This is a genomic window from Streptomyces sp. NPDC005262 (assembly GCF_042872425.1).
In the GTDB taxonomy this organism is placed as follows: domain Bacteria; phylum Actinomycetota; class Actinomycetes; order Streptomycetales; family Streptomycetaceae; genus Streptomyces.
The window spans coordinates 458,535-573,877 of sequence record NZ_JBIAKK010000001.1; the positions used below are offsets into that span (position 1 = coordinate 458,535).

The 115,343-nt window shown below is 69.1% G+C and carries 96 protein-coding genes and 5 pseudogenes (2 of these 101 cut by a window edge); 47 read left to right on the plus strand and 54 right to left on the minus strand.

Annotated features, from left to right (window positions below):
* The 5 genes from ACFYP5_RS01985 to ACFYP5_RS02005 all read right to left on the minus strand — a co-directional run.
* Positions 1-22, minus strand: partial view of an ABC transporter ATP-binding protein gene (locus ACFYP5_RS01985; protein WP_389029271.1) — the 5' portion only. The gene continues 914 nt to the left of window position 1, outside the view; only the first 22 of its 936 coding nucleotides appear in the window; the start codon lies at positions 20-22; its stop codon lies off the left edge, out of view.
* 187 nt (positions 23-209) lie between these two features.
* A complete protein-coding gene (locus tag ACFYP5_RS01990) occupies positions 210-2,333 on the minus strand; it encodes a hypothetical protein (protein WP_389029274.1) in 2,124 nt (707 codons plus the stop codon).
* A 175-nt stretch (positions 2,334-2,508) separates the two neighbouring features.
* Positions 2,509-2,955, minus strand: a complete 447-nt coding sequence (locus ACFYP5_RS01995) for a DUF6113 family protein (protein WP_389029277.1) — start codon at positions 2,953-2,955, stop codon at positions 2,509-2,511.
* Entirely contained in the window at positions 2,952-3,905 is a 954-nt protein-coding gene (gene mshB / locus ACFYP5_RS02000) for an N-acetyl-1-D-myo-inositol-2-amino-2-deoxy-alpha-D-glucopyranoside deacetylase (protein ID WP_389029279.1), read from the minus strand. The genes ACFYP5_RS01995 and mshB overlap by 4 nt, the downstream gene beginning before the upstream one ends.
* A 63-nt stretch (positions 3,906-3,968) precedes the next feature.
* On the minus strand, positions 3,969-4,163 hold the full coding sequence (locus tag ACFYP5_RS02005) for a hypothetical protein (protein ID WP_030915260.1): 195 nt from the start codon (positions 4,161-4,163) through the stop codon (positions 3,969-3,971).
* Between the two features lie 204 nt (positions 4,164-4,367).
* Here ACFYP5_RS02005 and ACFYP5_RS02010 point away from each other — a divergent pair, with 204 nt between their 5' ends.
* Positions 4,368-6,500 carry a prolyl oligopeptidase family serine peptidase gene (locus ACFYP5_RS02010; protein WP_389029282.1) on the plus strand — a complete coding sequence of 711 codons (2,133 nt, stop codon included), beginning with the start codon at positions 4,368-4,370 and terminating at the stop codon, positions 6,498-6,500.
* Between the two features lie 161 nt (positions 6,501-6,661).
* Here the strand turns inward: ACFYP5_RS02010 and ACFYP5_RS02015 are convergent, their stop codons facing one another.
* From ACFYP5_RS02015 to ACFYP5_RS02035, 5 genes are all read right to left on the minus strand, one after another.
* Positions 6,662-7,822 carry an ABC transporter ATP-binding protein gene (locus ACFYP5_RS02015; protein ID WP_389029285.1) on the minus strand — a complete coding sequence of 387 codons (1,161 nt, stop codon included), beginning with the start codon at positions 7,820-7,822 and terminating at the stop codon, positions 6,662-6,664.
* Positions 7,812-8,789 (minus strand): ABC transporter ATP-binding protein, encoded by a 978-nt coding sequence (locus ACFYP5_RS02020; RefSeq protein ID WP_389029287.1) that lies wholly within the window; start codon positions 8,787-8,789, stop codon positions 7,812-7,814. Before ACFYP5_RS02020 ends, ACFYP5_RS02015 begins: the two co-directional genes overlap by 11 nt.
* 13 nt (positions 8,790-8,802) lie before the next feature.
* Positions 8,803-9,777: an ABC transporter permease gene (locus tag ACFYP5_RS02025; RefSeq protein ID WP_389029290.1), complete on the minus strand. Its 975-nt coding sequence runs from the start codon at positions 9,775-9,777 to the stop codon at positions 8,803-8,805.
* Positions 9,770-10,693, minus strand: a complete 924-nt coding sequence (locus ACFYP5_RS02030) for an ABC transporter permease (protein WP_389029293.1) — start codon at positions 10,691-10,693, stop codon at positions 9,770-9,772. The genes ACFYP5_RS02025 and ACFYP5_RS02030 overlap by 8 nt, the downstream gene beginning before the upstream one ends.
* 94 nt (positions 10,694-10,787) lie before the next feature.
* The gene (locus tag ACFYP5_RS02035; RefSeq protein WP_389029296.1) at positions 10,788-12,428 is read right to left on the minus strand and encodes an ABC transporter substrate-binding protein; all 1,641 of its coding nucleotides are present in this window, start codon (positions 12,426-12,428) and stop codon (positions 10,788-10,790) included.
* 440 nt (positions 12,429-12,868) lie between these two features.
* Between ACFYP5_RS02035 and ACFYP5_RS02040 the strand changes: the two genes are divergently transcribed.
* The 5 genes from ACFYP5_RS02040 (at position 12,869) to ACFYP5_RS02060 (ending at position 18,976) form a co-directional block, all read left to right on the plus strand.
* Positions 12,869-13,897: an ABC transporter permease gene (locus ACFYP5_RS02040; protein WP_389029299.1), complete on the plus strand. Its 1,029-nt coding sequence runs from the start codon at positions 12,869-12,871 to the stop codon at positions 13,895-13,897.
* 74 nt (positions 13,898-13,971) lie between these two features.
* Positions 13,972-15,756 (plus strand): ABC transporter substrate-binding protein, encoded by a 1,785-nt coding sequence (locus tag ACFYP5_RS02045; RefSeq protein WP_389029303.1) that lies wholly within the window; start codon positions 13,972-13,974, stop codon positions 15,754-15,756.
* Between the two features lie 87 nt (positions 15,757-15,843).
* Positions 15,844-16,824, plus strand: a complete 981-nt coding sequence (locus ACFYP5_RS02050; protein WP_389029305.1) for an ABC transporter permease — start codon at positions 15,844-15,846, stop codon at positions 16,822-16,824.
* 71 nt (positions 16,825-16,895) lie between these two features.
* Positions 16,896-17,861, plus strand: coding sequence for an ABC transporter ATP-binding protein (locus ACFYP5_RS02055; protein ID WP_389030687.1), 966 nt, complete (start codon positions 16,896-16,898; stop codon positions 17,859-17,861).
* A 26-nt stretch (positions 17,862-17,887) separates the two neighbouring features.
* The gene (locus tag ACFYP5_RS02060) at positions 17,888-18,976 is read left to right on the plus strand and encodes an ABC transporter ATP-binding protein (RefSeq protein WP_389029308.1); all 1,089 of its coding nucleotides are present in this window, start codon (positions 17,888-17,890) and stop codon (positions 18,974-18,976) included.
* A 202-nt stretch (positions 18,977-19,178) separates the two neighbouring features.
* Here ACFYP5_RS02060 and ACFYP5_RS02065 read toward each other — a convergent pair whose 3' ends face one another.
* From ACFYP5_RS02065 to ACFYP5_RS02100, 8 genes are all read right to left on the minus strand, one after another.
* The gene (locus ACFYP5_RS02065; RefSeq protein ID WP_030915225.1) at positions 19,179-20,321 is read right to left on the minus strand and encodes an ABC transporter ATP-binding protein; all 1,143 of its coding nucleotides are present in this window, start codon (positions 20,319-20,321) and stop codon (positions 19,179-19,181) included.
* Complete coding sequence (locus tag ACFYP5_RS02070) at positions 20,314-21,372, minus strand: ABC transporter ATP-binding protein (protein ID WP_376517371.1); 1,059 nt, start codon at positions 21,370-21,372, stop codon at positions 20,314-20,316. The genes ACFYP5_RS02065 and ACFYP5_RS02070 overlap by 8 nt, the downstream gene beginning before the upstream one ends.
* An 11-nt stretch (positions 21,373-21,383) precedes the next feature.
* Complete coding sequence (locus ACFYP5_RS02075) at positions 21,384-22,328, minus strand: ABC transporter permease (RefSeq protein WP_389029313.1); 945 nt, start codon at positions 22,326-22,328, stop codon at positions 21,384-21,386.
* A complete protein-coding gene (locus tag ACFYP5_RS02080) occupies positions 22,321-23,253 on the minus strand; it encodes an ABC transporter permease (RefSeq protein WP_389029316.1) in 933 nt (310 codons plus the stop codon). The genes ACFYP5_RS02075 and ACFYP5_RS02080 overlap by 8 nt, the downstream gene beginning before the upstream one ends.
* A 166-nt stretch (positions 23,254-23,419) precedes the next feature.
* A complete protein-coding gene (locus ACFYP5_RS02085) occupies positions 23,420-25,060 on the minus strand; it encodes an ABC transporter substrate-binding protein (protein WP_389029319.1) in 1,641 nt (546 codons plus the stop codon).
* Between the two features lie 406 nt (positions 25,061-25,466).
* The gene (typA, locus tag ACFYP5_RS02090; protein WP_389029322.1) at positions 25,467-27,338 is read right to left on the minus strand and encodes a translational GTPase TypA; all 1,872 of its coding nucleotides are present in this window, start codon (positions 27,336-27,338) and stop codon (positions 25,467-25,469) included.
* Between the two features lie 138 nt (positions 27,339-27,476).
* On the minus strand, positions 27,477-27,947 hold the full coding sequence (locus tag ACFYP5_RS02095; protein WP_389029325.1) for a hypothetical protein: 471 nt from the start codon (positions 27,945-27,947) through the stop codon (positions 27,477-27,479).
* A 506-nt stretch (positions 27,948-28,453) separates the two neighbouring features.
* On the minus strand, positions 28,454-30,787 hold the full coding sequence (locus tag ACFYP5_RS02100; protein WP_389029328.1) for an ABC transporter family substrate-binding protein: 2,334 nt from the start codon (positions 30,785-30,787) through the stop codon (positions 28,454-28,456).
* Positions 30,788-31,069: 282 nt separating this feature from the next.
* Here ACFYP5_RS02100 and ACFYP5_RS02105 point away from each other — a divergent pair, with 282 nt between their 5' ends.
* The 4 genes from ACFYP5_RS02105 to ACFYP5_RS02120 are packed head-to-tail and all read left to right on the plus strand — an operon-like array spanning position 31,070 to position 34,911.
* Positions 31,070-31,336 (plus strand): hypothetical protein, encoded by a 267-nt coding sequence (locus ACFYP5_RS02105; protein WP_389029330.1) that lies wholly within the window; start codon positions 31,070-31,072, stop codon positions 31,334-31,336.
* A gap of 9 nt (positions 31,337-31,345) precedes the next feature.
* Positions 31,346-32,224: a hypothetical protein gene (locus ACFYP5_RS02110; protein WP_389029333.1), complete on the plus strand. Its 879-nt coding sequence runs from the start codon at positions 31,346-31,348 to the stop codon at positions 32,222-32,224.
* Positions 32,225-34,138, plus strand: coding sequence for a fumarate reductase/succinate dehydrogenase flavoprotein subunit (locus ACFYP5_RS02115; protein WP_389029336.1), 1,914 nt, complete (start codon positions 32,225-32,227; stop codon positions 34,136-34,138). It abuts the gene before it with no gap.
* A complete protein-coding gene (locus ACFYP5_RS02120; RefSeq protein ID WP_389029339.1) occupies positions 34,135-34,911 on the plus strand; it encodes a succinate dehydrogenase/fumarate reductase iron-sulfur subunit in 777 nt (258 codons plus the stop codon). Before ACFYP5_RS02115 ends, ACFYP5_RS02120 begins: the two co-directional genes overlap by 4 nt.
* Positions 34,912-34,947: 36 nt before the next feature.
* On the opposite strand, the gene ACFYP5_RS02125 is transcribed toward ACFYP5_RS02120, so the two are convergent.
* From ACFYP5_RS02125 to ACFYP5_RS02135, 3 genes are read right to left on the minus strand one after another with little or no spacing between them, the layout of a single operon-like run.
* Positions 34,948-35,499 carry an isochorismatase family protein gene (locus ACFYP5_RS02125; protein WP_389029342.1) on the minus strand — a complete coding sequence of 184 codons (552 nt, stop codon included), beginning with the start codon at positions 35,497-35,499 and terminating at the stop codon, positions 34,948-34,950.
* A 41-nt stretch (positions 35,500-35,540) separates the two neighbouring features.
* Positions 35,541-37,001, minus strand: coding sequence for an MFS transporter (locus ACFYP5_RS02130; protein ID WP_389029345.1), 1,461 nt, complete (start codon positions 36,999-37,001; stop codon positions 35,541-35,543).
* Between the two features lie 38 nt (positions 37,002-37,039).
* Positions 37,040-37,507 (minus strand): MarR family winged helix-turn-helix transcriptional regulator, encoded by a 468-nt coding sequence (locus ACFYP5_RS02135; protein WP_389029347.1) that lies wholly within the window; start codon positions 37,505-37,507, stop codon positions 37,040-37,042.
* Between the two features lie 148 nt (positions 37,508-37,655).
* Here ACFYP5_RS02135 and ACFYP5_RS02140 point away from each other — a divergent pair, with 148 nt between their 5' ends.
* Positions 37,656-38,732: a LacI family DNA-binding transcriptional regulator gene (locus ACFYP5_RS02140; protein ID WP_389029350.1), complete on the plus strand. Its 1,077-nt coding sequence runs from the start codon at positions 37,656-37,658 to the stop codon at positions 38,730-38,732.
* A gap of 520 nt (positions 38,733-39,252) precedes the next feature.
* On the opposite strand, the gene ACFYP5_RS02145 is transcribed toward ACFYP5_RS02140, so the two are convergent.
* Entirely contained in the window at positions 39,253-40,245 is a 993-nt protein-coding gene (locus tag ACFYP5_RS02145) for an acetylxylan esterase (protein ID WP_389029353.1), read from the minus strand.
* Positions 40,246-40,297: 52 nt separating this feature from the next.
* Between ACFYP5_RS02145 and ACFYP5_RS02150 the strand changes: the two are divergent.
* A pseudogene (locus ACFYP5_RS02150) lies at positions 40,298-40,673 on the plus strand (glucoamylase family protein); the annotation flags it as partial.
* A 34-nt stretch (positions 40,674-40,707) separates the two neighbouring features.
* On the opposite strand, the gene ACFYP5_RS02155 reads toward ACFYP5_RS02150, so the two are convergent.
* Entirely contained in the window at positions 40,708-41,757 is a 1,050-nt protein-coding gene (locus ACFYP5_RS02155) for a glycoside hydrolase family 18 protein (RefSeq protein WP_389030690.1), read from the minus strand.
* 92 nt (positions 41,758-41,849) lie between these two features.
* Between ACFYP5_RS02155 and ACFYP5_RS02160 the strand changes: the two genes are divergently transcribed.
* The 3 genes from ACFYP5_RS02160 to ACFYP5_RS02170 all read left to right on the plus strand — a co-directional run bounded on the left by ACFYP5_RS02160 (position 41,850) and on the right by ACFYP5_RS02170 (position 45,335).
* Entirely contained in the window at positions 41,850-42,329 is a 480-nt protein-coding gene (locus ACFYP5_RS02160) for a hypothetical protein (RefSeq protein WP_389029356.1), read from the plus strand.
* 87 nt (positions 42,330-42,416) lie between these two features.
* Positions 42,417-44,540 carry a TPM domain-containing protein gene (locus ACFYP5_RS02165; protein WP_389030693.1) on the plus strand — a complete coding sequence of 708 codons (2,124 nt, stop codon included), beginning with the start codon at positions 42,417-42,419 and terminating at the stop codon, positions 44,538-44,540.
* Positions 44,541-44,621: 81 nt separating this feature from the next.
* On the plus strand, positions 44,622-45,335 hold the full coding sequence (locus ACFYP5_RS02170; RefSeq protein ID WP_389029359.1) for a PspA/IM30 family protein: 714 nt from the start codon (positions 44,622-44,624) through the stop codon (positions 45,333-45,335).
* 45 nt (positions 45,336-45,380) lie between these two features.
* Here the strand turns inward: ACFYP5_RS02170 and ACFYP5_RS02175 are convergent, their stop codons facing one another.
* The 6 genes from ACFYP5_RS02175 to ACFYP5_RS02200 form a co-directional block, all read right to left on the minus strand.
* Positions 45,381-47,930, minus strand: a complete 2,550-nt coding sequence (locus ACFYP5_RS02175; RefSeq protein ID WP_389030696.1) for a SpoIIE family protein phosphatase — start codon at positions 47,928-47,930, stop codon at positions 45,381-45,383.
* Positions 47,931-48,132: 202 nt separating this feature from the next.
* Positions 48,133-48,561: an ATP-binding protein gene (locus ACFYP5_RS02180; RefSeq protein ID WP_389029362.1), complete on the minus strand. Its 429-nt coding sequence runs from the start codon at positions 48,559-48,561 to the stop codon at positions 48,133-48,135.
* A gap of 144 nt (positions 48,562-48,705) precedes the next feature.
* On the minus strand, positions 48,706-49,170 hold the full coding sequence (locus tag ACFYP5_RS02185) for a (deoxy)nucleoside triphosphate pyrophosphohydrolase (protein WP_389029365.1): 465 nt from the start codon (positions 49,168-49,170) through the stop codon (positions 48,706-48,708).
* A 108-nt stretch (positions 49,171-49,278) separates the two neighbouring features.
* On the minus strand, positions 49,279-49,479 hold the full coding sequence (locus tag ACFYP5_RS02190; RefSeq protein ID WP_389029368.1) for an SPOR domain-containing protein: 201 nt from the start codon (positions 49,477-49,479) through the stop codon (positions 49,279-49,281).
* Between the two features lie 194 nt (positions 49,480-49,673).
* On the minus strand, positions 49,674-51,464 hold the full coding sequence (locus tag ACFYP5_RS02195; protein WP_389029371.1) for a purine-cytosine permease family protein: 1,791 nt from the start codon (positions 51,462-51,464) through the stop codon (positions 49,674-49,676).
* A gap of 213 nt (positions 51,465-51,677) precedes the next feature.
* Positions 51,678-52,430: a GntR family transcriptional regulator gene (locus tag ACFYP5_RS02200; RefSeq protein ID WP_389029374.1), complete on the minus strand. Its 753-nt coding sequence runs from the start codon at positions 52,428-52,430 to the stop codon at positions 51,678-51,680.
* Between the two features lie 279 nt (positions 52,431-52,709).
* On the opposite strand from ACFYP5_RS02200, the gene ACFYP5_RS02205 reads away from it, so the two are divergent.
* The gene (locus ACFYP5_RS02205) at positions 52,710-54,083 is read left to right on the plus strand and encodes a glycoside hydrolase family 18 protein (protein WP_389029377.1); all 1,374 of its coding nucleotides are present in this window, start codon (positions 52,710-52,712) and stop codon (positions 54,081-54,083) included.
* 186 nt (positions 54,084-54,269) lie between these two features.
* Positions 54,270-55,367, plus strand: a complete 1,098-nt coding sequence (locus ACFYP5_RS02210) for a threonine synthase (RefSeq protein ID WP_389029383.1) — start codon at positions 54,270-54,272, stop codon at positions 55,365-55,367.
* Positions 55,368-55,424: 57 nt separating this feature from the next.
* Here the strand turns inward: ACFYP5_RS02210 and ACFYP5_RS02215 are convergent, their stop codons facing one another.
* Positions 55,425-55,907 carry a cupin domain-containing protein gene (locus tag ACFYP5_RS02215; protein ID WP_389029386.1) on the minus strand — a complete coding sequence of 161 codons (483 nt, stop codon included), beginning with the start codon at positions 55,905-55,907 and terminating at the stop codon, positions 55,425-55,427.
* A 145-nt stretch (positions 55,908-56,052) separates the two neighbouring features.
* Positions 56,053-56,553, minus strand: coding sequence for a levansucrase (locus ACFYP5_RS02220; protein WP_389029389.1), 501 nt, complete (start codon positions 56,551-56,553; stop codon positions 56,053-56,055).
* Between the two features lie 254 nt (positions 56,554-56,807).
* Between ACFYP5_RS02220 and ACFYP5_RS02225 the strand changes: the two genes are divergently transcribed.
* Complete coding sequence (locus tag ACFYP5_RS02225) at positions 56,808-57,560, plus strand: carbonic anhydrase (protein WP_389029393.1); 753 nt, start codon at positions 56,808-56,810, stop codon at positions 57,558-57,560.
* Positions 57,561-57,793: 233 nt separating this feature from the next.
* Here the strand turns inward: ACFYP5_RS02225 and ACFYP5_RS02230 are convergent.
* Positions 57,794-57,961: pseudogene (locus tag ACFYP5_RS02230) on the minus strand (Txe/YoeB family addiction module toxin); the annotation flags it as partial.
* Between ACFYP5_RS02230 and ACFYP5_RS02235 the strand changes: the two are divergent.
* Positions 57,960-58,049, plus strand: a pseudogene (locus tag ACFYP5_RS02235) (IS5/IS1182 family transposase); the annotation flags it as partial. The pseudogenes ACFYP5_RS02230 and ACFYP5_RS02235 sit on opposite strands and share 2 nt — an antisense overlap.
* 154 nt (positions 58,050-58,203) lie before the next feature.
* On the opposite strand, the gene ACFYP5_RS02240 reads toward ACFYP5_RS02235, so the two are convergent.
* The 4 genes and pseudogenes from ACFYP5_RS02240 to ACFYP5_RS02255 form a co-directional block, all read right to left on the minus strand.
* On the minus strand, positions 58,204-58,944 hold the full coding sequence (locus ACFYP5_RS02240) for a class I SAM-dependent methyltransferase (protein ID WP_389029396.1): 741 nt from the start codon (positions 58,942-58,944) through the stop codon (positions 58,204-58,206).
* A gap of 241 nt (positions 58,945-59,185) precedes the next feature.
* Positions 59,186-60,625, minus strand: a complete 1,440-nt coding sequence (locus ACFYP5_RS02245) for an ATP-binding protein (protein ID WP_389029399.1) — start codon at positions 60,623-60,625, stop codon at positions 59,186-59,188.
* A gap of 185 nt (positions 60,626-60,810) precedes the next feature.
* A pseudogene (locus ACFYP5_RS02250) lies at positions 60,811-60,912 on the minus strand (IS5/IS1182 family transposase); the annotation flags it as partial.
* Positions 60,913-60,924: 12 nt separating this feature from the next.
* Positions 60,925-61,302: an SDR family NAD(P)-dependent oxidoreductase gene (locus ACFYP5_RS02255; RefSeq protein ID WP_389029402.1), complete on the minus strand. Its 378-nt coding sequence runs from the start codon at positions 61,300-61,302 to the stop codon at positions 60,925-60,927.
* Positions 61,303-62,124: 822 nt separating this feature from the next.
* Between ACFYP5_RS02255 and ACFYP5_RS02260 the strand changes: the two genes are divergently transcribed.
* Positions 62,125-62,310 carry a hypothetical protein gene (locus ACFYP5_RS02260; protein ID WP_389029405.1) on the plus strand — a complete coding sequence of 62 codons (186 nt, stop codon included), beginning with the start codon at positions 62,125-62,127 and terminating at the stop codon, positions 62,308-62,310.
* Positions 62,311-62,463: 153 nt separating this feature from the next.
* Here ACFYP5_RS02260 and ACFYP5_RS02265 read toward each other — a convergent pair whose 3' ends face one another.
* From ACFYP5_RS02265 to ACFYP5_RS02290, 6 genes are all read right to left on the minus strand, one after another.
* The gene (locus ACFYP5_RS02265) at positions 62,464-62,715 is read right to left on the minus strand and encodes a hypothetical protein (protein ID WP_389029408.1); all 252 of its coding nucleotides are present in this window, start codon (positions 62,713-62,715) and stop codon (positions 62,464-62,466) included.
* Positions 62,716-62,830: 115 nt separating this feature from the next.
* The gene (locus ACFYP5_RS02270; protein ID WP_389029411.1) at positions 62,831-63,151 is read right to left on the minus strand and encodes a hypothetical protein; all 321 of its coding nucleotides are present in this window, start codon (positions 63,149-63,151) and stop codon (positions 62,831-62,833) included.
* A complete protein-coding gene (locus ACFYP5_RS02275; RefSeq protein ID WP_389029414.1) occupies positions 63,148-63,447 on the minus strand; it encodes a hypothetical protein in 300 nt (99 codons plus the stop codon). The genes ACFYP5_RS02270 and ACFYP5_RS02275 overlap by 4 nt, the downstream gene beginning before the upstream one ends.
* Complete coding sequence (locus tag ACFYP5_RS02280) at positions 63,447-63,611, minus strand: hypothetical protein (RefSeq protein WP_389029416.1); 165 nt, start codon at positions 63,609-63,611, stop codon at positions 63,447-63,449. Before ACFYP5_RS02280 ends, ACFYP5_RS02275 begins: the two co-directional genes overlap by 1 nt.
* Positions 63,612-63,625: 14 nt before the next feature.
* Positions 63,626-63,970 carry a hypothetical protein gene (locus ACFYP5_RS02285; protein WP_389029419.1) on the minus strand — a complete coding sequence of 115 codons (345 nt, stop codon included), beginning with the start codon at positions 63,968-63,970 and terminating at the stop codon, positions 63,626-63,628.
* 101 nt (positions 63,971-64,071) lie between these two features.
* A complete protein-coding gene (locus ACFYP5_RS02290; protein ID WP_389029421.1) occupies positions 64,072-64,386 on the minus strand; it encodes a hypothetical protein in 315 nt (104 codons plus the stop codon).
* 406 nt (positions 64,387-64,792) lie between these two features.
* Here ACFYP5_RS02290 and ACFYP5_RS02295 point away from each other — a divergent pair, with 406 nt between their 5' ends.
* The 3 genes and pseudogenes from ACFYP5_RS02295 to ACFYP5_RS02305 all read left to right on the plus strand — a co-directional run bounded on the left by ACFYP5_RS02295 (position 64,793) and on the right by ACFYP5_RS02305 (position 66,454).
* Positions 64,793-65,434 carry a hypothetical protein gene (locus ACFYP5_RS02295; RefSeq protein ID WP_389029424.1) on the plus strand — a complete coding sequence of 214 codons (642 nt, stop codon included), beginning with the start codon at positions 64,793-64,795 and terminating at the stop codon, positions 65,432-65,434.
* A gap of 410 nt (positions 65,435-65,844) precedes the next feature.
* A pseudogene (locus tag ACFYP5_RS02300) lies at positions 65,845-66,102 on the plus strand (PaeR7I family type II restriction endonuclease); the annotation flags it as partial.
* A 76-nt stretch (positions 66,103-66,178) separates the two neighbouring features.
* The gene (locus ACFYP5_RS02305) at positions 66,179-66,454 is read left to right on the plus strand and encodes a PaeR7I family type II restriction endonuclease (RefSeq protein ID WP_389029427.1); all 276 of its coding nucleotides are present in this window, start codon (positions 66,179-66,181) and stop codon (positions 66,452-66,454) included.
* A 100-nt stretch (positions 66,455-66,554) separates the two neighbouring features.
* On the opposite strand, the gene ACFYP5_RS02310 is transcribed toward ACFYP5_RS02305, so the two are convergent.
* The 4 genes from ACFYP5_RS02310 to ychF all read right to left on the minus strand — a co-directional run bounded on the left by ACFYP5_RS02310 (position 66,555) and on the right by ychF (position 70,913).
* Entirely contained in the window at positions 66,555-66,779 is a 225-nt protein-coding gene (locus ACFYP5_RS02310; protein ID WP_389029430.1) for a GntR family transcriptional regulator, read from the minus strand.
* An 887-nt stretch (positions 66,780-67,666) separates the two neighbouring features.
* Positions 67,667-68,455 carry a hypothetical protein gene (locus tag ACFYP5_RS02315; RefSeq protein WP_389029433.1) on the minus strand — a complete coding sequence of 263 codons (789 nt, stop codon included), beginning with the start codon at positions 68,453-68,455 and terminating at the stop codon, positions 67,667-67,669.
* Positions 68,456-68,485: 30 nt separating this feature from the next.
* Complete coding sequence (locus ACFYP5_RS02320; protein WP_389029436.1) at positions 68,486-69,400, minus strand: hypothetical protein; 915 nt, start codon at positions 69,398-69,400, stop codon at positions 68,486-68,488.
* 424 nt (positions 69,401-69,824) lie between these two features.
* A complete protein-coding gene (ychF, locus tag ACFYP5_RS02325; protein ID WP_267002370.1) occupies positions 69,825-70,913 on the minus strand; it encodes a redox-regulated ATPase YchF in 1,089 nt (362 codons plus the stop codon).
* A gap of 195 nt (positions 70,914-71,108) precedes the next feature.
* Between ychF and ACFYP5_RS02330 the strand changes: the two genes are divergently transcribed.
* Entirely contained in the window at positions 71,109-71,708 is a 600-nt protein-coding gene (locus tag ACFYP5_RS02330) for a DUF6542 domain-containing protein (protein WP_389029440.1), read from the plus strand.
* Between the two features lie 30 nt (positions 71,709-71,738).
* Here the strand turns inward: ACFYP5_RS02330 and ppgK are convergent, their stop codons facing one another.
* Together ppgK and ACFYP5_RS02340 are read right to left on the minus strand one after the other, a co-directional pair.
* Positions 71,739-72,476 carry a polyphosphate--glucose phosphotransferase gene (gene ppgK / locus ACFYP5_RS02335; protein WP_389029443.1) on the minus strand — a complete coding sequence of 246 codons (738 nt, stop codon included), beginning with the start codon at positions 72,474-72,476 and terminating at the stop codon, positions 71,739-71,741.
* 81 nt (positions 72,477-72,557) lie between these two features.
* Positions 72,558-73,598 (minus strand): 4-hydroxy-3-methylbut-2-enyl diphosphate reductase, encoded by a 1,041-nt coding sequence (locus ACFYP5_RS02340; protein ID WP_389029446.1) that lies wholly within the window; start codon positions 73,596-73,598, stop codon positions 72,558-72,560.
* 136 nt (positions 73,599-73,734) lie between these two features.
* On the opposite strand from ACFYP5_RS02340, the gene ACFYP5_RS02345 reads away from it, so the two are divergent.
* From ACFYP5_RS02345 to ACFYP5_RS02360, 4 genes are all read left to right on the plus strand, one after another.
* Positions 73,735-75,084 carry an APC family permease gene (locus ACFYP5_RS02345; protein WP_389029449.1) on the plus strand — a complete coding sequence of 450 codons (1,350 nt, stop codon included), beginning with the start codon at positions 73,735-73,737 and terminating at the stop codon, positions 75,082-75,084.
* A 40-nt stretch (positions 75,085-75,124) separates the two neighbouring features.
* On the plus strand, positions 75,125-76,336 hold the full coding sequence (gene xseA / locus ACFYP5_RS02350) for an exodeoxyribonuclease VII large subunit (RefSeq protein WP_389029452.1): 1,212 nt from the start codon (positions 75,125-75,127) through the stop codon (positions 76,334-76,336).
* 141 nt (positions 76,337-76,477) lie between these two features.
* The gene (locus ACFYP5_RS02355) at positions 76,478-76,726 is read left to right on the plus strand and encodes an exodeoxyribonuclease VII small subunit (RefSeq protein ID WP_389029455.1); all 249 of its coding nucleotides are present in this window, start codon (positions 76,478-76,480) and stop codon (positions 76,724-76,726) included.
* A gap of 225 nt (positions 76,727-76,951) precedes the next feature.
* Entirely contained in the window at positions 76,952-77,542 is a 591-nt protein-coding gene (locus ACFYP5_RS02360; RefSeq protein ID WP_389029458.1) for a malonic semialdehyde reductase, read from the plus strand.
* Between the two features lie 76 nt (positions 77,543-77,618).
* On the opposite strand, the gene ACFYP5_RS02365 is transcribed toward ACFYP5_RS02360, so the two are convergent.
* Positions 77,619-78,137, minus strand: coding sequence for a DUF4245 domain-containing protein (locus ACFYP5_RS02365; RefSeq protein ID WP_352300936.1), 519 nt, complete (start codon positions 78,135-78,137; stop codon positions 77,619-77,621).
* A gap of 167 nt (positions 78,138-78,304) precedes the next feature.
* Here ACFYP5_RS02365 and glpX point away from each other — a divergent pair, with 167 nt between their 5' ends.
* On the plus strand, positions 78,305-79,336 hold the full coding sequence (gene glpX / locus ACFYP5_RS02370; RefSeq protein WP_030915070.1) for a class II fructose-bisphosphatase: 1,032 nt from the start codon (positions 78,305-78,307) through the stop codon (positions 79,334-79,336).
* 195 nt (positions 79,337-79,531) lie between these two features.
* On the opposite strand, the gene ACFYP5_RS02375 is transcribed toward glpX, so the two are convergent.
* A complete protein-coding gene (locus ACFYP5_RS02375) occupies positions 79,532-79,903 on the minus strand; it encodes a WhiB family transcriptional regulator (protein ID WP_030915067.1) in 372 nt (123 codons plus the stop codon).
* A gap of 158 nt (positions 79,904-80,061) precedes the next feature.
* Entirely contained in the window at positions 80,062-80,736 is a 675-nt protein-coding gene (locus ACFYP5_RS02380; protein WP_389029462.1) for a DUF1707 domain-containing protein, read from the minus strand.
* A gap of 389 nt (positions 80,737-81,125) precedes the next feature.
* Here ACFYP5_RS02380 and ACFYP5_RS02385 point away from each other — a divergent pair, with 389 nt between their 5' ends.
* On the plus strand, positions 81,126-82,793 hold the full coding sequence (locus tag ACFYP5_RS02385; protein ID WP_389029464.1) for a fumarate hydratase: 1,668 nt from the start codon (positions 81,126-81,128) through the stop codon (positions 82,791-82,793).
* 78 nt (positions 82,794-82,871) lie between these two features.
* On the opposite strand, the gene ACFYP5_RS02390 is transcribed toward ACFYP5_RS02385, so the two are convergent.
* A complete protein-coding gene (locus ACFYP5_RS02390; RefSeq protein ID WP_389029467.1) occupies positions 82,872-83,858 on the minus strand; it encodes a LuxR C-terminal-related transcriptional regulator in 987 nt (328 codons plus the stop codon).
* A gap of 199 nt (positions 83,859-84,057) precedes the next feature.
* Here ACFYP5_RS02390 and ACFYP5_RS02395 point away from each other — a divergent pair, with 199 nt between their 5' ends.
* Genes ACFYP5_RS02395 through ACFYP5_RS02425 form a run of 7 tightly spaced genes read left to right on the plus strand, consistent with a single transcriptional unit; the run spans position 84,058 to position 99,731 of the window.
* Entirely contained in the window at positions 84,058-85,335 is a 1,278-nt protein-coding gene (locus ACFYP5_RS02395; protein ID WP_389030698.1) for an MFS transporter, read from the plus strand.
* The gene (locus tag ACFYP5_RS02400) at positions 85,244-88,441 is read left to right on the plus strand and encodes a type I polyketide synthase (RefSeq protein WP_389029469.1); all 3,198 of its coding nucleotides are present in this window, start codon (positions 85,244-85,246) and stop codon (positions 88,439-88,441) included. The genes ACFYP5_RS02395 and ACFYP5_RS02400 overlap by 92 nt, the downstream gene beginning before the upstream one ends.
* A complete protein-coding gene (locus tag ACFYP5_RS02405; RefSeq protein ID WP_389029472.1) occupies positions 88,438-94,134 on the plus strand; it encodes a MupA/Atu3671 family FMN-dependent luciferase-like monooxygenase in 5,697 nt (1,898 codons plus the stop codon). The genes ACFYP5_RS02400 and ACFYP5_RS02405 overlap by 4 nt, the downstream gene beginning before the upstream one ends.
* Positions 94,131-95,441, plus strand: a complete 1,311-nt coding sequence (locus ACFYP5_RS02410; protein ID WP_389029475.1) for a M18 family aminopeptidase — start codon at positions 94,131-94,133, stop codon at positions 95,439-95,441. Before ACFYP5_RS02405 ends, ACFYP5_RS02410 begins: the two co-directional genes overlap by 4 nt.
* 33 nt (positions 95,442-95,474) lie before the next feature.
* Positions 95,475-96,182 (plus strand): thioesterase II family protein, encoded by a 708-nt coding sequence (locus tag ACFYP5_RS02415; RefSeq protein WP_389029477.1) that lies wholly within the window; start codon positions 95,475-95,477, stop codon positions 96,180-96,182.
* Positions 96,179-97,024, plus strand: a complete 846-nt coding sequence (locus ACFYP5_RS02420) for an SDR family oxidoreductase (RefSeq protein ID WP_389029480.1) — start codon at positions 96,179-96,181, stop codon at positions 97,022-97,024. The genes ACFYP5_RS02415 and ACFYP5_RS02420 overlap by 4 nt, the downstream gene beginning before the upstream one ends.
* 28 nt (positions 97,025-97,052) lie before the next feature.
* Complete coding sequence (locus ACFYP5_RS02425) at positions 97,053-99,731, plus strand: amino acid adenylation domain-containing protein (RefSeq protein ID WP_389029483.1); 2,679 nt, start codon at positions 97,053-97,055, stop codon at positions 99,729-99,731.
* Positions 99,732-99,783: 52 nt separating this feature from the next.
* Here ACFYP5_RS02425 and ACFYP5_RS02430 read toward each other — a convergent pair whose 3' ends face one another.
* Positions 99,784-101,313: a ricin-type beta-trefoil lectin domain protein gene (locus ACFYP5_RS02430; RefSeq protein WP_389029485.1), complete on the minus strand. Its 1,530-nt coding sequence runs from the start codon at positions 101,311-101,313 to the stop codon at positions 99,784-99,786.
* Between the two features lie 106 nt (positions 101,314-101,419).
* On the opposite strand from ACFYP5_RS02430, the gene ACFYP5_RS02435 reads away from it, so the two are divergent.
* From ACFYP5_RS02435 to ACFYP5_RS02450, 4 genes are all read left to right on the plus strand, one after another.
* Positions 101,420-102,847 carry a class II fumarate hydratase gene (locus ACFYP5_RS02435; RefSeq protein ID WP_389029488.1) on the plus strand — a complete coding sequence of 476 codons (1,428 nt, stop codon included), beginning with the start codon at positions 101,420-101,422 and terminating at the stop codon, positions 102,845-102,847.
* A 44-nt stretch (positions 102,848-102,891) separates the two neighbouring features.
* Positions 102,892-103,608 carry a DUF402 domain-containing protein gene (locus ACFYP5_RS02440; protein ID WP_389029490.1) on the plus strand — a complete coding sequence of 239 codons (717 nt, stop codon included), beginning with the start codon at positions 102,892-102,894 and terminating at the stop codon, positions 103,606-103,608.
* Positions 103,609-103,980: 372 nt separating this feature from the next.
* A complete protein-coding gene (locus ACFYP5_RS02445; RefSeq protein WP_389029492.1) occupies positions 103,981-105,900 on the plus strand; it encodes a SpoIIE family protein phosphatase in 1,920 nt (639 codons plus the stop codon).
* A 133-nt stretch (positions 105,901-106,033) separates the two neighbouring features.
* On the plus strand, positions 106,034-107,497 hold the full coding sequence (locus ACFYP5_RS02450) for a catalase (RefSeq protein WP_389029494.1): 1,464 nt from the start codon (positions 106,034-106,036) through the stop codon (positions 107,495-107,497).
* 86 nt (positions 107,498-107,583) lie between these two features.
* Here ACFYP5_RS02450 and ACFYP5_RS02455 read toward each other — a convergent pair whose 3' ends face one another.
* Complete coding sequence (locus ACFYP5_RS02455) at positions 107,584-109,800, minus strand: transglycosylase domain-containing protein (RefSeq protein ID WP_389029497.1); 2,217 nt, start codon at positions 109,798-109,800, stop codon at positions 107,584-107,586.
* 220 nt (positions 109,801-110,020) lie between these two features.
* Between ACFYP5_RS02455 and ACFYP5_RS02460 the strand changes: the two genes are divergently transcribed.
* The 6 genes from ACFYP5_RS02460 to ACFYP5_RS02485 form a co-directional block, all read left to right on the plus strand.
* Positions 110,021-110,968, plus strand: a complete 948-nt coding sequence (locus ACFYP5_RS02460; protein WP_389029500.1) for an SPFH domain-containing protein — start codon at positions 110,021-110,023, stop codon at positions 110,966-110,968.
* 26 nt (positions 110,969-110,994) lie between these two features.
* Complete coding sequence (locus tag ACFYP5_RS02465) at positions 110,995-111,180, plus strand: hypothetical protein (protein WP_389030701.1); 186 nt, start codon at positions 110,995-110,997, stop codon at positions 111,178-111,180.
* Positions 111,181-111,491: 311 nt separating this feature from the next.
* Entirely contained in the window at positions 111,492-112,784 is a 1,293-nt protein-coding gene (locus tag ACFYP5_RS02470; RefSeq protein ID WP_389029503.1) for an alkaline phosphatase, read from the plus strand.
* 233 nt (positions 112,785-113,017) lie between these two features.
* Positions 113,018-113,542, plus strand: coding sequence for a helix-turn-helix transcriptional regulator (locus tag ACFYP5_RS02475; RefSeq protein ID WP_389029506.1), 525 nt, complete (start codon positions 113,018-113,020; stop codon positions 113,540-113,542).
* Positions 113,539-114,225: an ABC transporter ATP-binding protein gene (locus tag ACFYP5_RS02480; protein WP_389029509.1), complete on the plus strand. Its 687-nt coding sequence runs from the start codon at positions 113,539-113,541 to the stop codon at positions 114,223-114,225. Before ACFYP5_RS02475 ends, ACFYP5_RS02480 begins: the two co-directional genes overlap by 4 nt.
* Positions 114,222-115,343, plus strand: partial view of an ABC transporter permease gene (locus ACFYP5_RS02485; RefSeq protein WP_389029512.1) — the 5' end (the start) only. It continues 1,266 nt past the right edge of the window; 1,122 of the gene's 2,388 nt are visible here — the first part of the coding sequence; its start codon is at positions 114,222-114,224; its stop codon lies beyond the right edge, outside the window. Before ACFYP5_RS02480 ends, ACFYP5_RS02485 begins: the two co-directional genes overlap by 4 nt.

The window sequence follows — 115,343 nt, forward strand, 5'->3', positions numbered from 1 at the left end:
CTTCGGTGGCTGTCGTTGTCATGCGCCCAGCCTGGCGGAGCGGGGTGTCCGACCGGCAGGGTCACGGGTCGTGAATCGGGGATGACAGATGTCATGCCGGACGCGTGACACCGCCGGTGCGCCGCCCTCGTGGCGTACGCACGGCACCGCCCCCGGCCGGAGGTCCGGGCGGGGGCGGTGCCGTGCGTACTGCGGCGGTACGGGTGGTGCTATCCGTTGCCGTCGAGGGCGATCGTGGCGGTGCGCTCGGCGGGGGTCTTGCCGAGCAGCGCGGTCTGCATGGCATGCGCCACGTCGTCCGCACTGAGCTGGTGCTTCTTGCCGTCACCCTTGGTGATCATGATGCCGTCGAAGACACCGTCGCAGAGGGTGTCGATCGCGGTCTTGTTGTAGACCTCGACCAGCCGACCGTTGATCGCCTTCATGGACAGGATCTGCGGCAGCGACTTCGCGGGGCCGAACTGGATCTGCTTGGGCCCGGCCTTGATGGTGATCAGGCCGGACATCGCGGGCTTCGCGAAGTCGTTCATGGCCCGGTCCAGTTCGGCCTGGTCGATGGTGGGCTCGCGGGTGGCGACCGGCAGTTCGACCGTGGCCGGCTTGCCGGTCTGCACCTGGGCGCGGTACGCGTCCCGGACCGAGATCATCGACCGGTTGACGTCCAGTGCCTTGCCCACCTTGCCGGGGACCTCGACGGCCTTGCCCGGCTCGAACTTGATCGTGCCGTCGTGGGCGGAGCCGGAGGCACCCGCCAGATCGGTCAGCGCGACGCCGAGCTTCTCCTCGTCGACCGGGATCACCGGGTCGGCCTTCCGCTCGCCGCCGAAGAGGGAGCCGATCACCGACACCGGGTTGTAGTCGCTGCCCGCGGCATCGCGCACGGTCTCCTGGCTGTCCAGCGAGAGACCGGCCTTCTCCGGGGCCAGTTGCGTGTTCTTGCCGTCCACGGACAGCTGGAGGGAGGCCTTGGCGCGTTCGCCGAGCGCCGCGTCCAGCCTGGCGACGGCCTGCTCCTTCGTGCCGCCGCCGATGTCGACGCCGAGGACGGTGGTGCCCTTGGGGACCTCGGAGTGGTTCATCAGCAGGCCCGCGCCGTACGCGACTCCGGCCAGACCGACGACTCCCGCGCAGAGCAGGACCAGCTTGGAGCGGCCCTTCTTCACGGGGGCCGGGGCAGGGCGGGCGGCGGCGGGTGCCGGGGCACCGGGGCGAACCGGTCCACCCGGCCCACCCGGTCCGGTACCCATCGGGCTGCCCGGGAGACCGGGCGTCAGGCCGGGACCGGGCACGCCCGGACCACCCGGGCCACCGGGAGCGCCCGGCCGCGCGAACGGCGACGGGGCGGACGGCGAGCGGTGGTCCGGCGGGACGACCGGGATGCCACTGGTGAGCGTGTCCCCGGAGACATTGCCCCCGGCACCGGAGCCCGGCGCCGCGAACTGCGGCGTCAGGACGGCCGTGTCGTCGGACATCCGCGGGGGCACGCCACCGGGAGCACCGGGACCGGACACGCCGGACGGGCCACCGGGGCGGCCGGCGAATCCGTCCGTCCCACCGAGGTTCGGGGTGAGCGGCGAGGCACCCGTGACCGGACCGGTGGTGGCACCGGACGGGCCCGGTGTACGCACGCCGAGGTTCGGCGTGGCGCGCGGCCCGGGAATCTCGTCCCCGCCGAACTCGTCACGGGCACCGGGGCGGGGCGCCCCCTGGTCGCCCGCGCGCTGCGGACCCTCCGAGAAGTACGGAAGGTCGGCGCGCGGCGGGGGCGGTCCGACGGGTCCGGCAGATCTACCGGCGTCCACGTCCGCACCGGCACCCGCGCCCGGGCCACCGCCGGCCGGTGCACCCGCGCCGCCGACCACCGACGTGTTCGTCGGAGCCTTGCGCGGGGCGAACCAGTCGCTGCCGCTCTTCCCTCTGGAGGGCTTGTCGGCGGCCGGTTCCGCGGCCGCCGCTCCGTCCCGCGCCTCGTCGGCCGGTTCACCCTGTGCACCCGGTGCGCCGGTGGATGCGGGCCCGCCCGGGCGCGGCGTGCTGCCTGTGCGCTCACGCGAGGCGTCCGCGTCCGCGTCGCTCATCGGCGTACGCATGACGACCGGCGGGATGGGGCGCGAGCCGGGGATGTTGATCCGGATGCGCGTCGTCAGTGTCGTCTCGGTCCTCGGCTCTTCGGGCTGAGGCGCATCCGCAGACTCCGGGGACTCCTCAGGGGCGTCCTGCGAAGGGTGCAGCGACGGATACTGGCGTGATCCGTACGGCGGCGTACCCGACGGGTACGCGGCTCCCCCGCGCCCCTGGGGCCCGGAGGACGAACTGTCAGTTTCACGACTCAAAGCAGGTTCTCCCGATTGGCTCCGCCGCCCGTACTTCCCCCATGCCGCAGGCCAGGGGACGGCTCGGCGCGCGAACCACCATACTGGCCGCCGCCGCCGGCCACCCCGCGACCGGGGGAGACGGCGGCGCACCCCCCGGACGAACAGGGGGCATTACGGGATCGGACGTGGCACATTACTTGCCAGGTCGACCGCTGTCGGCGCCTTGTTGGGGTGACCGCGACATGGTGGCACACATCACAGCGATCGCCATCCCGCCCAGCATGAAGAGGGTGAGGCCCAGTTCGTCGCCGAAGAGGTAGTCGCCCTCCGGGCGTCCGCCGAGTAGAACGACGACCGAAATCAGCCAGCCCGCGGCGGGCGCCAGGGCGCCGAGCTGGGTGCCGGTGAGCAGCCGGCCGCCGTAGAACAGTCCGGCCGCGGCCGCCAGGGCGAGCAGCAAACCGCCGGGGAACCAGGCGGCTTGGACGAACGCGCCGGCGATCCCGACGAGCACGCCGAGGACCGCGAGGCCCAGGTAGGCGCCGATGCGGCCGGGGTTCAGGGGCGCGGCGAGGCCGGTGGGCACGGGCTTTCCGGGCGGGGTACCGGTGCGGGGCGGGCGCTGCTTGCCGTTGCTCATGGACGTGCTCCCGACTGTGCTTCCGGTACGCCCGGTACGCCCGGTACGCCCGCGAAGAGATCGTGTTCCCTCACGCCCGCGGTCGCTCCGGAGGCTCCGCGTACCAACTCGTAGTACTCGGTGGTGAAGACGGGCTGTCCCAGATCGTTCGAAAGGGCGAAGAACGGACCGTCCACGGCGATCTGGGTGCTATGCGCCCGCATGGCCGCCGTCTTGGCCGCCGCGTGTGCCGCGCCGTCGATCTCCGTGGTGATCTGCGTGTCGTTCACCACACCCGGTACGTCGTCGATCGCGGCGATCCCTGGGAAGGCGTCGGGGGCCGTGGCGCGCAGCCGGGCGAAGGCCTGCTCGGCGACGGACCGCGGCACCCGGTTCCAGTAGATCTTGTCGACGGTGTGCGGCGAGGTGTCCGGAGATGCCTGCGGGGCGTCGGGCCCGGTGCGGTAGGCGGGGTCGGCCGCCAGATCCGCGGCGCGCATCGCGACGCGGTGCGCCTGGATGTGGTCCGGGTGCCCGTAGCCACCGTCGGGGTCGTACGTGACGAGGACCTGCGGCCGTACCGAGCGGATCACCTCCACGAGGTACGCGGCGGCGTCGTCGACGTCCGTGTTCCAGAAGGCGCCGGGCCGGTGGTTCTGCTCGGCGCCCATCATTCCGGAGTCACGGAACCGGCCGGGTCCGCCCAGGAACCGGTGGTCGGTGACCCCGAGCTCCTTCATCGCGGCGGCGAGTTCACCGATGCGATGGGTACCCAGGGTGTCGTCCCGGTCGGCCACGAGGTGCGCGAGCTCGGGCGGGATGACCTCGCCCTCCTCGCCGAGCGTGCAGGTCACCAGGGTGACCTGGGCGCCCTGGGCCGCGTACAGGGCCATGGTGGCGCCGTTGTTGATCGACTCGTCGTCGGGGTGCGCGTGCACCAGGAGCAGACGACGGGCGGGAAGGTCCTTCATGGGACCCACCCTACGAGCCGACGGGCCCACGGTCCGACCGTGGCGGGCGGCCCGGGCTCCGGGTCAGAACTTGATGCCCCCGATCATGCCGGCCACATTCGTGGTCAGTTCCGAGATGGTGGGCGCGATGGACGAACTGGCGAGATAGAAACCGAGCAGCATGCAGACCACCGCATGTCCGCCCTTCAGTCCGGATTTCCGGATCAGCAGGAAGACGACGATCGCCAGCAGCACCACCGCCGAAATCGAGAGTGCCACGGCGGTTCACCTCCATCAGTACGGTCGGGGACAGGCAGCACGCATGGAGCCGGCAAGTTCTTACCCACCGAGCGCTACGGATCATAACTATCCGTGCCATCGCATTGATCGGGGCACAGCAGCACGAGGGGCGCACGACCGGATGGTCGGGTGCTCTGTCGGGTCCGGGGACCGATGCCCCATCAGGCCCTAGGGTTCGGGGTTATGACCTTGCAGAAGCTTTCGTTTCCCCGACAGCACGCCAGGACGCAGCGGTTCACCCTCGGCGCTCCCCGTGCGTTCACCGTCTCGCCGGACGGGGAGCGGGTGATCTTCCTGCGGTCGGCCTCCGGCACGGACCGGTCCAACAAGCTCTGGGTGCTGGACCTGGCGGCCGACGGCACGCCGAAGGAGCGCGTCGTCGCCGACCCGGGGACCCTGCTCGGCGGTTCGGCGGAGAAGCTGTCGGCGCAGGAGCGGGCGAGGCGCGAGCGGAGCCGTGAGGGGTCCTCGGGGATCGTCGGCTACGCGGTGGACTCGGCGGCCGAGTTGGCGGCGTTCGCGCTGTCCGGGAAGGTGTACGTCGCGGAGCTGCGGGCCGGTTCGACGCGCGCGCTGCCGGTACCCGGCCCGGTGCTCGACCCCCGGCCGTCGCCCGACGGGCGCCATGTCGCGTACGTGTCGAAGGGCGCACTGCGGGTCGTGGGGGCGGAGGGCGACGGGGACCGGGCGCTCGCCGAGCCGGAGGACGCCCACATCTCGTACGGTCTCGCGGAGTTCATCGCGGCCGAGGAGATGCAGCGCTCGCGCGGGTTCTGGTGGTCACCGGAGTCGGACCGGCTGCTGGTCGCCCGGGTCGACGACAGCCCGGTCAAGCGGTGGTGGATCGCCGACCCGGCACACCCCGACCGCAAGCCCGCCGAGGTGGCGTACCCGGCGGCGGGGACGCCAAACGCCGACGTGCGGCTCCTGGTGCTGGGGCTGGACGGCACCCGTACCGAAGTGGTGTGGGACCGGTCGCGCTACCCGTATCTGGCACAGGTGCACTGGTCGTCCCAGGGTGCCCCGCTGATCCTTGTCCAGGCCCGCGACCAGCGCAGTCAGCTCTTCCTCGCGGTGGACCCGGAGAGCGGTACGACACGGACGGTCCACGTCGACGAGGACCCGGTGTGGCTGGACCTCTTCGCCGGGGTGCCCGCGTGGGCGCCGGACGGTCGGCTGGTGCGGATCGTGGACGAGGGCGGGGCGCGGGTGCTCTCGGTCGGCGACCGGCCGCTGACCGGGGCGCAGTTGCAGATCCTGGCGGTCCTGGACATCGGTGAATCGGATGTCCTGGTGACGGCGTCGGCGGGCGAGGAGGCCGCGGAGCCGGAGATCGGCGAGAGCCATGTGTACCGGGTCAACGAGCTGGGCGTGGAGCGGGTCTCCGAGGGTGCGGGAGTGCACTCGGCGGTCCGGGCGGGCGGGGTGACCGTGCTGGTCTCCACCTCGCTGGAGCGGCCCGGCGCCGCGGTGCGGGTACTGCGGGACGGCAAGCAGATCGCCGCGGTCGCGACATGCGCCGAGGAGCCGGTTCTGTCGCCGAGGGTGCAGCTCACCGAGGGGGGCGCACACCGGATTCCGTGCGCCGTGCTGCTCCCCACCGACTACCAGGAGTCGGACGGTCCGCTTCCGGTCCTGATGGATCCGTACGGTGGGCCGCACGGCCGGCGGGTCGTCGCCGCGCACAATCCGCACCTCACCTCGCAGTGGTTCGCCGACCAGGGCTTCGCGGTGGTCGTCGCGGACGGCCGCGGCTCTCCGGGGCGCTCCCCCGCCTGGGAGAAGGCGATCAGGGACAACCTGGTCCTCACGCTGGACGACCAGGTGGAGGCGGTGCACGCGCTCGCCGAAAGGTTCCCGCTGGATCTCTCCAAGGTGGCGATCCGCGGCTGGTCGTACGGCGGATACCTCGCGGGCATGGCCGTACTGCGACGGCCCGACGTCTTCCACGCGGCCGTCGTGGGTGCCCCGGTGACCGACCAACGGCTGTACGACACCCACTACACCGAGCGCTATCTCGGCGACCCGACGACCCGGCCCGAGGTGTACGCCCGCAACTCGCTGCTCACCGACGAGGGGTTGTCCGAGGCCGCGGACCAGGTCCGGCCGATGATGATCATCCACGGTCTGGCGGACGACAACGTGGTCGTCGCGCACTCCTTGCGGCTGTCGTCGGCGCTGCTCTCGGCCGGGCGGCCGCATGAGGTGCTGCCGCTCAGCGGGGTGACGCACATGACTCCGCAGGAGCAGGTCGCGGAGAATCTGCTCCTGCTGCAGGTGGACTTCCTGAAGCGGTCACTGGGGCTGAGCGAGTAGTTCCGGCCACGCGGTCCGGCGGCGCAGGGACCGTGGTCAACGGGCAACCGGCCGGGGGGCTCGAAAGCCCTCCCGGCCGGTTCACGGCACCCGCACGGCCGTACGCCGTTCATGCTGGCGCGTTCGTATATCGGACGTGCGACAGCCGAGTTGCCCATGCGTTAACGAATACGGGGGCCGGTGCCCGGCTCCCCCGGCTCTTCGGGCCTCTCCCCCGGCTCTTCGGGCCTCTCCCCCGGTCCTTCCGGCTCCTCGGCGGTCTCCTCGCCGGGCGGCACCACCTGCTTCTCCTCCGCGAAGTGGCACGCCGAGTCGTGATGGGCCGGGGTGTCCGTCAGCCGGAAGACCGCGGGAACCGCGAGCAGCGGAACCTCCAGTTCGCACCGCTCCTGGGCCTTCCAGCAGCGGGTGCGGAAGCGGCAGCCGGACGGCGGGTTGGCCGGGGACGGCACGTCGCCGTGCAGGATGATGCGTTCCCGGTGCTCGCGCGCCATCGGGTCGGGCACCGGCACCGCCGACAGCAGCGCCTGGGTGTACGGGTGCGTGGGGTGGTCGTAGATCTGCTCGTCCGTACCGATCTCGGCGAATCGGCCCAGGTACATCACGCCGACCCGGTCGGAGATGTGCCGGACGATGGACAGGTCGTGCGCGATGAAGACGTAACTCAGGTTGAACTCCGCCTGCAGCCGGTCGAGCAGGTTGATGACCTGGGCCTGCACCGAGACGTCGAGGGCCGAGACCGGCTCGTCGGCGACGATGATCTCCGGGTTGAGCGCGAGGCCGCGGGCGATACCGATGCGCTGGCGCTGACCGCCGGAGAACTGGTGCGGGTAGCGGTTGATGTACTCCGGGTTGAGACCGACGACATCGAGCAGGTCCTGCACCTTGCGGCGCCGGTCGCCCTTGGGGGCCACCTCGGGGTGGATCTCGTAGGGCTCCCCGATGATGTCGCCGACGGTCATCCGCGGGTTGAGCGAGGTGTACGGGTCCTGGAACACCATCTGGATGTTCCGGCGTACGGCCTTCAGCGCGCGGCCGGACAGCTCGGTGATGTCCTGGCCCTTGTACGTGATCGAGCCGGCCGTCGGCTGTTCCAGATGGACGAGCATCCTGGCGACGGTCGACTTGCCGCAGCCCGACTCCCCCACGATGCCGAGGGTCTCGCCCGCGGCCAGTTGGAAGGAGACGCCGTCGACCGCCTTGACCGCACCGACCTGCTTCTTGAACAGGATGCCCTGAGTCAGCGGATAGTGCTTGACGAGGTCGCGGACCTCCAGAATGGGTTCGCCGCCCGCGCGGATGCTCCCCTGCTCAGCGTGCATCGAGCGTCTCCTTCCAGAAGTAGCAGGCGCTCTCGCGGTGCTGGGCCACCTCGAACAGCGGCGGTACCTCGCCGCGGCAGATTTCCTGGGCCAGCGGGCAACGCGGGTTGAAGGCGCAGCCGGGCGGGATGTGCAGCAGGTTCGGCGGCAGCCCCTTGATCGCGTACAGCTCCTGGCCCTTCTGGTCCAGCCGTGGGATCGACTGGAGTAGGCCCTTGGTGTACGGGTGGGCGGGGGCCTTGTAGATCTCGTGGACGGGGGCCGACTCCACGATCCGGCCCGCATACATGACGGCGATGTAGTCGGCGACGTCCGCGACCACGCCCAAGTCGTGGGTGATCAGGATGAGTCCCATGTTGAGCTCGCGCTGGAGCTCGGCGAGCAGGTCCATGACCTGGGCCTGAACCGTCACATCGAGGGCGGTCGTGGGTTCGTCCGCGATGATCAGCGAGGGTTCCAGCGCCATCGCCATGGCGATCATGATGCGCTGGCGCATGCCGCCGGAGAACTGGTGCGGGTAGTTCCCGACGCGTTCCTTCGCGGCCGGGATGCGGACCCGGTCCATCAGCTCGATGGCCTTCAGCCTGGCGTCCTTACGGGACATCCCCCGGTGCACGACGAACATCTCGCCGAGCTGGTCCCCCACGCTGAGCACGGGGTTGAGGGACGACAACGCGTCCTGGAAGATCATGGCCATCTCCTGGCCGCGGATCTTCCGGCGCTCGTCGGTCTTGAGCTCGAGCAGATCGCGGCCCTTGAAGATGATCTCGCCGCTGCTGATCTTCCCCGGCGGCATGTCGAGAATGCCCATGATCGCCTGTGCCGTGACCGACTTGCCGGAGCCGGACTCGCCGAGGACGGCGAGCGTCTCGCCCTCGGCCACCGCGTAGTTGACCCCGTTGACGGCTTTGGCCACCCCGTCCCGGGTGTGGAACTCCACGTGCAGATCGCGCACTTCGAGCAACATGGCAACGGGCTCCTCAGCGCAGCTTGGGGTCGAGGGCGTCGCGCACCGCGTCGCCGAGCATGATGAACGCGAGCACGGTGATCGCCAGCGCTCCGGCGGGCCAGAGCAGCATGTGCGGGGCGTTGCGGATGTACTGGGAGGCGGCCGAGATGTCGATGCCCCAGGAGACCGCCGGCGGTTTCAGACCGACGCCGAGGAACGAGAGCGTCGCCTCCAGAGAGATGTACGTGCCCAGGGCGATGGTCGCGACGACGATCACGGGGGCGACCGCGTTGGGGGCGATGTGGCGAAGCATCATCCGGGCGTTGGACGCACCGAGCGCGCGGGCCGCCTGGACGTAGTCGTTCTGCTTGGCGGTGATGACCGAGCCACGGGCGATACGGGCGATCTGCGGCCAGCCCAGCAGCACGATGAATCCGATCACCGGCCAGACGGTCGAGCTGGTCACCACGGAGAGGAAGACCAGGCCGCCGAGGACGACCGGGATGCCGAAGAAGATGTCGGTGATACGGGACAGGAACGAGTCCCACCAGCCGCCGAAGAAGCCGGCCAGACCGCCCAGGATGCCGCCGAGGATCGAGACTCCGACTGTGGCGCAGACGCCCACGGTGACGGATGTCCTGGCCCCGTAGACGGTGCGGGTGTAGACGTCGCAGCCCTGACCGTCGAAGCCGAACGGGTGGCCGGGCTGGGAACCCTGCTGAGCCTTGCCCAGGTCGCAGTTGAGGGGGTCCTGGTCCGCGATCAGCGACGGCCAGATCGAGATGATCACCAGGAAGAGGATGATCAAGGAGGAGATGATGAAGACCGGGTTGCGGCGCAGGTCACGCCAGGCGTCGGACCAGAGACTGCGGGGCTTCTCGGCAGGTCCGGTGCCCTCGGGGCCGCCCGGTGTCTTCTCCAGCGTCTCCCCTTGCGCCAGAGCGAGATCCATGGCTGCTCCTGCCCCGCCCGGGGAGATCGCTTCGTCCGGCGTCTGCTCAGGCATAGCGGATCCTCGGGTCGAGAACGGCGTACAAGAGGTCGACGATCAGGTTGGCCGCCAGGAAGACGAGGACCAGGACGGTGACGAAACCGACGACGGTCTGGGAGTTCTGGCGCAGGATGCCCTGGTAGAGCTGGTAGCCGACGCCGTGGATGTTGAAGATGCGCTCCGTGACGATCGCCCCGCCCATCAGGGCGCCCACGTCCGTGCCGATGAAGGTGACGACGGGGATCAGCGAGTTGCGCAGAAGGTGCCGGAGGACGACCCGGCGCCTGGGGAGGCCCTTGGCGGTGGCGGTACGGACGTAGTCGGCGCGGGCGTTCTCGGCGATCGAGGTCCGGGTGAGCCGGGTGACGTACGCCAGGGAGACCGAGGCGAGGACGAGTCCGGGGATGAGGAGTTCGTTGAACGGCGCCTCGGGGGAGACGGACGGCTTGATGACGCCCCACTGCACGCCGAGGAGGAGCTGGAGCAGCAGACCGGTGACGAAGGTCGGGATGGAGATGACGACCAGGGTCAGGATCAGCACCGTGGTGTCGACGGGCCGGCCGCGGCGCAGGCCGGTGACGACGCCGAGGGTGATACCGATGACGACCTCGAAGACGATCGCGACGATGGTGAGCCGGATGGTGATGGGGAAGGCGGTGCCCATCAGCTCGGTGACCTTCTGGCCGTTGAACGCGGTGCCGAAGTCACCGGTGAAGACATTGCCCATGTAGGTGGCGTACTGCTGCCAGACCGGCTTATCGAGGCCGAATTCCGAGCGGAGCTGGGCGGCGGTCGCCGGATCGCACTGGCGATCGCCGCAGAGACCCGCGATGGGGTCGCCCATCACGTTCACCATGAGGAAGATCAGCAGCGTGGTGCCGAAGAAGACCGGAATCATCTGCAGCAGCCGCCGGATCACATAACGTCCCATGAAGGCTCCGGAGGTCGCGGGGGTCGGTGGCGCGGGGATGGGGAAGCCGGATGGCCGGTGCGGCACAGCGCACCGGCCATCCGGCCCTGCGGGGTTACTTGACCTTGATCTGCTCGTACACCGGGACGCTGAACTGGTTCAGCGCGACGTCGGTGATCTGCTCCGAGTAGCCGGCGCTGCCGTTCTGGTACCAGAGCGGGATGACGGGCATCTGCTCGGCGAGGACCCTCTCCGCGTCCTGGAAGGTCGAGACGGCCTTGGCCTTGTCGGACTCGGCGTTGGCCTTGTCGACCAGGGAATCGAACTTCTTGTTGCTCCACTTGCCGTCGTTGGACGAGGCGTTGGTGTAGTAGAGGGGCTGCAGGAAGTTCTGGATCAGCGGGTAGTCCATCTGCCAGCCCGCGCGCCAGGCGCCGGTGAGCTTCTGCTGGGAGACCTGGCTGCGGAAGTCGGCGAAGGTGCCGACCGGGGAGCCGACGCAGGCCTTGTTGTTCCCCATCGCCTTGTTGATGCTGTTGCAGACGGCGTCGACCCACTCCTTGTGCGAGCCGGTGTCCGCGTTGTACGAGATCTTCAGCTGGCCGCCGGGGATGCCGCCGCCCTCCTGGATCAGCTTCTTGGCGTTCGCCGCGTTGTATTCGCACGGAGCCCCGCACAGCCCCTCCTTGAAGCCGCCGTCCACGCCGAGGACCGGGGACGTCCAGTCGGAGGCGGGGGTGCGGGTCTTCTGGAAGATCTGGTCGGTGATCTGGGCGCGGTTGATCGCCATCGACAGGCCCTGGCGGACCTTGATGCCGCCGGGGGTGTCCCACTTCTTGTCGTAGAAGGGGAAGGCGAGGGTCTGGATGATGCCGGCCGGGGTGTTGATGTACCGGTCGCCGAGGTCCGCCTTGACGTTCTTCAGCTGCGAGGCCGGTACGTCGTCGACGAGGTCGAGGTTGCCCGCGATCAGATCGGTGTAGGCGGTGTTGTTGTCGGTGTAGACCTTGAGGTCGATACCGCCGTTCTGCGCCTTGTCGTCCCCGGGGTACTTGTCCCACTTGCGCAGGCTCATCGAGGAGCCCTTGGTGTACTTGTCGATGGTGTACGGACCGTTGCCGACGGGCTTGGCGAGCCAGCCCGCGTGGTCCTTGAAGAAGCTCTGCGGCAGTGGGGCGAAGGCCGGGTAGCCGAGGGTGTCGGGCCAGAGCGAGAACTTCTGCGACAGCTTCACCGTGAAGGTCATCGGGTCGACGACCTTGAGGCCGGAGAGCTTCGCCGCGCTGGCACTGCCGGTGTCGGGGTGGACCTTGTCGTAACCGTCGATGTATCCGAAGAAGTAGGCGTTCTTCTGATTGTTCTTCAGCAGGGCGCCGTAGTTCCAGGCGTCCACGAAGGACTTCGCGGTGATCTTCTCGCCGTTGCTGAAGGTCCAGCCGTCCTTCACCGTGATGGTGAAGTTCTGCGAGTCGGTGGTCTCGATCTTCTCGGCGAGCATGTTCGTCGCCGCACCGGTCTTCGGGTCGTACTTCTTCAGCCCCCGGAAGACCATGTCGAGGACCTTGCCGCCCTGCACCTCGTTGGTATTGGCGGGCTCCAGCGGGTTCTGCGGGTCACCCCACGAGGAACTGACGATCCCATTGGCGCCACCACCGCCACCACCACCGCCGCCCCCGCCGCCGCCACCGCAGGCCGTCGCCACCAGGGCGACGGTCACGGCACATGCGGCCCACTTGGCCTGTGTGGCTCCGCGCATGGAATGCCTCCTCATCGAGCTCCGTCTCACGTGGAGTCAAATATCGCCGGATCGCATACCTTTTGCACATTTACACCACCCATCCGAGCGCCACGGGACCGCCACGGACGCGTTCCGGTGAGCAGCGGGCTGATAACAGCCGCGCATCGAAAGCGCATCACCCACGCATCCGATTGGGTGGATGTACGAATTCCGAGACAGCGCCGCCCGCATATCGGACTCATTGCCGGGTTCCTCCTCGGATGCAACGAACATCCTTTCGATTGGGTCACGGGACAGCAAACCGAAGGGCAATCGTTGGTCATGTATCCGTCAAACTCCCAAAGAGCACCTCAAGTCAACCGGACATTCATTGACCCTCCGTGAATTGCGTTGAAAAAGTCCGGGTAGCCCGTAGGTGTTGCCCTGCGGAGTCCTTCGACCCTCGGGCCAGGAGCACCATGACGATTCCAACCCCGCACACAACCGCTCCTCTTGAGGTAGTGGATGCGAAGGCGGTGCCGACGCCGGACCCTTCGGCTCCCAAGGGCGGCGAGGGCCGTTCACCGGGGAAGTTGGCCTGGCGGCGCTTCAAGCGCGACCGCACCGGCATGATTTCGGCCTACGTGGTCATCGCCTTCTTCGTGGTGGCCCTCTGCGCCCCGCTGATCGCCAAGCTGTACGGCAAGGATCCGTACACGACCTACGGCCAGAACGACACGAGTCTGCTCGACGACTTCGGCTCCCCGGTCCTGCCCAACGGCGGTATCAGCGGCGACTTCTGGTTCGGCATCGAACCCGGACTCGGCCGGGACGTCTTCACGTTCCTGCTCTACGCGATGCGTAACTCGCTGCTCATCGCGGCGGCCACGACCCTGCTGGTGACGGCGATCGGAATCGCCGTCGGCATCACCGCGGGCTATCTCGGCGGGAAGACCGACTACCTCGTCGGCCGGGTCATCGACATCCTGCTGGCCTTCCCCTCCACGCTCTTCTTCATCGCCTTCTGGCCGGTGATGATCTCGATCCTGGTCTCGCCGGAGGAGAACACCCCGGTCTGGCTGACCGTCGTCAGTCTCATCTCGGTGATGACCGCCTTCGGCTGGGCGTCCATCGCGCGTCTGCTGCGCGGCGAGGTACTCGCCCTGCGCGAGCGCGAGTTCATCGAGGCGGCCAAGGTCACCGGCGCATCGCCGGCACGGATCATCTTCAAGGAACTGCTTCCCAACCTCTGGACGCCGATCCTCATCCAGGCGACGCTCGCGCTGCCCGCGTACGTCACGGCCGAGGCGGGCCTCGCCTTCCTCGGTGTCGGGCTGACCTCCCCGACGCCCGACTGGGGCGTGATGATCCAGCGCGGCTCGGACGTCTACCAGAGCGACATCACGTTCATGCTCTTCCCCGGCGTCACGATGGTGATCTTCGTGATCGCCTTCAACCTCCTGGGTGACTCGGTGCGTGACGCACTCGACCCGAAGACCAGGCGCTGAACCGTACTTCCTCCGACCGGGCGACGGGGCCCGCCGGATCCATCGTTTCTCTCCATCGACCAGGGCAGGAAGCCATGTCTCTTTCCCGCAGGAACTTCGTCATCGCCACGTCGGTCGCGGCCGGTGGCTCGATGGTCCTCTCCGCCTGCAGCAGCGGCAGCACGGCCGGCAAGGGCGACAAGGGTGGCGGGCACGGCGGTGCCGACAAGTACACCGGCGCCGTCGTCGTCGGCACCAAGGAGGACTCCACCGGTCCCGCACCCGAGGTCGAGGGGGCGAAGAAGGGTGGCACGATCCGCGGCATCGCCCCGGACGACTTCTCCCACCTCGACCCGCAGCGCATCTACTTCTCCTGGAACTCCGCGGTCGGTGACCTCTTCATCCGATGCCTGACCGGCTACAAGATCGCGCCGGACGGCTCGATGAAGCTCGTCGGTGACCTTGCCACCGACGCCGGCACCATCGGCGACGGCGGAAAGACCTGGACCTTCACGCTGAAGGACGGTCTGAAGTGGGAGGACGGCAAGGATCTCACCGTCGAGGACGTGCGCCACGGCATCGAGCGCGGCTTCGCCAGCTTCACCACCGAGGGTGCCGGATACGCCCAGACCGCACTGACCGGCAGCACCGACTTCCGGTCGAAGTACAAGGGCCCGTTCAGCGGCAAGCACCTCGACTCGGTCGTCACCGACACCGCGGCGAAGACCATCACCTTCAAGCTCGCCGAGGCCCGTCCGGACTTCAACTTCACCCTTGCGATGAGTTCCTACGGTGCCGTCCCGGTCAAGGGCGACAGCAAGGAGAGGTACGACAAGGACCCGGTCTCCTGTGGTCCGTACCGCGTCAAGAGCCACGCCGTCGACAAGTCGATGACGCTGGTGCGCAACCCGCACTGGGACCCGAACACGGACTCGATCCGTAACGCCTACCCGGACAGCTTCGTGTACGAGTTCGGTCCGGAATCGCTCCCGGCGACGGACCGTATGATCGCCGACGACGGCGACGACCAGTACGCGGTCATGGCGTACAGCGGTGTCCCGGCCGAGCGCATCCAGAAGGTGCTGACCGACCCCGAGCTGAAGAAGCGCACCTTCAACGGCCTGCTGACCGGCATCTACTACTACGCCATCAACACCAAGCGGATCACCGACCTGAAGGTACGTCAGGCACTCATCCACGCCTGGCCGCTGGAGCAGATCCGCAAGATCTACGGTGGCCCGTCGGCCGGTGACTACGCGACGTCCATCCTCAGCCCGGACATCCTCGGCTACGCCCACGACGACGTCTACGGCAAGCTGAAGAAGCCGCAGGGCGACCCCGAGGCGGCCAAGAAGCTGCTGAAGGAGGCGGGCAAGGAGGGCCAGAAGGTCGTCTACGCCTTCCCGCAGAGCAACACCTACGACAAGACCAAGGTCGTCATCGAGAACGCCCTCAAGGCGGCGGGCTTCGACCCGGTCATCAAACCGCTGGACTCGACCAGCTACTACGACCAGGTCCAGCAGATCGACAACAAGTTCGACGTGATGTGGTTCGGCTGGTCCCCGGACTGGCCGACCGGCTACACGCTGGTGCAGCCGCTGTTCGACGGCGGCACCGTCGCCAACGGCTCGAACAACATCTCGCAGCTGAAGGTCGACTGGGTCGACGCGGCCATCAAGAAGAACGTCACCATCGCCGACCCGGCCGCGGCCGGCAAGGCCTGGGCAGCGCTGGACAAGCGGATCATGACGGAGGAGGCGCCGATCATCCCCGAGACGTTCCAGCGCCGCTTCTACCTGTACGGCTCGAAGGTCGGCGGCGCCATGTTCCACCCGCTGTGGTCCTCGGCCGTCTTCTACAAGCTGTTCGTGAAGGCCTGACGCCCACACCCCCGAGGCGGGGCGCCCCTGCGGCGCCCCGCCCGCTCCCCTCCCCCTCGTCGGCGTCTGCCAGGGAAATCCATCGCCATGTTCCGCTTCCTCATCCGCCGGGCAATCGGCGCACTGGTCATCCTGCTGATCATCAGTGCCATCACTTTCGTCCTCTTCTACGTCGCACCCCGCGACCCGGCCCGCGTTGCCTGCGGCAAGGTGTGCACGCCCGAGACGCTGGCACTGGTAAAGCGCAACCTCGGCATCTCGGATCCGCTGCCCGTGCAGTACTGGCACTGGCTGCGAGCCGTCTTCGTCGGCCGGGACTACACCGCCTTCGGGCACTGTCCCGCGCCATGCCTCGGGTACTCCTTCCACAACCGTGAGCCGGTCCTGGGCACGATCATCGACCGCTTCCCGACGACCCTCTCCCTCTCGGTGGGCAGCGCCGTCATCTTCGTGCTCTTCGGCGTGGGCACCGGCATGCTGGCCGCGGTCCGGCAGGGCAAAGCGGTCGACAAGGTGGCCTCCTCGGCCTCCCTCGTCTTCTCCTCGATGCAGATCTACATCGTCGGTGTCGTCGCCATGTACTACCTGGCGGACCAGTGGCACATCCTCAGCCGTCCCAAGGACGTCCCCTTCACCGAGGACCCGGCCGGCTGGTTCCAGGGACTGCTGCTGCCGTGGTTCGTGCTGGCGCTCATCTTCACCGCCAACTACACACGCATGGCGCGCTCCCAGCTCGTCGAGACGCTGAGCGAGGACTACGTGCGCACGGCCCGCGCCAAGGGCCTGTCCCGGCGCACCGTCTTCTTCCGGTTCGCCTGGCGCGGCGCCATGGGACCGATCGTCACCATCTTCGGACTGGACCTCGGCCTGCTCCTCGGCGGCGCGATCATCACCGAGAAGACCTTCGGACTGCACGGCATCGGCGCGCTCTCCATCAAGGCCGTCCTCGACAACGACCTGCCGCTGCTGCTCGGCGTCGTCCTGGTGGCGGCAGCGGCGATCGTCGTCTTCAACATCATCGTCGACGCCGTCTACGCCCTCATCGATCCACGCGTCCGCCTCGCCTAGGGAGAGACCCAGTGAGCACCCCCTTCCTCTCCGTACGCGATCTGCGCGTGCACTTCTCCACCGATGACGGCATGGTCAAGGCCGTCGACGGGCTGTCGTTCGACGTCGAACGGGGCCGCACGCTCGGCATCGTCGGCGAGTCCGGTTCCGGCAAGTCCGTCACCAACCTGACGATCCTCGGCCTGCACCACCCCGACCACACCGAGATCGAGGGGGAGATCCTGCTCGACGGGCAGGACCTGCTCACCGCCTCGGAGCGGGAGCTGGAGCGGCTGCGCGGCAACAAGATGGCCATGATCTTCCAGGACGCACTGGCCTCCCTCTCGCCGTACCACACCATCGGGAAGCAGATCTCCGAGACGTACCGCAAGCACACCGGTGCCTCCAAGCGGGAGAGCCGGGCCCGGGCGATCGCGATGCTCACCAAGGTGGGCATCCCACAGCCCGATCTGCGGGTCGACGACTACCCGCACCAGTTCTCCGGCGGTATGCGCCAGCGCGCGATGATCGCCATGGCGCTGGTCTGCAACCCGGAGCTGCTGATCGCCGACGAGCCGACCACCGCGCTGGACGTCACCGTGCAGGCCCAGATCATCGACCTGCTCAAGGAGCTCCAGCAGGAGACCGGCACCTCGATCATCTTCATCACCCACGACCTCGGCGTCATCGCCGACATCGCGGACGACGTGCTGGTGATGTACGGCGGGCGGTGTGTGGAGCGCGGCACCAAGAAGGAGGTGCTGCGGGCGCCCCAGCACCCTTACACCTGGGGCCTGCTGGGGTCGATGCCGACCCTCGAGGGACCCGTCGACGTACCGCTGTCGCCGATCCCCGGCACCCCTCCGAGCCTCCTCAACCCGCCGACCGGCTGCCGGTTCCACCCGCGGTGCTCGTTCACCGAGCAGGTCGGCGGCGCGCGCTGCGCGACCGACCAGCCGCCGCTGGAGCTGGTGGGCGGACGCGGGGCCGCCTGCCACCTCACCCCGGAGCAGCGCACCCAGTTCTTCGCCGACTTCGCCGCCACCCGGCCCAACTGACGTACAAGAGACGGGACTTCCCCACTATGAGCAGCACCGATCCCCTCCTGGACGTCGCCGGACTCACCAAGCACTTCCCGATCAGGGGCGGGTTCCCGATCCGGCGGACCGTCGGCGCGGTGCAGGCCGTGGACGGACTGGACTTCACGGTCTCCGAGGGCGAGAGCCTGGGCCTGGTCGGCGAGTCCGGCTGCGGCAAGTCCACGACGGGCCGGCTGGTCACCCGGCTGCTGGAGCCGACCGGCGGCAAGATCTCGTACCGCGGGCAGGACATCACCCATGCCTCGCGACGCGAGCTGGCGCCGGTCCGCTCCGAGATCCAGATGATCTTCCAGGACCCGTACGCCTCGCTGAACCCGCGGCAGACCGTCGGCAAGATCGTCGCCGGGCCGATGGAGATCAACGACATCGAACCGGCCGGCGGCCGCGAGGCGCGCGTACGCGAACTGCTGGAGACCGTGGGGCTCAACCCGGAGCACTACAACCGCTTCCCGCACGAGTTCTCCGGCGGTCAGCGCCAGCGCATCGGGGTGGCCCGGGCGCTCGCCCTGGAGCCGAAGCTGATCGTCGCCGACGAGCCGGTCTCGGCGCTGGACGTGTCGATCCAGGCGCAGGTGGTGAACCTGCTGCAGAAGCTGCAGAAGGAACTCGGCATCGCGTTCCTGTTCATCGCGCACGACCTCGCCGTCGTACGTCACTTCTCGCAGCGCGTCGCGGTGATGTATCTCGGCCGGATCGTGGAGATCGCCGACCGGGACGATCTGTACGGCAACCCGCGCCACCCGTACACGAAGGCGCTGCTCTCCGCCGTGCCCGAGGCCACTGCCGACGACGTACCGGTCCGTGAGCGGATCCGGCTGACCGGCGATGTGCCGTCGCCGGTCAACCCGCCGTCGGGCTGCCGGTTCCGCACCCGCTGCTGGAAGGCGACGGACAAGTGCGCGAGCGAGACGCCGCCGCTGGTACGCATCGAGGGCAGCCGGGACGGCCATCTGACGGCCTGCCACCACCCGGAGGACCCCGGCACCGCGCCGGCCGTCCCACGGGCGCGTACGGCCCAGGGCGCGCCCAGCCCGGCGGGGAAGAACACCGAGGACCCCAAGGCCGGGGGCTGACACCCCTGCCCTCGCCCCGGAGACGGCCGGGCGGAGACGGATCCGATCGGTCCGCTCCACCCGGCCCCTTCGGCCCGAGGAACCGAGCACGTCGGCCCATTGACCCGAGCCACCCGCGAGCCCGGTTCCCGGGACATGGGAAAGGCGCCCGGAACCGATCGGTTCCGGGCGCCTTCCTGTTTGTCTGCGCCTTCGAGGAGAACTACGCCGCGTGCACGACGTCCTTCTCCTCAGCGAAGTGGCACGCCGACTCGTGCGCGGCCGGGGTGTCCGAGGACTTGAAGCGCTCGGGGATCGCCAGCAGCGGCACCTCCGTCGCGCACTTGTCCTGGGCCTTCCAGCAGCGGGTGCGGAAGCGGCAACCCGACGGCGGGTTCGCCGGCGACGGGACGTCACCGGTGAGGATGATCCGCTCGCGGCCCTCACGGGCCTCCGGGTCCGGAACCGGGACCGCCGACAGCAGCGCCTGGGTGTAGGGGTGCGTCGGGTGGTCGTAGATCTGCGTGTCCGTACCGATCTCGGCCATCTTGCCGAGGTACATGACGCCGACCCGGTCCGAGATGTGCCGGACGATCGACAGGTCGTGCGCGATGAAGAGGTAGGAGAGGTTGAACTCGTCCTGCAGCTTCTCCATCAGGTTGATGACCTGCGCCTGCACCGACACGTCGAGCGCGGAGACCGGCTCGTCGCAGATGATGATCTCCGGGTTGAGCGCGAGGCCGCGGGCGATGCCGATGCGCTGGCGCTGACCGCCGGAGAACTGGTGCGGATAACGGTTGATGTACTCCGGGTTGAGACCCACGACATCCAGGAGGTCCTGCACCTTGCGGCGCCGGTCGCCCTTGGGGGCCACCTCGGGGTGGATCTCGAAGGTCTCCCCGATGATGTCGCCGACCGTCATACGCGGGTTGAGCGAGGTGTACGGGTCCTGGAACACCATCTGGATGTTCCGGCGTACGGCCTTCAGCGCGCGGCCGGACAGCTTGGTGATGTCCTGGCCCTTGTAGAAGACCTCACCGGCGGTGGCCCGCTCCAGCGTCATCAGGAGCTTGGCGACCGTGGACTTGCCACAGCCGGACTCGCCCACGATGCCGAGCGTCTCACCCTGGTACAGGTCGAACGAGATGCCGTCCACGGCCTTGACCGCACCGACCTGCTTCTTGAACAGGATGCCCTGGGTCAGCGGGAAGTGCTTGACCAGGTTACGGACCTGGAGGATCGGCTCGCCCTGCGACACCGGCGCCTCGATGGCGGCAACGGCCTCCGCCTCGGTGGCCGCGTCGACCGTCTCCACTTCGGTGACGTTCGGGGTGGCGTCCACGGGCTCCTTGTTGATGTCAGCCATGGATCGTCTCCTTCCAGAAGTGGCAGGCGCTGCCGCGGCCGACCAGCTCGGTGCCGTCCTGCTCGGTCACCGGGCGCAGAGCCGGGATGTCCGTACGGCAGATGTCCTGTGCCATCGTGCAGCGGGGGTTGAAGGCACAACCCGAGGGCACGCGGAGCAGGTTGGGCGGCAGACCCTTGATCGCGAAGAGCTCCTGGCCCTTCTGGTCCAGCCGCGGGATCGACTCCAGCAGACCCTTGGTGTACGGGTGTGCCGGGCGCTTGTAGATCTCGTGGACCGGGGAGGTCTCGACGATCCGGCCCGCGTACATCACGGCGATCTTGTCCGCGACGTCGGCGACGACACCGAGGTCGTGGGTGATCAGGATGAGACCCATGTTGTACTCGCGCTGGAGCTCTGCGAGGAGATCCATCACCTGGGCCTGCACGGTCACGTCGAGCGCGGTGGTCGGCTCGTCCGCGATGATCAGGTCCGGCTCCAGGGCCAGCGCCATGGCGATCATGATGCGCTGACGCATACCGCCGGAGAACTGGTGCGGGTAGTCCGAGACCCGGGCCTTGGCGGCCGGAATCTTGACCTGGTCCATCAGGTCGATGGCCTTGGCCTGCGCGTCCTTCTTGGACATGCCCTGGTGGACCCGGAACATCTCGCCGAGCTGGTAGCCGACGGTGAGGACCGGGTTCAGCGAGGAGAGCGCGTCCTGGAAGATCATCGCGATCTTCTGGCCACGGATCTGCCGGCGCTCCTCGTAGGACATCTTCAGCATGTCCTGGCCGCGGAAGAGGATCTCCCCCTGGGGGATCTTGCCCGGCGGCATGTCGAGGATGCCCATGATGGCCTGCGCCGTCACGGACTTGCCGGAGCCGGACTCACCGAGAACGGCGAGCGTCTCCCCTGCGTTCACGCTGTAGTTCACGCCGTTGACGGCCTTGACCACGCCGTCACGGGTGTGGAACTCCACGTGCAGGTCACGGACTTCGAGCAGCGGGCCGACGTGGTCGTCACCCGAGCGCGGGGACGGGACTTCGGCGGTCTTGTCGATGGTAGTCACGTACGCCCTCCTTATCGCGACTTCGGATCGAGGGCGTTGCGGACGGCTTCGCCGAGCATGATGAACGCCAGAACGGTGATGCTGAGCATGATCGACGGGTACAGCAGGATGTGCGGCGCGACGCGGATCTGGCTGGCTCCGGCGGAGATGTCGCCACCCCAGGAGATCGCCGGGTCGGCGAGCCCCAGGCCCAGGTAGGACAGGGTGGCCTCGGCCGAGATGTACACACCCAGCGAGATGGTCGCGACGACGATCACCGGGGCCATGGCGTTCGGCAGGATGTGCTTGAACAGGATCCGGGACGTGCTCGCGCCCAGAGCCCTGGCCGCCTGGACGTAGTCCGCCTGCTTGATGGTGATGACGGCACCGCGCATGACACGCGCGATCTGCGTCCAGCCGAGGAACGCGAGCGCGAGGGTCACGCTCCAGACGGTGCGGTCGGTGAACGCCTGCAGGACCACCATGGCGCCGAGCAGGAAGGGCAGTCCGAGGAAGATGTTGGTGAACCCGGACAGGAGCGCGTCGACCCAGCCGCCGAAGTAGCCGCCCACCATGCCGATCAGGCCACCGAACACGGTCACCAGCAGCGTGACGGAGATACCGACGGTCACCGAGGCCCGGGCGCCGTAAATTACACGCGCGTAGACACTGCGGCCCTGACCGTCGTAACCCAGCCACTCGGCCGAGCCGACCTTGCCGATCTCGGGCTTGCCGAGGAAGTGGTGCGCCAGGTCGCTGAAGGTGGGCGAGGCACTGGTGAACAGCCCCGGGAACGCCGTCATCACGAGCAGGATCACGATGAGGACGGACGAGATGACGAAGTACCAGTTGGTGCGGAGGTCGACCCACGCGTCGCCCCAGAGGCTGCGGGCCTTCTCGGCCTTCACGGCCACCGGCTCCGCCACCGCGGTCTTCGGGTCCTCGGTCGCGGGTGCGGTCTTGATCACGTCAGGCATAACGGATCCTCGGGTCCAGGACCGCGTACAGCAGGTCGACGAGCAGGCTCATGAAGAGGTAGACCAGCACCAGTACGGTGACCAGCCCCACCAGGGTGGTGCCCTCGCGACGGACGATCGACTCGTAGATGGTGCCGCCGATGCCCTTCACGTTGAACAGGCCCTCGGTCACGACCGCGCCGCCCATCAGGGCCCCAAGGTCCGTACCGAGGAAGGTGACGACGGGGATCAGCGAGTTGCGCATCAGGTGCACACCGACGATGCGGCGCTTGGGAAGTCCCTTGGCCACGGCGGTACGCATGTAGTCCGACCGCAGGTTCTCGGCCATCGTCGTACGCGTCAGCCTCGCCACGTAGGCGAGTGAGAGTGATCCCAGCACGACGGCCGGGGCGATCAACTCGTCCCACTTGGCCTCGCCCGACACGTTCGGTTCGATCCAGCCGAGCTGGAACGCGAACACCGACTTGACGATGAAGCCGAGGACGAAGACCGGGATCGAGATGATCAGCAGGGTGAAGACCAGGACCGCGTTGTCCGCGAGGCGGCCTGCACGCAGCCCGGCGACCATGCCGAGGCCGATACCGAGAACGATCTCGATGAGGAACGCCATGGCGGCCAGTCGCAGAGTGACGGGGAACGCGTCACCGAGTACGTCCGTGACCGGACGACCGCTGGCTATCTGATTACCGAAATCAAAATGCAGGACGATGCCTGTCATGTAATTCCAGTACTGCTGCAGGATCGGCTGATCCAGCCCCAGTTGGTGCCGCATGGCGGCCAGGGTGGCAGGGTCAGCACCCTTGTCTCCGAAGAGTCCCCGCACGGGGTCGCCGGGCAGTGTGTAGACCATCAGGAAGATGAGCAGGGTTGTCCCGATGAAGACCGGGATCATCTGGAGCAGTCGTCGTGCGACATAGCGCCCCATGGTGCCTCCATGTAAGTGGCGAGCGGCAGCCGACGGGCCCTCCCCCGTCACCGACCCCCTGTGGGGTCGTCGGTGACGCGAAAGGGCCCCCCGGCCACGGCGTGCAGGCTGGTCCGGAACCGATGTCAGTGTCGGTCCCGCACCGGCCCGCGGACTACGTCGGTGGTTACTTCTTGACCTGAACCTGGGTCAGGACCGGGTCGCCGTCCTGCGCGTACTGGACGTTCTGGACCTTCTCCGAGTAACCGGCGTTGACCTTGTAGTACCAGAGCGGGATGGTCGGCATGTACTTGACCAGGTCCTTCTCGATCTCCTGGTAACCCTTGACCGACTCGTCGAGCGTGGCGGCGGAGTCCGCGGCCGCGATCTTCTTGTCGAGGTCCTTGTTGGAGAAGAAGCCGTTGTTGCCGGCCGCACCCGTACGGAACAGGTCGCTGATGAAGTTCGCGTTCACCGGGTAGTCGAGCACCCAGCCACCGCGGTAGAACGACTTGACCTGCTTGGCGTCACGGGCGTTCAGGTCGGCCTGGAAGTCGGCCTTCGAGTCACCGGCGCACGCGACGCCGGTCGCCTGGGTGATGCTGTTGCAGACAGCCTCGACCCATTCCTTGTGGCCGCCGTCGGCGTTGAACTGGATGTAGATCTTGTTACCCGGAACACCGCCACCCTCCTTGATGAGGGCCTTGGCCTTGGTCGGGTTGTACGTGGTGACGTCACCCGCGACGTTCGGCTGGTAGCCGAGAACACCCTTGGCGACCCAGCCCGTGGCCGGCTCACGGGTGCCCTGGAGCACCGTCTTGGTGATGGTGTCGCGGTCGATCGCCATCGACAGGCCCTGCAGGACCTTCGGGTCGGTGTTCTTCCACTGCTTGGTGTACATGGCGACACCGAGCGTCTGGATCGCGGAGTACGGCTTGTCCACCGCGCGGTCACCGAGGTCGGACCGGTAGACCGGGAGGTCCTTCGGCGCGATCTGGCGCAGCACGTCGACGTTGCCGGACTTCAGGTCCTCGTAGGCGGTCTCGAGGGTGGTGTAGTTCTTGAAGATCACACCACCGTTCTTCGCCTTGTCGGGACCCTTGTAGTCGTCGTAGCGGACGACCTTGATCTGCTTCTTGTGGTCCCAGCTGACGAACTTGTACGCGCCGTTACCGACCGGCTTCTCACCGGCGGCCTTCGGGTCCGCGTAGAAGGACTCGGGCAGCGGCGAGAAGACCGTGTAGCCGAGCTTGTACGAGAAGTACGGCAGCGGGTTGTTGAGCTCGATGGTGAAGGTGTAGTCGTCGACGACCTTCAGACCCGACATGGCGTCGGCCTTCGGCTTGGCCTTCTCGTCCTCGGGGTGGACGTCGGCGAAGCCCTTGATGTCGGCGAACCAGGACGCGTTGGTCTGGGCGTTCTTGATGTTCGCGGCCCAGTTCCACGCCTTGACGTAGGACTCGGCGGTGACCGGCGTTCCGTCGTGGAACTTCCAGTCCTTCTTGAGCTTGACGGTCCAGAGCTTGCTGTCCTTGGTGTCGACAGACTCCGCGTTGACCATCACGAGCTTGCCGGCCGGGTCGTAGTCGACCAGCTGCGAGAAGATCGCGTCGGTGACGATGCTGCCGTTCGACTCCATCGTGTTCGCCGGCTGCAGCGGGTTCTGCGGCTCGCCGACCTCGACGGAGAAGATGCCGTTGGCGTTGACAGCACCCTTGGCGCTGTCGTCGTTGCCCTTGCCGCTGTCGCTACCGCCACCACAGGCGGTCGCAGCCAGGGCGATGAGTGCCGCTCCCGCGACCCACTTGGCGCTCTTGGCACCACGCATGGGTTTCCTCCTCATGAGTCCACTTTTGACTACAAGAAAGGCACTGGCGTGATACACCGACACCCCTGACGGTGATCGTTTCAGTGCCTCGAGTGTGCTCGTGAGTCGGCACTCCCCACAGTGCGTGACCCATTGACCCGAGCTCAATGGAGCCAACTATTAAGTACGCCCGGGCTGTAAACCACACTTAAAGGGTCTCGGTTTGACAACATCGACCGGGCGTGGTTGACCGAAATCCGGACAAAGCGATCCCAGACAGACACCCGCGAAACGGACCGTTAACACATGTTCCGGAGAGCGACGCCCGATATCCGGACACCCCGGGCAGGAAATCGAGTTGACGAAAAGCCCGGGCCCCCACAGTGTCTGCGGGGGCCCGGGCCCGGTGTCAATGGGTCGTGCGAGATCAGCGCTTGGCGCGCGACGCGGCGCGGCCGCGGTCCTTCTGGTCCAGGACGACCTTACGGATACGCACGGTCTCCGGGGTCACCTCGATGCACTCGTCCTCGCGGCAGAACTCCAGGGACTGCTCGAGCGACAGCTTCCGGGCGGGCACCACGTTCTCCGTGGTGTCCGCGGAGGCGGCACGCATGTTGGTGAGCTTCTTCTCCTTCGTGATGTTCACGTCCATGTCGTCGGCGCGGGAGTTCTCGCCGACGATCATGCCCTCGTAGACCTCGGTGCCTGCCTCGGTGAAGATGACACCGCGCTCCTGCAGGTTGACCATCGCGAACGGGGTCACCGAACCGGCACGGTCCGCGACCAGCGAACCGTTGTGACGGGTGCGCAGCTCGCCGAACCACGGCTCGTGGCCCTCGAAGATGGAGTGCGCGATGCCCGTACCGCGGGTCTGCGTCAGGAACTCCGTACGGAAACCGATCAGGCCGCGGGAGGGAACGATCCACTCCATGCGGACCCAGCCCGAACCGTGGTTCGTCATCGTCTCCATGCGGCCCTTGCGGGTCGCCATCAGCTGCGTGATCGCACCGAGGTGCTCCTCGGGGGAGTCGATCGTCATGCGCTCGATCGGCTCGTGGGTCTTGCCGTCGACCTGCTTGGTGACGACCTCCGGCTTGCCGACCGTGAGCTCGAAGCCCTCACGGCGCATCTGCTCGACGAGGATGGCCAGCGCGAGCTCACCACGACCCTGGACCTCCCAGGCGTCGGGGCGCTCGGTGTCCAGGACGCGGAGCGAGACGTTACCGATCAGCTCGCGGTCGAGGCGGTCCTTCACCTGGCGGGCAGTGACCTTGTGGCCCTTGCCGCCCTTGCCGACGAGCGGCGAGGTGTTCGTACCGATGGTCATCGAGATGGCCGGCTCGTCGACCGTGATCAGCGGCAGCGCGATCGGGTTCTCGGGGTCGGCCAGCGTCTCGCCGATCATGATGTCCGGGATACCGGCGATCGCGCAGATGTCGCCCGGGCCCGCCTTCTCGGCCGGCTTGCGGGTGAGCGCCTCGGTCATCATGAGCTCGGTGATGCGGACATTGGACATCGTGCCGTCACGCTTGATCCAGGTGACGGTCTGGCCCTTGCGCAGCTCGCCCTGCTCGACGCGGCAGAGCGCGATACGGCCGAGGAAGTTGTCGGCGTCCAGGTTGGTGACGTGGGCCTGCAGCGGCGCCTCGTCGTCGTACTCCGGAGCCGGGACGTGCGACAGGATCGTGTTGAAGAACGGCTCCAGGTTCTCGCTGTCGGCCGGGACGGTGCCGTCCTCGGGCTTGGTCAGCGAGGCGACGCCGTCACGGGCGCAGGCGTAGACGATCGGGAACTCGATCTGGTCCTCGTCCGCGTCCAGGTCCAGGAACAGGTCGTACGTCTCGTCGACGACCTCGGCGATCCGGGAGTCGGGGCGGTCCGTCTTGTTGATGCAGAGGATGACCGGCATCTTCGCGGCGAGCGCCTTGCGCAGCACGAAGCGGGTCTGCGGGAGCGGGCCCTCGGAAGCGTCGACGAGCAGCACGACCGCGTCCACCATCGACAGACCGCGCTCGACCTCGCCGCCGAAGTCGGCGTGGCCGGGGGTGTCGATGATGTTGATCGTGATCGGGTCCCCGCCGTCCTTGGGGTGATACTTCACCGCCGTGTTCTTGGCGAGGATCGTGATGCCCTTCTCACGCTCCAGGTCGTTCGAGTCCATCATGCGGTCGTCGAGGTGCTCGGCGGCGTGCGCCGCGAAGGCGCCGGCCTGCTTGAGCATGGCATCGACCAGCGTGGTCTTGCCGTGGTCGACGTGGGCGACGATGGCTACGTTACGGATGTCGTGGCGCGTGGGCATGGGTGGCTTGCGCTTCTCTCGGATCGTGGGATCAGGCGTCTTGGTCGGTCTCAAGTCCTGGTACGCCCGCCGGGCGGACGCGCCACGGCTACCCCCCATGGTACGGGGCTGGCGCCGTAGCGGCTTCCCGGGCAGGTGTTACCGGTGACATGAGAGGCGCGCCGCTTCGCGGGCCGCTGCCGATGCCTGCTTGGGCAGCGGCGTTCCACACGTGATGTCTCCGCCCCCCGAAGAGGTCCAGTTCACCACGTGCCCGACGGTCTGCTGCCGCTGCTCGCCACGACCGCAGGAATGGCGGAAATCGGTCTCGATCAGCTGTACCGAGCTGAACTCCACAAGGTCACCGGCAGCGCCGCTGAATTCGCCGCCGGCGTTGTCGACCGGCGCGTACTCCCCCGGTTCGCCCAGCCCAGACGTCTCGTCCCCCTTCTCCGCCAGACCGAGGTGGACGGCGAGCGCGAGCAGCACGGCGTCGTCGTCCTGCGGGGTCCCGCCGGTCCCTGTGGTCCGTACGGACGCCATGTCCGTACGGAGGCGGCGCATCGGCTCGGTGAACTCGGCGGTCCTGGCGCCGTCGAAATGCTGGGGCTCGGTGACCCCGTTGAGCACCCACCGACGCTGGGTGCCAAACCACGTGTACGTGCCACCTTTGCATGGGCGGGGCCGTGATTCCGTGACGGGAACGTTGCCCTTGCCGGTCCTGGCCGCCGTCGGCTGACTCTCCGGCCGCGGCTTCTCGCGGGTGGTTCCTTCACTCGACGCACAGGCGCTCACGCCCGTCGCCATGACGGCAGCGGCAGCTACGGCCGCCAGTGTCCTCTTCATGTTTCCGCCCCCGTGGTCATGTCTTCCGGTGAATTTCACCGGTGGTCATGGCCATGGTCCCCGGGGCGGGGCGGACGGACTCGGGACTTGAGCAGCTTCAGAGGTGGGGCTCCGAAGCTGCGGGGCTCTGAGGTGCGGGCTGGGAGTTGGGGCTCCGGGGTGGGGGGCTCTCAGAGGTGGGGGGATGGAGCGGCTACCCGGGTCAACAGGTGCTCATGACCTTGCCCGCCGGGGCCTCGGCGGGCAAGGGACTTGAGCCAGTTCTGAGCTTCAGTTGAGGTTCTGACCTGCTACTTCTTACGATTCGCGGGGGAACCGGCCGCTTGCGGCTTCTTGAAACCGATGTCCTGGTAGTGAGGCACTCCGAAGCCGAAGGCACCCACGTTCACGAGCTTCGTGTCGGTGGCCACCAGCTGCGGTCGCTGATAGAGCGGAATCGATCCTGCGGCGGCCCAGATGCGGGCGTCGGCCTGCTTCAGCAGATCCTGGGCGGCACCCTCGTCGAGCTCGGAGAGCGCCTCGTCGAAGAGCTGGTCGATGTGGTCCGTACCGACACGGGTGTAGTTCTGCTCGACGAGCAGCGAGCCGTCGGTGGCGGGCACCGGCTTGGCGAAGATGGGCCGGTCGTCGGTGGCCGGGTAGGCGGTGGCGGGCCAGGAGTACAGCGCCAGGTCGTAGGCGCCCGAGGCGACGTGGTCCTTGAAGTAACCGGCGTCCGCCACCTTGATGATCTCCGTGCCGATACCGATCGAATCGAGCATGGTCGAAATCTTCTCCCCGACGGCCCGCAGAGACTCCGAGCCGGGGCCGGACGGCAGGACGAAACGCAGGGTCAGCGGCTTGCCGTCCTTGCCCAGCGTGCCGCGGACGGAGTCGGCGGCCTTGGCCGGAGCCTGCGGGGCCGCGGTGCCCATCGGGGCATAGGCGCCGACGGCGCCGCCCGGCCCGCGGTTCTGTCCGTCGGCCTTGCCGCGGACGCTCTCGGCGGTGCTGGTGTCGGCGACGGCACGGGCGGTCGTGAAGGCGTCGGCCTGGCGCAGCAGGGCGGCGCTCTGGACGGCGGCGGCCGGTGCCGGGGCGAGGACATGGCCGGGGCTGGTGTCCTCGTCCTCGCGTGGCTTGTTGTCGTCGCCGGGCTTGTCGTCGCTCTTGTCGGCCTTCGGGGCCTTGTCGCCCGGTTCCGCCTTGCCGTGCTCGCCTCCCTTCACCTTCTCGCCCTTGCTGCCCGCCTTCGTACCGTCGGACTTCTTCAGCGCGCCGCCCAGCGTCCACCCGGCGTCGGCCAGCAGCGCCTGCGCCTTCTTGGTGTCCTGCTCGCCGAGTGCGCCGCTGTTGTCCTCGTATCCGGGCTGCCCGGCCAGCGCCAGGTGGCTGCCGAGCGGCGCGGCGGGCAGACCGAGCGGCCCCAGCACGATGTCGACGAGCTCCTGACGGTTGAGGGCGCGGGCCACCGCGCGACGTACCCGCTCGTCGGCGAGCGGCCCGGACTCACCGTTCAGCGCAAGCTGCGTGTAGGCGGGCTCCAGCGACTTGCGCACGACGTAGTCGCGCAGCCCGTCCTGCTCGGTGGCGTACACCTCCGCGGCTTTCCGGGTCTTCTCCCGGCTCGCCCGGGCGGCCGCCGCGGCCTTCTCGTCGGAGCCGTGCGCCAGGGCCCAGGAGCGCAGCGCGGCGGCCGGGCCGATCTCGGAGCCCGGGCCGTGGGTGAGCGGCTGGCCGTTCCCTCCCTTGTCGCGCCCCGCGGCCACGATCCGGTGTGCCGCCGTGGCGTCGATGTCGGCGATGTCGACCTTGCCGTCGACCAGCGCCTGGACCCGGTCCTGCGGCTTGACCGCCCGGAAGACCAGCGAGTCGAGCTTGGCCGGGCTGCCCCACCAGTTCGGGTTGCGGGTCAGGGTGACGGTGCCCGTGCCCTTCTTCACGCTGCTCAGCCGGAACGGTCCTGAAGTGGCGGCGAGCGTGGTGCGTGCTCGGTCGTTGAAGGCGGCCGGGGAGCTGGTGACCTGCTTCGGGTACAGCGGGGAGAAGAGGGAGCGCCAGTCCCCGTACGGCTTGGCGAAGGTGACCCGGACCTCCAGGTCGGTCTTGCCGCGCTCGATCCGCTCGATCCGGTCGTAGCCGGCGTTGCGGGCGGTCCAGAACGCCGAGTCCTTGCCACTCAGCGCGCGCCACTGGGCGACGAAGTCGGGGGCCCCGATTTCCCGTCCGTCGCTCCAGACCGCCTGCTGGTTGAGCCGGTAGAGCACGACCTGCTTGGGCTCGCGCTCGATGACCTTCGCCGATTCCAGGTAGTCGGGGTTCATGCGGGGGGTGCCCTTGGTGTCCAGCGGGAAGAGCGTCGGCAGCAGGGCCCCGGTGATGCGCGTGGTCGTGGCGTCGGCGTCCGCCTGGAAGGCGTTGAAGGTGGCGGGCATCGCGTCGATCGCCCAGTTGACCGTGCCTCCGTCGGCGACCGCATCCCGGCCGGCGGCGGCGACATCCTGTGGCACCACGATGGCGACGCTGGTCACCCTGTCCGAACTGGTGCACCCGGCCGACGCGGGGATCGTGAGCACACCCGTCGCAAGGAGCGCGAACGCGCGGCGCTTTCGGACCGTCCCGCGCGGGACGCCGACGTGGGACATGGCTGATACCTCCGGGGCCGGCCCGGCCCACCCGCACACGGATGGGCCGGATTGCGCTTTTAGTGGCATTTGCAGTTGATCACACTGATTCCGCTCATCCACTGAAGGTGTTCACGCGCGAGAGTCGGCGCCGACACGGCGCACCGGCCCCGAACCTCACCCGGGCGGCGGAGCGACCGATCAAGACGGAACGGCCCGCTCTCTTCCCAAAGGGGATGTGACGCGCGACACTCGCATGCGCATGAGCATTGCCACCCGCGACCGCGGAGGTGAGAGCAAGTCATGTCATTGCACGACGAGTTGACAGCTGTTCAGCACTGTCTCGACGACCTGGCCCGCACCGTCGGACGGCTGGAGCGGAGCCTTGCGCAGTTGCGCATGGCCGAAGCCGGTCCGCGGCCTCCCGGAGCCGCCGGTGGCACCGACCCCGCCGACAGCGCCGCCACGGTCACCGACGTCATCACGATCACCGAGGCGCCGTACGACGCCACCCTGTGGACGGACTCGGACGACGAGGGTCTGGGCGTCCGCGGCAGGCACGCCCCCTAGGAGAGTTCCTTGGCCACCGGAACGGAACCAAGTGCGGAACCAGGTACGGAACCACCACGACCGAAGGGGCCGGCCCGGCGCGGCGCACGCGTCCGGCCGTCCGGTGTGCACGGCGCCTCGCGGGCCGCCATCGCCGCCCGGCATCTGCGGACCGACCGCTGGTGGCTGGCGCCCGCGGTGACCGCGGGCGGGCTCCTGGCCTTCATCGTCTACTCGACGTGGCGGGCCTTCTCGAACGCGGACTACTACGCCGCCCCCTATGTGTCGCCGTTCTACTCGCCCTGCCTGGCGGAGAACTGCGCCCCCATGCGGCACGGCCCGAACTGGGAGATCTTCGGCAGCTGGTGGGGCCTCTCCCCCGCCCTGCTGATCCTGATCTTCCCGCTCGGCTTCCGGCTGACCTGCTACTACTACCGCAAGGCCTACTACCGGGGTTTCTGGGCCTCGCCCCCGGCCTGCGCGGTCGCCGAGCCGCACACGACGTACACCGGCGAGACCCGCTTCCCGCTGATCATGCAGAACATCCACCGGTACTTCTTCTACGCCGCACTGCCGGTCGCCGGGATCCTCACGTACGACACCGTGCTCTCCTTCCGTGACGAGCACTACGCCTGGGGTCACATGGGCCTCGGCTCCCTGATCTTCCTGGTCAACATCGTGCTGATCTGGGCGTACACCCTGTCCTGCCACTCCTGCCGGCACATCATCGGCGGCCGGCTTCGGCACTTCTCCAAGCACCCCGTGCGCTACCGGCTGTGGGGCTGGGTGGGCCTGCTCAACGCCCGCCACATGCTGCTGGCCTGGTCCTCCCTGATCAGCGTGGCGCTCGCCGACTTCTACGTGTATCTCGTCGCCTCCGGCGCCTTCGACGATCCGAGGTTTTTCTGAATGACAGAGCTCGAACGGCAGCAGTGGGACGTCGTCGTGGTCGGTGCCGGAGGCGCCGGGCTGCGCGCCGCCATCGAGGCGCGGGAGCGCGGCGCCCGTACCGCAGTGATCTGCAAATCGCTCTTCGGCAAGGCACACACCGTCATGGCGGAGGGCGGGATCGCCGCCTCCATGGGCAACGTGAACTCCGGGGACAACTGGCAGGTGCACTTCCGCGACACCATGCGCGGCGGGAAGTTCCTCAACCAGTGGCGGATGGCGGAGCTGCACGCCAAGGAGGCACCGGACCGGGTCTGGGAGCTGGAGACCTGGGGTGCGCTCTTCGACCGTACGCCGGACGGAAAGATCTCCCAGCGCAACTTCGGCGGCCACGAGTACCCGCGGCTCGCACACGTCGGGGACCGTACCGGCCTCGAACTGATCCGCACCCTCCAGCAGAAGATCGTCTCGCTGCAGCAGGAGGACTACCGCGAACACGGTGACTACGAAGCCCGGTTGAAGGTCTTCCAGGAGTGCACCGTCACCCGGGTGCTGAAGGACGGCGAGAGGGTCAGCGGGACCTTCTGCTACGAGCGGGAGTCCGGTCGCTTCTTCGTCCTCGAAGCCCCCGCGGTCGTCCTCGCCACCGGCGGCATCGGCAAGTCCTTCAAGGTGACGTCGAACTCCTGGGAGTACACCGGCGACGGCCACGCCCTCGCGCTGCTGGCGGGCGCACCCCTGCTGAACATGGAGTTCGTGCAGTTCCACCCGACCGGCATGGTCTGGCCCCCGTCGGTGAAGGGCATCCTCGTCACGGAGTCGGTGCGCGGTGACGGCGGCGTGCTGCGCAACTCCGAGGGCAAGCGGTTCATGTTCGACTACGTCCCCGACGTGTTCAAGGAGAAGTACGCGCAGTCGGAGGAGGAGGGCGACCGCTGGTACGAGGACCCGGACCACAACCGCCGCCCGCCCGAGCTGCTGCCGCGCGACGAGGTCGCCCGCGCCATCAACTCGGAGGTGAAGGCGGGCCGCGGCTCTCCGCACGGCGGAGTGTTCCTGGATGTGTCGACCCGGATGCCCGCAGAGACGATCCGGCGGCGGCTGCCCTCGATGTACCACCAGTTCAAGGAGCTGGCGGATGTCGACATCACGACGGAGGCGATGGAGGTCGGCCCGACCTGCCACTACGTGATGGGCGGGATCGCCGTCGACTCGGACACCGCGGCGGCCGTGGCCGTGCCCGGTCTCTTCGCCGCGGGCGAGGTCGCGGGCGGCATGCACGGCTCCAACCGGCTCGGCGGGAACTCCCTCTCCGACCTGCTGGTCTTCGGCCGGCGGGCCGGGCTGCACGCCGCCGGGTACGCGGCCGGACTGTCCGCCGCCCCCGAGGTGGACGACCAGCAGATCGACGAGGCAGCGGCGGAGGCTCTGCGTCCGTTCAGCGCCGAGGGCCTGGAGGACGGGGCGACGGCAGAGAATCCGTACACCCTCCACCAGGAACTCCAGCAGACGATGAACGATCTGGTCGGCATCATCCGGCGGGCACCCGAGATGGAACAGGCCCTGGAGAAGCTGGCCGCCCTGCGGGTACGGGCACACCGCGCCGGCGTCGAGGGGCACCGGCAGTTCAACCCCGGCTGGCACCTCTCGCTGGACCTGCGGAACATGTTGCTGGTCAGCGAGTGCATCGCCCGGGCGGCCCTGGAGCGCACGGAGAGCCGCGGCGGTCACACCCGCGAGGACTGTCCGACGATGGAGCGCTCCTGGCGGCCGGCCAATCTGCTGTGCCGGCTGGCCGACGACGCCGCCGTGAAACCGGGCGGTCAGATCGAACTCGTACGGAAGACGACCGAACCCATCCGCCCGGATCTGCTCTCCCTCTTCGAGAAGGAGGAGCTGGTCAAGTACCTCGCCGAAGAGGAGCTGTACGAGTGAGCAGCTACGACGCACGGTTCAGGGTGTGGCGCGGGGACCCCGACGGCGGCGGCCTGGAGGACTTCACGGTCGAGGTGAACGACGGGGAGGTGGTCCTCGACATCATCCACCGGATCCAGGCCACCCAGGCGGGCGATCTGGCGGTGCGCTGGAACTGCAAGGCGGGCAAGTGCGGTTCGTGCAGCGCTGAGATCAACGGACGGCCGCGGCTGATGTGCATGACCCGCATGTCGGTGTTCGGCCGGGAGGAGACGATCACCGTCACTCCGCTGCGGGCGTTCCCGGTGGTCCGCGATCTGGTGACGGACGTGACGTTCAACTACACCAAGGCGCGGGAAGTGCCCGCCTTCGTACCGCCGGAAGGGGTGAAGGCGGGCGACTACCGGATGCAGCAGGTCGATGTGGACCGCTCGCAGGAGTTCCGCAAGTGCATCGAGTGCTTCCTGTGTCAGGACACCTGCCATGTGGTCCGCGACCACGAGGAGAACAAGACGGCGTTCGCCGGACCGCGCTTCCTGATGCGGGTGGCCGAGCTGGACATGCACCCCCTGGACGCCGCTGCCGAGTCGGGACTCGACCGGAAGGCGACGGCGCAGGAGGAGCACGGGCTGGGCTACTGCAACATCACCAAGTGCTGTACGGAAGTGTGTCCCGAGCACATCAAGATCACGGACAATGCGCTGATCCCGCTGAAGGAGCGGGCGGTGGACCGCAAGTACGACCCACTGGTGTGGCTGGGGAACAAGATCAGCCGACGCCGGGAGACTCCGTGACCGGGCTCGGGCCGAGCCCGGCCGGCACGACGGGCCTCAGCCGAGCAGCTTGACGATCGCCTCGGTGGTGTCCGTCTCGCCGAGCCGCGGGAAGATCCTCTCGATGCTGTTGTCGTGGGCGCCGCCGACCATGTCGGTGACCGCGTCCGTGACGACGGTGACGTTGTAGCCGTGCTCGTTCGCGGCGCGGGCGGTGGACTCCACGCCGATGCTGGTGGCGATGCCCGTCACCACGACCTGCGTGACACCGCGGCGGCGCAGCTGAAGGTCGAGGTCGGTGCCGTAGAAGGCGCCCCACTGCTGCTTGGTGACCACGATGTCGCCGTCGCGCGGGCCCAGCTCGGGGACGATGTCGGCCCAGTCGGCAGCCGGCTGCCCGGAGCGCGGGGCGCCCTCGGTACGACCGGGGGCGCCGCCGGTGACACGGACCAGAACGACCGGGAGACCCTTGGCGCGGAACGCGTCGGCGAGGGTCGCGGAGTTCGCGATGATGTCGGCGGCAGGGTGGGCGGTGGGCAGGGCGACGATGCCCTTCTGAAGATCGACGACGACCAGGGCGGTCTTCGGGTCCAGGGTGGTGGCGGTCATGATGGCGCTCCTCTGAGGGCGATGGGTGGTGCCTGTGGTGGTCAGGTGCGGGTGCGCAGGGCGCGGTCGGTGACGGTCAGGACGATCAGCAGCAGGCCGAGTACGACGGAGACCGCTGCCATGAGATGGAGCCCGCTGTCGCTCGCCGACCGACCGTAGGCGAGGGCGATCAGGCTGGACGCGGTGATGGCCCCGATGTACTGGGCGGTGCGCTGGAGTCCGGCGGCGGACCCGATGCTCTCGGGCGGTGCGTACGCCTGGACGGCGGCCTGGTTGCTCGTACCGATCAGCCCCTGCGGGATGCCGAAGCAGGCTCCGGCGAGCAGCAGCAGGGCGAGCGGCGTGGAACCGGAGAGGAACACCAGTACCCCGGAGCCGACGGTGAGCAGCACACAGGCCAGCGCGAGAGGGCCGCGGATGCCCTTCGTCCGGGCTCCGAGCAGCGAGCAGACCAGTGCGGCGAGCGACATCGGCAGCATCAGCAGTCCGGTGCGGCCGGAGGAGTAGCCACGCACCTCTTCCAACCACTGCGTGAATCCGTACATCACGCAGTAGATCAACAGATAGCTCAGTCCGTGCCGCAGATACGTGCGGGCGAGCGCTGCGTTGCTCGCGAGCATCCGCAGGTCGATGAAGGGCCGTGGGCGGCGCCGCTGCCACCACACCAGCACACCGGTCAGCGCGGCGAAGGGCGCGAGCAGCCACCACATCGGGTGGGCGAGATCGAGCAGGAAGAAGACCAGCACGGTCAGGGCGGTGGAGAAGAGGCCGATGCCGAGCGGATCCAGGTCGACCCGGGGCGTACGGCCGTCGGCTCCACGCGTGCGCGGCGGATCCGCCGGGATCCAGAGCAGCGCGGAGCCGAACGCGATGAGCGCGACGGGCACATTGACGGCGAAGATGCCCCGCCAGCCGACGACCATGACGAGCAGCCCGCCGAGCGTGGGCCCGACGGCGGCGCTGCCGAGCGCGGCGAAGGAGAGCCGGGCCAGGACGGGACGTGGGGTGGCGCGGCCGATCCGCCGGGACTCGTCGCGCAGCACGGCCATGGCGGCCGGGTAGGCGGCCGACGTACCGATGCCGAGCAGCAGCCGGGATGCGATCAGCCAGCCGAAACTCGGCGCGAACGTCCCGACGAGCCCGGAGGCGACCACGACGACCAGACCGGCGAGGAAGACGCGACGGGGGCCGAGGGCGTCGGCGAGCTTGCCGAGAACGGGCTGGGCGACGGCGCTGGCGAGGTAGAGGACCGAGATGAGCCAGGCGGTGTCGGCGGCACCGATGCCGAAGGTGTGGGCGATCGCCACCAGGGCGGTGGAGATCATGGTGGTGTTGAGCGGGTTGAGCAGGGAGCCGAGGAGCAGCGGCGCGGTGAGGCGCGTGCTGAAGGGGCCGGTGGCTGCGGGGCGGCCGGAGGAAGTGGCCGGGGGACGGCCGACGGCGGAGCCGCCCGCCGCTTCCGGGGCCGGCCGGTCGCTTGTCGCTCGGACCTTCACTTTCACCGCGTCCGCCTCCGCCGCCGGTCTCGGCTCCGGGGCGGTCACCGCTCGACCAGGCGGTCCAGGAGAGCCGTGGCCTCGGCGACGGTGCGGCGCTCGGCCCCGTCGAGCTCGGCGGCGATCGCTTCGGCGAGCCAGTTGTGCTTGGCGGCCCGGACCGCGCCGAGCGTGGTGCGGCCGACGTCCGTGATGGACATGACCGACTTCCGGCCATCGGCAGGATCCGGCGCCCGTTCGACGAGACCCTGGCTCTCCAGCGCCCCGAGGGTCAGCCGCATGGACTGGGGCCGTACGTACTCGGCGCGGGCCAGCGCGGCCGTGGTGGCCGGACCCTCCTGGCCGAGACGGGAGAGTACCGAGCGCTGGGTCGGGGTGAGCAGGCTGTCCGACGATGTGGTGCGCAGCCGGCGCAGCAGCCGGCTGACGACGGACGCCAGCTGCGTTGCGACCTGCTCGGCGCTGGGCTCGCCGCCCGGCTCGGCGGTGGTTTCGGACAATGACTCCCGCATGGGTCCACCATAAAAGATGCACAGGCCATCTTGCAAGGTTGCCTGTCTATTTTTCCCTTGGCCTTGCTCGCGGCGCGGCGTGCGATCTAGGGTGAATGCGCTTTCAAAATGTGCAGGTACGGAAGAAGAAGCGGACGGGTCGGTTCGGGTGAGTGCCCCAACGGTGTACGACGTCGCAGAGCGGTCGGGCGTCTCGATTGCGACGGTCTCGCGGGTCTACCGCAACCCCGACTCCGTGCGTGCCCAGACCCGCGAGCGGGTCCTCGACGCGGCCCGTGAGCTCGGATACGTACCCAGCGGGAACGCACGGGGCCTGGCCAGCCGGACCACCGGGGTGCTCGGGCTCTGCTTCCCCGACTACGCCGACCCGGACGCCGAGGCCGACGCGGAGGCCGACAGCGACGCCGACGACGCGGTGATGCTCTACTCCGACCAGATCATCCGCGGCATGGAACGCGCGGCACGGCGACACGGGTACGCGCTGTTGATCGCCGCATCACTGGAGGGCGGGCCCGAGAGCCTTGTCGCGAAGGTGGCGGGCCGGGTCGACGGCTTCGCGGTGCTGGCGCAGACCGTGCCGACCGAGGACCTGGAAGTGATCTCGCGCCGACTCCCGGTGGTGATGCTCGCCGGGCCGCGCGAGATCGACCACCTCGACCACATCGTCGTGGCCAACGCCGACGGCGAACGCGAACTGGCCCGCCATCTGATCGAGGACCACGGGCTGCGCAGACTCGCCTTCATCGGTGGCGAGGTGGCGTCACCGGACGCCGAGGCACGGTTCCGCGGCTTCCAGGAGGCCTGCCGCGACGCCGGACTCCCGGTACCGGACGCACCGGACATGCGGGCCGAGATGATGACGCAGGCCGAAGGCGCCCGGACGGCGGAAGCGATGCTCGACCGGTACGCGGACCTGGGTGACACCGAACGCCCGCAGGCCATGCTGTTCGCCAATGACCAGATGGCGGTGGGCGCACTGCGCGCGCTGGAACGGCGCGGGGTGCGGGTGCCCGAGGACCTCGCCGTGACCGGGTTCGACGGGATCCCGCTGAGCCGTATCGTGCGGCCGCCGCTGACGACCGTACGGCAGCCGATCCGGCAGCTGGGCGAGCAGGCGGTGGAACTGCTCGTGCAGCGCCTGGGCGACCGGGAACGCGAGCCGGTATCCCTGATGCTGCCGGTGTCCCTGGCCCGCCGGGCGAGCTGCGGCTGCGGCTGCGACTGAGCCCGCCGAACGGGCCGCGACTGCTACCCACCCCGGACCCGCCGCGAAACCCGGCCCGCCCGGCGCGTGGCGCCGAGCCGACCCGGCAGTTGTGCATACGTGGACGCGCAAGCCCGGCCTGACCGGCCCGACTCTCCCTCCCGACACCTTCCAGGGCCTGTCGTTCGGATCAGGCCGGATCAAGGAGCGCGGTCCGGCGGGTGCGGCTGCAAGGCGGAGGAAGGAGCCCACGCGGAGCGAATGGGGTCTCTCTGCCCGAGCGAAGCCGAGGCCTCGGGGAAGTCCGACGACAACGCGGCAGATGTGCGCACCAGGACCCACGAGCCCAGCATGATGATCCGAACGAGAGACCCAAACTAAGGGCTGTCCCGCAATCCCTGACGGGCGCAGGATGACGGCTACGGCACCTCGCTGCGCTGTCGGAACGCCCCAATACGTCCAGTATGAGGACGCCCCTCCGCCTTGCGATGCACCGCATCCGACGACGCGCGCCGATCCACCAGGGATTACGGGACAGCCCTTAGCCCAGATACGTCCGGAAGAACCGCTCCCGGTTCTCCCGCAGCCGCGCCAGCTCCCCGGCAAGCCCCTCGTGCTCGAAATGCCCCGCGCTCAACACCTGCAGTTCACGCGGTCCGGCGAGCGCGTTGTGTACGGCGAACTGGCCGGGTGGAGGCACCGAGGGATCGAACAGCGCTGCCGCCACCAGCGTCGGCAACTCCAGCTGCGCGGCGGCCGTCGCAGCGTCGAAGTAACGCAGCACTTCGGTGACTTCGGGATGCTCCCGGTGATACGCGCGCAACGACTCACCGCTGCCGACGCACCGCAGCGTGAGCCGCAACGGCTGGTTGCCGAACGTGGGCACCGTCAGCTGCGCGGCGCCGAACCGGTCGTCCCACGGCAGGGCCAGCGCGCCGAGCCCGCCTCCGAAACTCTCCCCGAGATAGCCGAGCCGGGGAGCCTCCGGACCACCCCCGGGGGCCAGCTCGGGAACGAGTTCGTGCAGCGCCGACGCGGCACACCACAGATCCGACACGCAGTCGCCGATGACGTACGTGTCACGCGACTCGATGCCGTGACGGACATGCGCGTCGGCCGCGTCGGGGATGCCCGTCCGCAGCCCGCGGCTGCCCATGCCGCGCACGCAGGGCAGGATCGCGGCGGACCGGGGCAGGGGCAGCGGCAGATCGGGCCCTGGCTCCTGCCGGCCCCCGTACCCGTGGCCGATGACGAATCCGTGCTCCGCGGCGCCGTCGGCGGGCAGAGCGAGCCAGCCGCCGAGCCGGACCCCGCCCACGGAGGTGAACGTCACACCGTGGACGCGCAGTCCGTCCCGCTCGTCCTCCAGCGCGCCGATCTCCGGCTCCGTGGCGACCTTGCGGGCCTCCTCGTGGCGGGCTCGCCAGAAGACCGCGAAATCGTCCGGGGCGGCGGGCGCGGGGACGCTCAGGAGCTCGTCCTCCGTGTACCCGTAGGACGGATCGAACGGGAAATCATGCGCAAACGAAGACATGATCACGACAATATCGCCCCCCACTCGGCGGCGCGGCGCCCATACGAAACGCGGCTATGCCGCCAACACCGATCGCACGTACACCACGGACGGCGCTCCGCTGCCGCCCGCGTCGGCCTTCACCAACGGTGTGGTCACCCCGCACGCCTCGTTCCTCGCCCTGCCGTACGCACCGGGCGAGGCGGTCGCCAACCTGCGTGCGCTCGACCGTGACTTCGGGGCGTACCACGAAGGCCTCGGCTTCCGGGACTCCGTCAATGTCCGCACCGGACGGGTCAGTGACTACATGCTCGCCCTCGACCAGGGCATGATCGCCGCGGCACTGGCTCAGGCGATCCGCCCCGGGGCTGCTCCAACGGCCCTTCCGGACGGGTGGGTTCCGGTCGAAGGTGCGTTCGCTGCTCGCCAAGGAGCAGTTCTCCATCTGACCCGCGGCGGCGTGAGGCAAGGGCCGTTCCGGGGTCAGTTCCATCCCTCCCGGTACGCCGCCCAGTCGCCGTCCCGCGCCGCGAAGTCGACATAGAGCGCGACTCCGAACCGCTCCCGGCCGCGGTCCGTGCGCGCCAGACCCAGTCTGGTGCCGCGGACCGCGGCCGGAACCGTCTCCGCCGCCTCATGGTGTCCGAGGTCGTCCTCGTGGAAGAACGGCAGTCCCATCAGGAGATCGGTTCCCGGGGGCGTCACCTCCAGGGCGAGGGCGGTCTGCTCGGCGACGTAACCGCCGTACATACCCTCCAGAGGCATCCAGGTGTCGTACGACATGACGGCGATCTGGTCGACGCGCCGTGCCACCTGCCCGAAGAACTTCTGCGACCACCACTTGGGACTGCCGCTGAGCGTGCCCACGACACTGTGCGCGGCGGGCAGCGGGTCGATCTGGTGAGCGGCGACGGAGAGTGGGGCCCTGCGGGCCTTCGTGAGGGCGTGCAGGTCGTCTAGGAGCGAGAGGTAGTGCCGGTCGCCGGAGTGCAGGGGTTCGAGGTCGAAGTGGACACCGTCGAAACCGGCATCGAGGATCTGCCGCGCGGAGCCGACCACGGCGGCGCGGGACGCGCCCCGTTCCAGGCGCAGACCAGCAGGTCCCTCCGTGGCGAGTACGTCCCCGAGCCAGGCCTGCACCCGGATGCCGGGCAGGGTGCGATGCACGGCATCGAGCAGCCACCGCGCCTTCGGGTAGCCGGTCGCGGGCAGTGTGCCGTTGTGCTCCAGAGGTCCCGCATGGACGTAAAGGTCCTTGATCCCCGTCCCGCGGATCCGATCGGCGAACGCGGACAGGTCCCTGTCGTTCTTGCGTCCGTCGACCCAGGCGTGCCCGAGCCAGATTGCATCACGGCCGCGGGTACGGGTGCCGTCGCCCGGGTCGCCGGAGTAGTTGAGCCGCAGGGCGACACCCGCGGCGAGCAGCGGAACCACGATCACCAGGACGAGTCCCAGCGCGATCCGCCGCGGCCAGGTCCGCCACAACCGGCTCCAGCGGAACCGGGCTGCCCGGTTCCGCACAGCGCCGGCCATGCCCTTCATATGCGAACGCACTCCGCTCACCCCCTGTTTGTCGGTGTGCCGTGGCAGTATGACCGGCATGATGTCCTACTGCCGAAAGGCCGATGCCGCGTAAGCGGCCCGGCGCGCTGCGCGCCGCCGAGCAGACGACGCCCGGACGGCTGTCCGAACCGGACAGAGTCCATCGCCTCTCCCTCGCCACCAGCGCCGCGATCCGTCGCGTGGAGCGTGAGAGCGATCTGTACGAGATCTTCCCGGGGGTCACGGCAGCGGCCCTGACACGCTGCTGCTCCTTCTTCCGCCTCCCCGGCCGCACGCTGTACCCCAGCCTCGCCGACTGCCCCTGCCGTGGCTGCTCGCTCGACGACGTGACCCATGCCCGGGATGTGCTGGGCGACATCCTGGCCGCGCTTGCACCACGGCCGCAGGCCGAGCTGGGACGCCGCATCTCCCGGATCGACGCGCAGCTGCTGCGCCGGACCCTGCCCGATCCGCACGCGCCCGGTCATCCGTGGCGGCGTGAGGCGTGGTGGCGGATGCGTCTGTACGACGGGGTCGTCGATCCCCCACGGCGCCTGCGGTAGGAACGGCGGCGGGGCCGGCCTCGTCACGGCTCCCCGGGGATCGCCGGGTCGCGGGTGACTGAGGGTGGACATAGCCTCACACATGTGATGCAGCTCGTGAGCCGTACCCGGATTCTCATACCGGGCCGGGCCCTCGTCACTGTGCTGGTGGCGGTGTGCTGGCTGGCCCTTGCCGCCACGTCGGCCGCTCGCGCCGACGACCCCGTCACGTTGTCCCGGGACGGGCAGATCACCGACAAGGTGGGTGCGCTCGGCGACCGCCGGGGCCAGGTGGTCGCCGCACTCGACCGTCTCTACGCAGACCGGCGCATCCAGCTCTTCGTCGTGTACGTACGGGACTTCTCCGGCCGTTCCGCGCAGAACTGGGCCGACGAGACGGCCGACAAGAACGGTCTCGGTCTCGACGACGTGCTGCTCGCCGTCGCCACGCACGACCGGCAGTACGCGTACACCGTGGACCCGGGCTCCCGCCTCACCGACGCCCAGCTGCGGGACGTGGCGAGCACGGCCATCGAGCCCGCTCTCAAGCAGAACGACTGGGCGGGCGCCGCGATCGGGGCAGCCGACGGTTACGCCGCCGTGGTGGCCGGGAAGCCTGTGCCCACCCCTGCCGTCACACCCGGCATCGACGATCCCGGAACAGGAAGTTCCGGCGGGACGAGCACCGGGGACCTGATCCTTCCCGTGGTCCTGGTCGGCGGGGCGGGAGCGGTCGCCGCCTATGCGTACACCCGCAGGAGACGACGCACCACGACCCGCACCACGCCCGGGGCGACCGGCTGGGGACAGGGCGCCGCACCGTCGGGCGGGCCGCACCGGCCGCCGCCGACCCCGCTGCCGGACCTCGATGCCCATGCCGAACAGGCGCTGGTGGAGACGGATGACGCCGTCCGCACCAGCGAGGAGGAACTGGGCTTCGCCACGGCGCAGTTCGGGGACGAGGCGGCCGCCCCGTTCACCGAGGCCGTCACGTTCGCGAAAAGCGAGCTGACGGCCGCCTTCCGGTTGCGTCAGCGGCTGGACGACGCGTTCCCGGAGGACGATGCGACGCGTCGCCGGATGCTGGACGAGATCATCAACCGCTGTACGGGGGCAAATGCCCGTCTCGATGCCGTCTCCGAGGACTTCGACCGGCTGCGCGCACTGGAACGCAACGCTCCACAGGCCGTTGCGACAGCCGAGACCGCGTTCCGTGCGCTCGCGGGCCGGGTTTCGGCAGCCGAGACCGCCCTCACCTCGATGCGCAGCCGGTACGCGGATTCGGCCTCCTCCTCCGTCTCGGGCGACATCGAGCAGGCGAAGGACCGCCTCGTCTTCACGACTTCCAGCCTCAACCAGGCGAGGCAGGCGGTGGACGGGGGAAACAACGCGGCGGCGGCAGTGTATGTACGGGCCGCCGAGGGCGCGGTCGATCAGGCGACCACGCTCGTCGACGCCGTGGACCGGCGCGCCCGGGAACTCGCGGAGGCGGTGGCCGAACTACCGGCCGCACTCACCGAGACGGAGACCGATCTGGCCGATGCGGGCGGGCTGCTGGAAGGCACCTCGGAAGGGGTGTCGACCGCGGACCTGCGGGGCCGGATCGCCCGCGCCCAGTCGGTGCTGGGCGATGTGAACAGGGAATTGCAGGCCGGCCGCTACGACCCGATCGATGCGCTGCGCAGGGTGGAGGAGGCCGATGCCGCACTGGACGAGGCGCTGGCCGGGGCCCGCGAACGGGAGCAGGGTGACCGTCGGGCCCGGGCCCTGTTCGACCAGGCGATGCTCACCTCACGCTCGGCGATCGCTGGCGCCGCGGACTTCATCACGACGCATCGGGGAGCCGTCGGCAGCCAGGCCCGGACCCGGCTCGCAGAGGCCCAGCGACGGCTGGAGCGGGCCGGGGAGCTGGCCGGCACGGAGGATCCACAGGGTGCGCTGGCCGAGGCTCATCAGGCCGACTCGCTGGCCGGGCAGGCGCGGAGCCTGGCCGAAGAGGATGTGCGGGCGTACGGGAACCTGAACGGTCCGGGCGGTGTACAAGGAGGGGGCGGCGGGGTCGGCGGCGCGGTCCTCGGCGGGATCATCCTCGGCGGACTGCTGGGCGGCGGCGGGGGCGGCAGGGGGTACGGAGGGGGGTTCGGCGGAGGAGGGTTCGGCGGAGGCGGTGGCCCCGGCAGCTTCGGCGGCGGGGGCACTCGCGGCCGACGGGGCGGCGGCGGCCGCTTCTGAACCACCGGCAGAGCATGCACGGGGAAGGGGTACCCACGGTCCGTAACGGCGTTCGTAGTGTCTGTACAAAGGAGAGGTGCCATGACCAAGCAGACCATCCTCGGCCGCGTCACCCAGCTGGCGAAGGCCAATATCAACGCCCTGCTGGATCAGGCGGAGGATCCGCAGAAGATGCTGGACCAGCTGATCCGCGACTACACGGCGAACATCTCGGAGGCCGAGCAGGCGGTGGCGGCGACCATCGGCAATCTGCGGCTGATGGAACAGGACCACCGCGAGGATGTCGACGCGGCCAAGGAGTGGGGCGACAAGGCCCTCGCGGCCAGTCGCAAGGCGGACGAGCTGCGGGCCGCCGGATCGGTGGCGGAGGCCGACAAGTTCGACAACCTGGCCAAGGTCGCGCTCGGCCGGCAGCTCCAGTCGGAGAAGGAGGCGAAGACCGCGGAACCGACAATCGCGTCGCAGACGGTGGTGGTGGACAAGCTCAAGTCCGGCCTGGACCAGATGAAGTCGAAGCTGACGGAGCTGAAGTCCAAGCGGGACGAGCTGGTCGCGCGTGCCAAGTCGGCCCAGGCACAGAATCAGATGATGGACTCCGTCAAGAACATCAATGTTCTCGATCCCACCAGTGAGCTCGGTCGATTCGAGGACAAGGTGCGGCGGGAGGAGGCGAAGGCCATGGGCAAGCAGGAGCTCGCCGCATCCTCCCTGGACGCCCAGTTCGAGCAGCTGGACAGCCTGGGCGACAGCGCGGAGGTCGAGGCGAGGCTCGCCGCCCTGAAAACGGCCTCATGACCACCGCACCCGGAGCGCTCGCCGCACTCGCACCGCGTCCGGGTGTCAGAACATGCTCAGCAGCTGCTCGGCCGTGCGCTCTGCGGCCGGCTGCCCGTCGGGCAGCGGCAGTTCGAACCAGACTGTCTTGCCGCGCGGCGTCCGCCTGGAACCCCAGGCCGCGCTCAACAGTCCCACCAGCTGCAGCCCTCGCCCGCCCTCGTCCGTGTCGCGCGCCCGGCGTCGCCGTGGCTGGACGAGACCCGCATCCCATACCTCGCACACGAGCGTGCGGTCACGCAGCAGCCTGAGCCGGATCTCGCCCTCGCCGTACCGCAGGGCGTTGGTCACCAGCTCGCTGACGAGGAGCTCGGTGGTGTCCACCAGGTCGTCGAGGTCCCAGGCGATCAGTTGGCTGCGGGCCAGTTCGCGGGCGCGACCCACGGACCGGGGTTCGCGCGGCAGCCGCCAGTCGCCGACCGCGTCGGTCGGCAGACCCTGGATGCGGGCCATCAGCAGGGCGATGTCGTCCTCGCCGTGCCGGGTGTCGAGGGTGCTCAGGACGTGGTCACAGACGTCCTCCAGGGGGAGTTCGGGTTCGACGAGGGCGTTGCGCAGAGCTTGCAGTCCTTCGTCGAGCGGATGGTCGCGGGATTCGACCAGTCCATCGGTGTAGAGGGCGAGGAGGGCGCCCTCCTTGAGTTCGACCTCGACTTCCTCGAAGGGTTCGCCGCCGACGCCGAGCGGCATCCCCGGCGGGACGTCGAGCAGCAGGGCAGGTTCGCCCGGCTCGACCACGACAGGGGGGAGGTGACCGGCGTTGGCGAACGTGCATCGCCGGGTGACCGAGTCGTAGACGGCATAGACACATGTCGCCAAATAGACCTCGGACAGGTCGGCGTCACGGGACTTGTGGGAGGCCCTCGAAGGCCACTGGGCGCCACCGCCGACGCCGTCGGAGGCGGTGCTGCCACCGGGGGTGCCGAGGCCGCGGGCGACCTCGTCGAGCGCGGAGAGCACTTCGGCGGGTTCCAGGTCGAGGAGGGCCAGGGTCCTTACGGCGGTGCGCAGTTCACCCATGGCGACGGCGGCCCGCAGCCCGCGTCCCATGACATCGCCGACGACCAGGGCGGTGCGATGCCCGGGGAGTTCGATCACGTCGAACCAGTCGCCACCCACCTCGGTCGCCGCGTTGCCGGGCAGATAGCGGCAGGCGATGTCGAGACCCGCGGCCTCGGGGTCGCCGGGCGGCAGCAGGCTGCGCTGGAGGATGAGCGCACGCTCGTGCTCGCGCCGGTAGAGGCGGGCGTTGTCGATACAGACGGCGGCGCGGGCGGCCAGTTCGGTGGCGAGGGCACGGTCGCGCTCGCCGAAGGGTTCGCTGCCCTTCGTACGGGAGAACTGGACGAGGCCGACGACGGTGTCATGGGCGACCATCGGCACGGCGAGGGTGGACTGGACGAAGCCACGGTCGTCCCCGGGGACGCTCTTGACCCGGCCGGTACGCAGAGCCTTGGCGCAGGGGGAGTTGAAGGGGTAGCGGTGGACAGCGCCCAGTGCCGGCGGGTCGGTGTCCCCGTCCGTCGCGGTGCCGTCCGGAACGGCGTCCGACACGGCGCTGGCGAAACCGACGCGGCGCAGTTCGGCGGAGCCGCCGACGGGCTCCTGGCTGAGCGAGCCCCACCTGCCGGGCGGTGCCTCGTCGCCGGTGAGCAGCCCCTGGTAGAGGTCGACGGAGGCGAGATCGCAGAAGCCGGGCACGGCCACGTCGAGGAGTTCGCGGGCCGTGGTCTCCAGGTCGAGGGAGTTGCCGATGCGGGCGCTGGCCTCGTTGAGGAGGGCGAGGTTACGGCGGGCGCTGGCGGCCTCGCGGGCAGCGATATGGCGGCGGGTGACATCGGTGGCCAGACCGGCGATGCCGACGGGCCGGCCTGCTCCGCTGTGCACCCGGTAGAGGTTCATCGACCAGTGGCGGCTCTCCTCGTCACCGGGTGCGGTGCCGACGAGCTGAAGATCGGTGACGGAGTCTCCGGTCTCCAGGACCCGCTTGAGGGTGGCGGTGAGCCGCTCGGCCTCGGGGCGGGCGAGATAGTCGTCGACCGTGCGGCCGCGGTGGTCGTCGGCCTGACCGCCGAAGACGGTGGCGAAGCGCTGGTTGGCTCGTACGACCGTGAAGTCCGTGCCGAACAACACGAAACCGAAGGGAGATTGGCCGAAAATGGCCTGCGAAGCCGCCAGATCCGTCTCGATGCGGCGCAGGGCGCGGACGTCCACGACGATGCAGAGCGCGGCCCGCTCCCCGCTCCCCGTCTCACTGGGCATCACATAGAGCTCGGCGAGCCCGTGAACGGCGTTGTCGCCCGGCATGCGGAAGGGGACGAGGCCCGTCCACTCCTTGCCGTCGAGTATCTCGCCGACCCGGCGATGGCCGTCGGTGCGCAGCTCGGAGGGCATGAAGGCCTCGACCGGGTCTCTGCCCACCGCTTCGTCTGCGGCAATGCCGAAGAGACCGGCGGCCCGGCGGCTCCATTGCTCGATCAGCCCGTCGGGGCCGATCGAGAAGGAGGCGACCCTTATGTAGTCATAGATCGAGCCAGGCGGGCTGCTCTGCCACACGACGTTGCCCGCTGTCCCAGGTATTTCGCTCACGCGACCGTCCCCTCCAGCTCACACACCGGACCGGTCCTGCCCGCAGTATTCAGCACTACGGCGCCTACCGACACGGCGTTCACGATCACAGCACGGTCTCAGTCCCTTTCGGCCAGGTACTGACGGGTACTGCCCGAGCTTTGTGATCGCTGTGCGTCCCACCCCACTCCTAACCAGGGAGCGCCAGCTCGAACCACACCGTCTTGCCACTCTTTCCGTGCCGCGTCCCCCAGCGGCGAGCGGAACGGGCCACGAGCTGCAGCCCCCGGCCCCCTTCGTCATCGGGTCCGGCAGCACGTTCGGTGGGCGGATCCGGAAGGGGATCGGAGACTTCCACAAGCAGTCCGGGGCGGGCTTCCGGACCTTCGCCGTCGGGCTGGGGGCGCACGAGTCGCACGCCGATGGGGCCGGAGGTGTAGCGCATGGAATTGGTCACCAGCTCACTGACCAGCAGAACGGTCACATCGCCGACCGTCGCGTCGAGTCCCCAGCCGCGCAGCGCCTCGTGGACCGCATGCCGAGCGGTGCGCACAGCCCCCGGCACGGCCGGAAAGGTCCACTCGGCGCAGTCGCCTTCGGTATCGATCACGCCGATCACTTCCCAAGACCAGCAAACAGGGAACGTTCTGTTTAAGGGGACTAATCAGCCCATACCCGATATTTAGGGTGGACTATCGCTGGAATCGACATGTGGGGCGTACGGGTGTAGGGCGGCGTGCGCGCGCAGAGAGGGGGCGCACGGTCAGTGGTGCGCGCCGTCCGGAAGGGGCCCGGCCGGGGCATCCCGATCAGAGCCGGCTCCGGTCGCGGCGTTTCCGCCCGGCAGGCGGCGCATGGCCTCGGCTACGGCGGGCCGGTCCTGGTCGAGCCAGTCGACCGCGTCACTCTCGCCCGGTCCGAGCCATCTCAGTTCGTCATGGTCCTGGAGCGGGGCGGGGACACCGGACACCAGCCGCGCCGTCCACACCCGGAGCACATATCCGGGCGCCAGCGGCCACTCGCCGGGGATGCGCTCCAGCGGCTCCGTCTCCACACCGAGTTCCTCGCGGAGTTCACGCACGAGCGCCTGCTCGCCGGTCTCCCCCGGCTCCAGCTTCCCGCCGGGCAGCTCCCAGCGGCCCGCCAGCTGAGGCGGGGCGCTACGGCGTGCGGCCAGCATGCGCCCCTGGTCGTAGACGGCTCCGGCCACCACCACGCGATCGTTCATACGCCGGAGCGTAACCCCCGTCCGCGACGCTCCGCCCCGCCCGCCGTGACGACTGCGCCCCGCCCCGCCGACCGGCCCCCTCCCCCAGGCGGCGGTCCGGGAAAGCGTTCAGGAACGGGCGCTCTGCCCCAGGCGCTCGACCCAATAGAGCTGCTTGTGGCCACGGCTGTCGAGTTTGTCGGCGATCTTCTGGGCCTCGGCCTGCGTGGCATACCTGCCGACGCGGTACCTGTTGCCGTTGTCGTCCTGCCTTATCACCAGCCAAGGGAGCACGGCCCCGTTGTCGCTCATCGTGTCCCTCCCGAGCATTGCGCCCCTCCTCCCCTGAACGGCCTGCACGACACCAAGGATCCCCAGGAAACCGCAGTACGCATATGCCCGAGCGTACGCCTGACCTTCACGCAACGGATACGTAATTACACAAAGAGGCACCGATCCGGCCAGCACAAAGGGGCGCAGTCATCCTGATGCGCCCCCCGTGCCACACGGATCACTTGCGCCGCTTACGCCTCCGCCTCCGCCGACGCCGTTGCCGTTGCCGTTGCCGTTGCTGTCCGGATCGTCGGCATCGGCATGAGGACCGGACCGGTCGCCGGCTCCTTGCGGCAGACGTCCCCGCATTCCGCGTCCAGCGAGCAGCACAGTGAGCAGATGGGCCCCGACCGGACCGGGCAGTCAGCGATGTCCGGGAGTTCGTAGGCGGTGTCGCAGACCGAGCAGGTGTGGGTGGCCGTGATGTCCTCGATCTCGACGTCCGGGCCGTTCACCGGGTTGGGGCGGGCCAGGTAGTACTTCCCCTTCGTCACCCAGGCGATCAACGGGCAGAGAGTCACGGAGAGTCCGGCCGCGATGAAGGTCGAGAAGGCCTCCGCGTAGGCACCGAACAGCCCGAAGAAGGCGAGGATCGAGACGGTTGAAGCGATCACCATCGCGCCGAATCCTGCCGGGTTCACCGCGTACAGATAGGCGCGTTTGAACTCGATGTACCGCGGGCTGAGCCCGATCCGCTTGTTGATGACCAGGTCGGCGGCGACGGCCGCGATCCAGGCGATGCCCACGTTCGAGTAGAAGCCCAGCAGTTTGTTGAGGGCGGCGAACATGTTCATCTCCATCAGCGTCAGCGCGATGGCGAGGTTGAGGAAGATGTACCAGACCCGGCCCGGGTGTTTGTGGGTGATCCGCGAGAAGAAGTTCGACCAGGACAGCGAGCCGCTGTAGGCGTTGGTCACATTGATCTTGATCTGCGAGACGATCACGAACAGAGCGGCAGCCGGGAGGGCGAGCGAGCCGAGCCACGGCTTCAGCGCCTCGATCTGCGGCGCGATCGGCTCCAGCGCGTGCGTCTTGCCGACCGCCTCCAAGGCCACGAACGCCAGCAGCGCGCCACCGAGCTGCTTCGCCGCCCCGATGATGACCCAGCCGGGCCCGGCGGCGAGCACCGCGAGATTCCAACGCCGCTTGTTGGCCTCGGTCTTCGCAGGCATGAAGCGCAGATAGTCGGCCTGCTCGCCGATCTGGGCGATGAGCGAGAGTGCGACGCCCGTACCGAGCCCGAACCCGATCCAGGAGAAGCCGGATCCCGCACCCTCCGTGCCACCGAAGGCGCCGAACGCGCCCCAGGCATCGGGGGCTTCGAAGGCGAGCACGACGAACGGCAGGACCATGCCGACGATCCAGATCGGCTGGGTCCATGCCTGCACCTTGGCGAGCGCCCCCATGCCACGGAAGACGATGGGGATGACGATCAACGTGGTCAGCAGATAGCCGGCCTCGACCGGCAGCCCGACGGCCTGATGCATGGCCTGCGCCATGATCGAGCCTTCGAGGGCGAAGAAGATGAAGGTGAAGGACGCGTAGATCAGTGAGGTCAGCGTCGAGCCGAAGTAGCCGAAGCCGGCGCCGCGGGTGACCAGGTCCATGTCCAGGCCGTACTTCGCACAGGCCCGCGCGATCGGCGTGCCGGTGAGGAAGATGATCGTCGCGGCGGTCAGGATCGAGGCGAAACCGCTGCTGAAGCCGTAGGTGAAGACGATCGATGCGCCGATCGCGAAGTCGGCGAGATAGGCGATGCCACCGAGTGCAGTGCCCGCGACCATGGAGGGCGACCAGCGCCGGAAGGAGTGCGGCGCGTAGCGAAGTGAATAGTCCTCGCGGCTTTCGTCAGCGGCGAGCTTTGCGTAACTGCGCCTGGGGGGTGGCGGCTTGGCGGTCCCGGTCTCCGATGCCTCCCGGACCCCGGCGGGCTTCGCCTCCGGGGTCCGGGTCGTCGTCGTGGGGGCGGCGGTGTCCGTCATCGGTGACTTCCCGTTCGTCGGTCCGGTGTGCGGGTACGAACGGGAAAGTAGGAGCAGGACATGACAAGCCGTTGCAGGCGGCGATTGCCCATCGGTTACGGGAACCGAGTGGGCGTTAACTCGTCATCACAAGTGCCGGACAGGCCGTCCGAGTAACGGTCACCCCACAGGAACCCGGCACACCGGCCGCCCGTCAGGGGCGCGACGCACCGGTCACCTGACGGGAAGGTGGTAGGAGATCCGGTAGCGGTCGGCGGGGACCACCACGTCAGCCGTCTCGACCGGCCGCCCCGATGCGTAGTACGTACGCCCGATCACCATCACCACATGGCCCGGCACACCACCGAGCGCCAGGAGCTCCTCCGCCAGCCCCGGGCGCGCGCCGACCTGCTCCACCACGTTGTCCACGACGACATCGATCGCGGCCATCCGCTCGACCACCCCGTAACCGCCCAGCGGGCCTTCCTCCGGCAGCATCACCGGCGTGCGTCCCGTGACCGCCAGGGGTTCCCAGGAGGTGGAGAGCATCATCGGCTCCCCCGCTTCCCGGAAGATGTATCTCGTACGCATCACCCGGTCCCCCGGTTCGATACCGAGGCGGTCGGCGATCTCCGGGCCCGCCTCCTCCTGTTCGCTGCGGGACTCCCAAGTCCCTCGCACCCCCTCCGCCGTCTGCTCCTGGCGGAACGGACTGGCCCCCGCGTCCGGCCGGTAGCCGGAGCGGGCGATGCGACGCGGGACCGGGCGCGCACGCACGTACGTACCGGAGCCGGAGCGTCCCTCCACCAGCCCTTCCGCCATCAGCACCTTGCGTGCCTCCAGCGCGACGGTGTCCGAGACGCCGTACTCCTCGCGAATACGGGCCTGCGACGGCAGGCGCGTGTGCGGCGGCAGCGAACCGTTGACGATCTTCTCTCGCAGATCGCTCGCAACACGCAGATAGGCGGGCTGCTCACCGAATGTCACAGGCCACTCCCAACAGGTTGACAGTCTGCAACAGCCTGGCAACCGTCGGTTGTGCACCGCAAGCACAGGCCAAAGTTTCACCCGAAGTGATGATTTGGCGCTGCCCTGCGCATATCGAGACCCCGGCCACCAGAAACTCACCCCGACACGACGCCATGGATCCCCTCGATCACGCCCGATCACCGCCGACCCCTTGACCCGTTTTGGTCCAGACCAATAGTTTCCTCACCACACAGCACGGCTCTCGCACCTCTCAGCGCACCCACAGGAACGGGCCCCATGCGTCGAAGAACCCTGTCCAGACTGGCCATTGCCGCCTGCGCCCTCTCGCTGGTGGCCGGGATCGCACCCGCCGCCTCCGCCTCCGGAGGCTCCGCCTCCCCCGCCCACGCCTCCGGTTCCGCCGCCTACAAGCGCGTCGGCTACTTCACCCAATGGGGCATCTACGGACGCGACTTCCAGGTCAAGGACCTGGACACGAGCGGCGCCGCGGCGAAGCTCACCCACATCAACTACGCCTTCGGCAACGTCAGCGCCGACGGCAAGTGCTTCACCGGCAATGTGCCGGGAGAGGCCGACGCCTGGGCGGACTACGTCCGTCCGCTGGACGCCGCAGGATCGGTGGACGGCGTCGCGGACGCCGACACCCAGCCTCTCGCGGGCAACTTCAATCAGCTGCGCGAGCTGAAGGCCAAGCACCCCGGCCTCAAGGTGATGATCTCCCTGGGTGGCTGGAGCTGGTCCACCCACTTCTCGGACGCGGCCCGCACCGCCGCCTCCCGCAAGGCGTTCGTCTCCTCCTGCATCGACCTGTACTTCAAGGGCGATCTGCCGGTGGACGGTGCGCGCGGTGGCAAGGGCGCGGCGGCCGGTCTCTTCGACGGCGTGGACATCGACTGGGAGTGGCCCGGCTCCGCCGGCGACACGGACACGGTCTACCGCCCAGAGGACAAGCGGAACTTCACCGCGCTGGTGCACGAGTTCCGCACCCAGCTCGACGCGTACGCGAAGAGCACCGCCAAGGAGGGCAAGGGGCGCGGGCACAGCGGCAGGCCCAAGCACTACGAGCTGTCGGCGTTCGTCCCCACCGCTCCGGCCAAGATCGACGCGGGCTTCGACGTCCGCCGCATCATGCGGGACTTCGACTTCGTGAACCTGCAGGGTTACGACTTCCATGTGTCCGGCGAGGCGACCACGGCGCAGCAGTCCGCGCTGTACGCGAAGGACGACTTCAGCGTCGACCAGACCGTGCGTGAGTGGATCGAGCGCGGCGCCCCCGCCCGCAAGCTGGTCATGGGCATGCCGTTCTACGGTCAGGGCTGGACCGGCGTGACGGGTGGCGGCGACGGCCTCGGCCAGCCCGCCGCGGCCCCCGCACCCGCCACCTGGGCTGCGGGATACGAGGACTACAAGGCCCTCAAGAAGCTGGCCGAATCCGGTACGTACAAGATCCATCGGGATGTCAGGAACGGCCACGCGTGGCTGTTCGACGGCACGACCCTGTGGACGTACGACGACCCGCAGGTGCTGCGCACCAAGACGTCGTACATCCGCCGGCACGGTCTGGGCGGCGCGATGTTCTGGTCGCTGGACGGGGACACCGACGACGGCGAGCTGATGACCGCCGTCGACCAAGGCCTCGACCGGCGCTAGCCGGGTACCCGGCAGAAGCTCACAGGGCACCGGCCAGCAGGGGTGTGGGGGGTGGCCGCCGACGCGGCCGCCCCCACACGTTCAGCGGCTCACGAATGCCCTGCGGACGCGGCAGCAGAACTGCAGCGCCCAGGAGTACGACGATGACGACCATGCGCCCGCCACGCGCCTGACATGCTGACGGTCATGGCCACCTATCTCTGCCCGCAGGACGGCACCCGCGCCGAGACCACCAGCCTGACCTGGTGCTGCCCGGTCTGCCACGGCCCCTGGGACCTCGACTTCGAAGCCGCCGGTCGGATCTCGCTCGACTCCCTGGCCGGACGGGACAATTCACTGTGGCGTTACGAGGAGGCGCTGCCCCTCAGCGCGCCCGCCACCAGCCTCGGGGAGGGCCGCACACCGCTCGTGCCGCTCACCGGCACGGTCTCCGCCAAGCTCGACTTCCTGATGCCGACGCTCTCCTTCAAGGACCGCGGCGCCGTGATGCTCGCCGACCTGGCCCGCCGCCTCTCCCCCGAACGCGTCGTCGCGGACAGCAGCGGCAACGCGGGAACCGCCGTCGCCGCCTACTGCGCGCGGGCCGGGCTGCCCTGCACGGTGTACGTCCCCGAGAACACCTCCCCGAAGAAGACCGAACAGATCCGGGCGCACGGCGCCCGCCTGGAGATCGTCCCCGGTGACCGCGAGGCCACCGCACTCGCCGCGCGGGCCGCCGCCGACTCCCCCGGCACCTTCTACGCCTCGCACGTCTTCAACCCGTACTTCCTGCACGGCACGAAGACATACGTCTACGAGATGTGGGAAGACCTCGGCGGCCGGCTCCCCGACGCCATCGCCGTACCGGTCGGCAACGGCACGCTGCTCCTCGGCGCTGCCCTGGCCATCGGGGAACTCCACGCCCACGGCCTGATCGACGAAAGGCCGGCGCTGATCGCCGTACAGGCCGAGGCCGTCTCACCGCTGGCCGCCGCTTTCCACGCGGGCACGGACGGCCTGCTCGACGATCCCGGCCGCGCGGCCGCCCCCACACTCGCCGAAGGCATCGCGATCCCCCGCCCGCCGCGCGCACGCCAGATCCTGACGGCGGTGAGGGAGTCCGGCGGCACATTCCTCACGGTGACGGAGGATCAGATCCGCAAGGCGCAGCTGGACCTGGCGGCCCGCGGCTTCTACGTCGAGACGACCGGCGTCGCCTGCTGGGCGGCGGTCGGCGACTGGACGGACCGCAGCGTCGTCGTACCGCTGTGCGGCGCGGGACTCAAGACGGGCCTGGCGCCCTGACCTCGCATGCGGTCACCTGCACGCCCTGACCGGCATGCGGGTGACGCGCCTTGCCGGTCATTCCGTCCAGTACGTGTCGTGCTTGATGAAGAACTCGGTCCGCTCCTCCTGTGACCACTCGGCGGCCTGAGCGACCTTCTCGAAGTACTCTTCGCGCGGCGCACCCGGTGTGAACAGCAGCAGCATCGACGCCGGCGCGTCGGAGTCGTTCCGGAATGCGTGCAGCCCGCCCTGCGGTACGTACACGAAGTCGCCCTGCTTGGTGTCGATCCACCGCTCACCGTTGTAGATCCGCACCGCCCCGTCGAGGATGAAGAACGATTCCGAGATCGACCGGTGGAAGTGCGTGGCCGGCCCGCCCGCTCTGGGCGCCATGTCCATCCGGTACAGCCCGAACTCGCCGTGCGTGGTGTGCGTGGTCGCCAGATAGTGGGTGGCACTGCCGGTGCGGGACCGCAGGTTCGGTGCCGTGTCCGCCGGCCGGTACGTGGCGCTGATCTCTCCCTTGCCGTCCCCGTAGATCGGCTCCGGATACGACATGCCGTTCTCCTCTCGATGCTGCCGGTGCTCCCGGCAGGGTCGGGTGCTCTCGGTGCTGCCGGTGCTCGGTGCGGCGGCACCGGGTGACGATCGAGGTCGCCGAGGCGTCGAAGCCGGGCGGTGCACCTGCCCTCTCATCCGCGGCTCAACTCTGTGGCTGGAAGTAGCGAACACCCTTCTCGATGAGGTGCCCGGCATAGGCGCGCCCGAGGGCCGGCTTCCCCCGGTACATCCCCACGTACCCCTGGGCACTGTCGACGACGACCGGTCGGGCGAAACAGGCGAACCGATTGCGCTGCTTCTCCTCCGCCCATGCCATCGCGGCCGGGTCGATCCGGTCGCTGACCAGCACAGGAAAGCAGGCGACGCCGGTCTGCATGCCGACGGGCAGCCCGCCCTTGTTCTTCTTGGCGTACGTGAGCACCTGCGTGGTGAACGTGTCGATGACCGGGACAGTGATCTCGGGCACGGCGGCGGCCACGGTGAACAGATGCAGATTGGTGGCCGCCCAGCGGATCCGGAAGTCGGCCCTCCGGCCTACGAGGACAGGCGCGCCCGCCCAGTCCTCCCAACGCGGCCCGCAGCCGTCGGCCGCCAGCCGGCTCTCGACCGATGTCAGGTAGTTCCGTATCGACTCTTGGCTCATGGCCGCGATTGTCCACGGGCCGGGCACCGTCCGGAAGCCGACTCCGGCTGCCGAAACCGCGCAGGGCCCGACTCGGGCAGGACGGGCTCCCTGACAGCCCGCGGAACGCGGAGCCGGCGACGCGCATGCTGTGGGCCGTAGGTGGCAAAGCAGCGCATGTCCTCGTGCGCCTGCCGTCGGGATACCGCACCGCGCTGAACAATCGCCCAGGTCAAGACGTAGGACGTGGTTCAGCGGACCAAGGGGAACGACCGATGGACAGTACGGGACAGCCGGATCGCAGAGCTCTGCTCGCAGGCGGACTCGCGGTCGCCACGGTTGCGCTTGCGGGGTGCTCGTCGACGAGCGCCGCCCCATCGGCGAACGGCGCTTCGCCGACGGACAGCACTTCGCCGGAGGCGCGGCCGGCCACGCCCGCCGCAGCGTTCGCGAGGTTGATGGACGGCAACAAGCGCTGGGTGAGCGGAGATCTGCACCATCCCGACCGGGATCCGGACCGGCGCGAGCTCGTGGCCCAGACACAGGAGCCTTTCGGGTCGATCCTTTCGTGCATCGACTCGCGGGTACCGCCTGAACTCCTCTTCGACACCGGGCTGGGCGATCTCTACGTGATACGCACCGGCGGGGAGGCGGTCGGCCCGGTGGTCACGGGTTCCGTGGAGTACGGGCCCATGACGAGTGGCACTCCGCTCGTCGTCGTCCTTGGGCATCAGCGTTGCGGCGCCATCAAGGCGGCATACGAGTCCATCCGTGACGGCAAACCGCTGCCGGGAAACCTGGAGGCGATCGCCAGGGCTCTGCGGCCGGCGTACGAGCAAGCGGTCCGGGAAGGCGGTGCCGATCCGGTCGAGACCATGGCCCGCGCCCAGGTCAGGCTGACCGCGGCCGACCTGCGCTCCAACCAGGACCTGGCCCCACTCGTGGCAAAGGGCGGCCTTGCCGTGGTCGGCGCCTACTACTCGCTCGACACCGGCAAGGTGGAAGTCCTGGCCGGCGCGCCCTCCTGACCGGCCGGACCGGCCGGATGCGCGTGGCGGGGGCGGTGAGGACGAACGGCACCGCCCCGTCGAGGCGTCCCGAAGCAGAGGAAAGCACCACGTCAGAGCGGAAACCGGGGAAGGGCCGGACTCGGCAGAGCCCGCCCCTTCCCGACCTGGACGCTTAACGGACGACTCCACATGCAGGATCGAACCGATCACACGTTGAAGCACATGCCCTCCCGCCCGGAACCGCTCAGCGGTCAGTGGCGACAGCGGGCGGCAAGGATGACGATCTCCTTGTCCGTGACCAAATAGACGAGCCGGTGCTCGTCGTCGATCCGTCGCGACCAGACCCCCGGCAAGTCGTACTTCAGCGGCTCCGGCTTGCCGATGCCCGAGAACGGATCACGTTTGACATCCTCGATGAGAAGCACGCCCCGGCACCACCGCCCAGACGAGGGACTCGGACGCCTCCGGGCCGGCCTGACCTGCAAGATCCACCTGGCCGGTGAAGGGCCGTGGCCACACGTTTCGACAAACGCGCCTACGTCTTCCACGGGACCGTCACCCTCGCCTCGATCCGGCTCTGGCTCCGCCCGTGATCAGCCGGGCAGGCCCTGGCTAGGCCTGCCCGGCGAGGGGATGCCTTCACGTCTCGGCGCGGCGGAACTTACGGTTTGTGGGTTACCCAGAGCAGTTCCGCCGGCCAGCGGTGTGCCCAGTCGGGTGGGTCGGTTTCGTTGTAGCCGTTGGGTGTTCCGAGTTCGGGCCGCGGCTCGATGAGGTCGTCGATGATGAGACCCGCGCCGCGCAGGACCTTGACCCAGTCGCCGTAGGTGAGCTGATAGCTGGTCGCGCCGTCGTCTTCGGCGATGGTGTTCAGCCCGAAGTAGTCCTGCTGCAGCGTCGTGGTCACGCGACTGGCGGCTTCGTCGTAGCAAGCTTCGAACCATGGGCTGGCGACGTTGAACACCAGGCGCCCGCCTCGGCCCAAGACGCGTGCCGCCTCCGGGACGGCCAGGTGCGGGGGCGCCCAGCTGAGCCCACCGAAGTCGCAGAACACCAGGTCGAAGCTGTCCGCGGCGAAGGGGAGTTGTTCGGCGGCGCCTTGCACCAGCGGGTAGCGGGCCGCTCCCATCGCGCGGTCCGCTGCGGCAAGTTGGGCTTCGGACAGGTCGAGCCCGACCACGGTGGCGCCCTCGGCGGCGAGCACCCTGGACCACTGGCCGGCGCCGCAGCCGAGTTCGAGGACGCGCTTGCCGGTGACGTCGCCCAGGGCGTCCAGGTGCGCGTCGGGGATGGAGTACATGCCCCACAGCCGGGGTGTGGCGCCGATTTGCGGGTCGTGCCTGTACTGGTAGGCGCTGCTGATCTGGTTCCAGAGCCGCCGGTTGGCGGGGATGCTGTCCACGTGCCGACTCCAGCACTGCCTGCCGGGCGCGGTCAACACGATTAGGGCACTGGCCGGCCCTCGGTCCGGCCCTGGCTCGGCCCATGATCCGCCGGACGAGCCCTAGCCAGTCCTCGCGGCCCTGATCCTCGAAGACGAGCCTCACGCGGCACCCGCACCAGCATCCGCCGAGTCCGGATCGATCAGCTCGCGCTCCGTAGCTCCAGGGCACTCGCGAGGTGGGAGACCTCGGGCTCCGCGGCTACCGGGACTGCCACGCCCGTACGAGGTCGTCCGGTCCCCAGTGCGCGGTCAGCGGCAGATCATCGGCCACACCGCAGCGGGAGACCGCGACCAGCGGGGTGTCCAGGGCGGTACCGGGGACGGCGAGCATGTCGCGTACCAGGGTGTCGTACTCATGACGGCCGAAGGGCCGGGACTCCCGCCACTTCACCGACCCGACGAAATGCACCCGCCGGGCCACCGGCTCGCGGTCTGCACCGATGAGGTCGATCTCGGGGTTGTTCTGACGGTTCCACCAGCCGCCGACGGCCTCGGTCTCGGGCCACTCGTCATCGGGCATCAGACGCAGCAAGGACTCGCGGATCAGCGGCTCGACCGCTTTCCCGCGCCAAGCGGTCCATGATCGCTCGATGCGCTCCAGGGCCAGGTCACCGCGGCCCCGCTCGATGAGTGGGATCGCGCGTGCCAGGAAGGCCAGCCAGAACCGCAGATACGGATCGGCGATCCGGTAGCGCTTGTTCTTGCTGTCCGACTTGACGGACAGGGGGAGATCAGCGGCCAGGGCTCGCTTCGTCTGCAGCGTGGCCAGCAGCGGGGAGAGCGTGCCGGACGGCAGCGCGCCGGCGCCGCCGGCCTGGGCTGCGATCGCGCTGAACGTGCGCTCACCGTTGCCCACCGCTTCCAGTACGGCCCGTGAGTGCGAAGCCTCGGGGAATTCGCCCAGCAGGGACAGCTCGCCGGCCACCAGCAGAGGCGAGAGAGGATTGGCGACCGAAGCCTGCAAGAAGGCCGTACGCCCCGTCCCCGGCCGCCATGACTGCACGATCTCGGGGAAACCGCCAGTGATCAACTGGGCGTCGACAGCTTCCGCGGCGTCGAGCCCGGTCATGGCCTGCACGTCGGCCAGGTTCAGGGGGTGAACGGTCATTTTCGCTGCCCTCCCGAAGAACGGACGCCCGTACGACTGCAGCCCCTCCATCACCGATGTATCACTGCCGACCAGCAGCAGAAGCACCGGCTTGGCAGACAGGTGACGGTCCCAGACGGTCTGGAGCGCGCCCTCGAATTCCTGATCCTGCTCGACCAGCCAGGGCACCTCGTCGATCACCGCGATGCTGGGTGAGTCATCGGGTACCGCGAGCGCCAGCGAACGCAGAGCCTGGTTCCAGTCCTGCGCCTGGAGGCCGGCGACCAACTCCGCCCCCGGCAGGAGTGACTGCGCGAGGGTCGCGTCGAAGTCGGCGCGCTCCGTCACAGGGTTGCGCCCCCGGGTGGCCTGGAACACCACGTACGGCGCTCCCGAGCGGTCGCAGAACTCCTGGACCAGTCGTGACTTCCCTACTCGGCGCCGCCCCGTCATGATCACGGCCCGCCCCCGGGTGGCCCCAGCACCCTCTGCCACCGTCCGGTACTGCTCGGCCAGCAGCTCAAGATCTCCGGCCCGACCTTGGAAATCCATGAGGCGTCCCTGGGTAATCAACGTAGATGCATTCTTACGTAGATTGAATCTTACTTCACATCTGCCTGCTGGAGAGCGCAGCGGCGGGGGGGGGGGGGGGCGATTGCGGTTCGGAGCCGGCCTCCTGCTCGCCGAGCGTGGCTGCCAGAGGGTGTGAGGGCGGTCGACCTCGTCATCCTCGGCGGGCTCAGCCAGTGGTCGTAGTCGTCGCCCGTGTCGGCGTGGAGCTTGCCGGGGCGCCGGTGCCGGGGGCTGCGGCGCGAGCGGATCGGCGGGACGCCCTTGACACAGGTCAGCCGCTACTCGGCGGCGCGTAGCGATCGGCGATGACGCCGCGCTCCCCGGCGGCATCCCGCAGAGCGAACTGAAGCGTGGCCACTTCCTCCCACGACGCCATATCGGGAAGCGTCGGAATGCAGACGAGCTCCCCCCGGTCCAGCCCGTCGAGCGCGGCCCGCACCAGATCGTCCGCATCGACGAACGACTCGTCGGGGAACATGGACGAGGTCCCCGCGGCTTCGAAGAACTCGGTGCGCAACGGGGCCGGGCAGCACAACCTGGACACGGATACCGGTCGGCGCCACCTCCCGCTGCAGGGCCAGGGAGAAATGCAGGACGTAGGCCTTGGACGCTCCGTAGGCGGCACCGCGGGGCGGTGGACGGAAAGCGCCTTCCAAGGGGGCTTTCTCTTTTTGGACTTAGACACACACCGCTCCCACCCACCCTTATTAAAAACCGGACACCAGACCTCTGGCCGGCAGCCCGGAATAGGTTTCCAAGACTCCTCTTCCATCACCGGACCCCCATTTCTCGCTCAAAGGCACGACGCTGATTCCAATCCTCAGAGCAGGTGTGGCACCGGACAGTCAGAGGGCTTCTAGCGAGTCCGCAGGGTCCGAATTGAGCCTCACCTAGTGTGTTTTTGGGCAGGAATCAATTGATTTCCAAAAATTTAAAACCCGTACACGATGACAGGAAGGTACCCCCGGTGGGTCCGCTCTTATTGAAATAAAGTATTACCCCCTGCACGTAATGACAGAAAGAATTAATTGTCGGAACAATTGTTTCCTTCCATGCTGCATTTTGGCGGGCATGCCGATTGTGCTGACATTATCTGAAGCATCGCGATTTAATTCATTCGTTCGCCGGTTCTCTTTGTGACATCGACGCGAGAGTTCTCCCGCAGCAGGCGGAAGACTATTGCGGTCGTACCAGCCGCGGTGCAGCTGTCACGTCGGCACCTCGCTCCAGCGCCGCAACTGGTCAGCCTCAGCGTGCCGGGTTGGCACACCCTACGGTGATTCGAGCCCGCTGACGTTGGGTGTGCATCTCAGGGACATGAAGGAAATAATTAATTCCTGAATTTGCTCACCCGGGAACCTTGTGCGTATAGTCGAACGCGTTGCAATTTGGGGGTGTGGCGAACCTCTAATCTGACCGAACATCACACAGCTCGGCCTCGGACAGGCTGGGTTCCGAGGTGGGCAGAGGATTTGAGAATGGACGGCCTTTCTAGCGAAGCGACAGAATTGATCAAGCTCGGTGGCCTGGCATTAAGGAAACAGGGGCTGATCACTGAAGCTCTGCGCGCCTACGCAAAACAGGCAGATTCTCTGGATGAGCGCTCTGAAGCGCTTGACGTCGCGAGCGAAATAAGAGAAATCATAGAGCAGCATTATCAGTAAGTGCATGAATCGGGGCCACGGCAATAATCCGTTGTGCCGCCTGCAAGGTGGCCCAGGTCTGAGGTGGAGGGGTCCACTTCGGGTTGAGAGAGTGAGTAAAGAAAGGGCCCCCGGCTTCGGCCGGGGGCCCTTTCTTTGTTTCAGGAGTGCCGATTACTTGTCGTTCAGATCCGTGGATTCCTGAACTTCCGCCTTCAGCTGCTCTTTTGCCTCTTCGGCAGCCTTCTTGACTCCTCGGAAGTGACCAGCCGCGGCAACAGCTCCACCGACCGCTAGCCCGCCCGCAGCACCCACCCAGGCGCCCTTCACGAACCCGACCTTCTCGATAGCTTTGACGAGCTTGTCGACACCGCCCGCCGCTTTCGCCGCAGCCGTGATGTCCTGATAACGCCCGAGATTGCTCATCTTGTACCCCCCCATTGTTCTTGTGCCCGCTCCCTCCCCGGTTGCGGAGCAACAATCATGCATCCAACCGGTCAACGGCGGGCCTGGTACCTCGATTTCGCTACTGCCGAGGGAGTCAGCGGGGTGGCTGCCCTCCGGACGGTATCGAGACCGTTCGGGGACGCTGCCTGTCGATGCGCCTCATCTTGGCCTCGTGCTCCTCGCGCTCTTCGTTGATCTCCTGAGCAATCGCGATGGTCACCTTGATGTCCGGGTCATAGTCCGTGATCTGCTGCCACATGTTCGAGCCGTGAAGCTCGGCGACCCAACCCGCCTGGAAATCCTCGGGGTCATCGTCGTCCCAGCCGACGTAATACAGGGAACCAACGCGGTCCCCACCCGCGTAGAGGTCGAACGACTTGGCGCCATCCCCCTGCCGCAGCTCCAGCTCACTCACTTACTGGCCTCCGCCTTCTTGATCGGGTCTTCCAGCGTCGGGGGGTAGGTGAAGCTCACCTTGTAGACCGAGAGGTCGCCCTTGCCCTTGGAGGCCGTCACCGGCCCGTAAGTGTTGTCGATCAGATGCATGATCAACCTCGCTGCTGCCCACTCCATAGAGGCGTCGAACGTGAACGTGCCGAGGACACTCCCATCCTCAGCTCGCTCAAAGTCCAGGTCGCACGTCCGAGGCAACAGCCCCGAGACGCCCATGGTGATCGCGACCCACATTTCGTTCATTGCGTTGTAGGCCATCAGCTCTTCCTCTTGAAGATCGGTACCTCAACGACCCTGACCATTGACGTGGCGTCCGCGGCCTCAAGCTCCCGCTTGCGGCTCTCGGCGCTCCGCTCGTCGAAGGCCCCGACGGAAGTCCACTCCCTTCCGTCCTGGGTCCACTTCAGTCGATAGTTCTTCACGGTTCTCCTGGGAGTTACAGGGTGTAGAGGTCTTCGTTTGCGGCGAACACGTCATCCGCCACGTTCGCGAGAAGCGCGTCCGTTGACGTCTGTCGGCACGCCTCTGTTATGCCATCCCTGAACTGCTCGATGGTCTCCCCATCGGGGTCTACGTCTCCCTCGGTGCCATCCGCCGCCTTCGCGTTCAGCAGCATCTCCTTGGCGCCAAGGAATCGATCCCCGTCATCCATGTCAGCGAGCCAGGTAGCGCAGGACCGCGCCCCGTAAGCAGCCGTCCCGGACTCCGCGGAGTCGTCCTCGCCACACCCCACAGCGAGAACCAGAAGCAGCCCCACAACTGCCGCTCTACCAACCTTCATCCCCTACCCCCTCCAAACAGGCCCGCCCCTCTCGGGACGGGCCGCTAACGGTATCTCTCAGGTCTGACAGTCAGTCCTTGCGGACGTTACGGACTAGCGCGTCACTCTTCCCACGGCTGCTTCGGAATGCTCATGCCGCGGTCCCGAAGCGCAGCGGCACATCCTTGCGACCAGGCAACCAACTGCTTGTCGTTCCAGTCCACGGCTTTGTCATTCAACTGGTTGAGCACAGGGTCGTGTGCCACCCCGGCTTCGCAATCGTTCAGGGCCGTATCCGCGTCCTCCATGACGAAGGACCAGTGGCCTGCGTCGTAGTAGCCGGCCTTGTACTCGGGTGACGAAGTGTCCGGTCCGGACGAGCAGCCTGTAAGCATCAGGCCAACCGTCAGCGCAGTAGCAGCGATGCGCGCTCTCATGTCGATTTACCCCCCACGTGGTTCGTGACCAGTGATCATATGTGTTTGAAATGTGAACGAGAAGAGGGGATCTCGTGAAGTTAGATCCCCTCGTTGCTGGTTAGCCGCGCTCTACGTACTTGTAGGTCGGCCCGGCCCTCCAACTCTCACCAGGCCGCTCCTGCACGCTCATGCGGACCAGCGGGAGGCCGGCCAATCCGCGGTGCCGCCCTCAGCACTACAGGGCCAAGCCCGTGCAACCACCATGCACACGAGACAGGCCCGGCGGCACGGTTGGCTCACCTCGCGCTGCCGTCCGATGGCCTGCCAGCAGGGGCGGTCTGGGGTTTCAACTGGCTCACGACTGGCCAGGGATGAAGCAGCACGGGACGGGCTGTCAGATGCCGGAGCGCCGGTGGATTAAAAAATGGGGATTTCGGTGCCGAAACTGGCTATGAGTGACAACTATGCCGCAATCATATCCTCGGTGATCGCGGCAGTTATTGTGGTCGGCTTCATCGAGATGCATGCGCTCATGAAATGGGCCATGAAACGAGGTGATGCCATTTACTTGGAGCAGGAAGAAGCTACCGCCTTGGCCGTTCTCGGCATGCGCGAAGGGGTCGGTCCTACTCCAGAGCAATTAAGCTACCTGAACCGAGTGAATACCATACTCTCCCAGCGTAAGCGGTTTTTTAGAATGGCTATCCCTGTTGCCCTTTGGTGGATATGGACTCTCTTGTGTATTGGCCTGGTAGCAACACTGCTAGAGGTCCTGCTTTGGACGGCCACAGATAATCGCGGGAAATCCCCTGGACTTACTCTTGGCTCGCTTATCTTTTCATCTCTAGGCGTCATGGCCCTACTGGTCGCTGCACTGGGACGCGCCCTTTCGCACTTCGGTACAGAGGTGATCACGTCAAACACAGGGGTAGACATCACCTCTTATGAGGAGCGAGAAATCTACAGTCGCCTGGACGCGTTTCGAGCGGATCGGGGATTGCTTCCTTGGCAGCGTTGGTCACCTTTCGGCTTGCGGTGGTTCATGAGATGGATGGAGAACCGATAGAAATCAAGATGACATGCAGGCGACATACGGGCCACGCGGTAAGCCGTCCGTTGTGAATACTGCCCCTGCCAGCCACGGGGAGGACTGACAAGGACAGGGTTCGGAAGTGTCGGCGTTGTTGCCGCCGAGCTGGCCCAGGCTAACTTCGGCGGCTGCGCCAGCCTCAGCGCCGGGGCTTATGGGTTACTCGTTCCGCAGCACCAGGGCGAAGGGCGTACAGAGGCGCCGTCCCCCGCTGGCCAGGCCCTACTGCTTGACAACCCACTGACTGAGGGAGAGGGGTCTACCTCGGGTTGAGAGAGTAAGTAATAAATCGCCCCCCCGGCTGCGACTGGAGGGCTTTTCATTGTTTCAGGCGCTCCTCTGCTTGACCGATTCGGGACGCTGTGGGGGCTGGCACCGCGGGTACGGTGCGAGGCGGCAAGCATTTCGACGCGATTGCAACCCTACTGGCCAAGTTCTTCATTGACGCCGGCTACCCGCCTGCGAGCATCCGGGTTAACAAATCTCAGGGCCTCGAACTCCCCGGCTACTACCGGCCACAGAAGCAGTGGGACGTCGTGGTCGTCCACGAGAATGTCCTTGTGGCGGCCTTCGAGTTGAAGGCCCTGGGTGGGCCCTCGTACAGCAATAACTACAACAACCGCGTCGAAGAAGCTCTGGGTAGCGCCGTCGATCTGCGCCGTGCGGCCCTGGCGGAACTGTTCCCGAAGGAGAAGCCCTGGCTCGGCTACTTTTTTTGTCATGCAAGACGGCGAGAAGTCCCGCACACCGGTCAGGACTGCCAAAGGCGCTCTGCCGGTCGACGACATCTGGCACGGCACCTCGTACCAGGACCGCTTCGGGATCTTCTGCCGGAGACTCGTCGATGAACAGCTGTACGAGGCCATCTGCTACGTGACGTCGTCGGGCGAGGACGCGATTCCGAAGGAACCGGTCGAAAGCCTCGATTGGCGTCACTTCTCCGCGGCCATAAATGCTCGCCTGACCTATCTGAAAGACCTAGGCCTTCCGGGGTAGTCGGGAAAGCTCGTAGTCGTCCTGCCGGCAGCGGCTCATCACCGAAGCCGAACGCGGCTGCTCCCGTCCGGGACTGCGCCACCGCCGCCTGCTGGTCCCTCTACTTCACAAAAGAGCCCATTCCTCGGGTCGTCTTGATGAGCCCTTCTTCCCTGAGGGCTACCAACGCCTTCTGTGCAGTGGCCTGGGCGATGCCGTAGTCCCTCGTGAGGGCAACTACAGAGGGCACACGGGCCCCGGAAGCCAGTGTGCCGGCCTCGATGTCGGCCTTGATCCTCTCGGCCACCTGTTCCCACCGCGGCCTTGTGTCATCCCACTCGATCATGATTCCGACCCTGGCACGGTGTAGAGCTGCTGGCGATCGGTGGAACTCTCAGGTGTTCTAGGGCATTCTATAGGTCAGGAAAAGAGCGGGTCCGAGGGCCTTACCCAGCCCCCGGACCCTGCGCCGGCACCTACGCGAAGGAGCTGCCGACAGTGAATGACCCTAACTGGTGCGACTTCCATAAGGGGCCCCAACGGTCCGTCCTCGTAGCGATCCAGGAGAGGGCGTCTAGTTGCAGCTTCGGCTACTACGCCTGTGCTCCCTGTCGCTCGGTCAAGAAGCTCAAGCCCCTCGTTGAGGAGAGTGAGAGCACCAAGGCCGTGAAGTGAGCCGCCGCGGGAAGCGGCCGGCACCCAAGCCGACTACGCCCAAGGAGGCTGGAGACGAGTGGGCACAGCACATCCGTCTCTGTTGGATCTGCCGCTATGGCACCCCCTGTGACACAGGGCTGGACCTGCGTAGGGCCTGGGAAAAGCTGGCGAACGAGGCCATGGACCTGATCTGGAAGCGCTGACGACCCCGGAGGCAAGACGGTGATGTGCGACTACTGCGACCGACCTATCAAGGCCGATGAGGAGTACGAGACGAGACCCAACTTCGGGGACAGCGGGGCTGGTTCAGAGATCATCCTGCACAAGGAGCCCTGCAAGCGCACCGAGGCGGCGCAACCTCTGACCTATACGAGGTAATGAGTTTCCCGCTCACTGGAAGAGGCGTCCATCCCCGGTCCGTCTCGACGGCGCCAGTGGGCGGGAAGGACACCAACAGAGGGCCCCGGCTTCGGTCGGGGCTCTTCTGCATTTCCGGCCTGCATGACCTCGTACACTGAGAGCTGAGGGCCCTCCCCACTTTCCTTGGGGAGGGCCCTCGTTGCTGTGCCAGAGAGATCAGGCGGAGAGAGCAGCCTGCCGGTAGCGGTAGGCGGTGCTCTCAGCAATCCCAAGAGCCTCTGCGAGGTTGCGACCGGTGATCTTCTCACCCCTGGCCTTCAGCGCCCGGCCAGCAGCCTTGACCTCATCCAGGCCAACCGCAGCCCGCGGGCTCTTCTGGCGGGGGCCCTCAGCAAGTCCAGCCTCGACCTCAGCGATAGTCCCATCGAAGTCGGCCGCTGCATTCTCAGCAACCTCGGCCAACACCCCGTGCTGGCGGACGATGGCCTGCCCCTTGCCAAGCAGGCCGGTCACCTCGTGAGAGATCGAGGTAGTCAGCTCCTCAGAGAGGTAGTCGATCATCTGACGGAGTTCGGCCTTCTCCTCGGAGGCCGTCATCACCTGAGAGGGAGTCTCTGCCATGTGCATCATGTGCGCGATGACCAGCGGCGGCACCGAGCTGACAGCCACGACCAGGAGGGCGCTGCTGCCCATGTAGCTCTGCTGGATCAGGTGAGAGATGGACTGGGCACAGATGGCCAGAGCGAGAGCCACCACGGCCCCAATGAGGGCCGTCACCTGGCCGGGGAGCTGAGCCTTCCTCCGGTAGGCCGCGATGGCAGCGGCAGCGAGGGCGTACACCGAGACGCAGATAGGCATGGCGGGGGCGTAGTGCGCAGACCATCCCGCCGTGCGAGCCATGGCGATCTCTCCGGGGATGGAGAGGTACAGGGCTGCCAGGCAGGCAGCAGGGATAGCGACCCTGAGGACGAGCTTCACGTACCAGGGAAGGGCAGAGCTGGACATGGAAGCGCCTTTCCGTCGTGTGGTGGTGGGTTACTTGCGGAGGAAGCTACGGACGTAGGCCGCGTTGTCGGCAGTGGCCTGCCGGGCTTCCTGGTGGGGGTCTGAGACCGGCTCACCGGTCAGGCGGGCCACAGCCCGCTGCATCTCGACCTCACAGCGGCGGCAAAGGTCCATTTCGACACCAGCGGGGAAGGGCGCTTCGCACTGCTGGCAGCAAGCGGCGTTGACCGGCTCCGGCATGGGTGCAGGTGCGGTCTCTTCGCCGGGCCGATTGTTCTTCAGCCGGTACGTCACCAGGGCAGCCGCGGACGTAATGCTGACAGGCAGAGCACGGGACAGGGCCTTGATCATCTGGGGCTCAGAGATGCCCTCAGAGAGCCACTGAGCGGCCTTAGGGGCCAACCGGGCGACTTCGGACAGGGTGAGCTTCAATCGGGGCTCTACGGAGCCCAGACGGCCGAGAGCGGCCACGGCAGTGGTGTGGGGGTTGGTCTCCTGGGGAGACTCCTCCCCCTCCTCGTTGCCGCCTACCTCGCAGCCTTCCGGCTGCTGCTGAACAGGCTCAGGGGAGGAGGTTTTTTCCTGAGGGTCATTTCCCTTGGGATAGCCGCCGACGGCCCGACCAGTCGCCTCACCGACCGTCGACATGCGGTCAGTTGGAGAGACCTCAGACTCCGGAGTGTCCGTGACAGTCGTGATGGTGACCCACCTGCCGGTCTCAGGGTCCTGGAGCTTGGTCCGGGAGACGTAGCCGGCCGCGATCAACTCATTCATGGCCCTGGAGACCGTGCGCCGGCCGTTGGGCACCTGGTCAGTGATCTTCTCGACCGTTGCCCCCGAACCATCGGGGAGGGAGAGGAGGCGAACGAGGAGGCCCACGGCCTCAAGGGAGAGGTTCCCGTGCCGCGCTATGGCGTTCGGGACCTGGACGTACTGACGCTGCAAACGCGTACGATGAATCCGCATCTGAAGATAGCCCTTCAGGTGTGTAGTAGCGCCCGGTTGCTGCCGGGCCTGCTGTTGCCCCTCAGGGATTGCCGTCCCTGGGGGGTCTTTGTTTTGCGGGGGAAACTTACAGGACGTTATGACAAACGTCCAATATCGTCACTCTCGGTAATAATTCTCGGAAGCCACGAAGGTGCGCCGACGCTTCGGAGGGCACCGCATCGACGCCTGAAACACCATCGGAAGAAACCCCTGGTCAGAGCGATGCAGACTCCGACTAGGAGTCACCACCAAGTCACCACGGGAACGCGTAACAGCGGGTTTCAACGGGGATGAACGAGGAGAGGCCAGATCCGTAGACCTGGCCTCTGAACTGGGGTTATGCGCCTTGACCAGCCACTTCAGCCGATCAAGGAATCAGGCATCACACGTTGAAGCGGAACTCCACCACGTCGCCGTCCTGCATCACGTACTCCTTGCCCTCCATGCGGGCCTTGCCCTTCGCGCGGGCCTCGGCGACCGAGCCCATCGTCACCAGGTCGTCGAAGGAGACGATCTCCGCCTTGATGAAGCCCTTCTGGAAGTCGGTGTGGATGACACCGGCCGCCTCGGGGGCCGTGGCGCCCTTCTTGATCGTCCAGGCTCGGGCTTCCTTCGGGCCTGCCGTGAGGTAGGTCTGCAGGCCCAGCGTGTCGAAGCCGACGCGGCCGAGGGTGGCCAGGCCGGGTTCTTCCTGGCCCATGGACTGGAGGAGCTCGAGGGCCTCGTCGTCGTCGAGCTCGATGAGCTCGGACTCGATCTTGGCATTGAGGAAGATCGCCTCGGCGGGGGCGACCAGGGCACGCTGTTCGTTCTTGAAGTCCTCGTCGACCAGCTCGTCCTCGTCGACGTTGAAGACGTAGAGGAAGGGCTTGGTGGTGAGGAGGTGCAGCTCGTGGAGGAGCTTGCCCTTCTCCGTGCCTGCGGTGATGCCCGCCGCGAAGAGCGTCTCGCCGGACTCCAGGATCTGCTGGGCCTCCTCGACCGCGGCGAGGACCGCGACCTTCTCCTTCTGGAGGCGGGACTCCTTCGTGAGGCGGGGGACGGCCTTCTCGATGGACTGGAGGTCGGCGAGGATCAGCTCGGTGTTGATCGTCTCGATGTCGTCCTTGGGCGAGACCTTGCCGTCGACGTGGACGACGTTCTCGTCCTTGAAGGCCCGGATGACCTGGCAGATGGCGTCCGACTCGCGAATGTTCGCGAGGAACTTGTTGCCCAGGCCCTCGCCCTCGCTCGCGCCGCGGACGATGCCCGCGATGTCGACGAAGTCGACGGTGGCCGGGAGCAGGCGCTGCGAGCCGAAGATCTCGGCCAGCTTGTTCAGACGGGCGTCCGGGACCCCGACGACGCCGACGTTCGGCTCGATCGTGGCGAACGGGTAGTTGGCCGCCAGCACGTCGTTCTTGGTCAGGGCGTTGAACAGGGTCGACTTGCCGACATTCGGCAGACCGACGATTCCGATCGTGAGCGACACGTTGGCGACTTCCTGGAGTAAGGACGGGTGGGCCGATTCTCCAGTTTACGGGCGGGGGCGAGCGGGTACTCACGCGTCCGGTCGGGGGCGGATGCGGTTCCCGTTCGACCATGTGGCATCGAACTCACCGCGAAGGTCACCCAAAGGGCGTGTCCAACCCCTCCTCCCTCCCACCTCGCGACCTACGTTGTCCCGGTGGAGCAGCCCAGAACACGTCCCCGTCAGCGCCGGCAGTCGTCGGAGCAGGCCCCACTGTCCCCGCAGAGCACCATCGACGAGGCCACCACCGTCTACCGGGTGGTGGCCACGCCGGACGGGCGGGCACGACGGGTGCCGCCCGCCCTGCTCGCGCTGCGCAGGCTGCCCAATCCGCGGCTGACCGGCATCGGTGCGGGACTGTTCGCCGCCGCCGTCATGTTCGCGCTGGCCTGCCTCGACTGGCTGCTGTTCGATGGTTCGTCGATCCTGTACGGGGTGCTGTTCCTGCCGGTCAGCGCACTGACGGCGCTCTGGGTGCGGCCCGCGGACCTGGTGACCGCACCGATCAGCGTGCCGATCGCGTTCGCCGTCGGTGTGATTCCGATCGCCGGTGGCACGGGCGGCTTCGGCGGGCAGACCATGGCGGTGGTCACGGCGCTCGCCGTCCATGCCGGCTGGCTGTACGGCGGCACGCTCATCGCCGGGGTCATCGCCTCCGTACGCAAGATCCGGCTGATGCGGCAGCGCCGGCGGCGGATGCGGTCGGCCGCGACGGCGGCTCGCCCCACCCGGCCTCCCCGGCGTCCAAGGTCCTGAGACCCGGGCCGGGACAGGGGCGCAGAGGGGCTACTTGCCTGCCGCCGCCATCGCCGCACCCACGATGCCCGCGTTGTTCTGCAGCTCGGCCGGCACCATCTCGGCCCGCACATGCTCGATCAGCGGCAGGAACTTGTCGGACTTTCGGCTGACTCCGCCGCCGATGATGAAGAGCTCGGGCGTGAACAGCATCTCCAGGTGCTCCAGGTACTTCTGCACCCGGTGCGCCCAGTGGTGCCAGCTCAGCTCCTCGTCCTCCTTGGCCTTGGTGGAGGCGTGCTTCTCCGCTTCGTGGCCGCCCAGCTCCAGATGGCCGAGCTCGGTGTTGGGTACGAGCTGCCCGTCGGTGAAGACCGCGCTGCCGATCCCCGTACCGAGCGTCAGCATGATCACGGTCCCCTTGCGGCCGCGCCCCGCGCCGAAGGCCATCTCGGCGATTCCCGCCGCGTCGGCATCGTTGAGGACGGTCACCGGAAGGCCCAGCTTCTCGCCGAGCAGCGTCCGGGCGTCATGGTCGATCCAGCCCTTGTCGACGTTGGCCGCGGTGCGGGTGATACCGCCCGTGACGACGCCCGGGAAGGTGATGCCGACCGGGCCCGACCAGTCGAAGTGGCCGACCACCTCGGCCACGCAGTCGGCCACGTCCTTGGGCGTGGCCGGCTGCGGTGTCAGTACTTTGTGGCGCTCCTGCGCCAGGTCTCCGCGGTCCAGGTCCACGGGAGCACCCTTGATCCCGGATCCGCCGATGTCCACGCCGAAGATCTGCATGCGATCCACCGTACGGGCTGGCGCCGCACCCCGCTCACCTTCCCGGAGCACGGGTCTCTCCCCCGGAGGGGAACGGAGGACTCACTCGGCGGTGAGTGCCGCCGCCTCTGCGCGCAGGTCCCGGCGGAGCTCCTTGGGCAGCGAGAAGGTGATCGACTCGTCGGCCGTCTTCACCGTCTCCACGTCTGCGTAGCCGCGCTCGGCCAGCCACTCCAGTACGCCGTCCACCAGCACGTCGGGAACCGAGGCACCGGAGGTGAGGCCGACCGTGGTGACACCTTCCAGCCAGGCCTCGTCGATCTCGCTCGCGAAGTCCACCAGGTGTGCCGTGGGGGCGCCCGCGTCGAGGGCGACCTCGACCATGCGGATCGAGTTCGAGGAGTTCTTGGAGCCGACGACGATGACCAGCTCGGCGTCCTCGGCGAGCTTCTTCACCGCGATCTGACGGTTCTGCGTGGCGTAGCAGATGTCGTCGCTGGGCGGCGAGACCAGCTGCGGGAACTTCTCCTTCAGCGCGTCCACCGTCTCCATCGTCTCGTCGACCGAGAGCGTGGTCTGGGAGAGCCAGACGACCTTCGACTCGTCGCGCACGGAGACACGGGCGACGTCCTCGGGGCCGTCGACCAGAGTGATGTGGTCCGGCGCCTCACCGCTCGTGCCGATGACTTCCTCGTGGCCCTCGTGGCCGATCAGGAGGATGTCGTAGTCCTCCTTGGCGAACCGGACGGCTTCCTTGTGGACCTTGGTCACCAGCGGGCACGTCGCGTCGATCGTGGCGAGCTTGCGCTCGGCGGCCTCGGCGTGCACGGTCGGCGCGACGCCGTGCGCGGAGAACATCACGATGGAGCCCTCGGGCACCTCCGCCGTGACGTCGACGAAGATCGCGCCCTTCTTCTCCAGGGTCTGCACGACGTACTTGTTGTGCACGATCTCGTGGCGGACGTAGATCGGGGCCCCGTACTGCTCCAGGGCCTTCTCGACGGCGATCACGGCACGGTCCACGCCCGCGCAGTAGCCACGGGGCGCGGCGAGCAGGACACGGCGGGCGTCACTGCGGCGCGTGGTGCCCGCACTCGGGGCGGCGGCGGGTGACGGGCTGGGCGTAGCAGTCATGCGTCCCATCGTAAGGCCGTACCGAACAGGCGAGGGTTCGGCCGGGTCGGGAGACTGAGCCGTACGCGACGTTCACCACGTGTACGCCCTGCAATGCCACGTATGCCACGTACGCGACCGTGTCCGCGCGACCGACGGAGGGTTCATGGCGGGCAGCAGTACGGCGGACCGGGCGACCCTGCGGCGGACACTCGGGTTCCGGGACCTGGTCGTCTACGGGCTGCTGTTCATCGCCCCCATGGCGCCCGTCGGCGTCTTCGGCACGCTCGACGCGAGATCGGACGGTGCGGTCGCGCTGGTGTATGTCGCGGCGACCGTCGTCATGGGTTTCACCGCGTTCAGTTACGCGCAGATGGTGCGGGTGGCCCCACTCGCGGGTTCGGTCTTCACGTATGCGCGCAAGGGACTCGGGGAAGGGCCCGGGTTCGTCGCCGGGTGGATGGCGATGCTCGACTATCTCCTGATTCCGGCGGTCGCCTATCTCTTCTCCGGGATCGCGATGAACTCGCTGGTCCCGGAGGTGTCGCGGTGGGTGTGGACTGCACTCGCGGTGGTCGTCACCACGCTGCTCAACCTCTGGGGTGTACGGGCTGCGGCGCGGGTCGGCTTCGCGGTGCTCGCGATGGAGGTCGTGGTGCTGCTGGTCTTCCTGGTGTCGGCGGTGGTGGTTCTCGTGCGGGACGGGGCGCAGCGCGGCTGGTGGACGCCGTTCACCGGTGACTCCGGCTTCTCCCTGGAGGCGGTACTGGGTGCGGTGTCGGTGGCCGTGCTCTCGTATCTGGGCTTCGACGCCATCGCCTCGTTCGCGGAGGAGGCCACCGGCGGCTCGGAGAAGGTGGCGCGGGCGCTGCTGTTCTGTCTGGTCCTCGCGGGGGTGCTGTTCGTGGCGCAGGGCTATCTGGCGGCGCTGCTGGAGCCGATGACGTCGGCGGATCTGGCCGCCGAACCGGGCAGGCAGGGGTCGGCGTTCTACGACACGGTCGACTTCGCGGTGGGCACGTGGCTGCACGACCTGGTGGCGGTCAGCAAGGCGATCGGGGCGGCGTTCGCGGCGCTGGCCGGGCAGGCGGCGGCAGGGCGGCTGCTGTTCGCCATGTCCAGGGAGCAGCGACTGCCCTCGCTGCTGGCCCGGGTCGACCCGCGGTCCGGAGTGCCGCGGGCCGCGATCCTGATCGCCGCGGCCGTGACGCTGGTGGCGGCGGTCTGGGCGGCCCGCCGCGACGACGGCCTCGACCATCTGGTGTCGGTCGTCGACATCGGTGCGCTGACGGCGTTCGTGCTGCTGCACGCGTCGGTGGTCGGCTGGTTCGCGGTACGCCGGATGGACGGACCGCCGAGCTGGTGGCGGCATGTGCTGGTGCCCGTGGTGGGTGCGGGAGTGCTGATCGCGGTGATCCTCAGCGCGACGACGAGCGCGCAGGTGGTGGGGGTCTGCTGGCTGGGGGTGGGGCTGGTGGTGCTGGCGATGCAGTGGGGGCGGGGACCGGCTGTGTAGGGCTGCCTCGTTGTCCGTGGTGGCGGATACGCTCGCTCGCATGGCTCTCAATACCTCCGCGGAAGCCCCGCTGCCCGTCGGCGAGGTGTCACGTCTCATCGGCGGATGGATCGACCGGCTCGGGGCCGTCTGGGTCGAGGGGCAGATCACCCAGCTGTCGCGGCGGCCGGGCGCCGGGGTGGTGTTCCTGACCCTGCGCGACCCGTCGCACGACATCTCGGTGAGCGTGACCTGCTTCCGGCAGGTCTTCGACCGGATCGCGGACGTGGTGACGGAGGGCGCCCGCGTCGTCGTCCTCGCCAAGCCCGAGTGGTACGCGCCCCGCGGTCAGCTGTCCCTGCGGGCCACGGAGATACGGCCGGTCGGCATCGGTGAGCTCCTGGTCCGGCTGGAGCTGCTGAAGAAGTCCCTGGCCGCCGAGGGGCTCTTCGCCCTGGACCGGAAGAAGCCGCTGCCGTTCCTGCCGCAGCTGATCGGCCTGGTCTGCGGGCGGGCGTCGGCGGCCGAGCGCGATGTGCTGGAGAACGCGCGGCGGCGCTGGCCCGCGGTGCGCTTCGAGGTGCGCAACACGGCGGTGCAGGGCGTGCACGCGGTGAACCAGGTGGTCCAGGCGGTGAAGGAGCTGGACGGCCTGCCGGATGTCGACGTGATCATCGTGGCGCGCGGTGGCGGCAGCGTGGAGGACCTGCTGCCGTTCTCGGACGAGCAGCTGATCCGTACGGTCGCCGACTGCCGCACGCCGGTGGTGTCCGCCATCGGGCACGAGCCCGACTCCCCCTTGCTCGATCTGGTCGCCGACCTGCGGGCGTCCACGCCCACGGACGCGGCGAAGAAGGTCGTGCCCGACGTGGGCGAGGAGCTGGACCGGGTGCAGCAGCTGCGGGACCGGGCGCTGCGGACCGTACAGGGGCTGCTCGACCGGGAGGAGCGGGGGCTGGCGCACGCGCTGGGCCGGCCCTCCATGCAGCAGCCGCTGCGGATGGTGGACGAGCGCGCGGCGGAGGTCGACGCACTCGTCGGGCGCAGCCGCCGGGTGCTGGGGCACCTGCTGGACCGGGCGGACTCGGAGCTCGCCCACACCCGGGCGCGGGTCGTCGCGCTGTCGCCGGCGGCGACGCTGGAGCGCGGGTATGCCGTGCTGCAGCGGCCGGACGGTCATGTGGTCCGCTCCCCCGCGGACGCCGGGGCGCCGGGCGACGAGCTGCGGGCGCGGGTGTCGGAGGGCGAGTTCACCGTGCGGGTGGCCGAGTGAGCCCGTGCGGCGCCCCTTTTTCCCTTCGCCCGGACCTGGCCCTCCCTCCGCCCCGGACCGGCTTTTCCTTCGCCCGGACCCGGTGCAGCCGCGGACGCGGTTCGGACCTGGCTGTCGTAGCTCACACATAGGGTGGATCACATGACGGACGACGCGACAACGGCAGCTGCCGCCACGGACACGCTCGGCTACGAGCAGGCGCGCGACGAGCTGATCGAGGTTGTACGGCGCCTGGAGGCCGGCGGCACGACGCTGGAGGAGTCCCTCGCGCTGTGGGAGCGGGGCGAGGAGCTGGCCAAGGTCTGCCGACGCTGGCTGGAAGGGGCCCGGGCCCGCCTGGACGAGGCCCTCGCCCAGCCCGGGACGGACCAGCAGGACGACGCCGGGTGACTCCCGAGCGGTAGAGATCGGGGCGGGCCGGTCCGCCCGGCCCGGAATGGATCCGAGCGCGCGGCGGTTGTGGGCCTCGTCGGAAATCGTGGCGGCCCTGCCCGTCATCCACGCACACGTCTGTGGAGTGGATCACTCAGGTCAGCTTTTAGTTGAAAGTTAACCAATCTGTCGGTTACGGTCGCCGTATCGCTTGATCCCCATTCGCCCGGAAGGTAATGCAAGATGTCCCTCGCTCTTGACCCCGCCGCCCAGGACCTCCTCTTCCGTGAGGCCCGCACCGCCAACACCTTCACCGACGAGCCGGTCTCCGAGGAGCAGGTCCAGGCGATATACGACCTGGTCAAGTACGGCCCCACGGCCTTCAACCAGTCGCCGCTGCGTGTTGTCCTGGTCCGCTCCGACGACGCCCGCGCGCGCCTCGTGAGCCACATGGCGGAGGGCAACCAGCCGAAGACCTCCACCGCCCCGCTGGTCGCGATCCTGGCCGCCGACAACGAGTTCCACGAGGAGCTCCCGGCGCTGTTCCCGCACTTCCCGCAGGCCAAGGACGCGTTCTTCTCCGAGCGCCCGGTCCGCGAGTCGGCCGCCGCCCTGAACGCCGCCCTGCAGGCCGCGTACTTCATCATCGGCGTCCGCGCCGCCGGCCTGGCCGCCGGCCCGATGACCGGCTTCGACGCCGCGGGCATCGAGAAGGAGTTCCTCGACGCCGACCACAGCCTGCTGATGGTCGTCAACATCGGCAAGCCGGGCGAGGACGCATGGTTCCCGCGTTCGCCGCGTCTCGCCTACGACGAGGTCGTCAAGACCGTCTGATCCACCCGGTCGTACGGAGAAGGCCCCCGGAACACCAAGTGCTCCGGGGGCCTTCTCCGTATGCCGTACGCCTGGCTCAGGACGTCTTGAGCGCGGCGGCCATCTCCGCCAGCCGCTGCGTCGAGGCCGAGCCCGTGACGACCGTGGTCGCGCCGTCGTCGTGGCGCACCAGGGCGTCGTACTTCGGGCCCTTCCAGTGCTGCCAGGTCTCGCCCGCGACCTGCTGCGTGCGCCCGGTGTTCTTCGCGTCCTGACTGACCTCGGACACGTACTTCTTCGCCGGGGACGTGGACTGCTCCACCGCGACGTACTTGCCGTCCGGGTCGAGGAAGCCCAGGTGCCAGCCGTTGCCCGACTGGCGCTCGTAGCTGACCGAGGTGGGCTTCCAGTCCTTGGACAGACCGGCCGGAGCGGCCACCGGATACGGCGCCGCACGCCGCGCCGTCAGAAGCTCCACCCGGTAGTCGACCGCCTTGACCGGGTTGGCCTTGTCGTCGTGCGGTACGAAAATGTAGACACCCCCGGCGACGGCCGAGATCACCGCCATCGACAGGAACATGTCCCGCACTGTCTGCTTGCCTCGCTTGCTTGCCACGGGTCCATGTTCGCATTACGCCCGACGGCCCCGACCGAGGGGCGGCCACCCATGACAACCGGCCGGCGAGGCCGCTCATACGTGACCCGGTCTGCTCATTTTGTCGACCTGACGATAGAGTCACAGCACCCTCTTCCGGTCGTCGCCGTACAGAAAGGTGCGTTCCGATGTCCGAGCATCACCTGCCGTCACAACTAGAGGTCTCCCCGGAGGCCCCCGACCGCAACCTGGCGCTGGAGCTGGTCCGGGTCACCGAGGCCGCCGCCATGGCTGCCGGGCGCTGGGTCGGCCGCGGTGACAAGATCGGTGCCGACGGCGCCGCCGTGAAGGCCATGCGGACCCTCGTCTCCACCGTCTCGATGAACGGCGTCGTCGTCATCGGTGAGGGCGAGAAGGACGAAGCACCCATGCTCTTCAACGGCGAGCGGGTCGGTGACGGCACCGGCGCCGAGGTCGACATCGCCGTGGACCCGATCGACGGCACGACCCTGAACGCCAAGGGCATGCCGAACGCGATCGCCGTGCTGGCCGCCGCCGACCGCGGCACCATGTTCGACCCGTCCGCGGTCTTCTACATGGACAAGCTGGTGACCGGCCCCGAGGCCGCCGACTTCGTGGACATCAACGCCCCGGTCTCGGTGAACATCCGCCGGGTCGCGAAGGCGAAGAACTCCGCCCCCGAGGACGTCACCGTCGTCATCCTGGACCGCCCGCGCCACGAGGGCATCGTCAAGGAGATCCGGGAGACCGGAGCCCGGATCAAGTTCATCACCGACGGCGACGTCGCCGGCTCGATCATGGCCGCCCGTGAGGGCACCGGCGTCGACCTGCTGATGGGCATCGGCGGCACCCCCGAGGGCATCATCTCGGCCTGCGCCATAAAGTGCCTCGGCGGTGTCATCCAGGGCAAGCTCTGGCCGAAGGACGAGGCGGAGCGGCAGCGCGCCCTGGACGCCGGGCACGACCTCGACCGGGTGCTGTCCACCGACGACCTGGTCAGCGGCGACAACGTGTTCTTCGTCGCGACCGGCATCACGGACGGCGAGCTGATGCGCGGCGTGCGGTACCGCAGCGAGACGGCGACCACCGAGTCGATCGTGATGCGGTCCAAGTCCGGCACGATCCGCAAGATCGACTCGACCCACCGGCTGTCGAAGCTGCGCGCCTACAGCGCGATCGACTTCGACCGCGCGAAGTAGACCGCGCGAGGCAGCCCGCCGCGGCAGGAGCCGTGCCGGGCCGGTGACGCGCAGCGGCGACACACGGCATTCCGTGCGGAGCCGTCGGAACGCGAAGAGGCGCCCCCCATGTGCGGTGGGGGCGCCTCTTCGCGTCGGCGCAGGGCTGCCGGGCCGGCGCCGGCCCGGGGCCGTCGGTTCGGAAGTACGGGCCGGTCAGCCGGCTGCCGCGATGTGGTCGGCCGAGGCGGCCGCCTTTAGCTCCACCTCGCGCCGCCTGCGGCGGGCGAGCACCACACGGCGCTCGGCGGCCGTGAGGCCGCCCCACACCCCGTACGGTTCAGGCTGCACCAAGGCGTGTTCCCGGCATTCGACCATCACCGGACAGCGCGCGCAGACCCGCTTCGCGGACTCCTCGCGGGACAGTCGGGCAGCAGTCGGCTCCTTCGACGGGGCGAAGAACAGCCCGGCTTCGTCCCGGCGGCACACCGCCTCCGAGTGCCAGGGGCCGGCCTGGTCCTCCCGAGCAGGAGTGCCCTGCGTGGGAACGGCGGCGACCTGCAGGGGCTGATGCGGCAGTTGCAGCACGGTCTACTCCTGACGACGGCTTCGCGAGCGAGAGACGATGCAGCACTCCCTACCCGCTGTGCGTGCGCCTAAGCACTGAGTTCCGGGTGACGGAATTGCGGTCGACCGGAATTTTGGCCGGATCCGGGCCGTGCGGACCGCTGCGAACCGGTGCGGCTTCAGCGGCCGAGGTGTTTGCGCAGCTGGTTGTGGAGATCCGTAATAAGTTTCCCGCGCTTCGGCTTTGCCTCGACGTTCCCGAAGACGGAATAGCCGTTGACGACGATCACCGGGGCTTCCGGGTCCGCGGATTCCAGTGTGACGACTTCGAAATTGCCGAAGACGCCCGTACCGCTGCCGCGCAGCGAGATGTTCTCCGGGACCTTGATCTCGACGCTGCCGAAGATGGAGGTCGCGTTGATGACGGTGAGCCTCTGGCTGAAAAGCGCCTCGGTCAGATTGATCTCCACGCTGCCGAAGAGCGCGAAGGCGTTCGTACGGCCACCGACCCGCCAGCGGCCCTTACGGGTCGAGCTGCTGAAGATCGCCACCAGGTTGTCGGCCGGGCCCGCGGGGGCCTCGGGGCCGTACGCGTACGGCGTGGCGGAGGACGGCCGGGTGGCGCCGCCGGGGGTCGGCAGGTCCCGTACCAGCGGCTCGAGTTCGCCGACGGTCTTGGCGCGGTAGACGGCGTCGACCCGCTCGGCGTGCTCCTCGGCGGTCAGCCGGCCCTCGGCCATGGCCTCCCGCAGGATGTCCGCGATCCGGTCGCGGTCTGCGTCGGAGGCGCGGATGCCGGCGGGCGCGGGTGGCGCCGGGGCTGCGGGCTGCTGAGGGTGCTTTTCGAGGTCCACCGGCCCAGCGTACCCAAACGCGATAGATCGCGACTAGGGCCTTTCGTTTGGATCAGGCTGGATCAGGGAGCGGGGTCTGGTGCGTGCAGCTGCAAGGCGGAGGAAGGAGCCCACGCGGAGCGTCGGCAACTGACGACAACGCGGCAGATGTGCGTGCCGGACCCCGCGAGCCCAGCATGATCCGAACGAAAGGCCCCGGGGCCTGTCCGGTGGATCAGGGCCGGACAGGACCCGGGGTCCGCTCCGAGCCGATCGGTGCGGGACGGTGCGCCATGCGCCGTTCGAACTGAGCCTTACCTCACAGGTTCGGCCCGCTTGCGGCGTTCTACCCTGGTGGGTGCGCTGCCCAAGGGTGGTCAGCCGCTGTCGCCGAGTGAGGAATGGCCGTAATGCCAGAGTTTGCGTACTCCGATCTGCTCCCGCTGGGAGAGGACACCACGCCGTACCGGCTGGTGACCGCCGAGGGCGTCTCGACCTTCGAGGCCGACGGCCGTACGTTCCTCAAGGTCGACCCGGAGGCGCTGCGCACCCTGGCCGCCGAGGCGATGCACGACATCTCGCACTATCTGCGCCCCGCACACCTGGCGCAGCTGCGGCGGATCGTCGACGACCCCGAGGCGTCGTCCAACGACAAGTTCGTCGCGCTCGACCTGCTGAAGAACGCGAACATCGCCGCCGCGGGCGTCCTTCCCATGTGCCAGGACACCGGCACCGCGATCGTCATGGGCAAGCGCGGGCAGAACGTGCTGACCGAGGGCGGTGACGAGGAGGCCCTGTCGCACGGCATCTTCGACGCGTACACGAAACTCAACCTGCGCTACTCGCAGATGGCCCCGCTGACCATGTGGGACGAGAAGAACACCGGCTCGAACCTGCCGGCCCAGATCGAGCTGTACGCCACCGACGGCGGCGCGTACAAGTTCCTCTTCATGGCGAAGGGCGGCGGCTCGGCCAACAAGTCGTTCCTCTTCCAGGAGACGAAGGCCGTCCTGAACGAGGCCTCCATGATGAAGTTCCTGGAGGAGAAGATCCGTTCGCTGGGCACCGCGGCCTGCCCGCCGTACCACCTGGCGATCGTCGTCGGCGGTACGTCTGCCGAGTTCGCGCTGAAGACCGCGAAGTACGCCTCCGCGCACTACCTGGACGAGCTGCCCGCCGAGGGCTCCCCGACCGGTCACGGCTTCCGGGACAAGGAGCTGGAGGAGAAGGTCTTCGAGCTGACGCAGAAGATCGGGATCGGTGCGCAGTTCGGCGGCAAGTACTTCTGTCACGACGTGCGCGTGGTGCGCCTGCCGCGGCACGGCGCCTCGCTGCCCGTCGCGATCGCCGTGTCGTGCTCGGCGGACCGCCAGGCCACCGCGAAGATCACCGCCGAGGGTGTCTTCCTGGAGCAGCTGGAGAAGGACCCGGCGCGCTTCCTGCCGGACACCACGGAGGAGCACCTCGACGAGGCGGGTGACGTCGTCGAGATCGACCTGAACCGGCCGATGGACGACATCCTTGCCGAGCTGACCAAGTACCCGGTCAAGACCCGGCTCTCGCTGACCGGTCCGCTGGTCGTGGCGCGCGACATCGCGCACGCCAAGATCAAGGAGCGGCTGGACGCGGGCGAGGAGATGCCGCAGTACCTCAAGGACCACCCGGTCTACTACGCGGGCCCGGCGAAGACGCCCGAGGGTTACGCCTCCGGTTCCTTCGGCCCGACGACGGCCGGCCGCATGGACAGCTATGTCGCACAGTTCCAGGCGGCGGGCGGCTCCAAGGTGATGCTCGCCAAGGGCAACCGGTCCAAGCAGGTCACCGACGCGTGCGACGCGCACGGCGGCTTCTACCTCGGTTCGATCGGCGGCCCGGCGGCGCGCCTCGCCCAGGACTGCATCAAGAAGGTAGAGGTCGTCGAGTACGAGGAGCTCGGCATGGAGGCGGTCTGGAGGATCGAGGTCGAGGACTTCCCGGCGTTCATCGTCGTCGACGACAAGGGCAGCGACTTCTTCACCGAGCCCGCCCCGGCACCGACGTTCACCAGCATTCCGGTGCGGGGTCCCGGTCTCGCCTGATCACTTCGTGCATACCTGCCCGCGGGGGCGTTCCGGTTCCGGCCGGGGCGCCCCCGCGGTGCGTCCGTGCCGCTTCGCTCAGGGCTCCAGCAGCCCCGACGTCGCCAGCAGATAGCCGAGTTGGGCGCGGCTGTTGCTGCCCAGTTGTTCCGAGACCTTCCGCATGTGTTCGGCCACGCTGCGCCGGCTCATGCCGAGCCGGCGGGCGATCGACGCGTCCGTCTCACCACCCACGACGGCCAGCAGAATGGTGCGCTGGAGGTCGGACATGATGACCGAGGAGCGCAGCGGCGCGCCGTCGGGGCGGATCGGGACGGAGCGGGACCAGGCGTTGTCGAATTGCCGGACCACCATGCTGACCAGGGCCGGGTGCTGGACCCGCAGCGCCATGTGCGGCTCGTCGGGGACGGGTACGAACGCGATCTCCCGGTCGCAGACGATGACCCGGTCGACGACTTCGGCGACCGTCCGTACCTCGGCTCCGGCCGACGTCACCTGCTCGATGTAGGAGAGCGTCGCCCGGTGCGAGCGGACGGTGTGCTGGTAGATCGTCCGCTGCCGCACTCCGCGCCGCAGCATCCGCAGGTCGCGGGACAGTGCCTCGCCGAGGGCGTGCGAGGGGCGGCCGCCACCGGGCTGTGCGGTGAGCAGCTCCTCCCGGCAACTGCCCACGGCCGCGTCAAGTGCCTTGCTGATGACGGCTCTTCCGACGAGCCGGGTGAGAACGGGCTGTTCGAGCCGGTGCACTTCCGCGTACAGCCCCTCGAACGCGGCGAGACTGGCGCGGACCGCGCGCAGGTTGCGGCGTTGCTGGACGATCGCCTCCTCGATGGGGCCGAGCGCGGCGAACGACGCCGTCTCCGGCGGCACGGGGATCAGCGAACCCGGTGCGTCCCGGTCCGTCACCACCAGCTGCAGGGCCCGTAGACAGGGGGGCGCCCCGTCCTGCGGAAGACTTCCCTCCGTGAGCGCGCGCCGGTACGCCGCCAAGGCCGTCTCGCAGGGACGGTCGGGCGACGATTCGCGGCAATCACATGCCCGTGGGCCGGATTGATCGTCCTTCACAAGTATGCAGATTACATTTGTGCAAACGGCTCGACATCGGGGGTCGTGGTTGCTCGACGAGTATGTCCGGGTGAAGCTCGGCATCGACCAGACCAACAGCCATTCCGACGACGGACCGGACAGCACGGCGCACGGCGAACGGCGTTATCGATTCCTCGTCGCCGGATACGCCATCTCTTCGTACGGCACCTTCCTGAATATGGTGGCGCTCAATCTGTTCGTCTATGAGACGACGGGCCGGGCGATCGCCATGGGGCTGTTCATGGCGGTGCGGCTGGGGTCCGGCTTCGCCGCCGGTCTGACGGCCGGCACACTGCTCGCGCGTTTCACCGCCAAGACCGTGATGCTCTGGACGAATGTGGCCCAGGCGGCGGTGATGCTGCTGCTGGTCTTCGCACCGGACGGGCTGCGCACGGGCGCGCTGGTGGCCGTCTCGGTGGTGGTCGGGTCCTGCGGAACGCTCTTCATGGTGTCGCTGCGCAGTTCCATTCCCGAGATGGTGGGCGCAGACCGGCGCGGCTGGGCGAACTCCCTTTCCATCACCGGGCGTTCGCTGGCGATGGTGGCCGGCTTCGCGTCGGCCGGTGTGGTCGTGTCGCTGGTCGGTTACACCGCCGCGTTCGGGGTGGACATGGCCACCTTTGTGATCTGTGCCGTGACGGTGGCGCTGCTGCCGATCGCGGGCGGAGGCAGGGGGAAGAGCGCTCGGCCGGATTCGGAGGGGGATTCCGGCGGGCGCGCCGAACAGGGCGCGGCGGCCCCGGAGAAGGCGGGGCGGCGGCGGATACCCGTCGCGTTCGTCGCGCTGGCGGCCGCGCCCGGTCTCGGCCTGATGGTGGCGCTGCGCGGCGTGGACGCGTTCGGTTCTTCGTCCCACAACGCGGCGCTGCCGATCTACTCCACCGAGCTCGACGCCTCGCACCCGGCCGTGTTCGTCAGCGCGTTCTGGTGCCTGTGGGCGCTGGGGAACGTTGCCGCACAACAGGTGATCCAGCGGTACGCGAAGCGCACCGGCCGATCGGTGGGTGCGCTGGGCTTCGGTTACGGCACGATCGTGATGTCCGGGGCGTTCATCCTGGCGTTCGCGGGATTCCCGTTGGTGGCGACAGGGGTGATCGCACTGGTCGCGGGAGCCGCCGACGGGCTCACGGAGGTCTCGTACACCTCGCATCTGCAGACGCTCCCCACCGACCTGCGCGGGCATGCGTTCGGGCTCTCCGCGACGTTCGAGAATCTGGGCTTCGGGGTCGGAATGATCCTTGTCGCAGCGGCACTTGACCGCTACAGCCCGCTGACGGTCGTCGGATGGTCCCACGGCGCCGCGATGGTGGTCGCGGTGGCGTTCCTGCTCCGGGTGGCGGGGCTGCGGAGGAGAGAGAGGCGCGGTGGTAAGAACGGCCAGGGAGCGGGATCGGGAGCGGGGGTACGAGAACCGCATCGCGGTGATCGGGATGGCGCTGAGGTTCCCGGGAGCTGACACCCCCGAGCAGTACTGGCGCGACATCCGGGCGGGCGCCTCGCACGTACGCCGGTTCACCGCGGCCGAGTTCGCCGCCGCAGGGATACCGGAGACGGAGTACGGGGCGGAGGGGTTCGTCGGGGCGTCGGCGCTGCTGGACGGCGACCGGCACGGCGGCATCGACGGCTTCGACGCCGGGTTTTTCGGGATGAGCGGGCGCGAGGCGGCCCTCACCGATCCGCAGCAGCGGCTGTTCCTGGAGTGCTGCTTCCACGCCCTGGAGGACGGCGGCTACGCCGGTCGCGACGAGTCGTCACGGACAGGGGTGTACGGGAGCGCCGGTTACCGCCTCTACTCCCTGCACAGCTATCTCGCCGAGAACCTCGCCACGGAGGCACGGTCCGGCGACTGGATGACCGTCAAGCAGGTCCAGGTCGGCAACTACCCGGATTTCACCGCCAATCGGGCCGCGTTCCGGCTCGGTCTGACCGGTCCCGCGGTCAATGTGGCGACGGCATGTTCCAGTTCGCTGGTCTCCGTGCATCTGGCCTGTCAGGCGCTGCGCGCCGGTGACGCCGATCTGATGCTGGTCGGCTCGGCTGCGCTGCATCTTCCGCAGGTGACGGGGCACCGCCATGTGAAGGGTTCCACGCTCTCCCGGACCGGTGCCGTGCGGGCCTTCGACGCGGGTGCGGACGGCACGGTCGGCGGCAACGGTGTCGCTGCCGTCCTGCTGAAACCGCTGGACCGGGCGCTCGCCGACAAGGACACCGTGCACGCCGTGATCCTGGGCTCGTCGGTCACCAACGACGGGGCGGCGAAGACCGGTTTCGCCGCACCGGGTGTCGCCGGGCAGCGGGATGCCGTGCTGGGCGCGCTGCGGTCCGCCGGGGTCCCGGCGGAATCGGTGGGATACGTGGAGGCGCACGGCACAGGCACCTTCAAGGGCGACCCGATCGAGTTCGCCGCCCTCACGGAGGCGTTCCGCCGTCACACCGACCGGACCGGGTTCTGCGCGCTGGGCTCCACCAAACCGGCCATCGGACACCTCGACAGCGCGGCGGGGCTGGCCGGGCTGATCAAGGCGGTCCTGGTGCTGCGGCACGGGATCGTCCCGCCGCTGGTGAACTTCCGAACGCCGAATCCGGCGCTCGCCGTCGAGTCGAGCCCGTTCTTCCTGCCGGCGCGGGAGACTGCGTGGCCGGTGCCTGGGGAGGTGCGGCGCGCCGGGGTGCACTCCATCGGGATGGGCGGTACCAATGCGCACGTGATCCTGGAGCAGGCGCCCGTGGTGCGGGAGACGGAGCGGGGACGGGATCCGGGGCGGGAGCGGAACGTTTCCTCGGAGACGCTGCCCCTGCTGCCGCTGTCCGGCGCGAGCCGCGAAGCGCTGGTGGCCTACGCCCGCGCGTTCCGCGAGCGGCTGGTGCGCGGGCCCGGGGCGGCGCCCGCCGATCTCCTGGTCACAACAGCGCTGGGACGACGTCACTTGCGCCACCGGCTGGTCGTGACGTCCGAGGATCCGGTGGCGGGGCTGGACGCGTTCCTGGCGGGGGCGGACCCGGGCGGTGTGTACGACACGGGGGTCGTCGAACAGGAGCCGGAGCGGCCCGTCTTCCTCTTCAGCGGGCAGGGCGGCGGACATCCGGGCATGGGCGCGGAGCCTGCCGCCCGCTTCCCCGTCGTGGCCGAGGTACTCGCCTCCTGCGCCCGCGTCTACGAGGAGGAGACCGGCAACGGCGACTTCCTCGACCGGGTCGTGCACGGCCACGGCCCGGCCGCCTGGACCACCGACTTCGCGCAGCCCGCCCTCTTCGCCCTCCAGATCGCCCAGGCCCGCCTCTGGCAGCAGCTGGGCGTCACACCCTCGCTGGTCGCCGGGCACAGCGTCGGCGAGTACGCGGCGCTCTGCGTGGCCGGGGCGCTGAGCATGGAGGACGGGATACGGCTGCTGTGCCGGCGCGGGCGGCTGATGCAGGAGCGGTCGGCGGCCGGTGCGATGCTCGCGGCGTTCGTACCGGAAGCGCGGGTACGGGAGTTGCAGGCTGCCGTCGAGGGGCTGGAGCTCGCCGTGGTCAACGGGCCGGTCCACCATGTCGTCGCCGGACCCCCGGAGGCGGTCGAGGCCGCGCGCGCCCTGCTGGCAGCGGGTGGAGAGGCGTACGAGCCACTGGCCGTGGACCGGGCCTTTCACACCGCCCTGCTCGATCCGGTCCTCGACGAGCTGCGGACCGCCGTGGAGAAGACCGGGCTGCTCCCGCTCCGTACGCCGTTCGTCAGCGGGCTCGACGGGGCGGTGCGGCCCCCGGGGTGGCGGCCCGGCGCCGACTATCTGGTCCGGCAGGCACGCCGGACCGCCGACTTCCACGCGGTGCTGCGGGCCGTCGGGTCCACGGGATCCGATCGACCCACCGGAGCCACCGGCGTGGTCCTCCTCGAACTCGGACCCTCCGCCACGCTGACCGGGATGGCACGCCGGGTGCTGCCGGGTGCGGCCCCCGTACCGACATCGGCGTTCCGGCACGCGGTGGCCCGGCTGCACTGTGCGGGGGTGGCCGTCGACTGGGCGGCGTTGCTCGTGGGGTGCGGCGGCCGGCGGGTGCCGCTGCCGACGTATCCGTTCCAGCATCAGTCCCACTGGATCGGTCCGCCGCCGGTCCCGACCACTTCGTACGTACCCGAGCGCACAACGGAGGATGGCATGACCGAACAGGCCGTACTGGACCGGGTTCTGGCGCTTACCGCCGGCCATCTCGGCTATCGGCCGTCAGAGGTCGGCGCCGACAGGACGTACGTCGGACTCGGCGCCGACTCACTCCAGCTGATCGGCATGGTGCGGCAGTTGGAGGCGGAGTTCGGTACGGAGATCGCGATACGGGAGATACTGGAGGAGGCGGGCACCCCCCGGCTCACGGCTCGCCTGATATCGACGCGCACGGCCCCGGAACCGAAGGCGGCGGACGAGCCGGAACCGGTCTACGCGACGCGCGCCGAGGTCGAGGAACTGACCCGCCAGGTGACCCAGCTGGCCCGCAACCAGGCCGCGATGCTCACCCAGCTCTCGGATGCCGTGGCCCTGCTGACCGGCATCTCCGCCGCCGCCCCCGAGGGGGACCGCCGATGAACCACGCGGACGGTGCCGCCACCGAGGTGGCCCGCGCGGCGGAGCTCTCGCGACGCCTGACCGAACAGCTCGCAGCCGCTGCGGCCCCCTCCCCGCACCGCTCCCCCTCCACCACTGCCGCACAGCACGGCCCCCGCCTCGTCGTGGATCCGGCGGCCGGCATGGCCGGGGCGGGCGCCGACGCCGCCCAGCGCGCGCACACCGCGTCCCTCGTCCGGCGGTTCACCGAGCGCACCCGCACCTCGAAGGAGCTGGCGCAGCAGCATCGGCCGGTGCTCGCCGACAGCCGGGCCGTCGTCGGGTTCCGCCAGGCCACCAAGGAGATGCTGTACCCGATCGCCGCCCGGTCCGCGCACGGGTCGCGGCTCACCGACGTCGACGGCAACGACTACACCGACATCACCATGGGCTTCGGCTCCCTGCTCTTCGGGCACGAGCCGGAGTTCGTCACCGATGCCGTACAGCGCCATCTCTCGCAGGGCCTCCGGTTCGGTCCCCGCTCCCCCGACACCGGTGAGGTGGCCGCACTGCTGGCCGAGGTGACGGGGATGGAGCGGGTGGCGTTCGCGAGCTCCGGTACGGAGGCGAACTCGGCGGCGGTCCGGCTGGCCCGGGCCGCGACCGGGCGCGACAAGGTCGTCATGTTCCGCGGCTCCTACCACGGGCACATCGACTCCGTACTCGGCCGCCCCGGCGGCCAGGGCGGCCCCGGCGCCGTACCCGTCTCACGCGGCATCCCCGCGAGCGCCGTCGCCGAGCTGATCGTGCTGGAGTACGGCAGCCAGGACGCCCTCGACACCATCGACGCGCTCGGTGACACCGTGGCGGCCGTCCTCGTCGAGCCCGTCCAGTGCCGCAACCCCGCACTCCGCCCGGCCGACTTCCTGCGGTCGCTGCGCGACCTGACCGCCCGCCGCGGCATCGTGCTCCTCTTCGACGAGATGCTGACCGGTCTGCGCCCGCACCCGCGCGGCGCCCAGCACCACTTCGGCGTCGTCCCCGACCTGGCCACGTACGGCAAGGCACTCGGCAGCGGCTTCCCGATCGGCGCGATCGCGGGCCGTGCCGACATCCTCGACGGCGTCGACGGCGGTCTCTGGCAGTACGGGGACGACAGCACACCCCCGCACGAGACCACCTTCTTCGGCGGTACGTATATGCAGCACCCGCTCTCGATGGCGGCGGCGCGGGCGGTGCTCACCCACCTCAGGGAGGAGGGCCCCGGTCTCCAGGAGCGGCTGAACGCCCGGACCGACGCGCTCGCCGGCCGCCTCAACCGCTTCTTCCGGGACGAGGAGTTCCCGCTGGAACTGGCCCACTTCGGCTCGATGTTCCGGTTCACGCACCGCGCCGACATGGAGCTGCTCTACCACCACCTCCTGCTGCGCGGCCTCTACGTCTGGGAGTGGCGCAGCTTCTATCTCTCGACCGCGCACACCGACGACGACGTGGCGGCGGTCGCCGCCGCCGTGGAGGGCTCACTGCGCGAACTGCGCGACGGCGGCTTCTTCCCGTCGGCCAGGCGGCCCGCCCGGCCGCTGCCCGCACCGCACACCCGCCCCGCCCCCGACCTCGGCGTCTACTTCTTCGGCGACCACCCGGCGACCGCGGACACGGCAAAGGCGTACGACAGCGTCATCGAGACCGCCCGCTTCGCCGACGAGCGCGGCTTCAGCTCCGTCTGGCTGCCCGAGCGGCACTTCCACTCCTTCGGCGGCCTCTTCCCCAACCCGGCGGTACTCGCGGCCGTCCTCGCCCGTGAGACCGAGCGGATCAGGATCAACGCGGGCTCGGTCGTCCTGCCGCTGCACGACCCGATCCGGGTCGCCGAGGAGTGGTCGGTCGTCGACAACCTGTCCGGCGGGCGGGTCGGCATCGGCTGCGCCACCGGCTGGCACGCGCAGGACTTCGCCCTGCACCCGGACCGGTTCGAGGACCGCCGGGAGATCACCTTCTCCCATCTCGACGACGTCCGCCGGCTGTGGGCCGGCGAGTCCGTGGCGCGTCGGACGGGCGAGGGGGCCGAGACCGTCGTACGCGTCCATCCCCGTCCGGTGCAGAGCGAGCCGCCGATGTTCCTCGCCACTTCCGGACAGCGTTCCTCCTACGGGGAGGCGGCCCGGCGCGGGCTGGGGATCGTCACCAACCTCATGAGCCAGACCGTGGCCGAACTGGCCGCGAACATCGACCACTACCGGCAGGTGCGCGCCGACTGCGGGCTCGATCCGGACGGCGGCCGGGTGACCGTCCTGGTCCACACCTACCTCGGTACGGATCACGCTGCCGCGCGGGCCGAGGCGCTGGAGCCGATGAGCCGCTATCTGCGCTCCTCGCTGCTGATGAGGTCGGCCGCCACCGCGCTGGGCCGCAGCCCCGAGGACGTCGCGACGGCGAGCGAGGACGACCTGGACTATCTGTTCCGCCGGGCGTACGACCGGTACTGCGACCAGCGGGCCCTGATCGGCACCCCGGAGAGCTGCGCCCCGCTCGTCGACGCCCTGCACAGGGCCGGGGCCGACGAGATCGCCGCGCTCGTCGACTTCGGGCTGCCCGAGGAGCGGATGCGGGCGGGGCTGGAACAGCTGGATCTGCTGCGGCGTCGCACCCGGCAGCGGAGGACACCGGAGGCGCAGGGGTCGCAGGAGGCACAGGGGGCGCACGAAGCACAGGGGGCGCACGAAGCACAGAAGCCGCACGAAGCACAGGGGCCACAGAAGGCGCAGGAGACGCAGGACATCACCGCGCCTGCCACCTCCGCGCAGCGGCGGCTGTGGCTCGCGGCCCGGCTGCTCGGCAACCCCGCCGCGTACAACGAGACCCAGGCGGTCCGCCTGCACGGCCGGCTCGACGAGTCCGCCCTCCGTGCCGCCCTGGACGGGCTGGTCGCCCGCCATGCCGGGTTGCGGACCGTGTTCCGGGCCGGCAGCGGCGACGAGACCGTGGTCCAGGTCGTCCGGCCCGGGCCGCGCATCCCGCTCCTGGTGACGGACGCCCGGGGGCAGTCCCCCGACGGGGCGGACCGGACGGTCGCGGCGGCACTCGCCGAGGAGAGCGGTCGCGGGTACGACCTGGCCGAGGGACCGCTGTTCACGCCCCGGCTGATCCGGCTCGCGGACGACGACCAGGTGCTGGTGCTCGGCATGCACCACATCGTGACCGACGCCCACTCCGCGGGGCTGGTGACGAGTGACCTGGAGGAGCTGTACCGGGCGGCGGTGGAGAACCGTGCGCCGGTCTTCGCACGGCCTGCCGGCACGACGGCCGGTGCACCGGAACCGCCCCGGGACCCGGCAGATCTGACGTGGTGGCGCGAGCAGTTGGGTGAGAAGCCGCCGGTGCTCGAACTTCCCACCGACCGGCCACGCGAGCGCCGGGTCGCGGGGCGCGGCGGGGCGGTGGCCGTACGGGTCGGCCAGGAGCGGACCGTACGGTGGCAGGAGTGGAGCGGGGAGCAGGGCGCCACACTGTTCGCGACCCTGTGCACGGCGTGGCAGCTGGTGCTGCGCGGGCGGTCCGGGCAGGACGAGTTCGTGCTCGGGTCCACCTTCGGGCGGCGCACCCCCGGGACCCGGGACACGGTCGGCTTCCATGTGGCGCTGCTGCCGCTGCGGGTGTCGCTGCCGGACGGTACGGACACGGCCGATGCGGTACGCGCCACCGGGCGCGCCCTGCGCGAGGCGGACGAGCGGCAGCTGGTCGACCTGGACGCCCTGCTCGTCGGGGCGCACCCGGACCCGGGCAACCCGCGCCCCCTGATCACCGTTTCGGTGGACCTGGACAACGAGACGCTGGCGCGGATCGACCTGCCGGGACTGCGCGCCGAGGAGGTGCCCGCCGGGACGGAGTCAGCCCCGCTGGAACTCGCCCTGATGGCGACACGTACCGCATCGGGCCTGCGGCTGCGGCTGCGGTACGACGCGGATCTGTTCGAGGCGGAGACGGCGCGCGGGTATCTCGACGAGCTGGTCGGGACGCTGGACTCGATGACGGGTGGTGGTGGGACCACCGGGGACGCATCACCGCGCTCCACCGCTGACACGCTCCGGGGCGTCTGGGAGTCCGTCCTCGACGTCCGCGGCTTCCCCGCCGGGACCAACTTCTTCGACCTCGGCGGCAATTCGATCACCGCGATCCGTCTGGTCAACCGGGTACGGGACGCCCTCGGTGTCGACTATCCGATGGCGGACTTCTTCGCCGACGCCACGCTGCAGGCGATGACCGACCAGCTCGCGCCCGAGCCCGCACCCACCGGGGAGGACGTCGAGATCATCGACCGCGCCCCGGTCAGCGACCAGCAGGCCCGGATGATCGCCGGACACCACTCCGTACCGCACCCGGAGTTGTGGAACATCCCGACCCGGATCACCTTCACCGGCGCGCTGGACGTGCCGGCGCTGCGGGCCGCGCTCACCGAGCTGCTGGCCCGGCACCACTCCCTGCGGACCCGGTTCGTCGAGGAGAACGCGTCCTGGTGGCAGGAAGTCGTCACCGCGCGACCCGTCGATCTGCCCGTCGAGGACCTCACCGGTCTGCCGCCGGGCCAACGGCGCTCCCGGGCCGATGAGTTGTGTCGCGAGACCGCTGCCACCGGCTTCGATCTCTCGCAGCCCGCGCTTCCCCGGCTGCGGCTGCTGCGCTTCGAGGAGGACCACTGGGCGCTGATGTTCGTCCTGCACCACATCACCGCCGACGGCTGGTCCCTGTCGCTCCTGCTCGCCGAGATCGCCGCGCTGTACACCGCGGCGGCGAAGGGCGTGCCGCACACCCTCGACCCGCCGGGCTCGCAGGTCACGGAGTACGCCCGCTGGCAGCGCGCCCAGGACGACCCGGAGACCGAAGCCCGCCGGGCCGCGTACTGCGCCCGGTACCTCGACGGAGTGCCGTCCCGGGTGCCCGTACCGACCGACCACCCCCGGCCCACGCAGCTCAGCGGCCTCGGCGACACCATCCGCGGCCGGGCGTCGGGGGCGGTGCGGGCGGCCGTCGAGGAGTTCGCCGGGGCTGTTCACACCACCCCGTTCGCGGTGGCGGCCACGGCGCTCGGGGTGTTTCTGACCAAGCTCTCCGGGGAGCCGGACATTCTGCTGAGCGTCCCGTACGCCAACCGTCAGGGCACCGCCTTCGAATCGCTCGTCGCCATGACGTCGACGGCGGTGATGGTCCGCGTACGACAGGATTCGGCCAATCTCGGGACCACTTGTGCCGAGCTGACGGCGCGCACCGGGGCGGGGGCGATGGGGGCGATGGCGCATGTGCTGCCGACGGCCCGGATCATGCAGGCGATGCGCGATGCGGGCGCGGACGACGTGCCGGACCGGGTGCCGCATGTGCTCGCCTTCCAGAACTCCCTCGACACGGACATCGAGATCCCCGGTCTGGGCGTCGAGGTGGAGGATCTGGCACCGCCTCTTTCACGCAGCGAGCTGTGCTTCGGGCTTGCGCCGTGCGGGGACCGTACGAAGGGTTATCGGACGTTCCTGGAGTACTCCGCCGACCTGTGGAACCGGGAGACAGCTGAAGAACTCCTCAGCTCGTACATCGCGCTGCTCGAAGAGTTCTGCGCCCGGCCGGACCGCCCGGTCCGGGAACTGCTGCTCCCGTCGTCCCCGTCCCCCGCACCCTCGAAGCCCTCGCGCGCGAAGCCCTCACCCCCACTCTCGAAACCGAACAGCGGAAAGGCGGACGCCGTATGACGCCGGCCCCCCACCCCAGTCACCGCAGTCACACCGACGACCTGCTCAGCTTCATCCGGGCCAGCCCGTCCCCGTACCACGCGGTGGCGAGCGCCATCCAGCGGCTGGAGAAGGCCGGCTTCCGCGAGCTGCGCGGTACGGACGACTGGACGGGCACGACCGGCGGCAGCTTCGTCGCCCGCGGCGGTGCCCTGATCGCGTGGTACGTCCCCGACGGGACCCCGGCACACACCCCGTTCCGGATCGTCGGCACGCACACCGACTCGCCGAACCTGCGGATCAAGCCCACCCCCGACACAGGCTCGGCGGGCTGGCGCCAGATCGCCGTGGAGATCTACGGCGGGGTGCCGCTCAACACCTGGCTCGACCGCGATCTGGGCATCTCCGGGCGGCTCGCGCTGCGCGGGCCCGGCGGCACGACCGAGTCGCGGCTCGTCCAGATCGACGAACCGCTGCTGCGGATCCCGCAGTTGGCGATCCACCTGGACCGTTCCGTCAACGAGGGACTGGCGCTCGACCGACAGCGCCATGTCGCCCCCCTGTGGGCGCTCGGCGCCCCCGAGGAGGGCGCGCTGCTGCGCCGGGTGGCGGCGGCCGCCGAGGTGGACCCGGACGAGGTGCTCGGCTGGGACCTGATGCTGCACGACATCCAGCCGCCCGGATATCTGGGCGCGGACCGGGAGTTCGTCGTCTCGTCACGGCTGGACAACCTGGTGTCGGTGCACGCCGGCGTCACCGCCCTGGCCGCCGCGGCGACGGGAACCGAGCGGCCCTCGTACATCCCCGTCCTGGCGGCCTTCGACCACGAGGAGGTCGGCAGCGGTTCCGAGACGGGTGCGCAGAGCCCCATGCTGGAGCGGGTCCTGGGCCGCTCCGTCACCGCGCGCGGCGGCAGTTCGGAGGACTGGTCGCGCGCGGTGTCGGGGGCCTTCTGCGTCTCCGCCGACATGGCGCACGCGGTGCACCCCAACTACGCGGAGCGGCACGACCCGGACCACCACCCGCTGCCCAACGGCGGACCGACGATCAAGGTCAACGTCAATCAGCGGTACGCCACCGACAGCACCGGGATGGCCGTGTTCGCGGCGGCCTGCGAGCGGGCGGGTGCGCCGTGGCAGCCGTTCGTCTCCAACAACGCGATGCCGTGCGGTACGTCGATCGGTCCGCTCACCGCGGCCCGGCTGGGTGTCGCGACCGTCGATGTAGGTGTGCCGGGACTCTCCATGCACTCGGCGCGCGAGCTGTGCGGGGCGGACGACCCGGCGTATCTGGCCGCCGTCCTGGGCGCGTTCGTGACATCCGGCTGACCCTCCCGTACACCCCCGACCGGAAGAGAGACCGTGGAAGAGACCGTCCTGATCTGCCTGCCCTTCGCCGGGGCGGGTGCGTCGTTCTTCACGCCGTGGCAGGGACAGGCCCCGGCGGGGCTGACGATCCTGCCGGTGCAGCTGCCGGGCCGGGAGAAGCGGTTCGCCGAGCCCGCGTACGCCTCGGCGGCCGAGGCCGTGGACGATGCGTACGCCCAGGTCACCGCTGTGCTCGGGGGCACGGGCCGACGGGCGGCCGTGTTCGGGCACAGCATGGGCGCGGTACTCGCGTACGAGCTGGCGCACCGGCTCGAGCGCGAGCCGGGGATCCGTCTCGAAGCGCTCTTCGTCAGCGGCTCGGCCGGTCCGTGGACGGCGCGCAGCGACCGGGCGGGCGGGCTGCCGGAGAACGAGTTCGTCGCACGGGTGAGGAGCTTCGCCGGGTACGCGCATCCGGCGCTGGAGAACCCGGAGATGCGGGAGCTGCTGCTGCCGTCGCTCCGGGCCGACGTTCAGCTGCACGAGAGCTACCGGCCGGCCTCCGAGCGGCCGCTGGCCGTGCGCGTCGTCTCGGTCCGCGGGCGTACGGACACGCTCGTCGGCGCTGCCGGCGCCGCCGAATGGGGGTCGGCGACGAACGGGAAGCTGACCGTCGCCGAGCTGGACGGCGGGCACATGTACCTGGCCGACCGGCCGGGGGCGCTGCTGGAACTGATCGCCACCGAACTGGGCGAGGGATGACGACGAGCGGCGACAACGGGCGGCTGGCCGGGCGGACCGCGCTGATCACCGGTGCGGCACGCGGGCTCGGCAGGGCCTGTGCGCTGACGTTCGCCCGCGAGGGCGCGGATCTGGTACTGCTCGATGTGGCGGGTCCGCTGCCCGGCGTGCCGTATCCGCTCGGTTCGGCGAGCCAGCTCGCGTACACGGCGGAGCTCTGCCGCGATACGGGCTCCGCCGTGCTGACCCGGCAGGCGGACGTGCGGGATCTCGGCGCGCTGGAGGCGGCGGCGGACGATGCGGAGGAGCGCTTCGGGCGGATCGACGTCCTCGTCAACAACGCGGGGATCGCGGCCCCTTCGGGCCGTTCCGCACACGAGATCACCGAAGCCGAGTGGCAGCTGATGATCGATGTGGACCTCGGCGGTGCCTGGCGGGCGATCCGGGCCGTCGGCGGGCGGATGACCGCGCAGGGCTCCGGCTCCATCGTCAACATCGCGTCGACGGCCGGGCTGGTCGGCTACCGGCACTTCGCCGGTTACGTCGCCGCCAAGCACGGCCTCGTCGGGCTGACCAAGGCCGTCGCACTCGACTACGCGCCGCGCAAGGTGCGGGTGAACGCGGTGTGCCCCGGGTCGGTGCGGGACGACGAGGCGATGGAGGGCCGGATGCTCGCGGAGATCGCCCGGTCGCTGGAGGTGCCGGTCGCCGAGCACGAGGAGACGTTCGTCCGGGCGCAGCCGATGAACGCACTCGTCGAACCGCAGGACGTCGCGGACGCGGCGCTCTGGCTGGCGTCGGACGAGTCGCGTCAGGTGACGGGGAGCGTGTTGACGGTCGACGGCGGATTCACGACGCGCTGAGGCGCACCCTTACGAGAGGAGAGCACCGGTGCCGACTGCCCGTCATACGCTGACCGTCCGTCTGCCGCGGGGTGCGACGGACGACGGCCGGGTCGCGACCGCGCTCGCGACGGCGTCGAAGCGCTGGTGGCCGGACGGCCCGCACCCCCGGCTGTGGACACAGTCCGTCCCAGCACCGGCGGACTCGGAGAGGGCGGCACGCCGCCGCGAGACCGAGACCCGGCGTCCGCTCGCGCCGGGGCAGCCGCTGCGGGTGCTGCTGCTGCGGTACGAGGAGGGTGCGGGTGAGCCCGGGGGCGGGTTCGCGGGCGGGAGCGCGCACGCCCCCGCGTCCGGCGCCACGGACGGCCTCGCGGGCACCCGCGCAGGCGGCACCGCGGGTGAGTCCGCGGGTGGGACCGCCCAGGGCACCGTGCGCACGCCCGTGCCCCGTCCAGGCGATCTCGTCCTCGTCGCCGATCCGGCCGCGTTGGACGCGACCTCGCTCCGGCTGATCTCCCGCGTGCTCCGCGGGGAACTCGGGCCGGACGAGGTACGGGCGGCGGAGCACTCCCCCGCAGCGCATCCCGCCCGCGTCCCCGCCCCCGAAGCCCTTCGGCGCGCTGCCGCCACCGCACTCGTGCGCGGACGGTACGAGGGCAGGTCGTCCGTGCGCGTGGCCGTGCCCGTACCGGCGCCCGACCGGCCTGGGAACACCCTTGGCGCGTTCGACGGCCGGGCCGTGCTCGAAGCCGATCTGTCCGAGGACCGTACGGTCGGGGAACTTCTCGCCACTCCCCTCACCGCTCCGGGCGACGACGTCATCGACGAAACCATCGACGAAGCCGCCCCTTCCGAGCGCCATGTCACGTGCGTACAGGACCAGTTGGCCACGGTGCCGCCCGAGACCCCTCTCCTCGACCTCGTCCTGCTCGACGAGACGGAGTCCGCCGAGCAGCTCGCCCTCGGCCGCCCCGCCGCCCCGCCGCCTGTCCCTTCCCGCCGCATCGACGAGGCCTTCGCGGACCAGGTCGCCCTGCGCCCCGACGCGCCCGCCCTGACCTGTGGCGAGCACACCCTGACCTACCGAGAGCTGGACTCCCGCGCCGACGAACTGGCTGCCGGGCTGCGCGCCCGGGGCGTCCGGCCCGGGGACCGTGTGGGTCTCTGCCTGCCCCGGTCGACGGACCTCGTCGCGATGATGCTCGCCGTCCTCAAGGCGGACGCGATCTACGTACCGCTGGACCCGGACCACCCCGCGGACCGCCGCGCCCGCACCGCCGAGGACGCCGGGCTGCGGCTGACGGTGGAGGACACCGCCCCCCTCACCGGCCGTCCGGCCGGCCACCGGGCCCCCACCGCCCGGCCCGCCACCGCCCCGGCGTACGTCATCCACACCTCCGGCTCGACCGGCCGCCCCAAGGGTGTCGTCGTGCCGCACGCCAATGTCCTCGCCCTCATCGACGCCACCCGCGACGACTTCGGTCTCGGCCCCGGCGACACGTGGACGCTCTTCCACTCCAGCGCCTTCGACTTCTCGGTCTGGGAGATCTGGGGCGCCCTGCTCACCGGCGCCCGGCTGGTCGTCGTCGACTACTGGGTGTCCCGTTCCCCCGCCGACTTCCACGCCCTGCTCGCACGGGAGGGGGTCACCGTTATCAGCCAGACCCCGTCCGCATTCACCCAGCTCATGGCCGCCGACCGGGAGCACGGGGAACACCGGGGCCGGGGCACGCCGCTCGCCCTGCGCCTGGTCGTCCTGGGCGGCGAACCGCTGGACGCCCGCCCGCTGCGCGACTGGTTCGACCGCCACCCCGAGGACCGCTGCCGGCTGGTCAACATGTTCGGCATCACCGAGACGACGGTCCACGTCACGGCGCAGACGGTGACCCGGCGCACGGCGCTGTCCGGATCCCGGTCGGTGGGGCGTCCGCTGCCCGGCTGGTACGTGTACGTGCTCGACGCCCGGGGCAGACCGGTCCCGCCCGGAGCGCCCGGCGAGATCCATGTAGGCGGCGCCGGGGTTGCGACCGGGTACCTGGGCCGCCCGGACCTGACCGGGCAGCGCTTCGTACCCGACCCGTGGCACGGCGGGCGGATGTACCGCAGCGGCGACCTGGGCCGGTTGCTGCCCGACGGCACGCTGGAGCATCTGGGCCGGATCGACAGCCAGGTGAAGGTGCGCGGCTTCCGGATCGAGCTGGACGAGATCCGGCACGTGCTGCTGGCCGATCCGTCCGTGACCGCGGCGGCGGTGACGGTGTCCGGGGACGCGTTCCTGGATGCTGCGGGTGTGCGGATCGATGCGTACGTCGTGCCGTCGGGGGACCCGGCCGGCACGACCGACGACATACGCCGGCGGGCCGCGAAGCTGCTGCCGGAACACATGCTGCCCGCCTCGGTGACCGCCCTGCCCCGGCTCCCGCTCACCCCGAACGGCAAGCTGGACGTGTCCCGGCTGCCCGCCCCGCCGGCCCCTGCCGACGCCCCGCCCGGCACCGCTGCCCCCGCCCCCGCCGACGCCTTCGCCGAACTCACCGGGATCTGGCAGTCCGTCCTCGGCGTGCCGGTCGGCCCCGACGACAACTTCTTCGATCTGGGCGGCAATTCGCTGTACGCGATCCGTCTCGCCACCGCGATGCGGGAGCGCGGCCTGCCTCCGGTGCCGCTGCGACGGCTCTATCTGTCGCCGACGGTCCGGTCCCTGAGCGAGGCGGTGGACGAGTGACGGCGCGGTGGCCGCGCCGTGCGACCGCCCCGCCGTCCTGCGCCCTACGGCCCTATGCGAACCGCTGCTTCGCCGTCCCGTCGCACGCCTGGAGCTTCAGCGGATCCTTGGCCGCCGCGAGCGACAGGCACAGCCCGGTCGAAGCCGCCGGGCGCAACGTGCCCGACTCCTGGACGAACTGCTGGTTCGCCGCGCCCGAGCAGTTCCACAGGATGAGCGTGGCACCCGCCCGGTAGTCGGCGCCCGGCACATCGAGGCACCGGTCGTGGCTCAGTTCCGTACGGACGGTCTTGGTGCCCGCGTCGTACCACCAGCCCTGGTTACGGCCGCCGTGACAGTCCCAGCCCGCGATCTTCGTGTTGTTCCGGGTCAACGACGCGGGGACGTCGACACACGTGCCGGTGGCCTCGTTCTTCAGGGGCTTGAAGACCGAGTCCCAGGCGGCAGGCTCCAGGACCGGCTTCCCGGTGCTCGCCGGGTCGGCGCAGCTCGCCTCACGCAGACCGGAGTTGTAGATCTGGGTCAGGCAGGAGGCGAAGGCGGCGTGCCCGCGCGCGTTGGGATGGAAGGACTGCCGGACGGAGTTGGAGTCCGGCGGGAAGTGCGACAGGTCGATGTAGAGGCCGCGGGCCCAGGTGTCCTCCATGCAGACCTCGTGGCCGTGGAAGAGCCGGGAGTTGTCGAGATAGACGGCCCCGGCGTCGGCGGCGGCCTTGCGCATACCGCGCTCGAAGGCGGGGACGGCGACGTTACGGCCCCAGGCGGCGTCGGAGTCGTAACCGGCGCAGCCACCCGGAATCTTGCCGGGGAAGTTCGGGTTGTCGTTGAAGTCGGGGCCTATCGGGCTGGGGTAGCCCATGACCACGAGCTTGTAGTCGCCACTGGCGTAACCGGCGTCGGACATGACGGTCTGCAGGTCGCGGACGGTCTTCTCGACCTTGGGGACGAGCCCGTCGACCCGGGCCTGCCAGCCGCCCTCGTACGTAAGCCGGCACGCGCCCTGGAGGAGGACCCAGCGCTCCACGCAGTCCGTCATCACCGGGCCGAACTGGAGGTCGTCGTTGGCCCCGGCCACGAGCACGATCATCTTGATGTGGGTGTTGCGGGCCTTGATGGCGAGGTTGTCGCTCTGCACGAGTTCGTCGGCGTACTGCCTGGATCCGCCGATCACGATGTTTCCGGTGTACGCCCCCGAGCAGGAGATGTTGTACGTGACGTCCGCGGGGATCCCGGTGCGGTGGATGGCGGAGTCGGGCGAGCGGTGGCACCAGTTGTCGGGGCCGTTGGTGCCTGCCTCGTACGTTCCGACGCCCTCGCCGGAGATCTCGCTGTCGCCGAGCGAGATCAGCCCGGTCCTGCGGTCGGCGAGCGGGCGCTCGGCCGGGTCGCCGTACAGCCGGGTGGCTTCGGCGGCGCGGATGGCCTCCAGCTCGGGCGGCAGGGGGGTGGATGCGGTAGGGGTGGTACCGGACTGGGGTGCCGCGCCGGCCGGCCCGGCGGCAGCGGTCATGCCGCCCAACACCGCCGCCATGGCCGCCGTGGCCGCGACCGTACAGCGGATTCTGGGTCTGGTGCGTCTCATTGCGCCTCCCCGGTTTGTGGTTACCCCCGGTATTTACTGGCCGGTAGGCAACTTGGGAATACGCAGAACAAGACAAGTGCTCAACTTTTTCAGGAGGTTGAAACCCATGGACGACGCCCAGACACCCGCCGGCCCGCCCGACACCAGCGGCACCGGGTACCGCATCGAACACGACTCGATGGGTGAGGTGAGGGTCCCCGCACACGCCAAATGGCGGGCCCAGACGCAGCGCGCCGTGGAGAACTTCCCGATCTCCGGCCAGCGCCTGGAGCGGGCCCACATCGAGGCCCTGGCCCGGATCAAGGCCGCCGCGGCCAAGGTCAACGCCGAGCTCAAGGTGCTCGACCCGGACATCGCCGAAGCGATCCAGGACGCGGCGGGCGAGGTCGCCGACGGCCGCTGGGACGCACACTTCCCGATCGATGTCTTCCAGACCGGTTCCGGCACGTCCTCCAACATGAACACCAACGAGGTCCTGGCGACCCTCGCCACCGAACGCCTCGGCCGTGAGGTCCACCCCAACGACCACGTCAACGCCTCGCAGTCGTCCAACGACGTGTTCCCGTCCTCCATCCACATCGCCGCGACCGCCGCCGTCACCGGTGAGCTGATCCCCGCCCTGGACCATCTGGCGGCCGCGCTGGAGCGCAAGTCCGCCGAGTTCGCAACGGTCGTGAAGTCGGGCCGTACACACCTGATGGACGCGACGCCGGTGACCCTGGGTCAGGAGTTCGGCGGCTACGCGGCGCAGATCCGGTACGGCATCGAGCGGCTGAACGCGTCGCTTCCGCGGCTCGCCGAACTGCCGCTCGGGGGCACAGCCGTCGGCACCGGCATCAACACCCCGCCCGGATTCTCCGCCGCCGTGATCGCCGAGGTCGCCCGCGTCACCGGGCTGCCGCTCACCGAGGCCCGCGACCACTTCGAGGCGCAGGGCGCCCGGGACGGGCTCGTCGAGACGTCGGGTCAGCTCCGTACGATCGCCGTCTCGCTCACCAAGATCTCCAACGACCTGCGCTGGATGGCCTCCGGCCCGCGCACCGGATTGGCCGAGATCAGCCTTCCCGACCTCCAGCCGGGCTCGTCGATCATGCCGGGGAAGGTGAATCCGGTCATTCCCGAGGCGGTCCTGATGGTCGCCGCCCAGGTGATGGGTAACGACACGACGGTCACCGTCGCGGGCGCAGCGGGCAACTTCGAACTGAACGTCATGCTGCCGGTCATCGCGAAGAACCTGCTGGAGTCGGTCCGGCTGCTGGCCAACGTCTCGCGGCTGCTCGCGGACCGTACGGTCGACGGGATCACGGCCGACGTGGAACGGGCCCGGGAGTACGCGGAGTCCTCGCCGTCCGTCGTCACCCCGCTGAACAAGTACATCGGCTACGAGGAGGCGGCGAAGGTCGCCAAGAAGTCGCTCGCCGAGCGGCGGACGATCCGTGAAGTGGTGCTGGCCTCCGGGTATGTGGAGCGCGGCGACCTCACGGTGGAACAGCTCGACGAGGCGCTCGACGTGTTGCGTATGACCCGCCCGTGACGTGGATCGCAGCAACCGGGCGGGCGCATCCCTAAGATCTCTCCATGGCAGGTACGGGAGACAACGCGCGCGCAGAGGTCGATCGCTCGGACGTCGCGTACTGGGCGCCGGGCGATCACATCCTGTGGCGGTACCGCGGCAACGGTCCGCGGTCGCCCGGCGGCGCCCACGGCCCGGTCCACATCTGCCGGCCGGTCACCGTCGTCCAGGACACCGACGAGCTGCTCGCCGTCTGGATGGCGCCCGGCACCGAATGCATCAGACCGGTCCTCGCCGACGGCACCAGCGTGCACGCCGAGCCGCTCGCCACCCGCTACACCGCGCCCCGTACCGTCGCCCGCTCGACCTGGTTCGGCCGGGGCGTGCTGAAGCTCGCCCGGCCCGGCGAACCCTGGTCGGTCTGGCTGTTCTGGGACCGCGGCTGGAGCTTTCGCAACTGGTACGTGAACCTGGAGGAACCACGCAGCCGCTGGGCCGGCGGCGTCGACTCCGAGGACCACTTTCTCGACATCGCCGTGCACCCCGACCGAAGCTGGCGCTGGCTGGACGAGGACGAATTCGCCCAGGCGCAGCGGGTCGGTCTGATGGACCGTGACACCGCACGGCGGGTACGGGAGGCGGGCCGCTCGGCCGTCGGCGTGATCAACGCCTGGGGCACTCCGTTCCGGGACGGCTGGGAGAACTGGCGGCCCGATCCGCGGTGGCAGGTGCCCGCGCTGCCGGATGACTGGGACCGTACGCCCTCGCATATGCCGTCGTGAGACCCTTGATGCACCCCAGGGGGGCAAACGTAGGATCGTCCTCCGGAGGGCTGCTCCGCTCCAATCGGCGGGCGCGGCACAGGACCTGACCGCAAGTCATCGCACGAGTTGCACGATCTTCATGAGCCGCATCAGTTGCATGAGGCAGCAACTACCGCACGAGCCACTACGAGGGGGTGGAGATGTGCACGCTGTCCGCCGCCGATACGGCGGGAACGTTGTCAGCGACACACCCCGCAGGCATACGGTTTCGGCCCCGGAGAGCTGGGCATGCGATGGCAGCCGTTGTCATCACCGCTCTCGCCGGGGCACAGTGGCGCCCCACAAGGTGATTGCCTCATACAACCGGCCCGGACGGACGGAACCCCACGCGTGACGGAGCATCCCACCTCCCACGAAGGCCGGCAGCCTCTCGCCGCCCGGTCGCAGGAACGCGCCCGGCCGCGGCAGCAGGACGCCGCGCCGACAGCCGCGCCTGCCACCGCAGCGATTCCCGGCCCCGCCGCGGCACCGACCCCCGCCGTCGCGCCGAGCGTCGCCGCGGCGGGACCGGACCCGCAGACGGTGGCCCGCCGCGAAGGCGACCGGCTGCGCTTCGTGGGCGCCGCGACCCGCCGAATCGCCCGCGGCATAGATCTGGACGAGATCGTCCTCGGCCTGTGCCGGGCCAGCGTGCCGACGTTCTCCGACGCCATACTCGTCTACCTCCGCGATCCGCTCCCGGTCGGTGACGAGCGACCGGCCACCCCGTTCGTCCTGCGGCTGCGCCGGTCCGACCGGCTGCGTTTAAACGATGAGGAGACCGAGACCTCCCCGGAGACCGAGCGACTGCGCGCGCCCGCCATCGACCCGCACGCCGACCTGACACCCGCGGCCGAACTCTGCGAGGTGCAGGCGGGCGGTGCGCTCGCCGAGGTGCTGCGCGGCGTACGGCCCGTCTTCGGGGACTCCGCGGCGGCCCGCGTCGCGCTGCCCGAACTGCTCGGCGCCGGGCGCACCGTCCCCTCCGGCCACCGGGTGATCCTCGCCCCGCTGCGCGGCCGCCGGCGGGTGATCGGTGCTGCCGTCTTCCTGCGCGGTACCGAGCGGCCGCCGTTCGAGGCCAACGACCTGCTGGTCGCCGCCCAGCTGGCCACGCACACCGCGCTCGGCATCGACAAGGCCGTGCTGTACGGGCGCGAGGCGTACATCGCCGATGAGCTGCAGCGCACCATGCTGCCCGACTCGCTGCCGCAGCCCACCGGCGTCCGGCTCGCCTCCCGCTACCTCCCGGCCGCCGAGACGGCCCGGGTCGGCGGTGACTGGTACGACGCCATCCCGCTGCCCGGCAGCAGGGTCGCTCTGGTCGTCGGCGACGTCATGGGTCACTCCATGACCTCCGCGGCCATCATGGGCCAGCTGCGCACCACCGCGCAGACCCTCGCCGGTCTCGACCTGCCGCCTCAGGAGGTGCTGCACCACCTGGACGAGCAGGCGCAGCGGCTCGGCAGCGACCGGATGGCCACCTGCCTGTACGCGGTGTACGACCCGGTCGCGCACCGGATCACCATCGCCAACGCCGGGCACCCGCCGCCCGTGCTGCTCCACCTGGGCGGCCGCGCCGAGGTGCTGCGGGTGCCGCCCGGCGCCCCGATCGGCGTCGGCGGGGTGGACTTCGAGGCCGTCGAGCTGGACGCGCCCTCGGGCGCCACGCTGCTGCTGTACACCGACGGTCTGGTGGAGTCCCGGCTGCGGGACGTCTGGACCGGTATCGAGCAGCTGCGCGAGCGGCTCGCCGCCACCGCCCAGCTCACCGGACCGGATCACTCGCCGCCGCTGGAGGCGCTCTGCGACGACGTGCTCGACATGCTCGGCCCCGGCGACCGGGACGACGACATCGCGCTGCTCGCCGCCCGGTTCGACGGGATCGCGCCGAGCGACGTCGCGTACTGGTACCTGGAGCCGGAGGACTCCGCCCCCGGCCGGGCCCGGCGGCTGGCCCGCAGGGCGCTCAGCAGGTGGGGCCTGGACGAGCTCTCGGACTCGGTGGAACTGCTGGTCAGCGAGGTCGTGACCAATGCGGTGCGGTACGCGGAGCGACCGGTGACGCTGCGCTTGCTGCGGACCGACATCCTGCGCTGCGAGGTCGGCGACGACGCCCCGCAGCTGCCCCGGCAGCGCCGCGCCCGCGACATGGACGAAGGCGGCCGCGGCCTCTTCCTGGTGAACCGGCTGGCCCGGCGCTGGGGTGCGACCCGGCTGTCGACCGGCAAGGTCGTCTGGTTCGAGATGCCGGCCCGCGGCCAGCAATAGGATGCGGACGAATTAACCCAAGTCTGGACAAGGTCTACATGTTGCCGACCTCTCGTCGCCGGAGTTGACTCGGTCCTGACCGGGCGCCGCCTGGACGACCTGACCGACACCCCGCACCGACGGGAGGACGCTCGTGACCGAGGAAACCAAGAACGCTCCTTACACGACGAACAATGCCGGGATCCCGGTGGAGAGCGACGAACATTCGCTCACCGTCGGATCCGACGGCCCGATCCTGCTCCAGGACCACTACCTCATCGAGAAGATGGCCCAGTTCAACCGTGAACGGGTCCCCGAACGGGTGGTCCACGCCAAGGGCGCCGGGGCCTACGGCACCTTCGTCGTGACCAACGATGTCAGCCAGTTCACCAAGGCGGACCTCTTCCAACCGGGCAAGCAGACCGCCATGCTCGCCCGCTTCTCCACCGTCGCCGGCGAACAGGGCTCCCCCGACACCTGGCGCGACCCCCGCGGCTTCGCGCTGAAGTTCTACACGGAGCACGGCAACTACGACATGGTCGGCAACAACACGCCGATCTTCTTCGTGCGGGACCCGATGAAGTTCCAGGATTTCATCCGCTCGCAGAAACGCCGCCCGGACAGCGGGGTGCGCGACCACGACATGCAGTGGGACTTCTGGACCCTCTCCCCCGAGTCCGCGCACATGGTGACGTGGCTGATGGGCGACCGGGGCATCCCCAAGACGTACCGCAACATGAACGGCTACAGCTCGCACGCCTATATGTGGGTGAACGCGGGTGGCGAGCGGTTCTGGATCAAGTACCACTTCAAGACCGACCAGGGCATCGACTTCTACACCCAGGCCGATGCCGACGAGATGGCCGGTATCGACGGCGACGTCCACCGCCGGGACCTGTTCGAGTCGATCAAGCGCGGCGATCACCCGAGCTGGACGCTGTACGTCCAGGTGATGCCGTTCGACGACGCGCCGGACTACCGGTTCAACCCGTTCGACCTGACCAAGGTGTGGCCGCACGGTGACTACCCGCTGATCGAGGTCGGCCGGATGACGCTGAACGAGAACCCCGAGGACTTCTTCATCCACATCGAGCAGGCGTCCTTCGAGCCGTCGAACCTGGTGCCCGGCATCGGCCCGTCACCCGACAAGATGCTGCTCGGCAGGCTCTTCTCGTATCCGGACACCCACCGGTACCGGATCGGTCCGAACTACGCGCAGCTGCCGCCGAACCGTCCCCGCTTTGGCCTGAACTCGTACGCGAAGGACGGCCCGATGCGGTACGAGCCGACGCGCACAGGGGCGGTGTACGCCCCGAACTCGTACGGCGGACCGGCCGCGGACACCGAGCGCTTCGGCGACCCGGCGGGCTGGGCCACCGCGGGCGAGATGGTCCACGAGGCGTACAAGCTGCACCGGGAGGACGACGACTGGGGCCAGGCGGGCACGATGGTCCGCAAGGTGCTCGACGACGCGGCGCGCGATCGGCTCGTGTCGAACATCTCCGGCCATCTCCTGGACGGCGTGAGCCGCCCGGTCCTGGAGCGGGCGCTGCAGTACTGGCGCAACGTCGACAAGGACCTCGGCGACCGGGTCGCCAAGGAGGTCAACGGCGGCTGACACCGTCGGTACGCGGGAAGTACGGGAGAGGGGCGGCGCCGGACCGGCACCGCCCCTCTCCCGTGCGTTCACCGCTCTCTCACGCGTTACTGATCGAGCGGGTTGTCGTTCCCCGGACGCCCGGAGTGCGCTCCCCCGCCCGGCAGGACGGGGGACTCGCTCGGCAGGACGGGGGACTCGCTCGGCGGCTCGATGGGCGACTGGCTGGCCGAATCGCTGGGCGTCTCGACCGGGCTCTGCGAAGGCAGGTCCGACGACTGGGACGGCGACGGGTCGGGGCTCTCCGACGGCGAGGCACTCGTCGACGGGCTGGCCGGTACGGAGACCTCACCGCGCTCCACGTCCTGAAGATCGAACTGGGCATCGGAGCCGCCGCCCAGCGCGCCGAGGGTGTAGTCCGCCCAGATCTGCGCCGGGAAGCCGCCACCGTTGGCCCGGCCGGAGTTCGCGGTACCGGTCAGACTGACCTGGCCGCCGCCTTCCTTGGGGGATTCACCGAAGAGGGCCACGACCGTGGTGAGCTCCGGGGTGTAGCCCGCGAACAGGGCGGACTTGTTGTTCTCCGAGGTGCCCGTCTTGCCTGCCGCCTCGTAGGCCGAGGTGTTGGCGGCCTGGCCGGAGCCGCTGTCCACGACGCCCCGCAGCACGGAGGTCACGGTGTCGGCGGACTTGCGGCTGATCACCTGATTCCCGATGCCCTTGACCGGTTCGACCGTGCGGTCCCGGTGCTTGGCGGACTTCACGATGAACGGGGTGACCTTCCGGCCGTGGTTGTCGAGCGTGGCGTACGCGCCCGCCATGTCCCAGGTCGAGGCGTTCATCGTGCCCAGTGTGATCGCCGGGCGCTCGGGGAAGTTCTGGTCCGGTACGCCGAGCGCCAGCGCGGTCTCCTTCACCGCGGGCGGGCCGACGTCGACCACCATCTGAGCGAAGACCGAGTTGATCGACTTGTTCATCGCGGTCTGCACGGTGACGTCACCGTAGCTCCGGTCGTCCTCGTTCTCCGGGGCGAAGGGGGTGTCGCTGCCCACGACCGGCCGCTTGCTGGTGCCGTCGTAGCGGGTGTTGACGCCGATCACATCGCCGTCCTGGGTCTTCGCCTCGTTCTCCAGTGCGGAGGCGAGCACCAGCGGCTTGAAGGTGGAGGCGGGCTGGTAGTCCCAGCGGGTGGCGTTGGAGATGTAGTGCTTGACGTAGTCCACCCCGCCGTAGAGCGCGACGACCGCGCCGGTCTTGGGGTCGACGGAGGTGGCACCCGCCTGGACGGTCGCGTCGACCTTGTTGCCCTTGCGGTCCAGCTTGGACTCCAGCTGGCGGTCGACCGACGCCTCCAGCTGCTTCTGCCGCTTCTTGTCGATGTTCAGGGTGAAGGTCCAGCCGCCGGCCTGCCGCATGTCCCCCGTGATGCCCTGCTTGTCCAGCTCCTTGTTGGCGGCCTCGACGAGGTATCCGGTCTGGCCCTCCATGCCGGGGGCGGGCTTGGGCTTCTGCGGGACGGGGAACTTCAGCGTGTCGCGCTGGGCCTTGTCGAGCCAGTGCATCTCGACCATGTTGTCGAGCGTATAGGCCCAGCGCTCCTTGACGAGCCTGCGGCCGGTGGGCGTCGCGACCGCCCAGTCGTACTGGCTGGGGGCCTGGAGCAGCGCGGCGAGATAGGCACCCTGGGAGACGTTCAGGTCCTTGGCGTCGACCCCGTAGTAGGCCTGCGCCGCCGCCTGGATCCCGCTCGCGCCACGTCCGTAGTACGCGGTGTTGATGTACCCGGCGAGGATGTAGTTCTTGTCCTTCTTCTGGTCGATCTTGAGCGAGATCACCAGCTCTTTGAGCTTGCGGCTGACCGTCGGGTCCTGCGTCAGGTAGTAGTTCTTCACGTACTGCTGGGTGATGGTCGAGCCACCCTGCTTGCCCTTGCCGGAGAGCGTGTTGAAGATGCCGCGCGCGGTGCCCTTCAGGTCGACGCCCTTGTCCTTGTAGAACGTCTTGTTCTCGGCGGCGACGAAGGTGTGCTGCACCTCCTTGGGGACCTCGGCGAGATCCACGATCTGGCGGTTGACCCCGCCCGTCCGGGTCAGCACCGTGCCGTCGCTGTACTGGTAGACGTTGCTCTGCTGTTCGGCCACGTCGTTGGCCTTGGGTATGTCCACGTACAGGTAGATCGCCACGAAGGCGCCCATGATCAGCAGGCAGAACCCGAAGAACGTGCCCAGCATCTTCCGCCAGGTGAAGAGTCTGCGTATGCCGCCGCTCTTCGCGGCCCGCCGCGCTCCGCGCTGCTGGGCTCGTCGCGCATCCGCTCGACCCATCGCTGTATCGCTCCCGTTTCTCTGCTCGCCTGATCCGCTCAGACCAGACAGCTAACACTGTCGACTGGGACAAAATGCAAGCGATCCGGTCTTTTCCGGACGTGACAATCAGCACCCACTTCTTAAGGAACCGACTCCCGGGAGGTGCACATGGTTGCGAATTCGCTTAATGTGTAATCACATTGCTAGCAATGCGCTAGACACACAAACAGGGGGAATCATGACCGACCAACCGATAGCGGCGCAGACCGACAGCGCTCCGGAGATGCCTGAGCCGCAGGTCCGGGAGACCACGGCGCACTCCATCCCCGGCGGCCTCGGCCTGCTCCTGACCGTCCTCGGCGTGTTCCTCGGCGTCGGCCTGGCGATCGTCGGTGGCGCCCTGGGTGCCAACGGCCACGACGGGGCGGGGATCCCTCTTCTCGTCGTCGGGGTGCTTCTCGCCATCGCCTCGCTCTTCTGCATGAGCGGCGTCAAGATGGTGGCGCCCGGCGAGGCACGCGTCATCCAGCTCTTCGGCCGGTACGTGGGAACGATCCGCGCCGACGGACTGCGCTGGATCAACCCGCTGACCAGCAGCCGCAAGATCTCCACCCGGGTCCGCAACCACGAGACCGCGGTCCTCAAGGTCAACGACGCCTACGGCAACCCGATCGAGCTCGCCGCGATCGTCGTCTGGAAGGTCGAGGACACCGCGCAGGCGCTCTTCGAGGTCGACGACTTCCGGAAGTTCGTCGCCACGCAGACCGAGGCGGCCGTCCGCCACATCGCGATCGAGTACCCGTACGACGCCCACGACGAGGGCGGCCTGTCACTGCGCGGCAACGCGGACGAGATCACCGAGAAGCTGGGCGCCGAGCTCACCGCCCGGGTGCAGGCCGCCGGTGTACGCATCATCGAGTCCCGCTTCAGCCACCTCGCGTACGCCCCCGAGATCGCCTCCGCGATGCTCCAGCGCCAGCAGGCGGGCGCAGTGGTCGCGGCCCGCCAGCAGATCGTCGAGGGAGCGGTCGGCATGGTCGAGATGGCGCTGACCCGGATCGCGGAACAGGACATCGTCGAACTCGACTCCGAACGCAAGGCGGCAATGGTCAGCAACCTGATGGTGGTGCTGTGCGGTGACCGCGCGGCGCAACCCGTCCTGAACACGGGCACGCTCTACCAGTGACGGAAGAAACCCCGAAGCGCAAGCAGATGCTGCTGCGGCTGGACCCTGCGGTGCACGACGCGCTGGCCCGCTGGGCCTCGGACGAACTGCGCAGCGCGAACGCCCAGATCGAGTTCCTGCTGCGCAGGGCGCTGGCGGAGGCGGGCCGCCTGCCGACGACGGCATCCCCCATCCCCCGCCGGGGCCGTCCCCCCAAGCCCCCGTCGGAGTAGGGGGCGGGCGAACGGGACCGGCGGGGGCCGGGCGCCTGCCCCGTAGCGCCGGACGGGCTGGAGGATCAGCCCGTCCGGCGACCCCGGGCGCAGCCGTCGTCTCCCGGAAGACGCCACCGAGGAAGGCCGGATCCGGCCGTGCCCGACGCGTTCCGGCAGGCGCTCCTGAGGACGGAGGGCGACGAGGGGAACCGGGCCGACGGAGCTCCCGCTGCAGGTTGTTCCGTCTCCGGACGCCTCTCGTTCACGACGGGTATCGCCCCCACACCTACGTTCGTGTGTGAAAGCTATGCAATTCACAAGGAGCTGTTGTGAACACACGCGTGCGTAGTGCGCGATGGGGAGCCCCCGTCGCTGCGGCCGTTGTGGCCGCAGTCGCCACGATGGTGCTCAACCCGACGCTGGGTGCGTCGGCCGTTGCTCCGCTGTCGGCGGCAAAGGCGAAGGCCCCCACGGCGAAGAACGTCATCTTCATCAACGGTGACGGCATGGGTGCCTCGATGCGCGAGGCAGCAAGACTCAACCTTTCCGGCCTGGAAGGCCAGTTGGCGATGGACCGCCTCGCGGCGTCCGGCCAGCTCACCACCACCCCCCGGGACCCGAAGGCCGTCGTGACGGACTCCGCCGCGGCGGCGACCGCATGGGCCACGGGCGAGAAGACCTACAACGGCGCGATCAGCGTCGACGTCGACGGCAACGCGCTGGCGACCCTCGGCCAGCAGGCCAAGGCGGCCGGCAAGGCCACCGGCCTGGTGACCACCGCCCAGGTCACCGACGCGTCCCCGGCGGCGTTCTTCGCCAACACCGCGGACCGCGGACAGCAGGACGAGATCGCCCGTCAGTACCTGGACGTCAGCAAGCCCGACGTCATCCTGGGCGGCGGCGAGGACTGGTGGCTGCCGGCCGGTACGCCGGGCGCGTTCAAGGACAAGCCGGCGGAGGACGCGACCGAGGGCAGCCGCGGCACCAAGGGCGACCTGATCAAGAAGGCCCAGAAGGCCGGTTACTCGTACGTCAACAGTGCGAGCGGCCTGAGCAAGGCCAAGAACGGCAAGATCCTCGGGCTGTTCAGCAACGAGGAGATGTTCCAGCAGCGTCCCGAGGGCCAGGGCGACGTCTACAGCCCGGTCGTGGACCTCGGCACGATGACGAGCAAGGCCCTGACCAGCCTGGACAAGAACAAGAAGGGCTTCTTCCTCATGGTCGAGGAGGAAGGCACCGACGAGTTCGCGCACTCCAACAACGGCACGCGCGTCCTGCAGTCGATGCAGCAGCTGGAGAAGGCCGTCGCGGTGGCCCGCGCGTACATCGCGACGCACCCCGACACGCTGCTGGTCGTCACCGGTGACCACGAGACCGGTGGTCTCTCGGTCGAGGAGGTCGACGCCGCCGACGAGTCCGGGGACGCCATCTCCGCCGAGGACGGTCCGTTCTCGATCCGCGGCAGCGACCGCAAGTTCATCATCGACTGGACGACGTCCGGGCACACCAGCGTGGACGTGCCCGTGACGGCGAGCGGTCCGCTCTCCGACAGCTTCTCGGGCAAGCACCCGAACACGTACGTGCACGACGTACTCAAGCAGGTGCTGGCACCGCGCCGCTGAACACGGTGACGCAGGAACGGGCCCCGGGAGCGATCTTCCGGGGCCCGTTCCCGTGCGCAGGCGCGATGCCGTCGGGCTGGGGCGACCCGGGCCCGCCGTAAGCCCGCTCGGGGCCGCACCGGGCAGTACGGCTGCTGCCCCACCTCATCTCGACGAGGACCGGACGAGGACTGCACGAGGACTGCTCCACCCGCGTATACACACACGGTATACACAGCGCTTATAGTGTGCGCATGTCTATCGGTCACACCCTCCTCGGGCTCCTCGAGTCCGGCCCCCGCCACGGCTACGACCTCAAGCGCACATTCGACGAGAAGTTCGGCCACGACCGCCCCCTGCACTACGGCCAGGTCTACTCGACCATGTCCCGCCTCCTCAAGAACGGCCTCGTCGAGGTCGACGGCATAGAGAGCGGCGGCGGCCCCGAGCGCAAGCGGTACGCCATCACCGAGGCCGGTATCACCGACGTCGCCGACTGGCTCGCCCAGCCCGAGAAGCCGGAGCCGTACCTCCAGTCGACGCTGTACACCAAGGTCGTCCTGGCCCTGCTCACCGGCCGCAGCGCCGAAGCCCTCCTGGACACGCAGCGCACCGAGCACCTGCGCCTGATGCGCATCCTCACCGACCGCAAGCGCGGCGGCGACCTGGCAGATCAGCTGATCTGCGACCACGCCCTCTTCCACCTGGAGGCCGACCTCCGCTGGCTGGAACTGACGGCCGCCCGGCTCGGCCGCCTCGCCGGCGAGGTCGTCGCATGATCCCCGCCGGCTCCCTCCTCGTCGCCCGCGACCTGCACAAGTCGTACGGTTCGACACCCGCCCTGGACGGCGCCTCGTTCTCCGTCCACCCCGGCGAGGTCGTCGCCGTACTGGGCCCCTCCGGCTCCGGCAAGTCGACCCTGCTGCACTGCCTCGCCGGCATCATCACCCCCGACAGCGGCACGGTCAGCTACGCGGGCCGCGAACTCTCCGCGATGTCCGACGCCGAACGCAGCGCCCTGCGCCGCAGCGACTTCGGCTTCGTCTTCCAGTTCGGACAGCTCGTCCCGGAGCTGACCTGCGTGGAGAACGTCGCCCTGCCCCTCCGCCTCAGCGGCGCCAAACGCAAGGACGCCGAGCGCACCGCCCTGCAGTGGATGGAGCGCCTCGAGGTGGACGACCTCGGCGCCAAGCGTCCCGGCGAGGTCTCCGGCGGCCAGGGCCAGCGCGTCGCCATCGCCCGAGCCCTGGTCTCCTCCCCGAAGGTGATCTTCGCGGACGAGCCGACCGGCGCCCTGGACTCCCTCAACGGCGAGCGGGTGATGCAGCTGCTCACCGAGGCCGCCCGATCCGCCGACGTCGCCGTGGTCCTGGTGACGCACGAGGCCCGCGTTGCCGCCTACTCCGACCGCGACGTCACCGTCCGCGACGGCCGGGCCCGCGATCTGGAGCACGTCGCATGACACTGCTCGACCGGAAGACGGTCCCGCCGGCCGAGGGACTCCGGCCCACCGCGCCCTCCCGGGCGACCGGCCTGCTGCGCAATCTCGGCCTCGGCATCCGGTTCGCCTCCTCCGGCGGGCGCGAGGGCTGGACCCGCACCCTGCTCACCGCGGTCGGTGTGGGACTCGGCGTGGCGCTGCTGCTGGTCGCGGCCTCCGTACCGCATCTGCTCGATCAGCGTTCCGCCCGCGACCAGGCCCGCGCCGAGGCCCGTGTCTCACGCGACCACACCGTCCCGAAGTCGGACTCCACGGTGCTGCGAATCACCGCGGACTCCGAGTTCCGCGGCCGCTCCGTCGAGGGCTTCCTGATGCGGCCGGAAGGGGCGCACCCGGTGACTCCGCCCGGCGTGGCGAGCTTCCCCGGCCCGGACGAGATGGTCGTCTCGCCCGCCCTGAAGGAGCTGCTCGGCTCCCCGGAGGGCCGACTCCTCAAGGAGCGGCTGCCGTACCGGATCACCGGCACCATCGCCGATCCGGGCCTGATCTCCCCGGGCGAACTGCGCTTCTACGTCGGCAGCGCCACGCTGACCACCGCCGCGGGCGGCCACCGGCTGGCCGACTACGGCGCCCGGGACCCGTCCGAGCCGCTGTCCCCCGTCCTCATCGTGCTGATCATCATGATCTGCGTCGTCCTGCTGGTGCCGGTCGCGATCTTCATCGCGACAGCCGTGCGCTTCGGCGGGGACCGCCGCGACCGCAGGCTCGCGGCGCTGCGTCTGGTCGGCGCGGACATCCGGACGACCCGCCGGATCGCGGCCGGTGAGGCGCTCTTCGGCGCGGTGCTCGGACTGCTGACGGGCCTGCTGCTCTTCCTGGTGGGACGTCAGTTCGTGGGCGCCGTCGAGGTGTGGGACGTCAGCGCCTTCCCCGCCGATCTGGTCCCCGCCCCCTGGCTGGCGGCGCTGATCGCGGTGGCGGTACCGGTGGCGGCAGTGCTCGTCACCCTGACCGCTCTGCGCTCGGTGGTGATCGAACCGCTCGGCGTCGTACGCAGCAGTCGCAGCCACAGGCGCCGGCTCTGGTGGCGGCTGCTGATGCCCGTGGCAGGGGTGGTGGTACTCGCACTGACCGGAAAG

What these genes read in the sequence shown, in the direction of transcription:
- ACFYP5_RS02345 (WP_389029449.1), top strand. Translation starts at nt 73,735, where the DNA reads ATGGCGGGCAGCAGTACGGCGGACCGGGCGACCCTGCGGCGGACACTC.
- ACFYP5_RS02030 (WP_389029293.1), bottom strand. Translation starts at nt 10,693, where the DNA reads ATGGGACGTTATGTGATCCGGCGGCTGCTGCAGATGATTCCGGTCTTC.
- ACFYP5_RS02220 (WP_389029389.1), bottom strand. Translation starts at nt 56,553, where the DNA reads ATGAGCCAAGAGTCGATACGGAACTACCTGACATCGGTCGAGAGCCGG.
- ACFYP5_RS02455 (WP_389029497.1), bottom strand. Translation starts at nt 109,800, where the DNA reads ATGGGTCGAGCGGATGCGCGACGAGCCCAGCAGCGCGGAGCGCGGCGG.
- ACFYP5_RS02105 (WP_389029330.1), top strand. Translation starts at nt 31,070, where the DNA reads ATGTCATTGCACGACGAGTTGACAGCTGTTCAGCACTGTCTCGACGAC.
- ACFYP5_RS02195 (WP_389029371.1), bottom strand. Translation starts at nt 51,464, where the DNA reads ATGACGGACACCGCCGCCCCCACGACGACGACCCGGACCCCGGAGGCG.
- ACFYP5_RS02155 (WP_389030690.1), bottom strand. Translation starts at nt 41,757, where the DNA reads ATGGCCGGCGCTGTGCGGAACCGGGCAGCCCGGTTCCGCTGGAGCCGG.
- ACFYP5_RS02405 (WP_389029472.1), top strand. Translation starts at nt 88,438, where the DNA reads ATGAACCACGCGGACGGTGCCGCCACCGAGGTGGCCCGCGCGGCGGAG.
- ACFYP5_RS02395 (WP_389030698.1), top strand. Translation starts at nt 84,058, where the DNA reads ATGGTGGCGCTCAATCTGTTCGTCTATGAGACGACGGGCCGGGCGATC.
- ACFYP5_RS02465 (WP_389030701.1), top strand. Translation starts at nt 110,995, where the DNA reads ATGCTGCTGCGGCTGGACCCTGCGGTGCACGACGCGCTGGCCCGCTGG.
- ACFYP5_RS02170 (WP_389029359.1), top strand. Translation starts at nt 44,622, where the DNA reads ATGACCAAGCAGACCATCCTCGGCCGCGTCACCCAGCTGGCGAAGGCC.
- typA (WP_389029322.1), bottom strand. Translation starts at nt 27,338, where the DNA reads ATGCCCACGCGCCACGACATCCGTAACGTAGCCATCGTCGCCCACGTC.
- ACFYP5_RS02205 (WP_389029377.1), top strand. Translation starts at nt 52,710, where the DNA reads ATGCGTCGAAGAACCCTGTCCAGACTGGCCATTGCCGCCTGCGCCCTC.
- ppgK (WP_389029443.1), bottom strand. Translation starts at nt 72,476, where the DNA reads ATGCAGATCTTCGGCGTGGACATCGGCGGATCCGGGATCAAGGGTGCT.
- ACFYP5_RS02355 (WP_389029455.1), top strand. Translation starts at nt 76,478, where the DNA reads ATGACGGACGACGCGACAACGGCAGCTGCCGCCACGGACACGCTCGGC.
- ACFYP5_RS02410 (WP_389029475.1), top strand. Translation starts at nt 94,131, where the DNA reads ATGACGCCGGCCCCCCACCCCAGTCACCGCAGTCACACCGACGACCTG.
- ACFYP5_RS02210 (WP_389029383.1), top strand. Translation starts at nt 54,270, where the DNA reads ATGGCCACCTATCTCTGCCCGCAGGACGGCACCCGCGCCGAGACCACC.
- ACFYP5_RS02165 (WP_389030693.1), top strand. Translation starts at nt 42,417, where the DNA reads ATGCAGCTCGTGAGCCGTACCCGGATTCTCATACCGGGCCGGGCCCTC.
- ACFYP5_RS02295 (WP_389029424.1), top strand. Translation starts at nt 64,793, where the DNA reads ATGGGGATTTCGGTGCCGAAACTGGCTATGAGTGACAACTATGCCGCA.
- ACFYP5_RS02185 (WP_389029365.1), bottom strand. Translation starts at nt 49,170, where the DNA reads ATGAACGATCGCGTGGTGGTGGCCGGAGCCGTCTACGACCAGGGGCGC.
- ACFYP5_RS02290 (WP_389029421.1), bottom strand. Translation starts at nt 64,386, where the DNA reads ATGAGAGCGCGCATCGCTGCTACTGCGCTGACGGTTGGCCTGATGCTT.
- ACFYP5_RS02020 (WP_389029287.1), bottom strand. Translation starts at nt 8,789, where the DNA reads ATGTTGCTCGAAGTGCGCGATCTGCACGTGGAGTTCCACACCCGGGAC.
- ACFYP5_RS02040 (WP_389029299.1), top strand. Translation starts at nt 12,869, where the DNA reads ATGACGATTCCAACCCCGCACACAACCGCTCCTCTTGAGGTAGTGGAT.
- ACFYP5_RS02085 (WP_389029319.1), bottom strand. Translation starts at nt 25,060, where the DNA reads ATGCGTGGTGCCAAGAGCGCCAAGTGGGTCGCGGGAGCGGCACTCATC.
- ACFYP5_RS02460 (WP_389029500.1), top strand. Translation starts at nt 110,021, where the DNA reads ATGACCGACCAACCGATAGCGGCGCAGACCGACAGCGCTCCGGAGATG.
- ACFYP5_RS02115 (WP_389029336.1), top strand. Translation starts at nt 32,225, where the DNA reads ATGACAGAGCTCGAACGGCAGCAGTGGGACGTCGTCGTGGTCGGTGCC.
- ACFYP5_RS02245 (WP_389029399.1), bottom strand. Translation starts at nt 60,625, where the DNA reads ATGGATTTCCAAGGTCGGGCCGGAGATCTTGAGCTGCTGGCCGAGCAG.
- ACFYP5_RS02035 (WP_389029296.1), bottom strand. Translation starts at nt 12,428, where the DNA reads ATGCGCGGAGCCACACAGGCCAAGTGGGCCGCATGTGCCGTGACCGTC.
- ACFYP5_RS02080 (WP_389029316.1), bottom strand. Translation starts at nt 23,253, where the DNA reads ATGGGGCGCTATGTCGCACGACGACTGCTCCAGATGATCCCGGTCTTC.
- ACFYP5_RS02125 (WP_389029342.1), bottom strand. Translation starts at nt 35,499, where the DNA reads ATGACCGCCACCACCCTGGACCCGAAGACCGCCCTGGTCGTCGTCGAT.
- ACFYP5_RS02385 (WP_389029464.1), top strand. Translation starts at nt 81,126, where the DNA reads ATGCCAGAGTTTGCGTACTCCGATCTGCTCCCGCTGGGAGAGGACACC.
- ACFYP5_RS02100 (WP_389029328.1), bottom strand. Translation starts at nt 30,787, where the DNA reads ATGTCCCACGTCGGCGTCCCGCGCGGGACGGTCCGAAAGCGCCGCGCG.
- ACFYP5_RS02275 (WP_389029414.1), bottom strand. Translation starts at nt 63,447, where the DNA reads ATGGCCTACAACGCAATGAACGAAATGTGGGTCGCGATCACCATGGGC.
- ACFYP5_RS02480 (WP_389029509.1), top strand. Translation starts at nt 113,539, where the DNA reads ATGATCCCCGCCGGCTCCCTCCTCGTCGCCCGCGACCTGCACAAGTCG.
- ACFYP5_RS02215 (WP_389029386.1), bottom strand. Translation starts at nt 55,907, where the DNA reads ATGTCGTATCCGGAGCCGATCTACGGGGACGGCAAGGGAGAGATCAGC.
- glpX (WP_030915070.1), top strand. Translation starts at nt 78,305, where the DNA reads ATGTCCGAGCATCACCTGCCGTCACAACTAGAGGTCTCCCCGGAGGCC.
- ACFYP5_RS02285 (WP_389029419.1), bottom strand. Translation starts at nt 63,970, where the DNA reads ATGAAGGTTGGTAGAGCGGCAGTTGTGGGGCTGCTTCTGGTTCTCGCT.
- ACFYP5_RS02430 (WP_389029485.1), bottom strand. Translation starts at nt 101,313, where the DNA reads ATGAGACGCACCAGACCCAGAATCCGCTGTACGGTCGCGGCCACGGCG.
- ACFYP5_RS02060 (WP_389029308.1), top strand. Translation starts at nt 17,888, where the DNA reads ATGAGCAGCACCGATCCCCTCCTGGACGTCGCCGGACTCACCAAGCAC.
- ACFYP5_RS02075 (WP_389029313.1), bottom strand. Translation starts at nt 22,328, where the DNA reads ATGCCTGACGTGATCAAGACCGCACCCGCGACCGAGGACCCGAAGACC.
- ACFYP5_RS02340 (WP_389029446.1), bottom strand. Translation starts at nt 73,598, where the DNA reads ATGGGACGCATGACTGCTACGCCCAGCCCGTCACCCGCCGCCGCCCCG.
- ACFYP5_RS02435 (WP_389029488.1), top strand. Translation starts at nt 101,420, where the DNA reads ATGGACGACGCCCAGACACCCGCCGGCCCGCCCGACACCAGCGGCACC.
- ACFYP5_RS02160 (WP_389029356.1), top strand. Translation starts at nt 41,850, where the DNA reads ATGCCGCGTAAGCGGCCCGGCGCGCTGCGCGCCGCCGAGCAGACGACG.
- ACFYP5_RS02360 (WP_389029458.1), top strand. Translation starts at nt 76,952, where the DNA reads ATGTCCCTCGCTCTTGACCCCGCCGCCCAGGACCTCCTCTTCCGTGAG.
- ACFYP5_RS02420 (WP_389029480.1), top strand. Translation starts at nt 96,179, where the DNA reads ATGACGACGAGCGGCGACAACGGGCGGCTGGCCGGGCGGACCGCGCTG.
- ACFYP5_RS02055 (WP_389030687.1), top strand. Translation starts at nt 16,896, where the DNA reads ATGGTCAAGGCCGTCGACGGGCTGTCGTTCGACGTCGAACGGGGCCGC.
- ACFYP5_RS02190 (WP_389029368.1), bottom strand. Translation starts at nt 49,479, where the DNA reads ATGCTCGGGAGGGACACGATGAGCGACAACGGGGCCGTGCTCCCTTGG.
- ACFYP5_RS02025 (WP_389029290.1), bottom strand. Translation starts at nt 9,777, where the DNA reads ATGCCTGAGCAGACGCCGGACGAAGCGATCTCCCCGGGCGGGGCAGGA.
- ACFYP5_RS02050 (WP_389029305.1), top strand. Translation starts at nt 15,844, where the DNA reads ATGTTCCGCTTCCTCATCCGCCGGGCAATCGGCGCACTGGTCATCCTG.
- ACFYP5_RS01995 (WP_389029277.1), bottom strand. Translation starts at nt 2,955, where the DNA reads ATGAGCAACGGCAAGCAGCGCCCGCCCCGCACCGGTACCCCGCCCGGA.
- ACFYP5_RS02305 (WP_389029427.1), top strand. Translation starts at nt 66,179, where the DNA reads ATGCAAGACGGCGAGAAGTCCCGCACACCGGTCAGGACTGCCAAAGGC.
- xseA (WP_389029452.1), top strand. Translation starts at nt 75,125, where the DNA reads ATGGCTCTCAATACCTCCGCGGAAGCCCCGCTGCCCGTCGGCGAGGTG.
- ACFYP5_RS02015 (WP_389029285.1), bottom strand. Translation starts at nt 7,822, where the DNA reads ATGCACGCTGAGCAGGGGAGCATCCGCGCGGGCGGCGAACCCATTCTG.
- ACFYP5_RS02135 (WP_389029347.1), bottom strand. Translation starts at nt 37,507, where the DNA reads ATGCGGGAGTCATTGTCCGAAACCACCGCCGAGCCGGGCGGCGAGCCC.
- ACFYP5_RS02145 (WP_389029353.1), bottom strand. Translation starts at nt 40,245, where the DNA reads ATGTCTTCGTTTGCGCATGATTTCCCGTTCGATCCGTCCTACGGGTAC.
- ACFYP5_RS02440 (WP_389029490.1), top strand. Translation starts at nt 102,892, where the DNA reads ATGGCAGGTACGGGAGACAACGCGCGCGCAGAGGTCGATCGCTCGGAC.
- ACFYP5_RS02265 (WP_389029408.1), bottom strand. Translation starts at nt 62,715, where the DNA reads ATGAGCAATCTCGGGCGTTATCAGGACATCACGGCTGCGGCGAAAGCG.
- ACFYP5_RS02260 (WP_389029405.1), top strand. Translation starts at nt 62,125, where the DNA reads ATGGACGGCCTTTCTAGCGAAGCGACAGAATTGATCAAGCTCGGTGGC.
- ACFYP5_RS02315 (WP_389029433.1), bottom strand. Translation starts at nt 68,455, where the DNA reads ATGTCCAGCTCTGCCCTTCCCTGGTACGTGAAGCTCGTCCTCAGGGTC.
- mshB (WP_389029279.1), bottom strand. Translation starts at nt 3,905, where the DNA reads ATGAAGGACCTTCCCGCCCGTCGTCTGCTCCTGGTGCACGCGCACCCC.
- ACFYP5_RS02010 (WP_389029282.1), top strand. Translation starts at nt 4,368, where the DNA reads ATGACCTTGCAGAAGCTTTCGTTTCCCCGACAGCACGCCAGGACGCAG.
- ACFYP5_RS02045 (WP_389029303.1), top strand. Translation starts at nt 13,972, where the DNA reads ATGTCTCTTTCCCGCAGGAACTTCGTCATCGCCACGTCGGTCGCGGCC.
- ACFYP5_RS02475 (WP_389029506.1), top strand. Translation starts at nt 113,018, where the DNA reads ATGTCTATCGGTCACACCCTCCTCGGGCTCCTCGAGTCCGGCCCCCGC.
- ACFYP5_RS02310 (WP_389029430.1), bottom strand. Translation starts at nt 66,779, where the DNA reads ATGATCGAGTGGGATGACACAAGGCCGCGGTGGGAACAGGTGGCCGAG.
- ACFYP5_RS02225 (WP_389029393.1), top strand. Translation starts at nt 56,808, where the DNA reads ATGGACAGTACGGGACAGCCGGATCGCAGAGCTCTGCTCGCAGGCGGA.
- ACFYP5_RS02065 (WP_030915225.1), bottom strand. Translation starts at nt 20,321, where the DNA reads ATGGCTGACATCAACAAGGAGCCCGTGGACGCCACCCCGAACGTCACC.